This is a genomic window from Chryseobacterium potabilaquae (assembly GCF_902728265.1).
In the GTDB taxonomy this organism is placed as follows: Bacteria; Bacteroidota; Bacteroidia; order Flavobacteriales; family Weeksellaceae; genus Chryseobacterium; species Chryseobacterium potabilaquae.
Genome location: NZ_CACVBR010000013.1, coordinates 1 through 88,019, shown reverse-complemented (window position 1 = coordinate 88,019; position 88,019 = coordinate 1). Strand labels below are relative to the sequence as shown.

The window sequence follows — 88,019 nt, the reverse complement described above, 5'->3', positions numbered from 1 at the left end:
TTGCAAATTTTTTAAGCAAAATTTTAAAAACTTTTTTATTAATATCCTAGTACTCTATAATTCTTAAATGCTTACCTAAAAGCTCTCCTGCGCTTTACTGATATTCTCTCGTTTTCAGTGGGGCAAAGATAATTACTTTAATGCATACAAAACAAATTTACTTTGAACTAATTATTGAAACGTGGAAAACAAAATTACTAAACAACTAGTATATAATATATTAATTCAAACTAGTCAGTTATCCACATTAAGGAATGAAACTTAAATATGGTTTTATACTTAAAAAAAATGCTTTATAAACATCTTATATATATAGTATCCTATCAAACATCCAACAGTGTCAGCGACAATATCGAGTGATTCCATAGATCTGCCTACCTTCATTTCCTCTTGCAATATCTCTGTAAGAAAAGCGTATATAAGAATTATTTGAAAAAAATAAGAAAATTTAATCTTGGGAAAAGCGGCAATGAAGGAAAAACCCAGTGCCGTAAATATACTCACGTGCAAAACTTTGTCAATCCCCTCAAACATGAACCAATACTCACGGTTTTCTTCGCCAGGTTTGAGAAGCATATAAGTAAGAAATGCCCAATAAATGGGCAAGATCTTAATAAATATTTTTGAAATTTTATCCAATGATAGCTTGATATTCTTCAGCAGAAAGTAATGCAGATTGATTTGCTCCATCAGTAATTTCTAATTTAATAATCCATCCATCACCATAAGGGTCCGTATTTAATAATTCCGGTTGCGTTTCCAACTTTGAATTAAATTCGATAACTTTTCCTGAAATAGGCAAGAATAAATCCGAAACAGTCTTTACAGCCTCTACACTTCCAAAAACATCTTCTCCATTAAGAACATCATCTACTGTATCTACATCTACATATACAATATCTCCAAGTTCTCCTTGTGCAAAATCAGTTATCCCGATTATCGCAATATTCCCTTCAATCTTGATCCATTCGTGATCTTTAGTGTACTTTAACTCTGATGGTGTGTTCATTTTCAAATTTTTATTTTTACAAATGTATTCAAAATTATATAAGCTTCAAATATCGGATATAAAAAATGTCCTCCAAATTTGAAGGACATTAAGTTATTGTATCTATTTTATAAACCTCCCGAATCGCCAAATGTAAATGTAGCAGAGATTCCCGCTCTTATAGTAGATAATGGAAACGCTGTAGATATCTTATATTTTGATGTCATTTGTTCATAAAACACTCTTAAATTAAGATTTTCTGATACATTATAGTCAGCAGAAAGTTTAATATTCATAAGCTTTTGTCCACCCGTAACCTGAGAATCATTTAATAAGATATTCATAATGCTTGTTTTACTATCTCTCAATGAAATATCTCCTCTAATATTAAGATCACTCCCTCTAGCTCTTCTTCCCCTTGTGTTGGTCATACCTAATCTAAAGTTACGAACTATATATCCTAATCTTACTACGTATTCATTATTTGCATCTTCTGTAAGCGTGTGATTTACTAATCCTAGCAATAGCATTCTTGTTTTATTGTACTGTATTCCAAATTGCATATTATTTCTCATCGTCACATCAACACCAATAAGAGGTGAGAAATTTTCAACATATCCTACCTGAGAAAAAGTGAATGGATTAACGAAGTCATCATTGACATCTCTTCCGCTACTTGTCAACGAAGTAAGCTTATTGAAATAATCAACACTTGATTGAATTCCCGTTGCTGTATACGTAGCAGAATAACTATGCAAAATATCAAATTTAGAGAACTGCCCATTAATGATTGGAATATTACGTAATCCTGAATATATTATTTTCCAATTTGGAATAGGAAGACCCGCTTTCTTTGCATTTCCAATCATTTTTGGAGATTTCCCTTCCACTGCAGCCCTAAATGCGGGTATTAAAACATACGCATTCGCAATGCTATGTCCATTTGTAAATCCATCAGCACCTACAGGCCCGCCCATTTGCTGAGAAATCATTTGTGCATTATTTCTAATGGACTGGTATACTGTTTGAATATCACTGAATGCTGTTTTAAGAAGTATCACAGAATTAGAATAGGTCACCATATCATTCGCAAAGGTGAAATTTGGATTTGGATTATTATTACTATCTAAATAATTAAATCCTGTCTGAGAAAAGTTCCTATTATAGGTATGCAATGCACTCACATCAATTCTAAGATCATTCATTGGTACTATTTGCAAATTCCCTCTTATTTCTCGTGTCGACATCTTTATATAAGGATCGGTCATTAATTCTGAATTACTCACCCATCCTCTTTCCATAACTAATCTTCTGATATCAGCTTGTGATCCTAATAAGAATCCAAGTGTTGGTCCTCCTATTGATTGACCATACCCATAAAAATTAGGAGTAGATAATAATCCTGGAAGTGATGTTCCATTATTCTCAGAATACGTAATGTCTAATTGTTTAAATGAAGTCAAAAAATAAGCAGCACTCTGTAATGGAGTAAGTTTGTTTTTGAATTTATATTTTTTAAATCTAAACTTTTTCTTTTCCCATTGTTGAGTATACACATTATTTAATGAGTCTATTTCCTGTTTACGCTTTTGAAGTTTTGTCGCTATATTTTTAAAATATTTAAACTGCCCAAAAAACTTAGGGAAATCTGCCGTAGCTGTCGCTTGTATAACATTTGTATTTTGTCCTATGGATCCTAAATTTCCTTCAGGGCTTGAAATTAATGCTGTGGATCTGGCATTCCAATTATAGGTAAATTCATATCGTAATTCCGCATCAATAAAATCTACATATGGCAAGTACTGGAATGGTAACTTATAATTTAGCTGAACTCTATGATTATACATTACTGGTCTACCCGCTCTAAATACATTTCCGAAAATAGAGCTTTTATCCATTGTATTTACATTCAGATTATCATTTAACGTTCTTGTAGCGGAGTTAATTTCCATCTTAAACGACTTAGTAAAGTTAAAACCTAACCCATATTGCCATCCAAAGAAAAATTGTCTGTTTTTAATCGCGGCAAAATCTTCGTTTAGATTTCCATTTAGAATTGCTTCAATATTCCTAAATTCAAGTTCATTATAATTTCTATCGATTTCTGTTCTAAATGAAAATCTTGTAGGTATTGGATTAAGATTGAACTCTTTTACCCATTTCAAATATTTTAACGACTTTGCCGTATCACTAATTAATTTATTGAAAGGTCTTATTACCCATGGTTTAAAGCTATAATTGTAATCAATATTTCCTTTTAAATATTGTCTGTAATTTCTTTTTGTATAAACATCTCTATAGAAATCATCATTATATATTGCAGTAACCGATAAGTTTTCTACATCATAAAACTTAGGTTTCCTATTTTGGTTCATCCTTTCTTTATGCATATTTAGGACTCCAATACTTCTCTGCTGAGTATATGTTCTTGCTACTTTTTTCAATTCTTCTCTATTAGCAGCTTTACTAAATTCCACATCGCTATCTAAAGGATTATATTTTGGATCCTTAATAGTTTGAGAATAAGAATAATTTACTGGAATCTTCAAACCAATTTTTTCCGGAAGAAACTTATCTACATTAATTGCCGTATTGATATTAAATGTTGATTCTGTATCTTGACTTCTTTCCGCCGGTCTAGAATCAATATTACCAAAACCTACTGAACTATAAGAGGCACTGGTATTAACTGTTGCAAAATCTCCCAAGTTAAAATTCAAACTTGCATTTCCCGCATATCCTCCATCATTTTCAATTTCAGAAAGACGAATCTCATTGACCCAAAGAACTCTTGTTATCCCCACGGCATCGTCCGCATTCCTAATACCGAGTACAATGGTAGTCACATTACCTAAGCTTGGTCGCCCTTTAATATAAATTCTTTTAAAATTGACATCACCTCCAAATACAGGATCTAAAACTCTTTTGGCAATATCATTTGGATTATTTTTATCTCTTCTAATTTTAGCATCTACCAAGTTTTGAATTTCAAGATCCACTTCATTCTCTACAGGCCAAATTTCCAGTGGTGTTGTTGCTGTTTTTGGAGTTAATCTTAAAGATGCCTCATATTCATAATAATTATCTGTAGCATCGTTACCAAAACGAATAAAGAATTTTGTTTTTTCATCTATAGATCCTATATTTTGATCTCTATTACTAGGATCTTCCGCATGTACAAAAAGTTTTAATTTTTTGTATCTTCTCATATCGAGGGTCGCATTTTTGAAAACACCTCGGGCTTCTGATGATGCCAGATTGTTTGCTCTCATATATAATGATGCCTCATTTTGTCTCTGCGCTCCCGCATTACCACTTAATACTTGTCTATCAATTCCCGGAGGTAGTACATATGGTGGCTGATTCAAAGAATTCTCTTCAATATTCACACTTCCTACTTCCAACCCCTGTGCTGAAACATCCATCGTTCCTTCATTAGTTGCAGGATCGGTAGGGTTTGTAGGGTCTGATGAATCTCTATATTTAGCAAGGTTTTTAGGATATCTTCTCCAATCCGATCTTACCAAATCAAATGTTCCAAATCTTAATGTGGATGTTTGATCGAAACCTTTTAATAATAGTCTGGCAAATCTTACATTATTAAGAATATCTGCCTGATGATCTCCCGCATCTGTAACAAATTGAGAAACCGGAACTCTGAATAAATACCATTTAACTTGATCTGTTTGGCCATTTTGAAATTGCGCTTGGGCAGTTTTAACATCTACAATATTATTTTGCCCTAAAGATAAACTTGCCTGATCAAGCCTTACTTCGTATTGATTATAGCTTTCACTTTGATCTAAATTATAATCTTTATTAATATCTTCTGCATCGGGTGTTTGAGAGGCTACTTCTAAAGAGTTACTTTGTGAGTTTCCTTCGGGACCTCTAAAATATTTATATCTCTGAATAAGTGAAGAAGCTTGACTTCCTGTAAACTTATCTGACATATAGAATACAAAGTCATCCAAAGCAGGATCCGAAATGTTCGTTACCGGATTTACAAATGTATTTCCAAATCTCATCGATTCCTGATCAGAACTTAAACCGTCGTATCCTACATCCTGTGCCGTTCTATCCTCACCTTCTGATGAGAAAGCATATAGTATAGGAGGCTGTTTTGGTTGTACTCCCCAATTTGAATTTGTTGTCGTTGATGGAGCAGATGCTGTAGGTAGTCCATTTTCATATTGCATAAACCCATCTTTTAATACATCTTCTGATACATTTCCGAGTTGTAGTAAAAGCTTAGGAGGATTACTTGGGTTATTTCCAAGAGTGTTTCCGTCTGCATACGGGTCCATTAACCAGAATTCAACATATTCTATATTGGAAGTGATAAAGTTGGAAATACTAATAGGTCTCATAATACCAGCCCATCTTTGCTGAGTACTCTCCGTATTTGGGTTTGTATTGTAGGGCCCTCTTTCGTTAGGATAGTATGAGATATCAAAAGTATTGGTATACGTTTGCTCACCTGCTACAAAATCCCTTTCATTAAATATCTCAGATAATTGAACTCTTCTAGATGCGTGATTTGAAACAGATTGAGGCGTAATTCCTGCAGGTGCACGCCCTCCAATTCCCCAAAATCTTGGATCAATATTATACCAAGACAAGAGCCCTCTTCCATAGCCATTGGCAATATCATTATTAGTCCCCGCTCCTTGGAATAAGGGATCTGTTTGATTTTTCTCCGGTTTGGAGGCTAAACTCCAAGCGATAGGTTCTTTCAGAGAAATTTTGGATGTTGTTTGCTCAAAATCGTCTATATAAGATTGATTATTGGTCCCTTTATTTAATCCTGGAAGTAAATAAGCTCCTTCCATTTTAAAATTCAAATTCGAAGGGGCTTCGGTATTGACAAAAGGTATCTTATCCGTAAGTCTTGTAAGGAAAGGAACTTCGTTATTATACATCAAATTAATCCCGGCCATTGTATTATTAACAGCTTCCTGACCGTAATTTACTTTTTGCGTAAGGGGTGATTCCGAATAGTTAACAACTGTTCCTCCTATAATAAAATTCTCACTGAATCTTCTTTCTAAATTTAATCCTAAAAATCTTTTTCTTTGTGTATTAAATGTCAATTGATTTTCTAACGAAATATTGATTGCCTGACCAGATTGCTTTACCTGCTCATTGATAATCGTTACGGTTCCCAACATATAATCAACCGTGTAATCCAGACCTTCTGTTAATTGAACTCCATTAGCAGAAACTTTTACTGAACCTTGTGGTACATTGACGGCTCCTAATGAGATTCCCTGTCCTTGAGTTCCTTTATAACGTCCTTCCATTGTATATCTCTGAGAAAGATTGTTTGATCTGGCAATTTCTTTCTGTTGATTATAGAGGTCATTATAGATATATTGTGGATCACTAGTTCCTAATACTTGTTGTAAATAAGCTCCAAAAGGTTTTGCTTTTGTGAAGATTACCCTTCCTGTCTCCGGCCTGATTGTTATTCCATTTACGAAGTCAAAAATTCCATCTCCCGTTGTGCTTCCGTTATTTTGCAAATCCCCATGCGTATTAAGACGATCCCAATTAAATATTTTTAATAAATTGGTATCTTGCACTGATGTCCCCGGAAGATAATTCACTTTACCTCCTGTTTTTTGATCTCTATAAAAAACATTCAGTATAAAATTATCCTGTGCCACTTGTCCAGCATCAAGAGAATATATATTCTTCATCATCAGATCCCACATTGGAGAAGCTGTGTTTATTTTATTATTTGGTCTCAGCAATTTTGTAACTAATACGGGACTTTCTTCAGAAAATTCTCCTACTTTAAATACTTGATTATTTCCATTGACTGTATAAGAATAAGAAACGGCTAATAGTTGATTTTCATTTAATTTTTGATTTAATGAAATGTAGCCTAATTGTGGTTGCAACGTATATTCGTTGGTATTAAGTCTTCTCGCTTTTCTGTTAAAAATATACTGTTCTCCATTGTCATACGGATTTGTATCACCTGGAAAAACTTGTCCTTTTAAAATGTCTCCATAATTAGCTCCTGCATCTCTTGGAGTACCTATGGTATTTGAAATCGATTGATAAAGTCCGTTTTGTGAATTATCAGGCATTCCCGAAGCTCCTTCTCCTAAATCCCTAATTCCAACTATACTTTTTTGAAATTGTAGATTGGTATTTCCTTGATCCAGTACCCAAACTTCAAGTCGGGTAATACTGACTCTTGAATTGATTTGGGGGTAATTAAGTAATGCATTATCATAATTATCTAGAAAGTAATGTCCTAAAAAGTAGTGTTGATTGTCTTCATAATCTATTGCATTAATTTTAAATGTATTCACCACACCCCCTCCCTGCACAACAATATTTCTAGCTTCTCCTTGTTGCTGGGAAAGAACAACTGTACCAAAGGTTTTTCCTAATTGAAATTCAGTTTTAACTCCAAATAATGATTGAGACCCTCTAATCAGACTCGTAGAAAGTGGCATATTAATATTACCAAATTCAACTCTTTTTATAATTTTATCTTCTCCGCCAGCACTAGGCTTATCGACATCTCCCAATCCTTTACTTTGTAAATCTTTCCAACTTCCCTTAGCCTGCCAAACAAGATTCATTCTATTTTCAAATGCAAAACCACTTTGTGTATCATAGTTCGCTTTTAATTGTAAGTTCTCACCTACTTTACCTAATAGCCCCAGCTGAATTCTCTGATCAATATCAAAAGTAAAGCTCGTCCTGTTTTGAGGTAAAATAAGCGGATTATCTATTTTTTGATATAGCCCTGCGAAATCAAAGGATGCATATCCCGAAGGAATAATTTCTATTTTATTACTTCCAAAAATACTTTCAAAAAGCCTATTATTGATTGTTAAAGAAGGTATCAGACCTTTTTTCGCAGCATCAGTTTTATCTTTTCTATAAAGCAAGCTATATTTTTCAGACTTTTCTTTATAATAAGCTTTGGTCTGTGCTGCTAGCATAAATTCCTTATACTCTTCAGGCGACATTGCTGTAGGAGTACCGGTAACAGTATTTCCTATTTTAGGATATACATAGTACATTCCTGTCTTTACATCATAAAAAGCTTCAAACTGAGTAGGATCAGCCAATTCATAGTCTTTTTTTATAATAGCACTATCACGCACTTGCTGTCCTAAAGCATTTAATGATAGACAAAAAAACGACAGAAATAAAAATATCTTGAGGCACTTATTATTTTCCACCAAATGTTAAATGTTTTTTAAAATTTGTTTAACTAGCTCTTCAACCAAAATGTTTGGATCTTGTTTGATTATTTTATCTGCAAGTTTCTCACTCATACGTTTAGGAATTCCTAGAACTTCTAATGCTGATAACGCTTCTTCTTTAATTTTATTATTTACAAATGTAGAAATATTTTCTTCCGGATTACTGAATTTCTGGACTTTATCCTTAAGATCCACAATTATTCTTTCTGCAGTCTTTGCTCCTATTCCTTTCGCCTTTTGAATTATATTGCTATTACCGGAAAGTATAGCTGAAGCGATTTCCTCTAGAGTTAAAGTTGAGAGCAATATAAGGGCAGATACAGCACCTACTCCATTAACACTTATTAACAAATTAAACATCTCTTTTTCCGAACGAGTGTTAAAGCCAAAAAGCAAATGTGCGTCTTCTCTAATAATTTGTTGAATAAACAGAAAAGTATCCTGATTCAAAATCAGTTTTTGTGAGGTCATGAGGCTAATACCTACATAATAACCAACACCTTGTATATTGATGACTGTGTACGTTGGCGTGAGTTCTTGAACTTTGCCCTGTAAAGAAAATATCATTATTAATTTTTAAAACTCCCAAATATAGTAATTTAAACTAATTAATGATTTCATTTCACGCCCGAATGAGTTTTAACTTATTTTTTGAGACTTAACTTAAGAAACGAACAAAAAAATAAAAGACTTCAAATTTTGAAGTCTTTATAAAATTATCATTAATTAAAAATCTATTTAATTTAAAAATTACTAGGCAATTTCAATATGGGAATAATCATCTATTACTTGAAAACAACCATTATCCAGCAATTCTTCTTTTGAATGAGTTGTGGTAATTCCGACAACTTTTATTCCAGCAGCTAATGCTGCTTTTATTCCCCCTATTGAGTCTTCAACAACTATAGAGTCTTTACGGTCAATTTGTAATTTGTCTAATGTTTTCAAGAAGATTTCAGGATCTGGTTTTCCTTTCACAACTTCTACTCCCCCTGTAATTTGTTGAAAAAATCTTTTGACATTTAACCCATCCAAAATAAAATCAATACTGAAAGGAATCCCCATAGTGGCTAATCCTACTTTTTTTTGTTTCTGATTTAACTTTTGAAGAAAAAAAGTTAATCCATTTACTTCTTTTATATGGTTTCGATATAAATTTTGATAGGCTTCTTCTTTTTTCAATCCCAAGTCATATATCTTCTCTCTTGAAATGTCATTTCCAAAAAAACGAACTATCATTTCATTCATAGTGCCATGATTGTGAGCCACAAAATGTTCAGGTTCTATATTAATTCCATATTCTTTAAGAAATAGTATCCATGAGTCTTCATGATAGGAAATATTATCCACAAGGGTGCCATCCATATCAAAAATAATCGCTTTTTCTTCAAATTTCATCCTCAAAAACCGTTATATTGATTTAATTTTTATATTCCTTACCCTCTCTTCTTTGCGCATCAAGAACAGCAATTGTAGCTAAATTGACTATTTCGTCTACGCTTGATCTCATTTGTAATACATGAACCGGTTGCTTAAGTCCCATCAAAATAGGTCCTATTACCTGAGCCACCTTCATTCCTCTAATAATTTTATACGAAAGGTTTGCACTTTCAAGGTTAGGGAAAACAAATGTATTTGCTGGAGTTGTCCCCAATTTTGAGAACGGATAATCACTTAAATGATCCGAATTCATTGCAAAATCAGGCTGAATTTCTCCATCCACAATCATTTTAGGAAACTTTTCATGGAGTATACTGACCGCCTTTGCAACTTTTTTGGATGTATCTGAAATTGCAGCAAAATTCTCAAACCCTAGCATGGCAATTCTCGGTTCAATAGCAAATGACTTCACCGTCATTTCTGCCATCTTTGCTATATTTACCAAATCTTCAGCCGTTGGATTTTGATTGATGGAAGTATCTGCAAAGAAAATAGGCTTCTTTTCAGATAAAACAATCATCATCGCGGCTACTTTATCAACTCCTTTTTCTTTTTCAATAACTTCTAGAACAGGTCGTAAAACGGAAGTATAGTTTTTAGAAAAGCCAATAATAAGTCCATCTGTATCTCCATGTCTCAACATTAAAGGCCCAAAGTAATCTCTTTGGCGAACATATCTTTTAGCTTTATACTCATTCATTCCTTTTCTTTGACGAAGTTGCCAAAGAGTTTCTCTATATTTTTTTCGATTCTCTTTCTGATCATCATCACTCGGGTCTATAATCGGAACATCCAAATTGATTCCGAAACGCTCCATCTGCTCTTTAATATATTTTTTATCTCCCAAAAGACTAGGATAAGCAATACCTTCTTCATAAAGAATCTGTGCCGCCTTCAATACATTATACTCTTCTGCATTCCCTAATGTAATTCTTTTTGGATTAGATTTTGCCCTATTTTGCATCATTCTGACCAACTTCTCATCTCTTCCCATTCTATCAAGAAGCTGATTTTCATACTCTTCAAAATCACTAATTGTTCTTCCTGCTATTCCACTCTCAATAGCTGCTTTCGCAACAGCACTTGAAACTTTAGTGATTAACCTATTATCAAAAGGTTTAGGAATAAAATATTCTCTACCAAATTGTAAATTTTGAATATTATATGCTAAAATTACCGCTTCCGGAACAGGCTCTTTAGCCAAATTTGCAATAGCATGAACAGCTGCTAATTTCATTTCTTCATTAATCCCTGTTGCTTGAACATCTAATGCTCCTCTAAAAATATAAGGAAATCCTAGTACATTATTTACCTGATTAGGAAAATCACTCCTTCCCGTTGCCATAATCACATCTTTACGGGTTTCAATAGCCAAATCATAAGCAATTTCAGGATCCGGATTAGCCAATGCAAAAACAATCGGATTTTCTTTCATGCTATTCAGCATTTCAGGGGTCATTACATTCCCTTTTGATAATCCTACAAAAACATCAGATTCTTTTACGGCATCTTCTAATGTTTCAATGCCCGTATGTACAATAAAATCCAATTTTTCCGGTGTCAGGTTTTCTCTCTTATGATTGATAACTCCTTTACTATCACACATCAAAACATTTTCTTTCTTAAGCCCTAATGCGATATAAAGTTTTGTACAGGCAATCGCTGCTGCTCCGGCACCATTTACTACCATTTTAACATCTTCAATATTTTTATTGGCAATTTGCAAAGCATTAATTAATGCCGCTGCAGAAATAATGGCAGTACCATGTTGATCATCATGCATTAAGGGAATATCTAATTCCTCTTTTAATTTTTGCTCAATATAAAATGCTTCAGGAGCTTTAATATCTTCAAGATTGATACCCCCGAAAGTAGGAGCTATTCCTTTTACAATTTCAATGAATTTATCCGGATCTTTTTCATTAATCTCAATATCAAATACATTAATATCTGCAAAAATCTTGAATAATAATCCTTTCCCTTCCATCACGGGTTTTGATGCTTCGGCTCCAATATCGCCCAACCCTAGCACAGCAGTACCATTTGATATCACCGCTACTAGATTCCCTTTTCCTGTATAGTCATATACAGTTTCCGGTTTATCATGAATTTCCATACAAGGAACAGCAACCCCCGGCGAATAAGCCAATGATAAGTCTCTTTGAGATGAATGCGGCTTTGAAGGGATCACTTCAATTTTTCCTTTAGGTTCAGCTTTATGGTAATCTAACGCGGCTTGATTAAAGTTCTTTTCGTCGCGGTGGGTTTTATTTGACATAAAATTTTGTTTTTTATTAAAGTATATATTGAATATGGTAGTTGACTAAACTTTCGATAGGTTTTTGTACAATATGTCCTATATTTAAATTAAGCTTGGTAGCAGCAGAACGTAAGATGTTTTCATAGTAATAAGCAATAGATCCGATAAAGTTTATTTCGGCATCTTTGGATTCCTCATAAGGAAGGACATGATAATCAAGAAAATTTAACATTTCCTCCAAAACCATCTTTTGAAGATAAGGATGTTCCCTTCTCTCCACTACAAATCTGTTAAAGTTGGCTAAATAAGCATTAGGACGGGCTGTATGATACATATTTTTCAATGCCTCATCAATTGTTAAGTGGTATGTTTCTTCAAATTGTTGATGTAAATCGTCAGGAAGTCTTTGCATAAAAAAATTTCTCACCAATTGTTTTCCAATAGCACTTCCACTTCCTTCATCTCCTATAAGAAAACCTAGGGAAGGTAGTTTTATTTTAATATTTTGACCATCAAAAAAACAAGAGTTAGAACCTGTACCTAAAATACAGACAATAGTAGGCTTACCTCTATAAGCGGCATAGGCTGCGGCAGTAAGATCTTCCTTTGCAATCACCTCGGATTTAACAAAGAATCTTTTGAGCTCTCTCTCAATAATTGCACAGTTCTTGGGTATTCCACAACCGGAGCCATAGAAAAAAACTTTTGTAATTGAATTCTTTACTGCTACAAGATTAAGATTTTTTTCAATTTCAGGTACAATAAGCTCTGCTGCAATATTATTGGGGTTAAAACCAATTGTTTCGGTTTTCATGAAGACTTTTTTAAAATCGTCCAAAATTACCCAATCACATTTCGTAGACCCTCCATCAACAATAGCAACCATATTTTAGATTTTTATTAAGGTTGCTAAATTATGAATTTATCTTTAAATGTTCTTTAAAAACCCCCATAAGCTGTCTAAAATCATGAATGTTTTATATCCGTATTTCTATTATCAAACTTCATCAACCAATCTTCAATTTCATCTTCTAAATAGGAAGCCTGCAGAAGTATGGCATTAATAAAATCATCCGGAATAGATTCTTCTTTTGAATTCTCTATATTCCAAAGTTCATGAGACATATTTTCATATTCTGAGTATATACGTTTGAATCGAGAGTTTTCTTTTTCAAGAGCCTCAATATTTTTCAGATGGAGCTGAAATTTTCCGTATTTGCTTTGATGTTTCATACAAATATTATTATTAAGTGATGTCAAAACTCTACTGATTATTAGTGTCAACCGGTCAGTAGAAGACCGAAAAACAACGAACTCAAGCAACTGAAATACAATCAATTACCATGTAAAACTTATATCGTTCTGAAAATTAAATTTAGAAATATTTTCGAATCTAAAAAAATTTTTAACAACTTTTCTCATCATTTAACATATAGTTATATAAATTTGCAAATCATACTAATTGAATGAGAGAATTAATATTACGCCAAAAACAAATACTGTTCTTTATAATAGCAGGAGGTTTAAGTGCCATCATAGAAATAGGAAGTTTTAAAGTCTTTAATACTTACCTTCCTATCATGTTTTCTCAAGAAACCAATTTTCATGGTATACATTATCCTTTAAGTAATATTTTTTCAACAAGTTGTGGTATCATCACCAACTATTTTCTAAGCATTTGGTTTGTTTTTGAAAGAGGGAAGCATTCTAAAAAAAGAGAGTTTGCCTATTTTATAGGGGTATCCATTCTTTCTACATTATTAAGTCTCAGCTTTTTTCAAGTTTTTTACAGTTTTATTTTTAAAGATAATATTAAGTTCCTTTTTTATACTCTAAGTCCAGAGATGATTAGTAAAATATCAGCCATATTATTAGTCTCTGTTCTTAATTATTCTATAAAAAAGAAAGTAATTTTTAATGGTTAACTTGTGGTAAAGATTTTAAATCATCTTTGGAGGTTCTGGTTATTGTTATTAGCATTTTTTTTAACAATATTTTTTGGTATACCTGTATATCTTTTATCTTTTAACAAAAAACATTACAAATATGCATATCGATTCATACGTTATTGGAGTTATGCCATGTTTTACGGGATGGGATTACGATACGAACTGATCAATCTTTCTACCCAAAAAATTGATAGAAATAAGCAATACGTTATTATTTCCAATCATACTTCTATTATGGATATTATGCTTACGTGCATTTTATTTCCCTACCACCCTATATGTTTTGTAGGAAAAAAAGAGTTGGTAAGAATTCCTGTTTTTGGTACTATATACAAACGAATTTGCGTAATGGTAGATCGAAGCAGTGCAAGGAGTCGTGCTGACGTCTACAGAAGATGTGCCGAAAAGATGGAAGAAGGAAATAATATTGTTATCTTTCCTGAAGGAGGAGTTCCGGATGACACATCCATTATTTTGGATGATTTTAAAGATGGAGCATTCACTTTATCTTCAAAACATAATTCCCCTATTGTAATGCACACATTTATTGGATTAAAAGAAATTTTTCCTTTTGATAATTCTAAAGGATATCCTGGTAAGGTAAAAGTTTATTTTAATGGTATTCTTGAACCATCGGATTCCCCAAAAGACTTGAAAGCAGCGGCTTTTTACGAAATAAAAAAAACATTAGTGAAACACTCTAATTAAAAGAAATAATATATATTTGTTATTAAGAAATTTTTAAGAAATATGTCCAATTATTCTAAACAAACCAATTGGGGACAATTCACTCCATTGGTTACTGTATTTTTTTTCTGGGGATTTGTTGCGGCTAGTAATGACATTCTGATCCCAGTATTCCAAAAGGCATTTCATTTATCACAAACCGAAAGTATGCTTGTACAAATCTGTTTTTACATAGCATATACTGTAGGATCTTTAATTTATATGGCGGTATCAAAAGGCCTAAAGCAAGATCTTATTAACAAAATTGGGTATAAAAATGGGCTCATTCTTGGCCTGCTGATTTCAGCAGCCGGAACTTTATTATTTTACCCTGCTGCTAATATGAAGTCTTTTATATTAATGATCCTAGCATTATTTATCGTAGGGCTTGGATTTTCCCTCCAACAAATCGTGGCTAACCCTTTAGCTATCGAAATAGGCCCTTCTGAAACTGGTTCACAACGCTTAACAATGGCAGGAGGAATCAACAATTTAGGAACAACTATTGGACCTCTTATTATTTCATTTGCTATTTTCGGTTCTTCCAGCGAAAGCAATATGGAGGGAAATATTGAAAGTGTTAAAATTCCCTATCTTTTCCTGGGAGCAGCATTTATACTGGTTGCTTTAATGCTAAAATTTTCTTCTCTTCCCGCAGTTACTCCAACCAATATCGAAAATACGGATGATGCTACTTCAGGAAAACATAGAAAATCGGCCTTTCAATATCCTCAATTAGTTTTAGGAATGATCGCTATTTTTGTTTATGTAGGAGTGGAAGTTTCTACAGCAAGCAATCTTCCTGCTTACATGGAAAAAGGATTAGGATTTAAAACCAAAGATATAGCTCCTTATATTTCTCTATATTGGGCTTCCTTAATGATTGGTCGTTGGACAGGTGCTGTTGATGCATTTGATTTTGGTGCAGGAATTAAAAAGATCTTACGATTTTTAGCCCCCTACCTTGCTTTTGGTGTATTCCTTTTGGTGAATGCAATAGCCAAACACGACTTATCTCATTTTTATGTTTACGCATTGATTATTATTGTAATGGTTATTTGTGATATTATGAGTAAAGGTAACCCCGCAAGGATGCTTCTTATTTTCTCACTAGCCGGTATAACTGCCCTCTTAATAGGTATGCTTACTAGTGGCATGGTTTCTGTATATGCATTTACGAGTGTTGGATTATTCTGCTCTACTCTTTGGCCTTGTATTTTCGCATTAGCAATTAATGGTTTAGGAAAGCACACCAACGAAGGCTCTGGATTTTTGATCATGATGATCATGGGTGGAGGTATTGTAAGCTTTATTCAAGGATATATTGCAGATCTTACCAATATCCATTTTAGTTATATCGTAGGGGTGATTTGCTTTGCTTATCTAGCATTTTATGCTATTCGCGTAAGTTCGATTTTAAAGTCTCAGGGTATTGATTTAAATAAAATTACAAAAAGCGGTGGAGGTCACTAATAATATACTTACATATAGAAAGAAAAGATTTTGGGCAGGCGTATTACTTGCCCAATTTCTTTTGTTTTTTATTTTTTCGAAAATAAAATTCATGGTATCATTTTTTGAACATTTTTTTGAAATGCAGAAATGGTTTCATCAATTAGCTTTTTCATGGATTCCCTTTTCGGCTGGAGATGTTCTATATATTATACTAGGATTATTTCTCTTATATTATATAATCCGATGTTTTCAAAAGAAGAAAAGGAAGCAATACCTTCTAAAGCTTATGATAATCATTAATATTTTATATTTTATATATCAGTTAAACTGGGGAATGCTGTATTTTCAAACTCCTATTATCCAGAAATTATCCACTCAGGAAAAACCTACTGTTGACAATGCAAAAAAATTGGCTATACAATACCTTAAAAAATGTAAATCAACTCGTAAATTAGTTAAAGAAGACGGAAATGGTATTTTCGTAGTAAACGACCTCAAAGGAATACAGACAGAAATACTTTCTCAACAACATCATATCCCTCAATCCATTTCTAATAAGAAAACACACCTTATTAACTCCTTCAAAACCAGTTTATTTAAAGATATAATGAGCTATTCGGGAATATTGGGGTATTACAATCCTTTTACTGCTGAAGCACAATACAACTCAACATTACCTTCTACTTTTATCCCTTTTACATCTGCTCATGAAAGTGCACATCAACTAGGCTTTGCACGAGAACAAGAAGCAAACTTCATTGGCTACCTGATTGGTATTAATTCAAGAAACCCCGAACTCCGCTATAGTACTGAGTATTTTACATTAAAAAGTCTTTTAAAATTTATTGTTGGAGAAGACCCTGCTTTTGTAAAGTATATAATTAGAAATTACTCTCCCGAAATGAAGAGAGATAGATTATATGAAAAAGTTTTTGTAGCGAGGCATCAGGGAGCCTTTGAGGACTTCTTTGGATTCACCAATAACTTATTTCTAAAAAGTAATCAACAAGAAGGATCGATTACCTATTCCTACTTTATTGACCTTCTTCTGAACTATGAAAAATGAAAAGAATCGTATCAGGCGATACGATTCTAAAAACACAAATGATGAAAAAAAATTTATTACCTTGACTTGTTCCCTCATTCAAGGCGTTGTAAAATTACAATATATTTTAGAAATACAAAAACATTTCTGACCTTTTCTTAAACTTTATGAAAAATTTAAGATTTTTTAAGTTTTTTTGTGTTTATTCCCACATAAATGAATTATAATTTAAAACCTCATTTATTGAAAAATAACCATTTACAGGATTAATTATATTAAAAAAATACAAAGTTCTAAACAATTGTTTAGAGAACTCTCTTCTTTATTTAAAATTTGAATTTATTATGAAAATTTAATATTCTTTTTCTTTGAAAAATTAATTGATCCCCCTATTTATTTTTTCTCGTCCTCATTAAATAAGGTTTCTCATTGAAATAATTTATCGATAATATTCAAGTTTTAAATCCTAAAAAGCATCTACTTCCCACCCATTCATTATTCATTGTATTTTTAATACGAAATCTATAATATAATCATAAACTCCCTCAGATAAAACTATATCCCACATGGTAAAACTACAAAATATTTCACAATAAAAGGAAAAAATTTGCTATTCCAAAACATCTATGTATTTTTAATTAAAAATATTAACATGATTCTGGATAAACTTATAAACTATTTACATTTGGATAAACAAGAATTTATTTTCCAGTTCAACTCTCATCCAAATTATCCTTCCGCTCTTGCTTTTAGTGATACTCTTAATTTCATGGGATTAAAGAATGAAGCGTATGAACTAGATAAAGAATATTGGGATGAACTTCCCGAAGAATTTATAACTATTGTAGATCAATCTTTCTCAGTAGTAAAAAAAACGGGAACAAAATATTCAGTTTATTCGGATACAATTCAAATAATCAATAAAAAAGAACTCTATCAAAAGACATCTGAATTTGTCTTACTTTTTGAGAAAGCAGAAAATGGATATCAAAAATACATATATGATTTTAAATACTTCATATATTCAATTATGTTCATCTTTATTTTATATTCCGTACTCAATCATATATGGTATGAATTTATCTTTAATATTCTTTCACTCATTGGACTATATATTTCTTTAGAAATTTATAATCAAAAATTTGGAAATACCTCTACTATTATTAATGCCATGTGCGGAAATAATCCTTTAGTAAATACAAGTACTAACTCTTGCAATAAAATAATATATGAAGACAAAACCCATATTTTAGGCCTAAAGTTTTCAGATTTTTCACTTATTTATTTTATTGGACTTTCTATACTAGGGTTGTTTTTACCTACTACCTCTTTTATTATCAAGGGTTTTACCTTCGCCTCAACAATAGCAATTGGTTATTCCTTATATATACAAACCATAAAAGAAAAAAAATTCTGTCTTGTTTGTCTTTTAATCATATCCATTCTTATCATTCAAATTGGAGTCAGTTTCTTTCTTTTTGAAAGCGTAATTTTTAATTATAATATTTTGTTATTAGCCATTATTCTATGGTTAACTGCTGCCGCTACAATTATATATTTAAATATTATTTTCCAAGAAAAGGAAACATTACAAAAGTCCAATGCAAGAAACTTAAGATTTAAAAGAAATTATGATATATTCAAAAGAGAACTATTAGAAAATGAAAGAATTAACTTTAATGATAACCACACATTCTCACTAGGGAGTAAGAATTCAAAAATTCACATTTCATTAGTATCCAATCCTTATTGTGGTTTTTGTAAGGAAGCCCATAAAATCCTTAAAGATTTATTGAAGAAATATCCAAATGATATATCTATTCAAATACGATTCAACTATACATTAGAACGAACAGATGAAAAACTGAACAATCTTATTTCAAAATTAATATATTTATATAAAAATAAATCAGAAGAGATTTTTTTAGATGCCATTGAAGATTGGTTTACATTTGGGTATCGAAATACAATCAAGGCAAATATAGAAGAAAGCTTCGCTCAAGAAGATTTAGAGCCTATAGTAAATATTTCTAAAGAAAATAGTTTGGCAGGACTCAATTTCACCCCTGTATTTATTATTAATGGGCATCAATTTCCAGAAAAATATGATCGAGAAGATATCTACTATTTTGTCGAAGATTTAATAGAAGATGCAGATATCTAAACTTACCCATACTTAAAACTCCTTATTAAAAATGTATTTTTAGGCTTTTTCATTCTTTAATAAGCTTGGAAAAGTAAAAAATGAAAGTAAGCAATTATAAATCTTAGTCAAAATAAAGCAATTAAACACTAAATTTGTACTATCCTTTATATAAAAAATTAAATAAATTTGAATCAATTAGAATAATCTATCAAAAACACTTATTTTAATTGATTAAATTAATTATTCACATAAAAAAAACAAATGAATAAAAAGCTTAAAACCCTAACAGACTAGCTCTAATTAGAATATAAACTATTGAAAGAACCCTTTTATTGTTAGGTTAGAGGACAATAGTCAGATGAGTTAATACCCTAAAATGGGAACTTACTCGACCGGATATTTCTTTCTTTGTTTTATAGCAAAACAAAGTCAATAATAGCTTTAGATTCGTTAAAAGCAGATTCAAGCAGCTTTCATAGATAATATTTTTTGAATATTATCATAAAATATAAATGATAATTCATTCTCACCAAAAGAAAATACATTTGAAATTAAAATCTTTTCCCTTTTATCGCCAACCAGATTCTAAGGATTGTGGTCCCACATGTCTCCGTATTATAAGTAAATATTATGGAAAAAATATTTCTTTACAAGAAATCCGTAATCTTTCCGAAACAACCCGTGAAGGAAGTAGCTTATTAGGGCTAAGTGATGCGGCAGAAGATTTAGGTTTTCGCTCACTAGGAGTTCAAATTGATTTTGATACTCTCGCAAAGGAAGTACCCTTTCCATGTATAGTTCATTGGAATAAAAATCACTTTGTGGTTGTTTACAAAATTGATAAAAACAATAAAATTTATATTTCAGACCCAAGTTACGGGTTAATTACTTATTCCAAAGAAGATTTTATAAAACATTGGATTGGAGAAAATGCAACTGGAAAAACAGAAGAAGGTATTGCTCTTCTGCTTGAAACCACTCCTTCATTTTTTCATACAGAATTTGATGAGCTTGAAAGTAAGGCCAGCTTTTCTTTTCTTTCAAAATATTTACTAAAATATAAGTCCCTTATTGCTCAACTAGCCATTGGACTTTTAGCAGGAAGTTTATTATCATTAATTTTCCCTTTCCTCACACAAAGTATTGTAGACGTAGGAATTCAAAATCAGGATATCAATTTCATTTATATCGTTCTTATCGCCCAGATAATGCTTTTTATGGGAAGAATGGGAATAGAAGTTATTAGAGGATGGATACTGCTTCATCTTTCTGCAAGAATAAATATTTCCATTATATCAGATTTCTTTATCAAGCTTATGAAACTTCCCATTAGTTTCTTCGATACTAGAATGACAGGAGATATCATGCAACGAATCAATGATCATCATAGAATTGAACAGCTTCTCACAAACTCCTCATTAAATACATTATTTTCTTTAGTAAATCTTGTTATTTTCAGTATTGTATTACTATTATATGACTACAGACTGTTTATTCTTTATTTTGCAGGAGCAATATTGTACATTGGTTGGATATCATTTTTTCTCAACAAAAGAAAAGAATTAGATTACAAAAGATTTTCTCAGGTTTCACAAGAGCAAAGCAAGGTGATTGAACTCATCAACGGGATGCAGGAAATCAAAATGCATAATGCAGAAAAGCAAAAACGTTGGGATTGGGAGTTTTTACAAGTAAAATTATTCAAAATCAGAATAAAATCTCTCTCATTAGAACAATGGCAATCAGTGGGAGGAAGCTTTATTAATCAAATGAAGGATATTTTAGTCAGCTTTCTGTCTGCTAAATTAGTATTAGATGGAAATCTCACTTTAGGAATGATGCTTTCTGTTCAATATATCATTGGGCAACTTAATAATCCTTTATTGCAATTAATTGATTTTATTAAACAAACTCAGGACGCAAAAATATCCCTGGAAAGACTAAGTGAGATTCATGATAAAGAAGATGAAGAAATTCAAGATGAAACTTATCTTCATGAGATTCCTGAGAAAGATATAGAAATCGTAAATATGTCTTTCCGGTACGTTGGTTCAGATTCTTTTGTTTTTGAAAATTTAAATTTAAAAATACCTTATCAAAAAACTACCGCTATAGTAGGAGCAAGTGGAAGTGGGAAGACTACATTATTAAAGCTATTAATGAAATTTTATGAACCTACTGAAGGAGAAATTAAAATAGGGCATACAAAGCTTAAAAATATTTCACCAAGATATTGGAGGAATCATTGCGGTGTGGTTATGCAAGAAGGCTATATTTTCAATGATACTATTGCCAATAACATAGCTATTGGTGAAGACTTTGTAGATAAACAAAAATTAAGAAAAGCCGTAGAAATCGCCAATATTAAAGATTTTATTGAAAACTTACCTTTAAGCTACAACACTAAAATTGGAAATGAAGGTTTAGGAGTAAGTGGTGGGCAAAAGCAAAGGCTTTTCATTGCAAGAGCCGTATACAAATCTCCCGGATATATTCTTTTTGATGAAGCAACTTCTGCTTTAGATGCTAATAACGAAAAAATTATCATGGAAAATCTTGAACAATTTTTCAAAGGCAAAACCGCCGTTGTTATTGCACATAGACTTTCCACCGTGAAGCAAGCGGACAACATTATTGTTTTGGATAAAGGCAAGGTTGTTGAAGAAGGAAATCATAGTGAGTTGGTTGCTTTAAAAGGAGAATACTACAGGTTAGTGAAAAATCAATTGGAACTTGGAAATTAATTATTAATACAAATGGTAGAAAAAGACATTCTAGATAATATTGAATTACGGTCAGAAAGTGTTCAGGATATTCTTACTCAGCCTCCACATTGGATGATTCGCTGGGGTAATAGTATCATCCTAGTCATTCTTTCCATGATTTTGCTGATGAGTTATGTTATAAAATATCCTGAATTCATTCCAGCTCCTATTATTGTAACCTCTCAAAATCCACTAGAAAAGATAGAGGCACGAATCAATTCTAAAATTGAGAAAATTTTCATAAAAGATCATCAGGAAGTAAAGAAAAATGACCTCATACTTGTTATGCAATCTACTGCAAATTATAAAGATGTGTTGGCCTTAAAAACAATTATGGATTCCATTTCATCTGATCATTTAAATTTATTTCCAGTAGCAACTGTTTCTCATTTCAAATTGGGAGAACTTCAAAGTGATTATAATGCTTTTTCTAAGGCATTTCAAGATGAAGCTCTTTTTATTAGACTACAACCCTATGCTCCTGAAAATTTGGCAACAAACCAAAGTCTTTCGGAATATAAAATAAGAATGATAACTCTTAAACAACAAAAAAATCTTGAATTAGCAAAATATGAACTTACTAAAAAAAGCTATCTCAGATCCCAAGAGCTTTTCACCCAAGGAGTCATCGCATCCATTGAGCTAGAAAATGAAAAAATAAAATATTTACAAGCTCAACAAAATTTGGATAATATTCAAATTTCAATCTCTCAAATAGAAGAAAGTATGGCGAATCTCAATAAAACAAAAAGTGGAACTGTCATCAATACAGAAAAAGATAAAATTAACTATTCCTCCCAAACTTTACAATTATTTGAGCAATTAAGAAAATCTTTGAAGCAATGGGAGCAAAATTATTTGATTATTTCTAATATTGATGGTATTGCTAGCTTTCAACAATTTTTTGGAGAAAATCAATTTATAAAAACCGGGGATCCTATATTATCTATTCTTCCAAAAAACAAAGAAAAATTAGTGGGAAGAATGCTCGTTCCTGCTACAAATTCAGGAAAAATAACTCCAGGTGAAAAAGTTTTAATAAAGTTAGATAATTATCGTTTCCAGGAATATGGTATTGTAGAAGGTAAGGTCCAAAGCATCTCTCTTTCTCCAGACGAAAAAGGAAATTATTATGTAGATATAACCCTTCCTAAAGGTTTAAAAACAAGTTATAACAAAAATTTGACATTTGATAAAGAACTGAGAGGAAGTGCAGAAATTGTTACTCAAGACCTTAGGTTGATTGAAAGATTCTTATACCAGATAAGAAAGCTATTGGGATATCAAAGTTGATAAAACCAACCTTATTACATCATCCCCACTTTTACAATGATATTATAAAATAAAAACCGCAATCTAATAGATTGCGGTTTTAACATTGTAGCGAAGACGGGAATTGAACCCGTGACCTCAGGGTTATGAATCCTGCGCTCTAACCATCTGAGCTACCTCGCCGTTTTGGTGGTGCAAATATATAAAATATTTGTTAACCTCCAAAATTATTTTAATTTAAAATACTCTAAAACATTGCCTACATGCTCTGGTTTACTGATAATCTTATTGTTAGCATCTAAAATAAAATAGGTCGGTGTAGCATGAACATTATAAGTATCTACATAACTACTATGCCATCCTCTCAATTCGGAGTCATTAACCCATGGAAAAGCAGTAATTCTATTAGTATAAGAGTTTTTATCGGTATCCATTGATAGCCCGATTATTTGTACGTTTTTAGCCTTTAAATCACCATATTTTTCTAAAAGTTTTGGTAATTCACTTTCACAGTGAGAACATGTCGAAGACCAGAAGATAACGACTTTTTTGTCTGCCTTGATATCATATAATGATTTTGCATTTGTATTAACAGGAGATTGGAATTTATAATCAGGAAACGTAGCTCCCATTTCAACGTTTGTATTGGATTTAATAGTTGACGCCAATCTATCCGTAATAGTACATTTAAGGCCTTTAGCAAGACTAAGATACTTATCTTTAAAGGTCTTCATATCATACATGTCAAATATATCAATCAGCTCGGATAATATCGTTTGTCCTCGGGGTGTTTCCACTTTTAATCTATCCAAAAGTTTATCCACAGAAGCATCGACGTTTGTATTTCCTCCAATATTAAGATAGGCAATTAATATAGGTCTTAATAAAGAAGAAGTCTCCAACATATCATTAGATTTATCTAAAAAATTAATAAGATCGTCTTGAGTAGCTTTCTTTGAATTCTCCTTGGATAAAAACTTATTGTTATTCGTTTTATAATAGTAAATAAAAGGATGCGCTGTCTGGTCAATTTCATTTATACTTTTAGATAGCTTATCTATTTCAGTTTTTAATGCTTTCCCAAAGTCCGTATTATCCTTGTAATATTCTTTAATTTGAGTCAATGCGGGTAATATAAGTTCTTTTTTTTGAGATCCATCTTGTGTTGTACTCATAAGAATATTAGCCTCATCTAAAAAAATAACATCCTTGATTTTATTATCCTGTGTTTCTAATTTTATATCCACATTTTTATTTTCAGAAATAAATGTGAAAGAATTATTACTACTAGGGAAATAGACTTTCATCATCCCCATATAATGGTTAGGGTATTTAAAAGTCCAAGTATTGTTTTTACTTTGATCTTTAGAAGCTATTATATCTCTCGATCCATTTAAAGTATATAGAATAGCATCCTGATCTTTAAAATCTGCAGTTGTCTGAACTGTAACCGTAAACTGAGCGTGAAGTGAAAACGCAGCTAAAATAGCGGCTATGGTATAAATCTTTTTCATAATGTAAAAATAAAAAAACTCCCGGACAAAGTCCGAGAGTTTCAGAGTATTTTAATAAAATTTTATACTTTTTGATTCTTATACTTTTTTGTATAGAAAGCTATCAATAATACTGAAATTATTACTAACCCATATACATACATATCAATTGGTGACGCTGGTGATCCGGGCCCTACCCCACCACTTCCTCCTCCGGGGTTTGGCGGTTGAGCGTTCATCAAAACTGCAAATAGAAATAGAGCGGATCCAACTAGTTTATTTAAAGTTTTCATATTATTTATTTTAGGATTTTAGTGTTAACAGTTTCTCCATTATCAGAGACAATTTTTACAACATAAGAATTCTTAATAGCGTTATCTAATTGAATAACGAAATCTGTTGAAGTATTCACTGCCTTTTTAGAGATAACTAGTTTACCACTCATATCATAAACTTCAATATCTGCTTTTTTCCAGTTTGGATCAAACCTAACAATATAGTTAGTAATATCTGGATTATATACTACCATTGTTCTTGAAGGCTTAGTAGTAGTTTTAGTATCTAAAACAACATTACTTGGCGCTCCATAGTATAAATCATATTCTGAATTCGTAACAGAAACTACATCTCCTTGTTTCGCTTCCTGTACAGTTCCATTTGGAGCTTTGTAATAGAATCCCGTTCCAGAAGATAATTGGTGAGTTCCATCTGCTACTAATTTAGCATTTTCTCTGATTTCAAATTTATATGATTTAATAGTTGGGCTATAATTTACTAACTTAATATTCTTACCTTTAAAATTTTCTTCATTGGCTTCATTAATATATAACCAATAAGAAGAAGTATAGTTATTGTCATATCCTCCTAATGTTGGATCTTCCTCAAACGTTCCTACAAGATTTGAACCGTCAGCACTTGTTTGGACTTTAGCATTGTCGGAATGTCCTGTTGTACCATTAGGATAAACCACATAATAAGTTCTTCCTACTTCTTTTCCATCAGTATCAAGAGCAATAACCCCTAATTGTTTCACGGTACCTGTATTATTTGCGCTTCTATTTGCTGTTACATTATAATCTGTAGATCCACTTCTAGTATAATAATTGAATCTTCTCAAATTAGAGAAATTAAGCTGATCAGCAGCAGTATTATCCATTAATTTGATTGTAAATGTACCAAGAGGTCGAACCATTAGATAATCTACATCTCCAGTAGGAACCCCAGCATTAAATGTAACAAATTTAACGGAGGTAGAAGTTGTACCTCCTGCCTGTACACTGGTTACACCAGAAACCTCTAGTCTAGCTCCTTGAATAGTTGTTAAATTTACACCGTCTCCGTTTGCGGCGGGCTCATTATATGCAATATTAGATAGATCCAAGTTCGTTAGAAAAGGATTTGAAAATTGATAGGTATTCTTACCAAATGTTCCCTGCCAAGGAGTTCCTCCTGCAGCAATATGGAAGTTATCTTGAACATATGAATTATAGTATTCATTATATTGGTTAGTACCCATACCATTTGTTCCAAAATTAACTGTTGATCCAGCATTTTGTAATGTAAGAGCAGTACCTATATCTGTTAAAGGACGACCTTTAAGAGTTCTCGTAACAGTAGTCACATCTAATCCTAAGGCTCCTAACATATAATAAGCTGTTCCAGGGCGATCCACCCCAAACTTAGAAGTAGTACTAACATTTAAAGATACTACATTAGGATTTCCCCATGTCAGAATTTCATTTTTAGAACGTCTAACATCAGAAAATGTTTTTCCTAATTCCGTGTTTAAAGTAGATGCCGTTTTATCATAGAAAGGCATACCAATTTGTTGATATGTTCCGTGATTTACAGCTCTAAACTCTTCATCTACAATTCCTGTAATATTAGTTTGTGGAATACCAGAGATGAACAATTGTCCATAAGTATAAACCGGTGTTGCCGATGATGAATTAGTATTTACAGATGCAACAGCTGTAGGTTCATTTAATTTATTAACAAAATTACCTCCGCCGTTAGCTTCTGTTTTATCAACGTTTGATGCATCAACCGTTTTGAAGGAATCAGTACTTGTCCCAGCAACCATGACATTACCATGATTTTCGACAGTTCCTGTGCCCTTCATTTGCATACCTCCGCCACTAAAAAACAAAGTGCCCTTACTCACGAAAGTAGTAGCAGCGTCATCTACATGTACTAGAACGTTCTGCGCCTGAACAGAACCTACCACTGCTAATAAACCAATAGCAAATAAACTTTTTCTCATTGTATATAATTATTTGTGTGTTAATACAATATCTCAATCGCAAAGATATAATATTTTCTTTAAAAAAAAAATATATTTTTATTTATTAACAAAAATATTATCTTCACTTAATATTATTTTTTTCTCCTCTCCTATTGAGAACATATAGTCTTCGAGTACTTTCTCAGTTGTTCCTCTAAGTCCTCTGGCTCCCAATCCTTTCTCAATAGTTTCATCTACAATCTTTTCAATTGCGCTATCTGTGAATACCAATTTTGTGCCATCCATTTTAAAAAGTTCCACAAATTGATTTATAATTGAATTTTTAGGTTCTTTCATAATTTTTATCATCGTCTCTTTTGTGAGTTTATCGAGATAAGTAATAATTGGAAACCTACCCAAAAGTTCAGGAATTAATCCGAAAGAACGCAAGTCAATGGCATTAATATTTGTTAATATATATTCATCCTCTTCTGTCTTATTAATTTTTTCCGCACTAAAGCCTATCGCTTGCTTATTCAACCTTCTTTCGATAATTTCTTTAATTCCATCAAAAGCACCGCCGGCAATAAATAATATATTTTGTGTATTTACTTGAATATATTTTTGGTCAGGGTGCTTTCTTCCGCCTTGCGGTGGGACATTCACGATACTGCCCTCCAATAGTTTTAATAAACCTTGCTGTACTCCTTCTCCTGATACATCTCTTGTAATACTTGGATTATCAGATTTTCTTGCAATTTTATCAATTTCATCAATAAATACTATTCCTTTTTCTGCTTTTTCAACATCATAATCAGCCACCATTAAAAGCCTTGATAAGATACTTTCAACATCTTCTCCCACATATCCGGCTTCTGTTAAAATCGTTGCATCTACAATACAAAATGGAACATTTAATTCTCTTGCAATAGTTTTTGCTAGTAAAGTCTTTCCGGTTCCAGTCTCTCCTATCATAATAATATTAGACTTTTCCAGCTCAACTTCTCTGTTTTCATCCTGAGCATAAAGCAACCTCTTATAATGATTATATACAGCGATTGAAAGTTGTTTTTTAGCTTGATCTTGCCCAATAACATATTGATCCAAAAACTCTTTTATTTCTTTAGGCTTTTTAAGCTCAGCAATACTTTTAGCTGGAGAATAGCCTTCTTTTGATACACTATCTTTTACAATAGTATGAGCTTGTTCAATACAATTTTCACAGATAAAACCACTCTGCCCAGAAATCAACATCTGAACTTCATTTCTTTTTCTACCACAGAAAGAACATTGATTTGAATTCATTTTATTTAATATAGGTAATGATTAAAGAAAATCGTAAAAAATTTCTTTTTTACGATTTTTATTTTTAAGAATTTATAATTGAGTTTTGAATCTCTTTATATTCTTCGTTTGTTAATTTCAATCTTTCATTTTTAAAATTCATATCTTCCATTTTATTCAATGGAATCAAATGAATATGGGCATGGGGAACTTCTAATCCTACCACTGCCACTCCCACTCTGATACAAGGAATTGCTTTTTTGAGATTTTTCGCGACTTTTTGCGCAAATTCCCAGAGATTTTTATATTCCTCACTGTCTAGATCAAAAATCAAGTCTACTTCTTTTTTAGGTACAACTAAAGCATGTCCTTTTACCAAAGGCATCGCATCTAAAAAAGCTATAAAATTCTCATCTTCAGCAATTTTATAAGAAGGAATTTCATTATTGATGATTTTTGTGAATATTGTACTCATTTTTAATTTTAAATATTAGAAATTAAAGAGATTAAAGAGTAATCCCTAGTACCTCAAATGATAGCTTATTTCCATTGGGTAAAACGATCTCAGCAATTTCACCTACTGCTTTACCTAACAATCCTTTTGCGATGGGTGTATTCACTGAAATTTTCCCGGTTTTTAGATCACTTTCATTGTCTGGAACCAATGTAAATACTTGCTCTTGCTTTGTTGCGTTATTTTTAAGTTTCACCGTGGTTAAAATAGAAACTTTTGACGTATCTAATTGGCTTTCATCTATAATTTTAGAAACTGATATAACATCTTTTAGCTTAGAAATTCTCATTTCAAGCATCCCCTGAGCCTCTTTGGCCGCATCGTACTCCGCATTTTCGGACAAATCCCCTTTGTCCCTTGCTTCTGCAATTTGCTGGGTAATCTTTGGTCTTTCCACAGTTTCCAACTGTTCCAGCTCAGCTTTCATTTTCTCTAGTCCCTCCTTTGTTACATAGCTTGCCATAATTTTCAAAATTTAGGTTTAGTATAAAAAAATAATCCGACATTTGCCGGACAATGTTTTCGTGTTATAATCGTTTAATTTCTACAAATATATAAAAATTTAAATTGAAATGAAAAAAAAAACCACAATACTAATTATTTTTACCATACTGATTTTCAGTCAATTAACAATCAACTCATGCAGCAATAGACAAGATACTGTAAGCTGCTTTCCTAATATCCCTATTAATGTTTCCTTAAATTTAAATCTCCCTGCCTATTTCAATCTCACACAAAGTGGAGGTTGGGTATATGTTAATGAGCAACAATCGGGAACAAGAGGATTAATTATCGTAAGAAGAAGTAGTACTACATTTATGATATATGATAGAAATGCACCCCATATTTGTCCGGATACCAATACAACATTAGAAGTATCAGACCTAAGTATTGTATGTCCTAAAGATAATGCCAAGTGGATTCTTTTAACAGGACAACCTATAGCTGTAGCTGGGGTTCAGCCCAAAACATATCCTTATAATTATGATCCTGTAAGTAATATTTTAAGTATTTATAATTAAATCATGAAAATAGTCGTACAAAGGGTTTCCGAATCTAGTGTAAAGGTAGATCGCGAAATGGTTGGGGAAATTGGAAAAGGCTTAATGCTTTTAGTCGGTATAGAAGAAAATGATCAAAAAACAGATGCAGACTGGCTCGTTCAAAAGATTTTAAATCTGAGAATCTTCGGAGACAATGAGGGAAAATTAAATCTCTCTATCTTAGATATTTCGGGAGAAATACTTTGTATCAGCCAATTTACATTGATTGCAGATTATAAAAAAGGGAACAGACCTTCCTTTATCAAAGCCGCAAAACCCGATATAGCGATTCCACTTTTTGATTACTTTAAAGAACAATTGACTTTATCAGGATTAAAAATTCAAAGTGGGATATTTGGAGCGGATATGAAAGTTTCCTTGATCAATGATGGCCCTGTTACTATTGTAATGGATTCCATAACTAAAACCTAAATAACCTCAGTTCGGGATAAGAAATAGGAATAAAATTTTTGTAAAATAGCAATAATTTTCATATTTAACATTCAAACATTTAAATGATCTACTGCTATGGATTTGAAACACCCAATTACAAATATTTTTGTACAAATTGATGATTTTTGTAAAGAGTTTGAAGCTCAAATTAAAAAGATGAAGCTCCAAGCACTCGGCGATAGAAAGAAAAGAAGAAATAGAACCTCGCTAATGTCGGATACCTTTCAAAAGCTCTTTGGGAGATGCTTTTTGTCAAGCGGAACATGCCAAGCATCGAAGTGTTAATAATTTTATGATCAACATTCTGGGAGGATTAACTGCTTACTGCTTCTTTACAAAAAACCGTCACTCAACTTGAATAAAGTAAATGACGGTCAATTATTTTTAAACTTCGCTTAAACCGAACTCAGGTTAATATTAATACTGTTATTCTACCATTATTTTTTAAAAAAAATATTCTTTAATAAATTAGAAAAAAAATGAGGAGTTCCAATACCCATTTTCTTAGTCACTGGAAATAAGAATTTAATTAATGGAACCAAAGCAACTAGCGAAAATATTAATATATAAATATTATAAGGACTAGATACATTAATATTACTATCTCCTAAAAAATAGAAAAGAGATAATGATAAAATAAAAAATGTAATGAATACTATTAAATTTCCTTTTTTCATAACTTCTAATTTATGATTATTAAATATATAAATTTTAAGATTGTGCAAATATAAAAATATAAATCAAACAAATAAGAGTTATTTTGTTATTCCAAAAAAGAAAGCCTGTCAATTCAATAAAGGAAATAACAGGCTTTTAGTTTGTTTTTTGTGATGTAAAGATAGTAAAGTTTCGGAGAAATCCAAAAAGTATGTATATTTGTTTAGTCTTATAGAGGGTCGGCAAGGATTCCTGCATTAAACAGCCTTCTTTACTATAACATATTAAAAAATAAATTATTGGACTTCATTAAGTTACCGGGATATTAAACTCAATTTCTGGACCTTCTCTATCTATGTCTAGGGAAATAAGTTCCAAACCTATTGATATTTTCTCTTCGAAAAGGAAGTTTTTACAAGAGAAAACATGGGAATTGAGACCATAAATGATGAATTGAAAAACCATTGTCAAGTGGAACATACCAGACATCGAAGTGTTAATAATTTTATGATCACCATTTTGGGAGGATTAACTGCTTACTGCTTCTTTACAAAAAAAACCTTCACTCAACTTGAATAAAGTAAATGACGGTCAATTATTTTTAAACTTCGCTTAAACCAAACTCAGGTTAAATAGATCAATAATTGAAGGTGTTCGCAATACAAAAAACGTCTCTCAAAATTTTGAGAGACGTAATTTTTAAATAAACTTTTATAAAATTATTTGGCTGGAACACTATTAAAATTAAGTGCCACTTTTATATTCATATCTGAACTTGTTTGGTTTTTTAATTCATATACAGTTCTTACGGTAAGCCCTGTACTTTTTACCACTGCATCTAAAAAACCTGAATTTTCCAAATCAAGATTTAAATTTGATGCATTTGTTGAGATATTTGAACGTGATGCGACTAATCTTTCACTAGTTCCATCCGAAGAAATATAAACTTTAATAGATTTCAAAGCACTTAAATTCCCTTTTGAAGGAGAAACTACGGAAATCTTAGCTTCGGATATTCTAACATCCTTGATCTTCGCATTATTGTTTCCTCCAAACCAAGTTTGTACATTTGAAGCCGTCGCAGTAGAAGAAACCTCTTTATTAGTAGGCACTCCCGTAGAAATTAACACATTCGCTGTATAAGGAAATGTATTTTGAACTAAAGACTGAACAGTCCCACAACTTACAAGAGCAACAGAAGCCCCTACTACAGCTGAAAATATTTTATTCATAATCGCAAAATTTATATACATTTTATTTTGCAGAAATTATACCAAATTACTCTACGCTTACTGTAAATTTCCCTTTTGTAGTACCGGAAGCCATATTACTTTTCCCGATAATCAAAGATATCTCACCCTTTTGAGGAATTGTATAGCTTATATCTTTTCCAAAAGGACCATCAGTATCTCCATTAGCCAATTTTATTTGGTTAAAACGGATATTGAAGTCTTTTTCATTGGTAGAAATTTTAGCTTTAACTTCAGGTTTATTAAAATTGGTTATTTTTAATACTAACCCTTGGTTATCTTTGGTAAATTCTTCACCGAAAGTAAAAGGAAGCTGTGCCGCATCGACAGTTCTTGTGATTTGTCCATCTTTTTCACTTCTCATCACTCCTTTACTTAACACTTCTTTCGTTACTGGAGAATTATTGACCATAGAATCTTTTTTTTGCGATGCCATAGAATCAGCATTTGGTTTAGCCATTTGTTCCATAGTCGCTACCGAATCTTGTGCCGGAGTTTCAGGCATTTTTGACTCTTTTTTACAAGCTATAACTAGCAATGGGATTAGTAATAATGATTTTTTCATATCCATTTTTTTTACATTTTTAAGTACAATTTTACTCACAAAAGATTTATCAGCTAAAACTGTTCCATACTATTATTAATCATTCTATTTTTTATCTGAAATTTGAAAAAGAATTTCCACAATATTTAAAATATACATTAAAACTATTTGATTTCTTCGTAATACAGGATCTTGGATAACATACTTTTAGTTTGCTGCATTTTTATTTTCTCTACAATTTCTTTTTCTAATTTTTTATCCTGAATATGTGATGCATATTCAAGAAGTATTTTTTCATTAAAATTAACCTCTGTTGTATGTAAATCAATGTCAAAATTATTACGATTCACATTTTGCGATGTAATTATTCCACCCCAATTGATATAACTACATATAAGGATTGTTGCATAGAAATACCCAACCATTGTATTTACCAAATACGCATTCCTCTTTTTCATATGAAGCTTAATATAGGTTAAAACCAAACCCACTAATGATAATAATAAGAAAGCATATACTCCCAATCTCTTATAAGTGAATCCATAGCTAACGATATACTCTGTATTTTTGATCATTACAGAAAGGACTAAAATGACATTGAGTACAATCCAAATTTTAGCTAACCATCTCATTAAAAGAGCTTTTGGATCAAAATTAAAACTAGACTTAAAATAAAACATGATCACTAAAATGGCCATGATAATTGAAATAATTACCGCATTTACTCTTTCATGAGTTTCTTCTGAGAGCTGAGTAGGGGTTTTTACAGTTTCATACCATTGTTCATAGTTATAACTTATGATAAAAAAGATCAATAAAATATTCAAACATAAGAAAGAAATCACTCCACTCATTCTCTCAGATCCTAAATCTAAAAAGGCATATGTTTGTTTTTGGATCTTATCTTTTTCTTGGAACTGGTTGTCTAAAAGATTATTATTTTTATAAATCAATCTTTCTATAGCATAATTCCAATAGTTAAAGGCAATAAAAAAGCCTAGTGCACTTAAACATACAATTTGTAAAAAATCGACGTCCCATTGAATATTCATAAAAAGTTGAGCAAAATGATCACTTCCTAAAGAATATACTCCCAAAAAAACAGCCAAAAGCAAGAATGGTATTAATACAAAAGCTAATGTCTTTTGCCACAACCCAGAAATATTTCGTTTAGGCAACCAATCATCAAAATCAAAAAACCTACAAACTGATGTAACACAGTTAATGATAAAAACAGGAATTAAAAAGAGTATTTTCATTCTCCTGTTTTTTGCTCTATAAGATAATAGCAATAATGAACTTATCAAAGCAAGAAAGGATGAAAAGTCACCATACCAAGCGAAGGCCGCACTTGAAAGGATACTGGTAATGAAAAAGACCCAAAATGTTTTAGATCTATTCTTTTCCGGTGTTTTAATGAACGTAAGTAATGAATATAGCATTCCGAGTATCCCTAAGTTAAGCCCTAGGGTTTCGTTATAGAATAAGATAACGAATAAAAATGTAGTAAGAAATATATATTGATGTGTTTTCATAATACAATGATTGATTATTTTAATAGGATAAGAATATTTAGTAGAGAACCACCGTATCTTTCGTGTCTATAAAGTCCTTTACTTGCTGAAAATCCTGCCTTAATAACTCCTCAAAATCCCAAGAATAAAAAGCCCGCATCGTTTTACCTTTTTTAAATGCTTTGATATACATACTCAAATATTCAGGTAAGATTAATATTCCTAAAATAATAGCTGCTAAAAGATGTGCATTCAATTTTCCATTTCCAAGAAGAAGATATTGCATTGCAATTTCATCTTCAAAATTAGTTCCGCAGCCCGTAATCAAGTGATGAACGTCATGATTTTCCATCTTTGGAATCATGGTAAAACCATGCTTTTCATAAAATTCGCCTAATTTTCTTCCAAGAGAATCTTTATGGAATTCCAGTAATTGTTTCTCATTAAACTGCCATTGCCTTTTTTTCTTTTTGAAATATTTTCTATAGATTTTTTGCGTTTTATCGTATACAAACAATAAGAACTTGACACGTATTTTTTTCATAATTTATATTTAATAGATCAATACAACTTGATTGTATTTTAAAAATTTTATTTTACACTTTAAAGCTTTGATTTAGAAACAATTACACTTATTCGAATTGAAAATATTATTGCGCTTTTATTATCATTAGATTCAAATTTTTATAATCAACTTCCCGCAAATGGGCTTCCAAATAATCCAACCGCCAATTCAATCCAGATTAAAAGAAATATCAAAAGAATTGTTGTACAGGTAATTAACTTAGCCATAAAAGATTTCTTTGATTTGACAACAAGGTTTATGATAAAGGCTACCCCAAAAAGCAAAATTGCGGCAAGAAGGAAATCAAAAAAAGACCAATTCCAACCTTCTATAAAAAGATTTCCAAAAAATGCAATCACCAATAATATAACCGCTACTCCAAAAATGTAATTTGTCTTGTGTTTTTGTTTAATTGTAATCATAATTATAATATTTAATTTTAAAGTACTTTGAATTACAAAGTTTAAATTCAAAAAAATTTATCCTTATTTACGTCCTAATAATTTCTCAAGTGCATTTAAATGTTCTGTGAATGCCAGACGCCCTACTTGGGTCACGCGATAAGAAGTCTTTGGTTTCTTTCCCACAAATTCTTTTTTTACTTCTATATATTCTACTTTTTCTAATGCATTACTATGACTTGCTAAATTACCATCTGTTACTTCCAGTAAATTTTTCATTTCCGAAAAATCAACCCAGTCGTTTACCATAAGTATAGACATGATGCCTAATCTTACACGACTTTCAAATTCTTTATTGAGTTGATTTATTTTAATCATATCTTTTAATTGTCAGAAATTTCTATTTCTTTACTTTAGCTTTACTTTTATTGAGTCATTAAATTCTTTCATAATGAAAGGCTTCTCTGGATCTTATCAACTTTCCTATTTATACTTTTTGTGCATAATAAAACCGTACACAATATGTAAAAATCCAAATCCCAACGCCCAGAAAAGTAATCCCCACCCTAGTACAAACGAAGAAATAAGACCTAAAGAAATTTGGCAATACCCCAAATATTTTATATCAGTTAATGTGTATCTTTCGGCACACACTAATGCTATTCCATAAAAAATCAACGTCGTCGGAGCCACCCAAACAAAAAGGTTATGGAAAAGAAGAGCCAAACAAAATATTCCTCCTGCTACTAAAGGGAGAGAAAAAGTGATTAAAAGTCTTTCGGTAGTAGCATCCCAAATTTTAAGTCCTTTCTTTTTACTTTTATGGGCTGTAAAAATATATCCACTAAGGATAGCCACCAATAAAACGACTACTCCTACAATTACTAATTCTTTAATTACAGTAGGACTATATATTTTCATATCGGCATCAAAATAATTAATACCTTCTCCCAACAAGATAAAATAAACGTATATAGCTCCTGTTATTGCAGCAATTCCTGCAAAAACTCCTGATAAACCGCTTAATGATATAAATCGAGAAGATCGCTCCATCATAGAACGGATATGGGATAAGTCTTCGTGATAGTTTTTTGAATCCATATAAAGAACTTTGAAATACAAAGTTATTATTTATTTTTAAATTTCAAAATAAAATTGTTACAATTTTCTTTGTATTTTTATTTCCCGTATTAAGGAATTTTAAATTTTAGGAAAACTAATAAAAAAAATGGATAAAGAGATTTTACGATCGATAATTTTCAAGCATTTAGATGGCATCGTAACCACCCCAATTATTGCCTCATTACTAAAAAAGGATATTATCAGTTTCATCATCAATAGAAAAGAAGCATCCCTTTCTGAACTTACCGAATCTTTTAAAGCTAATGAAGGATATCTGAATGTAGCATTAAGAACATTATCTTCACAAGGGTTTCTAGAATATCACGTTAATAATGAAAAAGATGAAGTCATAATATCTTCTAATACAAAAACTCAATACTTACAAAAATATTCCCCTATCTATCTTAAGGTTATTCCTTTTCAAAAAAAATCTCTTGATATAAGAAATCAGATATTGGAAAACTCGTTTATTGAAGAATTTACTCAACTTGCTGATTCCTTAAAAAACAATTTTGGACTCTCTCTATCTAAAGATGAAATTGAAAAAAGTGTACAGGAACAAATTCTAAACCACATTGAGGGCTGTATCATTGGCCCTATTATCGTATACTTAGGAATGACAGGAATGTTTCATAAATATTTTATGGAAACATCATTTCAGGCAGCAGAATTTCATAAAAATCATTCCAATTTCGAAGTCATTTTGGACTTCTTGGTGCATTTAAATTGGTTCACTAAATCTGGTAATAACTATAAATTTACAGAAACAGGGATTTATTTTGCTAAAAGAGCAACTTCTTACGGAGTTACTGTTTCTTATCTTCCTTTATTAAATAAAATGGATGAGCTTTTATTCGGAAACGCTTCTAAAATTAGAGAAATTGATGAAGGAGAAGACGAAATTCATGTGGATAGAGCCATGAATGTATGGGGAAGCGGCGGAGCGCATTCTACCTATTTTAAAGTGGCTAATGATTTCATTATTGAGATTTTCAACCAACCTATTCATTTACAGCCCAAAGGAGTATTGGATATGGGATGTGGCAATGGAGCCTTTATACAGCATATTTTTGAAACTATTGAAAGACATACTATCCGAGGAAAAATGCTTGAAGAACACCCTCTATTCTTAGTAGGTGCAGATTATAACCCCGCAGCATTAAAAGCTACCAGAGCTAATCTCATCAATAGTGATATCTGGGCAAAAGTAATTTGGGGAGATATTGGAAATCCACAAAAATTAGCAGAAGACCTAAAAGATAATTATGAAATAGATCTTTCAGATTTGCTTAATATTAGGACATTCTTAGATCATAACAGGATATGGGCAAATCCCAACAATATGACACCTGATAGAGTAAGTACATCCACCGGAGCCTTTGCTTCTAGGGGGAAAAGATTGCCTAATAATCTGGTAGAAGAAAGCTTAAAAGAGCATCTTGAACTATGGTTACCCTATATTAAAAAGAATGGACTTCTACTTATCGAATTGCATTCCTTACAACCGGAACTAACCAGTAGCAATATTGGAAAAACATCCGCTACAGCATATGAAGCCACTCATGGATTTTCCGATCAATACATTTTAGAACTTGAAGTATTCAAAAAGATATGCATGGAGACGGGCCTTACTATTGATAAAAATCTTTCTCGAAAATTTCCGAATTCTGATTTAGCCACAGTTTCTATTAATCTATTAAAAGTATAAAATTAGAGCGTTGAAAAATTCAACGCTCTAATTTTTATTTTACTCTTAATCTTTCTTTTATTGATTCAATATTTTTCTTTGCAGACTCTTCCAAAATAAGACTTGCACTCATATGAATTCGATCAGGCATGAGTTCATTAAAATGATCTGTTCCTTCCCAAGATACTTTTTTAATTAAAGCTAAAGCATCACTACTTCTTGATGCTAACGTTTCTAAAAATTTTTCAAGTTTAGTATCCATTTCTTCAATACTTTCAGAAACAGAATGATAGATATTATGTTGTTCTGCCCAATCTGCAGAGCGAAAGTCGGCATCTATAGCCATTGCCGAAAACTGAGACTTACCTATTTTTCTTTCTACATAAGGTCCGATGACAAATGGCCCAATTCCCAAATTAATTTCTGTAAGTGCCAATGCTGAAGATTTTGTTGCAAAACAATAGTCTGCACCACATGCAATGCCTACTCCCCCTCCGGTAGTTTTACCTTGAACTCTTACCACAACAATTTTCCCACAGTTTCTCATAGCGTTTAAAACTTTAGCAAAACCACCAAAAAACTTAGTCGAAGCCTCTAACTCCTCAATTGCCAAAAGCTCGTCAAAACTAGCACCACCACAAAAAGCTTTTTCTCCTTCGCTTTTTAATACAATTGCTTTAACTTCTTCTTTTGACCCTTCATTTAAAATAGTTTGTGCCAATTTTTCTAATATAGCTCCCGGAAGAGCATTACTTTTGGGGGTTCCAAATGTAATTTCAGCAATACTATTTTTCAGCTCAGATACAACAAATTCGTTCATTTTTAATTTATATTGGATTTACACAAAAATACTAAATACTCTATTTCTAACAAGAATTAAATCTTTGTAAATTTTATTTATCTGGTCCATTTATGGAGATGCTCTATTCTCCCATTTCTTTTCATTAATGAATGAAATCTTAGATTTAACAAAATTCGTCTTCCTTCAATTGTTCGTGTAAAAATTAAGCGAGAGTTATCGAAGGTTTCGCTCCACACTCGTTGGAAAAATTCTGCACTTTTTTTATTTTTAGCAAAAACTTCTGGAAGGGGAAAATAGAAACTTTTTTTTATGAAAAAGAATTTGTTTTTTTGTTCTAATAAATACCTCGGATTGTCAACAGGAGCTACCAACTCTTGTAATGTTTGAATAAATTGTGATTTTTCATAGTTGGTTCCTCCTTCTAAATGACAGACTGAGTTTTTATATACATCACTTGAAGTGATTATTCTTAGATTTTCTTCGGGGGTTTGGATAATCCTTTCATGGATAAGATTTTTTAAAGTGACCTCTCCTATGAGTTTAAGATGTTTTACTGTATTTTTATATTTTAAGTACTGTCTTGTTGCTCTCCAAAATTTTCCACCATACACCAATATCCCTATAAGACCAGCAACAAAAGAAACTTTAAAAAGATTAGCCATCGAATGAATGTTATCCCATGATTTCATAAGTGTAGCTACAACATCCTGCAGAAAAGTAAAAAAAGTAGAAATCATAATTCCTGAAAAGTTTCCTATCATATTTTTCAAATAGTTCATTTTCATTTCTTCATTTCCTTTCATTGTTTCTATTGGAATCTGGAGTTCTTCTATCAAGATATTACCTTTATCCAAAGCTGCTCTCCAACGTTTAGAAAGGTTATCTCGATCTTTGGCAAAAGAAAATGTTTGTAAGTTGATCAATGAAAATTCATTTTTTTCTGTATTAAATTTAATATTCAATCTTTCAAAATTATTTTCAATAGAAGGATCATCATTATTAGAAACACCCAGAAAAGTTTTAAATCTTGTTTTTAAAATATCTAAATCCTGACCTCCATTTGCACTTTTTTCGTCAAAACAGACAAGATGCCAAATATTTCCTGTTTTATGCGGATTAGTTACATCCGTTCGAATGACTCTTCCTCTCATCTGATTGGAAAGAACAAATGAACTTACAAAACTCGCAAGGACCAAAGCGTTCATTTTGGGCGCATCCCAGCCTTCTCCCAAAAGAGATTTCGTTCCAATTAAAATTTGAATTTCACCACATTGAAAAATTTCCGTAATAATGTAAACAATATCATGTCGCAACCTATCTATAATATGTATTACAACATAATTTGTGTCATAAGAAAGTTCTAAAACTGCAATATTAAAAACTCCTTTTTTAATGCAAAATTCCTTAAAAATATTTTCAGAACTCTTAGGAATAATTACAATACTTCCTGTAAGTACTCCTATCTTTTTCTTATCATGATTTTCTCTCCTTAACTTTTCAAAAATGGGGATAGCTCCCATCTTATCCAGTTCACTATCATTTTGAATATCTCTTGTTAAGAACTCTTTTTTAATAAAATCGGTAAGGATTACCATTTTCAACTCATCCTTAAGTACTGAATATTCAAAATCAACAATCTCCTTTATACCTTGAAGCTTTCCAATACTCGAATTGAAAATTTGAGTTAAGTTTTTATTATTAAAGAAGCTCACCATTTTCTTTTCCAAAAAACCATTTCGTCTTAATCTATTTTCAAGTTGGGTACGGTGTTCTTCAAATTGTTTAAAATTAGCTTCATCCAAAAAGAGATAAAAATCAATTAATTCTTCAGTCCAGAAATAATCAAATTGAGGAATAAACTTCTGTTGATCGCCTATAATCTCAAAATGAATATTTTCAATTTTCTTCCCTCTTAAGTTTAAATAAATCAATCCTGATGTGTATGACGAAAGGTTTTCATAAATCCAATCAAGATATTGCTCCGGATATTGATAAACAGGATGGTTTTCTATCGCATGAAGAATGATTTCATCATGCTTAATTTCTTCAAAAAAAAGGCTAGCCTGCTGATAATAGTTTTCAATTTTTTGTTGTTCTATCTTAGTGGGTAAAGTAAAATACACAAGATCCTGATGTGGACAAAGATCTCCTTCAATCATCAATTCCGGAACTGAAATTTCAACATCTATATTACCATTTAGTTGAATATATTTTTGCCATTCTGAACCGGAGATATCAAAAGGTGGAGTTGCAGTGAGCGCAACAAGAGTCGGACTAATTTTATTTTTAAGTTCAATTAAACTTTCCCACCATGCATTTTTCAGATGATGAGCCTCATCCAAAATGAATGTTCCTACTTTTTGCTTCTTGAGATTTTTTACAACATTTAAAATATTAGATTGAGAATATTCTTCATTTGCATTTTCAGCAGGAATTTCATTTTCTTTTATATTATTGCATGCAGCATGAATTCCCTGATAGGTTACCACTGTAACAAATCCGGGCTTTTTAATATCCATTGAAATCCACTCCGGAATATCTTGTTGTTGTAAGAATAATTCACAAAATCGATTAATCCATTGATTTCTTATGGCTAAAGTTGGAGCGACAATAAGAGTTGGTTTATCAAGGCGGATCATAATTTCCAAACCAATAACCGTTTTTCCTGACCCAGGGGGCGCTACTATATGTAAATGATTATCGGATAGGTAATCATTAGCATTATCTAAAAGAAAACTCTGGTATTTTCGCCAGCTATATTTAAAATTTAAATTCTTAGGAAATGAATTCATCCAGGCTTGTGTTCTTAAATAATTTTTCAGTTATAATCTATTTTTATTCCTTTAAAGTCAAAATATATTTATCAATATAAAGTTGTTTTTCTTTTGATTTGTACTGCTGAATATATCTCGGATGTTCCAAAACAGTCATCTTATCAAATAATTTCTCTTCTTTATTGAGCTTAGCAATAAACTCAGCATTTCTCTTCCCTAAAACAAACACTTCAGAGGTATTAAGATTCAAACTAATATGTTTTTTTAAAGAGGTAATCATAAACTCTTTTACACATTCAAATAAGTTCTTATCGTCATAGTAGTTAGCATTCAACCAACCCTTCTTTGATTTCCTAACAATAGCTAATGGAAATGGTGAATTAATATAAAAATTTTCATAGAAGATATCAGCTCCTCCATATTCAGCAATCATATCATACATAAATACAGAAGAAATTTCATGGGTATATGCTGATTCCATTGTAATCCCGCACACCCTTTCCAATCGTTTTGTATCAGTAAAGGGAACCCCCGTAACTCCAGCACCGTGGCGGCTGGGATTAATCCCTATAATGAACTTTCTTTGTTTCGAATCGTTATAGTATTTATGGTAAAATTCCTGCATCACCTTCATTGTCTCAGGATTATGCAAATAAGGGTTTAAAACCTGAAACTCATCGGGAAGATTTCCATCATATATTAGGTTTACATTAAATTCAACAATTTGTTCTGCAAAAGTTTTCATTAAAACGAATATAACAGTTTAAAAATAAAACGGTGTAACAATTAATTGTTACACCACTAGATTTTATATTATTAGATCAAATTAAACTGTTCAAAATGATGTGTAAAATGCTTTCTATGCATCAATTCCCACATTTCTTTATTTAAATTTCCAAAAACATAATTCATGTGTTCAGCTTCTGGATTTTCTTTGTAGTAAATCGAAAATCGTTTCATATTATCTATAAAAGATTGCTTTGCGATATCCAGATTTTTATGTTTTAATGCTGATAAAGAACCGTCTTCTGCCATAAATGGTGCCAAGAAATCCTTTGGCATTTTTCTGTGAGTATAAAGAGAGTCTTGATACTTTTCTAAATGATCCTCAGAGGTAAAACATTGGTCAGCTTCCGGTTCTCCTAAACTTACCAATACACATTCATCGAGATGCTCAATCATGTGCTGAGGAGACATTTTCCCCCAATTAGGTAGAGTCTTTTCTGTTAAACCATTTACTATTTTCTGAAGATTTTTGACATTTAATTCAATAAATGGCGACTGTTTTGCCACCAACGTTAAAATTGTAGCTACACAAACAACCTCATCCCTTTGGTTCACCACTTCCACTAACCATTTTACAACACCAGAAGGAATATTTCGTCCTTTTACTCCTCTGTTGATTTTCTCTTTTGCTGTTAAATACACTGTGATTGTATCTCCCGCATAGACAGGCTTAAAGAATGAACAATTTTCTAGTCCATAATTGGCAATAACTGGCCCTTTTTTCCCAGAAACAAATAATCCAGCAGCTGCAGAAAGAATAAAATATCCGTGAGCAACTGTTTTATCAAAGATCGTTCCTGTCAAGCTCGTTGCATCTGTATGGGCATAAAAATGATCCCAAGAAACATTAGAAAAATTAACAATATCTGCTTCTGTCACCGTTCGTCCTGCAGTTTCTAAAGAATCCCCCACTTCTACTTCTTCAAAATATTTTTGGAAAGGGTGTTTATCTGAAAATTTCTTTTCCGCTCCTTGCTGATACATTTTAGTAATTGCGGTCAAAGTATCGGGAGAACCCTGAATAGCCGTTTTTTGAAGGAAAAAATGAAGACCACTTAATCCTCCCATTTCTTCACCTCCTCCTGCTCTTCCAGGACCTCCATGCATCAATGTCGGAAGTGGTGAACCATGGCCTGTACTTTCTTTCGCATTGTCTCTGTTTAGCACAAAAATTCGACCATGCTGAGAAGCCATTTTCCAAGAAGTTTCGGCTACAAATTGGTCATCATAAGATACAATGGATCCCACCAAACTTCCTTTTCCTTTTTTTGCCAATGCTGCTGCTTCCTCTGCCTCTTTGTAAGGCATCAGTGTAGAAACAGGCCCGAAGGCCTCCACATCATGAGAGATGTTTTTCTCAAAAGGTTTATTATTTAAGAATAATTTAGGACTCATAAAGGCACCCTTCTCATAGTTTGCATCTACCAGTTCATGTTGTCCATCATATACTAATTCTGTTTCGGCTTTTAGTAAATTTACTTTTCTTACCACCTCATCATACTGCTGTTTTCCAACCAAAGAACCCATCCTCGTTTCTCTACTTAAAGGATTACCGATTGTTGTTTGATCTAATGCTTTAGATAAAGCATTTTGAACATCTCCAACTAAATTTTCAGGAACAATAATTCTTCTGATCGCTGTACATTTTTGCCCTGCCTTAGTGGTCATTTCATTACGAACTTCTTTGATAAATAAATCAAATTCAGGAGTTCCTGGTTTAGCATCTAATCCAAGAATTGAGCAGTTTAGAGAATCTGCTTCCATATTGAAACGTACAGCATTCCCTGCAATTGAAGGTAAAGATTTTAATTTTCTACCTGTATTGGCAGAACCTGTAAACAATACCGAATCTCCATCCTGTACATACTCCAAGATATTTCCTGGTTCACCACAAACCAATTGAACTGCCCCTTCCGGAAGAATTCCACTTTCAATCATATCCTGAAAAACGGCATTGGTCAAATATGATCCGAATGGAGAAGGTTTTACAATAGAAGGAACACCCGCCAATAGAGAAGTCGATAACTTCTCCAACATTCCCCAAACAGGAAAGTTATAAGCATTGATTTGTACAGAAATGCCTTCACTCGGAGTCAAAATATGAGTTCCTAAGAAAGTTCCATTTGCCGAAATTTTCTGCGTATCTCCATCTACCCAAAACGGTGTATTTGGAAGCATTCTCTTCGCCAACCCTGAGTAGGTAAAGAATGTACCAAAACCTCCTTCAATATCCACCCAAGAATCCACATGAGTTGCTCCTGTTTTATAAGATAATTCGTAATACTTTTTCTTTCTTTCTAAAAGGTAGAGCGCTACTTTTTTCAGCATTTCTCCCCGGTCATAGAAAGTCATTGAAGAAAGATTTTTGTACCCTATTGTTCTTCCATAATCCATCGCCTGTTCAAAATTCAGGCCTTCCGTATCAGAAATAGCAACCTGCTCTCCTGTCACTGCATTATATAAGGGAATCCCATTTCCATTTCCTTCTACCCATTCGCCGTAGATATAATTTTTTAATTTTTCCATAAAGCATTTAATATTTAATGTAACTGTATCGATCTAATAGATTATCATCTATTGATATGTTACATTATTAGAATTATTAGATTATTTAATGTCATCCCAAATGCTGTAATCAACAATTTTGGTAGGTGTTTGCTGTACATATTCTGTAAAAGGCTCGCAAGGTATAATAGCTTCTTTTCCTTCTCTCGCCAATTTCTGATACAATTTTGTTCCTTCTGTTTTCCAATGGATCATTTCATCAGAAACATCACGGATAATTTTTGCAGGGCTTCCCACAAGTAATTTTCTTGCTTCACATTTAAAATTTGCAGGGACAAAAGCTAATGCTCCGATGATACATTCATCGCCGATAACGGCTTTATCCATCACCACAGAGTTCATCCCTACCAAACAATTTCTCCCAATATGCCCGGAATGAATAATTGCACCATGACCAATATGAGCAGATTCTTCTAAGATCGTTTCTATATTAGGGAATACATGAAGTGTACAATTTTCCTGAACATTTGCACCATCTTTTATTATAATTTTCCCCCAATCTCCACGGACAACTGCATTCGGACCAATATACACCTCTTCTCCGATTTCCACATTCCCAATTATTACAGCCTGTGGATGTACATAAGCAGATGGCTTTATAATAGGTCGAATTCCATGATATGAGTAAATATTCATCAATTTTTTATTAAAAATTTAATTAATATAACAATGTATTTTAATTAGTGTACCAATCTAACAATTTAAAGTACATTGCTACATGAGTACATTATTAATTAAAATTATATTTTTTCAATTACCATTGCATAGCCTTGTCCCACACCAATACATAGTGTACACAATGCGTATTTTTTATTTTGTTTTTGAAGTTCAATAGCTGCGGAACCAATAATTCTGGCCCCTGAAACTCCAAGAGGGTGTCCAATAGCAATAGCCCCGCCATTTGGATTTATTCTTGAATCATCATCCTTCAATCCTAAACTTCTTGTTACTGCTAAAGCCTGTGCTGCAAATGCTTCATTAAGCTCTATGATATCCATATCCTCTAATGTAAGATTTAGTCTTTTTAGTAGTTTTCGGGTCGCTTCCACCGGTCCAATACCCATAACTCTTGGCTCAACCCCCGCTACAGAAGAACCTAAAATTTTAGCTTTTGGTTTTAATCCATATTTTTTAACAGCTGCTTCCCCTGCTAAAATAAGAGCTGCTGCACCATCATTCATTCCTGAAGCATTTCCAGCTGTTACTGTTCCTTCCTTTCTGAAAGCAGGGCGAAGCTTTCCTAATCCTTCGATTGTGGAAGTAGGCTTAATAAACTCATCTTGATCAAAAATAATGGGGCCTCCTTTTCTTTGAGGAATTTCAACTTGTACAATTTCTTCTGCTAGTCTTCCATTTTGCTGAGCCTTTGTAGCTTTTTGCTGTGACCAAAGTGCAAATTTATCTTGGTCTTCACGACTGATCTGGTGGATATCTGCTAAATTTTCTGCCGTTTCCCCCATTCCGTCAACTCCGTACATTTCTTTCATTTTTGGATTGATAAATCTCCATCCAAAAGTAGTATCAAACATCTGACTATCTCTTCCAAATGCTGCACTTGGTTTCGAAACCACGTAAGGCGAACGTGTCATATGTTCTACTCCACCAGCAATATAAATTTCTCCCTCTCCAGCAGCTATCGATCGAAAAGCATTTGCTACCGCAGACATTCCTGAAGCACAAAGCCTATTTACCGTCTCTCCTCCAATTTTATAAGGAAGTCCTGCTAATAGAAGCCCCATTCTTGCTACATTTCTATTATCCTCACCCGCTTGATTTGCACATCCAAAAATCACATCCTCAATTTTTTCAACTGGAATTTCAGGGTTTTTTGCTACGATTTCTTTAATCACAATAGCAGCCAAATCATCGGCCCTAACTTCTGATAATCCTCCTTGTAGTTTTGAAATAGGAGTACGTATATAGTCAACGATATAAACGTTTTTCATTTTTTATTAGATTTAAATACTGACTTTCAAATTTCGGATACCTTTAAATAATACCCTTTCATCTGTTTATAGTTCTATTACCTTTTTTTCTATTTTATAAACCGTACCCACAAACTTTGCAATCATCTCATTATGTTGATTGGTAACTTTAATGTCATAAACAGCCGTTTTTCTTGTATCATGAACCAAAACACTTTCTGCTCTGAACACATCTCCTTCTTTTCCGGCTTTGGTAAAATTGATGGTACAGTTTAAAGCAACTGCTGCATTTCCAGAATTATTAGATGAAAAAGCTAATGCAGAATCAGCAAAGGCAAATGTGATACCTCCATGAACTGTTTTAAGTCCATTAAGCATTTCCTTTTTTATGGGCATTTCTATTAAACAATAATTGTCTTTAAACTCAATCATTTTAATATCCATCCATTGGGAAAAATAATCCTGACTAAACATATAGTCTGCAACTTGTCTTGGGTTCATTCTAGTGTATTTTTGTTATTTTATCATATAATTCTTCTATCAGCTTATCATAAATATGCATCGTTCTGCCAAGAATTATTTGTTCATATGAAAGAAGTTCTAAATTTGATGAATTCTCAATTGGATAAGGAGCATTTAAATCAATCCCAGTCTCATGCGCCAATCGCTTAATAAGTTCTTTATATTTTTCATTAAACTGCCCTAATAGCTCAACCCTTTCCTGATACTCCTCAATGGTGGAAAGTTCCTGAATTAAGTATTGTTTTTCTATTAAAAGCCTTGTTTCTAACTCAGCTCTAAATTCATCTATATCCATTTTTAATGTAATAATTTAGCAATGTAACAGTTTACCAATAACAGTATGAATTGTTAGATTAATATATTGTTACATTTTACGAAGTAATGGACTTTGCTTATATCTTTCTTCCTGATATTCTTCGTACAGTTTTTGTAAGGTTTCGGAGATTTTTGTATATCCAATTTCTTTACCCCAGCTTAATAATCCTTTGGGATAGTTTACCCCTTTTTGCATGGCAAGTTCAATATCTTCATCCGTAGCAATACCTATTCTTTTTGCTTCAACGGCTTCATTAATCAACATTGAAATAATTCTTAAAAATATGTATTGATAAAGAAGCTCATCTTTGTGAGCTATCGGCCTTTCGACTCCCTCACTATAATTATAAAATCCTTTTCCCGTTTTTCTACCATGAAGTTTAGCTTCAGACATTCTTTGTTGAAGCAGAGAGGGTTTATACTTTGGATCATAAAAATAATCCTTGTAAACGGTTGTTGTTACAGCAAAATTCACATCAACTCCAATTAAGTCCATTAATTCAAAAGGTCCCATTTTAAAGTTTCCCAATGTTCTCATAGCATCATCAACTTGTTCAGGAGTGGCAATATTTTCTTCAACTATTCTTAAAGCTTCTCCGTAATATGGACGAGCGATTCTATTGACAATAAACCCTGGAATATCTTTGGCAATAACAGGCATTTTACCCCAATCTCTCATAAGATCGTAGATTTCCTGAGCCAATGAATTTTTTGTTAATAAAGATGGAATTACCTCCACCAAAGGCATCAAAGGGGCAGGGTTAAAAAAGTGAATTCCGATAAAACGTTCTGGATTTTTTAATTCTGCTCCAAGAGAGGTAATAGAAATAGAAGATGTATTGGAACCTATAATACAATTTTCAGAAACATATGTTTCTAATTCTGTAAAAACTTTCGTTTTAATTTCTTTATTTTCAATAATAGCTTCGATTACCAAATCAGCATCTTTTAAGTCTTGCAAAACGGTTGCTTTGGTAATATTACTCCTGATTTCGTTAGCTTTTTCTTGAGACAGCTTATTCTTCTCCACTAACTTTTGAAGTGTTTTTTCTAAACCGAAAAGTGCCTTATCGATTTGTAAAGTATTTGCATCAAATACCACTACTTTACATCCTGCTGTTGCTGCCACTTGAGCTATTCCAACACCCATCGTTCCTGCACCAATAATTCCTACATTCATATTTTAACAGTCTATCAATATAACAATGTAACAATCACGTTTTGCCATGCTCACTATAGGAAGCATTTCTCTACTAAATTGTTACATTGATCAATTGTTATATTATTATTTATTTTCCTTTATAATCAGGTTTTCTTTTTTGTAAAAATGCATTTACACCTTCTAAAAAGTCTTCTGTTTCAGCCGCTTCTTGTTGCAAATCGCCTTCTAGCTCCAATTGTTCTTTCAATGTATTCGTGTATGAATGAGCAAAAGCTTTTTTAGTCAATTTTATAGCTGCTGTTGGCATATTGGACATCTTTCCAAGAATCTCCATTGATTTTAGAGCAAATTCTGCTTCACTGAATACTTCTGCAACTAATCCATAAGACTTAGACTCTTCAGCAGATAATTTTTTCCCTGTAAATGCCAAATAGTTAGCCAACTGTCTTCCAAGAAGTTTAGGCAGAAAATAAGTTCCTCCTGTATCAGGAATTAATCCGATATTTGAAAATGCCTGAGCAAAATAAGCTTTATCAGTTGCTAAAACAAAATCACAAATTAAAGCTAACATGGCACCTGCTCCAACAGCCGGACCATTTACTAATGCTACTACAGGCTTTTTACAATGTGTAATTTCTGTTACTAAAGGATTATAGTAATCTACTACAATTTTTCTGATAATATCTTGGTCATGGTGTTCCTTTCCTACCGCAAAAGCTTCATCCAAATTTTGACCTGAGCAAAACGCTCTCCCCCTTCCGGATATGGCTACGCACCTTACAGTATCATCTTCACTGCATAATTTTACAAATTCTTTTAATTCTGCTAATGCTGGCTTTGTAAGAGCATTTAGAGATTCCGGTTGATTCAAATATGCAATTTTAAGCTTCCCTTCAAAATGCGTTTCGATATCGAGTTGTGTATACATAAAAAAACAATTTTTAGATCTTATAAAGATAATAATTTAACAAGTTCCCTGTATAACAATTTATCTATGAAACAGCTGAATAGTTCAGCATCTTTATCATAAATGAATCTTTTAAATTGTTACATAAACATTCTTAGATCATTACATTTTTTAATGACATTTAAAATAATCAAAGGGCTCCAAACAATCTAAACATTGGTATGAGGCTTTACACAAAGTAGAACCAAATCTGCTAATTTGTTTTGAATTCATAGAACCACAACGTGGGCATTTTTTGGGCTTCCCTATATGATTTTCGTCTGCTCCTTTTTCAGGAGGTGTGATCCCGTAAACTCGAAGCTTTTCCCTAGCTTCATCTGTTAGCCAATCCGTTGTCCAAATCGGAAACATTTTAGTAACGACTTTAGCATCCCATCCATTTTCTTTCATAGCTTTTATGATATCTTCCTCAATGGTAAACATGGCAGGACATGCTGAATAGGTGGGTGTAATGATGACTTCACAAGAGTTTTCGTTGATAATCTTCGCCTCTCTTACAATCCCTAATTCCACAATATTGATCACCGGAATTTCCGGATCAGGAACCATTTCTAATATTTCTAAAGGACTTTTCAATCTTTTTTAATCTAATAATTTAAGAATATATGTCTCGGATATCAATATTAAACAAACATCTTAGTATTTTTACCAAGTACAACCCGGATACGCTCTCTGCATATATTGTAATTCACAAAGGATATATCCAAAGTATTCTGTGTGATAACCTGTTCTTGATTTTGGCTGCATAAAGAGATTAGTTGGATAGTCTAATCCAAAATCTTGAAAATCTTTTTGTGTAACCGCTATAAATTCATTGTACAACTCATCAATATTAGGAGCTATATTTAAAACCATTAAATCATCCTCACCTTCCACTTTTGCGAATAACCCTTTAGTATATTCCCATATTCTATCTATTGCATTGATCAAACGTGTACGACTTTCTTCTGTTCCCTGAGCAAAGATTTTCATCCATGATAAGGAATGTGTATAATGATATTTTACTTCTTTTAAAGATTTCTGCGCAATCGCTAAAAGATCTTCATCCGCAGAATTTGATAATGCTTCATACATTAATTTCTGATATATGGAGAAAACATATACTTTAAGAATAGTCTGTGCATAATCCTCATTGGGCAATTCCACCCAATGGGCATTGACATATTCGTGTTCATATCTTAAAAAGGCCAAATCATCTTCACTTTTACCATCATCGGCAATTCTTGAAGCATATACATATAAATTATTTGCTTGTCCAAGTTCGTCCAATGCAATATTTGTCAATGCAATATCTTCCTCCAAATAAGGTCCTTCCCCACACCATTCGGATAATCGTTGCCCCATAATGAAACTATCATCGGCAAACTTTAATAAATAGTTAAATAATGCGTTCATTACATATTTTTTACATCGTTAGGAATATCGTAGAAGGTAGGGTGGCGGTATAATTTGTCATCTGCAGGATCAAAAAATGCATCCTGGTCCATTCCTTCTGAGCTGATAATATATTTACTAGGAACCACCCAAACGCAAGTTCCTTCTTTTCTTCTTGTGTATACATCTCTTGCGTTCTGTAACGCCATTTCTGCTGTAGGTGCCTGAACTGTTCCGGCATGTTTGTGGGATAATCCCGGTTTAGTCTGAATAAATACTTCCCACATATCTAAATTTGCCATAATCAAATGAATTTAACAATGTATCAATGTAACAGTTTACCAATAAGAAGCTTTAATGAAGCCTATTAAAAATTTGTTACATCTTTACATTAACATATTGTTACATTTTTTAAATTACTTCTTTTTGTTGTTTTTCTGCAAAAGCCGCTGCTGCTTCTTTTACCCAAAGATTTTCTTCTTGAGCTTTTACTTTTGTTTGTAACCTTTTCTTGTTACAAGGTCCATTTCCTTTTAAAATTTCCATAAACTCACCCCAAGGAAGTTCTCCAAAATCATAATGTTGCCTTTCTTCATTCCATTTTAGATCCTTATCCGGAATAGCCAATCCTAGAAACTCAGCCTGAGCCACCGTAACATCAATAAATCTTTGACGAAGACTATCATTACTTTCTCTCTTAACCCTGTAATTCATAGACATTTTGGAATTGGGTGAGCTATCATCATTCGGGCCAAACATCATTAAAGCAGGCCACCAAAAACGATTTAATGCTGCCTGAGCCATTTCCTTTTGTTGTTTGGTTCCCCGACAAAGAGCCATCAAAATTTCATAGCCTTGTCTTTGATGGAATGATTCTTCTTTACAAATTCTTACCATCGCTCTAGAATAAGGGCCATAAGAATTCCCCATCAACATCACCTGATTCATAATAGCAGCACCATCCACTAACCAACCAATAGCCCCAATATCCGCCCAGCTTAATGTTGGATAATTGAAAATACTCGAATATTTAGCTTTTCCGGAAAGCATGTCATCATAAGTAGCATCTCTATCCGCCCTGATTGTTCCATTTCCTAATGTTTCAGTTGCCGCATACAGATACAAACCATGCCCTGCTTCATCCTGAACTTTAGCCAAAAGAGCCATTTTTCTTCTTAATGAAGGCGCTCTTGAAATCCAGTTAGCTTCCGGAAGCATACCGACAATTTCAGAATGGGCATGTTGCGAAATCTGACGAACCAATAATTTCCTATAATCATCAGGCATAATATCTTTTGGTTCTACTTTATTTTCTTCGTGTACGTATTGCACAAATTTTTCTAAGTCCATAATTAAAATTTTTTAAAATTTTAAAATGTAATACTATATCAATCTAACAGTCTAGCAATACATTTAGCTCAATTTAGCAATAATTGTTACATTGGTAAACTATCACATTGTTACATTAATTACACATCATAATTAAGCATCACCACATTTGTAGTAGGATGACATTGACATGTCAAAACATAGCCTTTTGCCACTTCTTCCTCAGTAAGAGCAAAGTTTTTTTCCATAAAAACGTCTCCTTCAAGAACCTGTGCTTTGCATGTACAACATACTCCACCCTTACAAGCAAAAGGAACAGGAAGTTGATCTTTCAATGCTTTATCTAAAATACTTTCTTTTTTAGAATTCAAATGGAATGAATATTCATCATCATCGATAATAACCGTTACCATACTTTCTATATTGGCAATAGCCTTAAACTCTTCACTCATCTCCTCTGTATTTTCTTCATCAGGAGCAGTGAAGTACTCGAATAGCACCTGAATGGCAGGTACTTTTTTATCTTTCTTTAAATAATCGGCAATGCCTTTAATCATTTCTGCAGGTCCACAGATAAAATAAGTAGATTCCTTAATATCAATATCTACATATCTTTCAAATAATTGTTCCAATTTTTCTGGAGAAATTCTTCCTTCAAATACAGGATCTTCATGCTTTTCACGACTTACAAGATAAATTACTTTTAATCTTCCATTAAAGGATTCAACTAATTTATCAATTTCAGCCTTTTTCATTATATGATTCATGCTTCTGTTACTATAAAACAGATAAGCATTACTATTAGGTTCTTGATAAAGACTTTCTTTAATATTCGATAGTACTGGACTAATTCCACTGCCAGCTGCCAAACCCACATATGTTTTCACGTTTGTCGGATGATAAGATGTATTAAAACCACCCATCGGAGGCATTACTTCCAGAATTTCATCCATATGAAGATGCTCATTGAAATATCCTGACACTTTTCCTCCTTCTAATAATTTAACCAGCACTTCAAGTGTATTTCCTTTTTCACTGGGAGCATTACAAATCGAATAGGAACGTCTTTCTTCATTTCCATTGATCATCATTCGAAAGTTAAGATACTGCCCCTGCTTGAATCTGAATTTATCCTTCAATTCCTCAGGGATTTCAACCGCCACATTAACGGCATCATTAGTATCTTTTTGAACTTTTACAGTTTTTAATTTATAAAATGAATTCATTTTGTTTTTAGTATTCTATTAATTTTTCCACCTTCGCATTTTGGTAAACTGTCTTGAGCATGAATTTTCACTTTCGTTGTAATTCCTACTCGTTTTTTTATTTCATTTTCTATATTTCTTCCAAAATTCCCCACAAAATTTAAATAAGCATCTGTATTGATTTTAATTTGTTGGGCTTTCACAAAATCATCATCAATTTCTACATCAATATCCAATGCCACACACATATGCTCTTTTTCAATGGGTGTTAGGTAATAATTGGGAACTACACCATTCACATGAGAAAAAGCTTCTTCAATCTGACTTGGGTACACATTTACCCCCCTTACAATCAACATATCATCAGCTCTTCCCAAAATAGGCCTCATTTTAACCATCGTTCTTTTCCCTGACTCATCATAATAAAGACTTGTAATATCGTTTGTCCAATACCTTAAAAGCGGCATTGCCTTCTTTGTCAAAGTTGTAATTACTAAAACTCCTTCTTCTCCAAAAGGAACTGGTTGCTTAGTAATTGGATCTAAAATTTCAGGATAAAAATGGTCTTCCCAAATATAGGATCCACCTTTTTCCTCAAAATCTTCCATAGAAACGCCCGGCCCGATGATTTCGCTTAATCCATAAATATTTGTAGCATGCACTCCTAATCTTTCCTCAATATGATGCCTAATTATTTCAGTCCAAGGTTCTGATCCTAAAACAGCATACTTTAGACTAATCTCATTTGCGGAAATTCCTCTATGAGCAAATTCATCCGCGATTGTCAAAGCATAAGAAGGTGAGCAACAAATAACTTCCGGTTTAAAATCTATAATCAAATCAACCTGTCTTGTAGTCATACCTCCAGAAATGGGAAGAACACTCATTCCTAGTTTTTCTGCTCCATAATGCAGCCCTAGCCCTCCTGTAAAAATTCCATATCCATACGCATTATGTAACTGCATTCCCGGTTTTGCACCAGCCGCATTTAATGATCTGGCTACTACCTCACTGAATAAGTCCACATCTTCCTTTGTATATCCTACCACCGTTGGTTTTCCTGTCGTGCCGCTAGAACAATGAATTCTCTGTAATTGATTTTTAGGAACAGTAAATAATCCGAACGGGTAATGATCTCTCAAATCTTGTTTGTAAGTAATGGGAAGTTTAGTAATATCTTCAATTGATCGTATATCTCCTGAACTTACTCCTAATGTATTGAATTTATTTTTATAAAATTCCGATTTATCCACAAGATAATTAACCAGATTAACCAGCCGCTCAGATTGAAGCTGTCGCAATTGGTCAAGTCTTATATATTCAATTGAAAAATCCATACCCAACTAACTAACATTTGTTAGGTGTAAATTTAAAAAGATTTTTATACCTGACAAAATTTTTATGATTTTTATCACATTTTGAATGGTTCTAAATAATCATTGCTAAAAAAAGTAACTATTATTGTAAATTATTCCCTAACAATCCAAAGAGAACTTTATCCCTTATTTCATCAGTAATTTCAGAAGTAGATTCAATATTTCTTTTGAACCAGAAATAAGAGTTATTGAGTGTATGAAGAATAAATCTCGTGGTAAAAGTTGGTGATTTTAATTCCCAATTTTCAGCCTGATAAATTTGAGAAATCAATTCCTCTACCTCTTGTTGATAATTTTTTCTTAACTCAATAAATTCGGGAAGCCTATCTTCTAAGTGTTTCCACTCATTGGAATAGATGTGGGTAACATCACGGTTTTGAAGAACCACCGATAAATGGCGGCCAATAAATAAATTTAATTTTTCCTTAGGGGAAATATTTGTATTCTTGACCTTCTGCAGTTCATCAAAAAATTCCTGCGCAATACCGAAACAAATCCACTCCAGAATTTCTTCTTTCGAACGGATATGAGCATATAAAGAAGCCGCCTTGATATTTAACTTTGTGGCCAAGTCTCTGACAGAACTACCTAGATATCCTTTCTCCTTGAAGAGCTCAACAGCTACTTCTAATATTTTCTTTTGTTTTTCCTTAAGCTCCATTTGATAAAATACAAAAGTAATTATTCTGTTTTAATATTATTATTTTAAAGATATGATTTTAAGTAGAAGCTTGAAAAGATATTTATAATTTACAAAAGTGAGCCTAAAGTCCGTACTGTCGAGTAAAGAAAACCAATCACTAAATTAGAAGCCATTCCTTATTCTCTTTCCTTAAACCTTAAAATTTCAAGATGTAAGCTTATGTAATTTTTTCTCATTCTAGTAATTATTTTTCAATATTCGGAAATTTTGTCTGTAAAAATTCATGCAAAAACATGAAATATGGAAATTTTGTCTATAATTTTAAAAAATGAAACAATTGAATAGTTTTTGCGATAATGTAATCGAATTAAATAATTGAAACACTTGAAAGACATCAGACTTTAGAAACTAAACTTTAAATAAAATTAAGATGAATGGCCTAAAATCTGATGTCTACAATTGAAACTAAAAATTATTGAAACTAAAAAATATAAATATGAACTTAAACCAATATACTGTAAAATCACAAGAAGCCATCCAAGCTGCACAACAAGTAGCCATGGAATTTGGCAATCAAAGTATTGAACCTCAACATCTCCTCGAAGGTATTTTTCAAGTAGATGAAAATATATCGCCTTTCTTATTAAAAAAATCAGAAGCAGATGCTAGTTTAGTAAGAGAGCGCAACCGTGAAAATTTAGAAAAACTTCCAAAAGTACAAGGAGGAAATATTTATCTTTCACAATCCGCAAACAAAGTTTTACTCGACGCACCTAACATTGCAAAAAAAATGGGCGATGAATATGTAACGATTGAACATCTATGGCTTTCTCTTTTAGATACTCATTCAGAAGTTTCGAAAATGCTGAAAGATATGGGGGTTACTAAAAACCTTTTAGAAGGAGGGATTAAAGAATTAAGAAAAGGAAGCAAAGCCACCTCTGCAAGTTCAGAAGAAACTTATCAATCCTTGAACAAATATGCAAAAAACTTTAATGAACTAGCCGCAGAAGGTAAACTGGATCCTGTAATCGGCCGCGATGAGGAAATTAGAAGAGTCTTACAGATCCTTTCGAGGAGAACAAAAAACAATCCTATTCTGATTGGAGAACCCGGCGTGGGTAAAACTGCAATTGCAGAAGGAATTGCCCATAGAATTATCAGCGGCGACGTTCCTGAAAACTTAGTGGATAAAACATTGTATTCATTGGATATGGGAGCTTTAATTGCCGGTGCAAAATATAAAGGAGAATTTGAAGAACGCCTAAAATCGGTTGTGAATGAAGTTATCAAATCAGACGGGCAAATTATTCTTTTTATCGATGAAATTCACACATTGGTTGGAGCAGGCGGTGGAGAAGGTGCTATGGATGCTGCCAATATTCTGAAGCCAGCTTTGGCAAGAGGAGAATTAAGAGCAATCGGTGCTACCACTTTGAATGAATATCAAAAATATTTTGAAAAAGACAAAGCATTAGAAAGACGTTTTCAAAAAGTAATGGTGGAAGAACCGGATACAGAGTCAGCCATTTCTATTCTTCGGGGAATTAAAGATAAATATGAAGCTCATCACAAGGTAAGAATCAAAGATGAAGCGATTATTGCAGCAGTGGAAATGTCTCAACGATATATTTCAGACCGATTTTTACCTGATAAAGCCATTGATTTGATTGATGAGGCTTCCGCCAAATTGAGGATGGAAATCAATTCAAAACCAGAAGAACTGGATGTTTTAGACAGAAAATTAATGCAACTGGAAATTGAATTGGCCGCTATTTCAAGGGAAGGCAATCAAACAAAGATTGATCATTTAAAAGAGGACATTGCAAAAATTTCTGAACAAAGGAACGAAATCAATGCAAAATGGCTAAAAGAAAAACAAAAATCTGAGGATTTAACACAGATTAAAAAAGATATAGAATCTTTAAAGCTCGAAGCTGAAAGAGCTTCAAGAACAGGAGACTATGCCAAAGTTGCAGAAATTCAATATGGGAAACTTCGTGAAAAAGAAGAAGAGCTTTCCAAACTTGAGATTGAAATGCAAAATCATCAGAATGAATTAATTAAAGAAGAAGTAACTTCTGAAAATATTTCTGAAGTGATTGCAAAATGGACAGGAATTCCTGTTATGAAATTACTTCAGTCTGAAAAAGAAAAATTATTAAACCTTGAATCTGAGCTTCATCACAGAGTGGTAGGGCAAGACGAAGCTATTCAAGCAGTAGCGGATGCCATCAGAAGAAACAGAGCCGGATTGAGTGATGATAAAAAGCCCATCGGATCTTTCTTATTCTTAGGAACAACGGGCGTCGGAAAAACTGAGCTCGCAAAAGCGTTAGCCGAGTTTTTATTTGATGACGAAAATAACATGACGAGAATTGATATGAGCGAATACCAAGAACGTCATTCAGTATCGAGATTAGTAGGGGCTCCTCCAGGATATGTTGGATATGATGAAGGGGGACAATTGACAGAAGCAGTAAGAAGAAGACCATATTCTGTGGTTCTTTTAGATGAGATTGAAAAAGCTCATCCTGACGTTTTTAATACATTACTCCAAGTATTGGATGATGGCAGATTAACAGACAATAAAGGACGGGTAGTGAATTTCAAAAACTCGATCATCATTATGACGTCCAATTTAGGTTCACATTTAATTCAGGAGAATTTTGAAAATATCACCGATGCCAATCAGGATGAAATTGTAGACAAAACAAAAGGTGAAGTTTTCGACTTATTGAAACAAACTTTACGTCCAGAATTCTTAAATAGAATTGATGAGATTGTATTGTTCCAACCTTTAAGAAAAAAAGAAATTGGAAAAATTGTTACGTATCAGTTGAGAGGATTCAATGATATGCTAGCCAAACGAAATATCATTATGACTGCTACCCAAGACGCTGTAGATTATTTGATGAATAAAGGGTATGATCCTGCCTTCGGAGCAAGACCATTGAAAAGGGTTATCCAACAAGAAGTTTTAAATAAACTATCTAGAGAAATTCTTGCCGGAAACGTAAATGATGGTGATAGAATCACGTTAGATTATTTTGAAGAAACAGGTCTCGTATTCAGACCCACTGAAAAATAAATAGTTTTTTTCATATATATTATTTTGTAAGTAAGTGCTGTAGATATTTCTATAGCACTTATTTATTTTATTAACTAACACAATATGAGATTCAAAACTTTATCGCTACCCTTTAAACTATCAAAAAAAATGATTTGAACTTCATTAATAATTTGATTTTTCAAGGAAGACATTCATACCCAAACATTTAAAAATAACAATTGAATAAATTATAGCATTTTTCTTTAAGAGATCAATAATTCTTTATAACTTTATTTAAGATTTCACAATCCGTAGAATCACGGTAAAGAATCAGGAAAAATACGTCCTATAGGAACCTCATTTTTTCTCGAACTTTGCTTTAATTAATTTTTCACTTAAAACTACCATCATGAAAACAAAACCAATTCCACAAAATGAATCTTCAGAAGCCACTTCTAGCCAAAACACAATTGCTTCGGAACTTGTTCAGAAATTAGTCAATAACTATCGAAACAATCAACTTATTGCAGTAAATAATGAATTAGGCATTAATGATGCTTTTTCCATTTGGTTTGATCTTCCCAAATTAAAAAATTTCATTAGCTGTATTGAAAATGAAGCTAAAAATGTAGATCCAAATGCAACAACTAATGATTTGGGAGTCAGATTTTATTACGCAGCTTATCCCAAAGCGGAGGAGTGGTCGATTATGAATGGACATCCTATTTCGCAAGAATATGCAGAAAAACACACTTTGGTATTAGTTCCAACCTTAAAAATGAAAGATGAAAATGGTAAATTATTGAATTATGATTTCAACTGCGCTAATGGGATGATTATGAATACAGCTGCAAAAACAATAGATCCCTCTGAAGAAACAATTGCAGAAAATCATGGAACACTTTCACCTCCATCTGACCCAAAAACTCAACAATTTTAATATAATACTATTTTTTACACCATAATACAATGACGGATTTTCAGAGAATACTACAAGATTCTTTAGTTTGGGCTGAAGGACTTACAGCTATAATATCTATTTTGTATTATAATCGAGAAAAAGATTCTTATTGGAAATATTTCTCCTTTTATCTTGTCTTTGTATTTTTGTGTGAAGTAATCGGAAAGTGGGGACATCTTGTGGTAGAATATAGTAAGCCCATTTTTTTTAATTACTTTGTCATACCCATTGAATTTATATTTTTTTATTGGCTATATGCTGCAAAGTCTTTTGGTAAAACAAAGTTGTTTTATTTATTATCTTTTCTGTATTTACTATCTTTTCTACCCAGTGAGTTTTATTTTACCACTAAAAAAATAATTTTCTCATTCAATTATACATTTGGGTGTCTCATACTCATGATCCTTGTAATCATGGAATATTATAAGCAGATTAATTCTTCCGAAATCTTAAATTTTAGCAGGAATAAAATGTTTTATATTAATTTGGGAGTTACATTATTTTATATTGGAACATTACCTTTTTGGACATTTTTCAGTCTCCTCAACCAATATAAAGAACTGTGGAATATTTATTTCAATTACTTCTTAATATCTGGAATTATCATGTATTTATTATTCTCAATTTCATTTATATGGGGAAAACAGAACTCTTAATAACTATTATTTTATTTAACGTTTTTTTCGTGTTGTTTGTTGCTGCCGTGATGGTATATATCAGAAAATATAAACAACGCAAAAGAGAATATTTAAATGAAATTGAAGTAAAAAACGAAATTCATAAAAGAGAACTTTTAACAACCCAATTAGAGATTCAACAAGCCACTATGCAACAAATCGGCCGTGAACTTCATGATAATATTGGACAGAAGTTAACCCTAGTAAGTCTCTATACTCAACAGTTATTATATGAAAATAAAGTTCCGGAAGTCAATGAAAGAATAGAACAAGTCTCACAGATTATTAATCAATCGTTACATGATTTAAGAAGCCTTTCAAAGACTTTAACGGATGATAATATAAATCAAAAGGGAATTGTAACTTTAATTGAAGAAGAGGTAAATAATACCAATTCGTTTAAAAAATGTAAAGTAAGTTTCGAACATAATTTCCAGCAACTTGATTTAGAATTCGTTCACAAAAATGTTCTCCTCAGAATTACTCAAGAGTTTATTCAGAATAGTATAAAACATTCTCAATGCAAAAATATTTTCATCAATCTCAATACATCCGATGAGGTATTATGGGAATTGAGTATCAAAGATGATGGAATAGGGTTTGACAAGTCCAAAATCACTTCCAATGGCATCGGGTTGACAAATATGAGAAACAGAGCCGAAATTATCGGAGCGATTTTTAGTATGGATAGTCAGATCAATATGGGAACTACACTCAATATAACTTTAAAAAAACAATCATGAAAAAAACCATCGTTATTGTTGATGATCATGTACTTATTGCTAAAGCTCTAGAAGGAATCATTGATAATTTTAAAGATTTTGAGGTTATTTATGTTGCAGAGAACGGAAAAGACCTTATACAAAAATTTGAAAATAATAGTAAAATTCCAGACATTATACTTCTAGACATTAGCATGCCTATAATGGATGGCTTTGAAACTGTTCTTTGGCTTAAAGAAAATCATCCTAATATTAAAGTAATGGCTCTTAGCATGCAAGGAGATGATAAAAGTGTCATTAAAATGATTAAAAATGGAGCAAAAGGATACCTATTAAAAAACACCCATCCAAAGGAATTAGAAAATGCGATTAAAAAGCTTAGTAATGATGGATTTTTCTATCCTGAATGGGCTTCAAAAATTATCTTTTCCAATCTAGGCAACGATGCAGTGGTTGAGAATAATTTAAAAATCTCAGATCGTGAAAGAGAATTTCTAAAATATACTGTAACTGAGTTAAGTTATAAAGAAATCGCGGACAAAATGTGCTGTAGCCCAAGAACAGTGGAAAGTTATCGAGACCAACTCTGTGATAAGCTAGAATTAAAAACCCGAGTGGGTCTTGCGGTTTTTGCAATGAAAAATGGCTTTGCCTAAATAAATTACATTATAACCAGTCAGCTCTTAATCTGATCATAACCACCAAATATTAACATAACTTTTAAAACAGGTTAAGGGCTGACTAATTCTAATTCAATTAAATACCACACTTTACTTTTTTAATCTACATTTCGTTAAAGCTAAATTAACGAGCTAATTCATATTTTTTTATTTTAATAGATTAATGTAATAATTTATACTGCGGTTTTTAATATTTATTTTACATTCCAATACATTTTAATTTTCATTTTTTTTATTTAAATATCTCTTTTTTTATTATTTTAGCAATTAAATACAATAAGATGAAAAAAAATATATTGACAATGATGGCAATACTGGCATTTTTTGAAAGTTATGCCCAAGATACAACTCGGCAAACGCGGCCTCTTTCTCTTGTTCTACCTGAAGCTACTCCTCAAAAAACATTTTTTCAAAAAGAATGGGTAAAGAAATCAATTGCTCCCACTATTCTATTTACTGCTGCTGCTGCTACTTGGGGAGAAAAAGAAAACATCAGAGAGCTAAGGAATCGATATATTCCGAATTTTAAGGTTCCTTATGATGATTATCTTCAGTATACCCCTGCTGTAGCCGTATACGGTTTGAAATTAGCCGGAGTAAAAGGAAGAAATAACATCGGAAGGGCTACCCTTTCTCATGGAGCCAGTCTTGCCATTATGGCCATTCTGGTGAACTCTATAAAATATACTACAAAAGTTGAAAGGCCAGATGGCTCTAGCAAAAACTCATTTCCATCAGGTCACACCGCAATGGCTTTTACCAACGCCAGCTTTCTTCATAAAGAGTATGGCCTTGTAAGCCCCGCCTACAGTATTGGTGGTTACACAGTCGCTACCCTCACAGGGGTTGGAAGAAACTTTAATAATAGACATTGGGTACCAGATATTTTAGCCGGAGCCGGAATTGGAATTCTTTCCACAGAATTGGGGTATTTCTTTATTGATAAGATTTACAAGAACAAAGGAGATAACCTAGGAATCCTATCTCGTATTGAAGGGAATGAAAATCCTTCTTTCTTATCTATCAAATTAGGTACTGCATTAGCAACAACCAATTTTTTAAGTCAAGCAGAGCTCAGCGAAAAAAAAGAAGTAGGTTTTGAAGCTGGTCTTGAGGGCGCTTATTTTTTTTCAAAACAATGGGGAATTGGTGGCGATTTCACCTTCAGCAGTTTCCCTGTAAAACCGGTGAATATTTTTAATGAACAGGATTTAGGAAGCTTCGATTTTGTAACACAATCATTAGGTTTCTTAAACTTTGGTATTGGTCCCTATTTTTCTCAAGATCTATCAGAAAAATTACAACTTACCTTAAAAACCACTGCAGGCTATTCTTCAGCAGCTAATGGTAAAGTATTTATAAAAGCTAATTTTATTGATTCTCCCACTGAGGAAATTGAGATCGCTGAATACCGACCTTCCAATAGCTTCAGATTCAACATAGGCACGGCTTTAACATATAAGCTCAATCCTGAACTCGGTCTTACTTTATATGCAGATTATAATCAAACAAAGTCAAAAATCACCTATCATTATAATAATTTTGATGAAGAAACGAATGATGAATATAATTCAGAACAAATCAGAGAAAATATAAGATATTTTACCATAGGGCTAAGACTTACTGCATATTTTTAAGAATTAAGAATTTAACATATTCGCCATCACTTTTCCAAATAAAGTTAATTCAACGTAAATAATTCACCAATAATTGAATTATTAAAAAAAATATACGGGTTTTTTGTTAAAAAACATTGATTCTTGCTATAAAACGTATTTCCTTATTGGATCTTACATTCAGACCCGATAAATTGCGATTACCAAATTATAAATGTAATATTATGAAAAACCTATTATTAGGGGCTCTTTTATTAGGGCTTTTTACATCCTGCAAGGATAATGACAACATTTCTTTCACTCAAAATGATGATTTACATGAAAAATCAAAATCCCATTCATTCAAGAGAACCTGCCCTTCTGAAGAACTCCGACAAGCAGCCTTAAGAAGTAATCCTGCGCTTATGCAAAAATACGAATTATTAGAAATGCAAACAAAACAATTTGCTAATAATATGAGTTTAGGAAAGGTACTTTCTGATGGAACTATTGAAATTCCCGTGGTAGTAAATATAATCTACAACTCTGAAACAGGAGACATTTCTAACACAAGAATTGAACAACAAATCAATATACTAAATGCCGATTTTGCAGGTACCAACAGTGATGCTAGTAATATTCCTTCAGAATTTGATGCAGTAAAAGCAGGAAACACAAAAATAAAGTTTAAACTGGCAGATGTTAAAAGAAAAAATTCTTCACAATCCAGTTGGGGAACTAATGACGATATGAAAAAATCTTCTACTGATGGAATTGATGCAACTGACCCTAATAGTTACTTGAATATTTGGGTAGTGGGTGAAATTTCTGGTGGAATACTAGGATACGCCACTTTTCCTGAATCTGCAGGCCAATGGAACGATGGAGTCGTGATTTCATCCATGTGCTTTGGTAAAACAGGCGCCAGCGCTCCCTTCAATCTAGGAAGAACAACTACGCATGAAGTAGGACATTACCTTAACCTTAGACATATTTGGGGAGATGCAAACTGTGGAAATGATCAAGTTAGTGATACCCCTACACAACCAAGCCCTAACTATGGGACACCCTCTTATCCATTAATGGCATCATGTGACGGAGACGATACCTCCGTGATGTTTATGAACTTCATGGATTATGTGGATGACAGCTCCATGTACATGTTTACAAAAGGACAAAAAACAAGAGCTCAAGCTGTAGTTGCAGCAGACGGAATCAGAGCCGGATTAAGAAATTAATTTAACATCTAAAATAACAAAGAAGCCATTTTCATTTATTAGGAAAATGGCTTCTTTATATTAATTAATAATTTGAGCCAAGATTATCAACTCAAATAATCTCAACTTTTAGGGGATTATTTTCATATTATCCTTGGGAGTATAATCCATAAAAATACCACCATCCAAACCGATTGACTTTACTTTTTTTCTAGTAGGTATGGTTAACATGAGTTGCTTTTGATCTTTTTCCCATAGAGAAGGTGAAAAATGAAGCTTTTCTGTCGTACCATCTTCATAATTAAGGATGGTATCAAAAGGAATCACAAACCCTCCTACATTATCTATATTGGCTATAAGAAGATCATTCCTTTGTAAAACATCGGTAATCTTTAAATCAATATAGCTATTGGTAAAAAACCAGTTATTAAAAAACCAGTTTAAGTTTTTACCAGATCCTTTATTCATAGAATTAAAATAATCCCAAGGTGTTGGATGCTTTCCATTCCAACTATCCATGTAATGATGTAATGCTTTTTTGAATAATTCATCTCCTAAATAGTCTTTCAAAGCCAGGTAAGATAAAGATGCTTTCACATAAGAATTATTACTATATCCCGCCCCACTTACCTGAGTACTCATGGTAATAATAGGCTGATCTTGTTCGGCAGAAGGATCATTTATCCACTTTTTTACTCTAAAATTTCGGTAAAAATCTTTTGCAGCAGCTTCTCCATTTTCATCAATCCCAATTAAGTATTCTAAAGTGGTAGCCCAACCTTCATCCATAAAAGCATAACGCGTTTCATTAATTCCCATATAAAAAGGGAAATAAGTATGTGCTATTTCATGATCAGCTGTAAGTCTTGCATCTTTAAAATCATCCGGAATACTGGTATCATTAATCATCATCGGATACTCCATATCTGCATATCCCTGAATAGCAGTCATTACATTATAAGGATATTCTATTCCCGGCCAATTTTTTGAAAACCAATCCAGATTATATTGCATCCATCCTATATATTGCTCAAAATCTTTAGCTCCCGCCTTATAACCTGCTTGTACACTCGCTCTTTTCGTTTTCAACTGTACACTTGCCGCATCCCAAACGTAATGATTACTTAATGCAAAGCAAAAGTCCGAAATATGGTTTGCTTTAAATTTCCAAACATTCCATTTATTTTGCTTTGTTACTTTTCCTGATTTCATTTCACTCTCATTAGCCACATGTATGATCTTATCACTTTTTAAAGAAGCTTTATATTTTTTTAAATAAGTAGATTGAAGAACATCTTCAGGGTTTAAGAAATCTCCAGTCGCCCAAACAACATAATTTCGTGGAGCCGTTATTGCAACTGTATAGTCATTAAAATCATTGTAAAATTCTTGTCTGTCCGAATGAGGCAACATATCCCATCCATTATAGTCATCATACACCGAAATTCTCGGATAAGAATAAGCTACAAAAAATGTTTCAGGATCAATTTGTCCTTCTCTCCCACTTTGTACAGACAATGGATATTCCCATTCGATTTTGATTTCGGTTTTAGATTTTGATTTTAAAACTGAATTTAATTTTATTTTTTCAACAGTTCCCCAATCGTCACTATTGATATTGTATTTTTCTCCATTCACAATAAAAGATTTTATTTCTAATCCTGAAGACAAAAAATCTTTGGAAGCAAATCCAGACCTAGGCGCTTGTGGCTTGTGAAGATTATTGACAAATCTAATCGCCAATTCAGAAAGATCATTGGAACTATTATTGAAATAGAATATGGTTTCTTTTCCTGAAACTGTCTTACTATTAGCATCCACTTTTACATTAATATTATAAATACCTCTGTTTTGCCAATAATTTTTTCCAGGTGTTCCAGATATATCACGAGTGCCATTTTCGTATGCTTTCTTAATATTTCTCGGCATATATAATTCCTGAGCGGCAATCTTCGGCAGTGAAACAATCATTAATAATCCAATAAAAAATTTCTTCATAACTCCAGCTTTTAAGATTGTCGCCAAAATTAGCGAAAATGTAATAGAGAAATGCAATTTATTTCATTATAATGTTTCCTAAAATTAGTTTTTAATTTGTTTTTTTAAAGCCGACTCTGCTCATCTATTTTTTTAATAGTTTTAGCATTCTTAACTGATTGATTTCCAAAATTAAATTTTAAGGAAAGAGTAAAGCCCTGCGTATCGTGATAATCCAAGAAATAATTATCCTGATTAGCATACTTTGTACTCACTTTTTGTTGTGTTGTTCTAAAAATATCATTAAAAATGAAACTGGCTTCTAGTTTTTTATTAAAAAACTTTCTATTCATGACAAAATAAGCAGACCAATTACTTGATATTCTAAATGTCCCTTGAATTCCCGGTGAATAGTAGCGATGTCCCAGCTCCATTTTCCAATCACTTGCTTTATCCAAAGTAAAAGACGTGGAAATGTCGGAAACCCAGTTCCAAACACTATTCTTATATACCATATCATCAATCCCCATAAAGTAATTTTCGTTATGTTCAAGATTTTCCGAAACAATTAAATTCCACCAAGGTTTGATTTCAAAATTTTTATATAAATTCACTCCATAGGCTTGCCCTTTCTCAATATTGGTGAAATAATAAATCACCTGATTTTTAGTAGGTTCTTGAAAGGATATTTCCATGGAAGGATCAATCTCTTTTCGATAATAAAAATCCAAACTCCACGCTTTCCATGAATAGGTAAAATTAAGATTATGAACAATTGTTGCTTTAAGTTTAGGATCACCCTGGAAATAAGAAAAAAGATTAAAATAGGACTTCGCAGGATTTAACCATGAATAAGTTGGCCGACTAATGCGCTTTCCGTAAGAAAAACCAAATTCTTGTTTATTTTCTGTGGAATATTGAATATAAAATGTTGGAAATAAATTCCAATAATTATTTTTATTAACCTCATAGGGCATGGAAACAATTCCTTCAAGGTCTGTCATTTCAGCACGCAACCCAGCTTTAAAATTCCACTTATTCAAATGGTAAGCAAGTGAAGTATAGAATGCTAGATTATGCTCTTTATAATCAAAAATACTGCTTTTATCTTCCCTATATTGAAGTAATCCATTTTCATTATCCGAGAAATCTAATTGGCTATTTGTTTTTACAAAACTATATTTTGCACCGGATTCTAATTCAATTTTTTCATTTTTCCATTGATAATCAGCCTGTGTAGAATAAAGAACAATATTATTTTTATTATTCGTCTGAAAATTATTTTGTGTAGGAGATTGCCCTATAAAATTTAAATATGTAAGTACATTCTGATATTTTTGGAAATCATTTCCTGCAAAATAATTAATCCAGCTCAAGCTACTTTTCTTATTCAATTTTTTATCTATCTGAAAGCTCAATGAATTATTTATACTGCGTGAATGATGATCATTGATGGTAGTATAATCTGACTCCAGTCTATTTTCATTATTAAAAATTAAAGTAGGTACATTATAAACTCCCTGAGAATTAGGGCTATAATATCCTGAATAATTAAAGCTTATATTAGTTAGGCTATCTGTCTCATATTCCACATTTACATTTATTGTATTCTGATTCATATTTTTATCTTTTCTATTCATCGTACTAATCCATTTCGTTTGATCTTCTTGATAGTTGACATAATCGGTCCCTTCTCGAAAATAGCTCCCAGCGCCTTTATAATAACTTGCCATTACTGATAATTTATTTTTTTTATAATATTGAGAAATACCTATATTACCTTTAGCGTACTGTGTCTGAATATATTTAGAAGAAATAACTCCACGATATCCTTCTATTTTATTTTTCTTCATCACAATATTAAGTACTGAACTTCCGGATGCTTCATATTTTGCAGGGGGATTGGTGATAACCTCAACAGATTTAATATCATCTCCTTGGGTATTTTCTAAAAGATTTTTTAGCTCATCTCCCGTTAGCATCACTTTTTTGTCATTAATAGTAACTACAATACCAGTGCTTCCTTTGATAGATAAGACATCATTAACAACCGTAACATTAGGTGTTTTCTTCAAGATTTCCCAAGCATTAAGAGACGAAATATTACTATCTTCTACATTGAACTCTAATCGATCTACCTTTCTTTTCACTAAAGGTTTCTTTTTCACCAACTTTACCTCTTCAATATCTTGATGATCTTTTTTTAGAACAATATTTAAACTTCCTTGTATATTCTCCAAATCAAGTGTTTTTTCAACATGTTCATATCCGCGAGCCTTAATACTTAATTTCACCATCCTTTCAAAAATATTATCTATTTGAAAGTCCCCACTCTCACTTGTAGCCAATGAGCTGATTAACTTATCATCGGTAGTATACACCTCGATACTAATGGAGCCAAGCTTCTCATTATGAATATCCAATACTTTCCCTTCAAGTCTGTATTGTTGGGTAAACATCATTATGGGAAAAATTAAAAAAAGAAGAATTTTATACATGATAAATAGTTTAAGATAATTGATGAAGCAAAATTCTATATTAATATGTAAATTTTGGGTTAACGGAAGGTTAATGACAGGTTAATACCTATTAGGAAAAGACTAAAGCTTTATCTTTGTTTTAATGATTTTAAAAAGTAAATATCTGGTCTTGCTATTTGCAACTCTTTTTTTCCTTCTCTTAGGGATTCAGGTATACTTTATGTATAAAACGTATCAAGTAAAAGAGAGAGAAATCTATAGAACCGTTCATCAAGGACTGACAAACTACACGGATAAATTAGAAGAAGTGACCCGGGTAAATAAAAATGATATGGATGATCTTCTCCAAAAACTTTTTATAAGCTATCACAATAAAGAGATCAGTAAAAAAGATTTTCTTGACTATTTTGAAAAAAACAGGAAAAACACCCAAACTCCATTAAGTAACTATGTAGATTCTCGTTTTAAAAAAGAAGGATATAAAATCGCTGCAAAAATTGAATATTATTCTATTGTTTTTATTCCTGATAGTACTCGATTGATTGATAAACCTATTGTTTTATATGAAACAAAAAACAAAGTCGAGACTCCCGGAATCTCAAGTTCTGGAAAATGGATTACTTCCTCCTCTGTCACCTCACTTGAAAACAGTACAATAAAAAAAGACAATTCATTCTTAATAAAAAGTAAGACAGATTTTGAAATTTTAAATATCAAAAGTATTATATTTAAAGAACTTATTCTTCTTTTCACTTGTTGCATCATACTCCTAATAAGTGTATTGATACTGTACATTATTACTGTAAAAAACTTAATGAAGCATCAAAAGCAAATAGAATTTCTTCATAGTATAGTTGATACTATTTCACACGAATTTAAAACCCCTATTGCAACTTTAAAAGTTGCATCAAAAGCATTAAAAAAAGGTTTTAATACAGATACATTGCTTCTTATAGATCGTCAAATTATTCGCCTGGAAAAATTAATGCATCAACTTCATGAGGATGAAACAGAAGGAAATATAAATGAAATAGATTCGGAAGACTGGGATTTTTTCATTCAGGATCTCGCATTTACTTATCCGGAAACTCAATTTAATTTAGAAAATAAAATCGCACAACAGCTACCTTTTGATAAAAATTTAATAGAAACTATTATTAAAAATCTGTGCGAAAACAGTGTAAAATATGGTGCGAGTACAATAAAAATAATTGTTGAAAATACACAACATCATTTATCTATAGAGATCTCAGACAACGGACAAGGCATTGATAAAAAAGAATGGAAGAATATATTTGAAAAATTTTATAGAATACAATCAAATAACATTCATAATACTAAAGGTTTAGGACTTGGGCTCTACTTTGTAAAAAAGATAATTCAGAGCTACAAGGGTATCATAGAAGTGGACAGTATAATTAAAAAAGGTACAACTTTTAAAATTCATTTGCCTTATGAAAGTTAAAATTCTTTTAGCAGAAGATGATCCTGATTTTGGAATGATACTAAAACAATATCTTGAATTAGAAGATTTTGAGGTAAGCTGGTTTCAGAACCCTCAAGATATTCTTGATCATTTAGAAGTTTCTGATTTTCCTTTTCATCTGGGCATTTTAGATATTATGATGCCCAATATTGATGGATTTTCCCTGGCCAAAATAATTTTAAAAGAAAAATCTAATTTCCCATTACTTTTTTTAACCGCTAAAAACCAGAAAATTGATAGATTAACTGGGCTGAAAATAGGGGCTGATGATTACATTAACAAACCATGTGATCCGGAAGAGCTGGTATTAAGAATAAAAAACATTCTGAAAAGAACATTATCGACAACTCTCGAAAAAAATGTGAAAATTGGAGAATACTTTCTGGATACTGAAAAACTTATGCTATTCCATGAAAAAGAAAGTATTCGTTTAACAATACGTGAACAAAAACTTTTGCTTTATCTATTAGATTACAACAAAAAAACTATCAAACGAAATGACATATTAGACAGCCTTTGGGAAACAAACGATTATTTCTCAGGAAGAAGCCTCGATGTTTTTATCAGCAGACTAAGAAAATACTTCCAACATGATCCCAAAATTAAAATTCAATCTTTAAGGGGAGTCGGATTTGAAATTGATTTTCCAATTAACTAATTTCTATAAAGTAAGCGTAATAATTACGGGGAAATGATCCGATGGATACAATAAATTTTCCCTTCTATCATTAATATGTCTATGCGAATTTATTGTGAAGTCCTTTACAAAAATATAATCGATACGATCTTTGGGAATTTCATTTACATTAAAAGCCGTAAAAGTTCCAATTGGACCATAGTGTTTAGTGGCAGAATGATAAAAAGTATCTTTCAAATATTGGGAAAGAATCTTAATAGGTTCTGTATCATCTGTCAAATTAAAATCACCGCTTAATGTCAATGGTAAGTTTCGAGGATTAATTTCTTTAATCTTTTTTAAAATTAAATTCGCAGATTGTACTCTAGCCACATTACCAACATGGTCAAAATGAAGATTCATTGCTAAAAATTCTTTTTTAGACTTTTTATCTTTAAAAATAGCATAGGTACATACTCTATTGTATGCTGCATCCCACCCTTTAGATGGTTTTTCAGGCGTTTCAGAAAGCCAGAATGTATCAGATAGTACTACCTCAAGTCTATTTTTATTATAAAAAATAGCTGAAAATTCTCCTTTTTCCTTACCATCATCTCTCCCCACTCCTACATAATCATAATCTTTCAAACCATTTTTTATATCTTTCATTTGATCAGGAAGAGCCTCCTGAACGCCAAAATAATCCGGATGATAATAGGTTAATAGGTCTGTAACCTCTTGTTTTCTATTCGGCCACGCATTTTCTTTATCCGATTCTAGATTGAGGCGAATATTGAAACTCATTACGGTAAAGCCTTGTGAAAATCCTAGTACAAAACATACTAGCATAAGAATAGAAAATCTGATATTCATGATGATATTTTTTAATTAATCATCAACAAAAATATAACTTCCCCACAAAAGAAAAGTTATATTTTTAAATTATATTGTTAAATTATCTTTATCTTCCTCTACAGATATAAAATAATCATTAAAATTATCTTTTAAAACCGGGAGCTCACTCTCTAATTTGGCTACACCTATAGTTTTGTAATGAGCCTTTAATGTTATTTTTTTCTTTTTAAGCTGTTCTTTTAGTTCTTTAATATCAATATCTGTTTTTAAAATGGCTAAATATACTTTCATAATTATACTTGTATTAATCCACTCCCTATATCTCTATATTTTATACCTTCAATAGGCTTAGCTTTAGTTTCGATCAATTCCCAGATTTCTTTCGCAGATTTATTGGGGAACTGTTCCACATATAATGCTGCAAGTGCTGAAACATGAGGTGTAGCCATACTGGTTCCACTCATCGCATAATAATTACTAGTCTTATTCTTAGTATTTTTTGGATAGGCACTTATAATATCCACTCCGGGAGCACAAACATTCACACTTCCTCCTGTGGTTGGGTTCAGACCTGCATTAGAAAACTTAGCAATTTTCATCTGTCCATCAATAGCAGCTACAGCCATTATAGATTGTGCATTTGCTGGCGATGATACAGGAAGTGGTATTGACGGTCTACTGCTATCATTTCCTGCTGCTGCGATAATTAAACAATTATTTTCCAACGCTCTAGCTCCTACCGTTTCAAAAAGCAGTGAGGGCGTTTCATTTAATTTCACAGGAGATGCTAGCGAAAGAGACAAAATTCTGAATTTCTTGGTGATTGCCCAATCTATAGCATCGATCACACTACTGGTCGTTCCTTTTCCATTATCAGAAAGAACTTTGGCAATTTTCAAATTACAATCTTTTGCAATCCCATAACGCTTTCCATTATCTGATCTAATATTCCCTGAAACCACACCCGCACAATGGGTCCCATGACCATTGGGATCACGATTCCAATCTTCTCCATCTATGAAAGATTTCCCTTCAATATCTCTTGACAAGAAATCGGGATGAGAGATTTCTAACCCCGTATCAAGAACACAGATATCGACTCCTTTTCCTGTGTACAAAGTGTTTCCTAAGCCAATAGCCTTCAATCCCCATTCCATTTCTACTAAGGGTTTTTGAGGCAATGGTTTATTTATAATATACTTTTCCAGTTCAGTAATTTTATCAGCCAGTTCAACAGATTGTTTTTTAAGCTCATTAATAAGAGCCAATTCATCAGCTGGAAAAAATTCTTTTTCTTTTTCAAAATAAACGATGGGATTAGAATCATTCTTCACCGCACTTTTCAATTGTGCCTCATCCATATTTTCCACCACCAACACACCCAGATTTTTATAAAGAACACCATTATCCTCATCAATGACTTCGTATGAGCGATTTTCTTTTGAAAGATATTCGGATGAAGTAATACTTACCTCCAATTCTTTTTCAATTTTTTTTAGCGAATTGGTTTGTTGATCCTCAAGTAAAACAATATATCGATCTTTTTTCATGGCATTAGTTTTTAAGTCAGTTTCACAAGGACCTTTTCCAAAATAAGGAAAATATCTTCTGAAATCATGGTCAATTTTAGTTTTTTATTAATTCCTACAATCGTCGTATTCTGAGATACAAGCGAAGTCCAGAAAATTTCAATTTTAGCAATAGAATCTAATTGCTTTACTTTATCATCATCTAAAATTCCATTCTGATACAATGAAACCATGAGACCTGATATAATTTCTTCACCATCATCCAGTTTTTTCTGTTCTTTAGTATACATCTCAACTAAAAATTGATGAATACTTTCCATACCATTAAATGAAAACCCCCAAACTAGCTCACGCTTCCCTGTCGCAATTTTCTCCATTTGCACAGGATTGAAGCCTCTTTTTACAGTAGAGATCATATTCATTATTTTCAATACTTCAGACTCATGAGTGGTGTTTCCTTTCGCTCGAAAATATTCCAGAAGTTCATGAAGAAATGTCTCAAACTTAGCATCAAAATCAAATGATTTCGACAAGTAAAGCTCCTGAACTTTATTAAAATTACCTAGAAGAACTTCGATTTTCTGTATCGTATGATGGACAAGTTCCTGCATTATTCAAAAGTTATCTGTTCTATTTCTTTACCATCCTTATCTCTGTACGACACAATTCTTATTCCTTCTTCTTCCATTTCTACATGTAGATTAATGAATAATTTTTCTTTGTCTTCCGAAGAGTTTGTATTCGGATCAATATAAATATTATTCAATTTGGAATTTATAAGACTATATCTATTCAAAACGGTCGTATAAATTTCTTTTAACTCCGTAGATTCAGTTTCATTGGATGTTCCTTCAACAGGTCTCGCCACAGTCATTGTACTTGCGCCATTTCCATTGGAAGAAGTTTTTTTTATATCTGTATTTATAGCTTCAGCTGCCGGGAGTCTACTAATTGATGTACCTCCTACCGCTCTTACGGAGCTTAATACAGTTTTAAAATCTTCAGTCTGAATATTTTTTGTTGTAATAGGCTGAATATTTAATTGCTTTTCCTTATTAACCAAAAGAATTCTTTCGTTCACATCCTGAACAAACTTAGTTTCATCCAACTTAAAATCATAATTTGAATCCGCATCAATATCCGTGATTTTGATAGGAATATCCATTTTGACACTTGGTAAAGAATACCTTGGAACTTTAAAGTACTTTAAATACTCATGTTGTGCATATTCTTTAGCAATAAGAATCGCATTTTCATCCGCCTTTTTACGAGCCTGAATTATCTCGTTGTTGAGATAATTCAGGTAATCTGATAATTTTATCATATCTCGCAAAAGTTTATTGAGCAAGTAATCCAAGAACTTTTTCTAATCCCGCAGGCATCTCATCATTCGTAGCACGTACTTTTACGCCAAGAGAATACTCTTTTTCTACTTTGATACCTGTACTAGAAGTTCTTTTATATGAAACATCCACATTGAATTTCACGGGGCCAAAACCTCCTGAAACACCCGCTTTAATTCCAAATTCATCACTTACATCTTTTGTATATGTTGAGTTCAATTTTACGTTAAAATCAACTTCACAAGTCTCTACTCTGAAACTAGGAACATTTAACAGTGCTATGAAAGGAACAGAAATTTCTACATCCTCTTCAATAGTTGGATCCTCATTAGGGGTATCAGTCTCATTTTTATACTCGGGGTTTGGTACATTTTTCTTATACTTAAACTCTGCCATACGAAGCTTACTTTCATTTCCATCTTGCTCAAATCCCACTTCTTTAATAAAGTTTACAGTACTTACTGAAGCATTAGACTGTGCTTTAACACACGCATCTAAAGGCCCTCCAATAATTTTTGCGAAATCTATACTTCCCAATTCTGCAGCAAAGTCTGCACTCGCAGCATCAGAAGTTTTAAACACCTCATCGTCTGCAGCCATTTTACCTGCAATCATTTTCATAATTTCCGAAGAAGCAGATGAAAATGATTTTTCCCATTTTGCATCATACCCTTTCTTGAAATCATCAATAATAGTTAGTAAGTCTTTGTTACTTAAACCCGCCAGCTCAGATATTTCAATTCCTGAAATTTTTTCATACACTGACGGTGTAATTGTTTTTTCTAACCCTGTTAAAAAGTCAACTAATTCGTTCTTTGTTTTTTTTGTGTGGTTTGCATCCAACACTGATTTTAATGTTTCCATGTTTTTTGGTTTTTGTTTTTTGTTATTGTTAAAACTTTATACTGCAAATCTATATCACTGAAACTTGAAGTACGTCCGTAAAATCACTAAACTTGAACCGTAAAATCACTTAATAAAACACAGATACTTAAAATATAAAAATTTTAATTTGATTTTTTTGCTTTAATCATCGTTTCTAAAGCATCCCACATTTCTTTTGGAATATCCTCAAGCATATTAAATTCTCCTGCACCCTGAAGCCACTCACCACCATCAATGGTTACCACTTCACCATTCATATAAGCAGAATAATCAGAAACCAAATAAGCTGCTAAATTAGCAAGCTCTTGATGTTCTCCTACTCTTCTCAATGGAACTTTTTTTCTCATATCAAATTTTTCCTGAAGATCTCCCGGAAGAAGTCTTTCCCATGCTCCTTTTGTAGGGAAAGGTCCTGGAGCAATAGCATTAAAACGAATTCCATACTTTGCCCACTCTACGGCTAGAGATCTGGTCATTGCCAAAACTCCGGCTTTTGCACAAGCAGATGGAACAACATAGGCAGATCCTGTCCACGAATAAGTCGTTACAATATTGAGGACAGTTCCTGATGTTTTTGAATCAATCCAATGTTTTCCTATAGATAGGGTACAGTTTTTTGTTCCTTTTAGAACAATATCCAAGATAGAATCAAAAGCAGAATGTGTCAATCTCTCCGTTGGAGAAATAAAATTGCCGGCAGCATTATTTAATAATATATCAATTTTACCGAATTCTTTTAGTGTAGCCTCTTTCATTGCTTCCACTTCATCCCAATTTCTCACATCGCAAGCCACACAAAGAACTTTCCCTCCTGTTTCATCTTCTAATTCTTTAGCTGTTGCCTGTAATTTTTCAATATTTCTGGAAGTGATTACTACTTTCGCTCCCAATTCAAGAAAATATTTGGTCATCGCTTTTCCAAGACCACTTCCTCCACCTGTTACAATTGCCACTTTATCCTTTAGCGCTCCTTCACGTAACATCGGTTGTGTATACAAATTCATACATTCTAATTTTGCCTAAAAGTAATAAATATTGACGGTACTCCATTCAAATTATACAATGCCATAAATAATTATTTTTATTTTTAACTAAATTTTATAAAAATACAAGTTTGAAGTACTTTACTTTTCTCTTGTTACCATATTCAATTTCGTGTTCAACTTTAGCCCTAAATAAAAAAGGCTGCAAAAATGCAGCCTCATAATTTTTACTTCTCAATTTCAAAAAGCAGTCGTTCGCCAAATTTTTCGTCATGAATCATTCCATTTTCATAAGCCAAATGTCCATTAACAAAAGTATGGGTTACTTTAGCATGAAAATCCGTTCCTTCAAGAGGACTCCAGCCACATTTGTAAAGGATATTTTCTTTAGCAACCGTCCAATTTTCATTTAAATCAACCAATACTAAATCCGCCTTATATCCTTCTCTTACAAAGCCTCTTTTCTCAATTCTAAAAAGAATAGCCGGATTATGAGACATTTTTTCAACGATTTTTTCTAAAGAAATTTTTCCATTTCTATAATTTTCAAGCATAACAACCAACGAATGCTGAACTAAAGGAGCTCCAGAAGGGCATTTTGTATACACATTCTGCTTTTCTTCCCAAGTGTGAGGAGCATGATCGGTAGCAATTACATCAATTCGGTCATCTAAAAGAGCCTGCCAAAGTCCGTCTTTATCTTTTTGAGTTTTTACAGCAGGATTCCATTTAATTAATCCACCCTTTGTTTCGTAGTCGTCATTCGTAAATGTCAAATGATGCACACAAACTTCTGCCGTAATTTTTTTATCTTTTAAAGGAATATCATTCCTAAAGAGTTCTGTTTCCTTTGCGGTTGATAAATGGAAAACATGAAGCCTTGCTCCTGTTTTTTGAGCTAATTCAATAGCTTTTGAGGAAGATTTATAACATGCTTCTTCACTTCTGATCAAATGATGAAATTTCACAGGAATATCTTCACCATACTCATCCATATATTTTTGAGTATTGGCTTTAATGGTGGCTTCATCTTCACAATGAACCGCAATCAACATTTTTGTATTACTGAAAATATTTTCCAATGTTTCAGGGTTATCCACTAACATATTCCCTGTAGAAGATCCCAAAAACAACTTAATTCCAGGAACATTCCTTGGGTTGGTTTTTAAAACTTCTTCCAAATTATCATTGGTTCCTCCCATCATAAAGCCATAGTTGGCATAAGCTTTTTGAGCCCCTATTTCATATTTATTAGCCAACAACTCCTGGGTCACAGCATTAGGAACCGTATTAGGCTGATCAATAAAACTCGTAATTCCTCCTGCAATTGCAGCTCGAGACTCACTTTCAATATCTCCTTTATGAGTTAATCCCGGTTCACGAAAGTGCACTTGATCATCAATTATACCGGGTAAAAGAAACTTCCCGGAGCCATCGATAATGCGATCTGCCTCTTCAGAAATAGGAGAATCTATTTTAAAAATTATATCATCTTGAATTAAAATATCGCTTTCTACAATTTGTCCTTCATTAACGATTTTTACATTTTTGATTAAGGTCTTCATTTACTTTTTAGATATTAGATTTAGGTATCAGATTGAGACTCCACTCTCTGATATTTTCATTTTTAGCAAAATTAACGTTTATGAATGAATTTAATTATTACTCATAAAAAATCAATTTCTAAATATTTACATTTGCATAAAAATTTCACTTTTTTAAAATCAAAGATTACATCTGAACGATAAAAAATAACTACGGATGAAAAAACTTTTAAACGAAACTATTATCTATGGGATTGGGGCTATTATGCCGAGAATTATTGTTGTATTATTAAATTATTTATTCATTAAAAATATCAACAATAGTGACTTTGCCATTTTCACCAACTTATATGCACTCATTTCATTTATTAATATAGTTTTGTCTTTTGGTTTTGAAACAGCCTATTTTAGATTTTCTTCAGATAAAAATAATGAACAAAAAGTATTTAATACCTCTTTTTGGTTTTTGGCAGGATTATCTACTATTTTTTTAATACTCGTTTTATTATTTAATCAACCTATCGCTAATCTTTTTGGCTATTCTAACACTCCTGAATTTATAAGATGGTTTGCATGGATTGCATTTTTTGATAATCTTTTAGTGATTCCATTAGCGTGGTTTAGATTTCATAATAAGCCCATAAAATACACTGCTATCAGAGTCACTCAAGCGGTATTTCAAACTATTTTTGCCATAGCACTATTCCTGTATGTTCCTCAGGAGTTTTCATTAAAATTAGGCTTAAAAGAAAAAGTTTCTTATCCCTTTTATAGTAATTTAGCAGCAAGTTTTTTAGGGTTTCTCCTAGTTTTACCTATTATTTTAAAAGTAAAATTTCAGTTTTCAAAAGATCTTTTCTTGCAAATGATCAAATATTCTTGGCCGATTATGATTGCAGGCTTAGCCTTTATGTTTAATGAAAATTTTGATAAATTCATTCAAAAATTCATTATAGATGATGCAGATGCGGGTGCTTATGGGGGTTGTTACAAAATGGCCGTTCTTATGACTCTTTTCGTAACAGCGTACAGAATGGGAATTGAACCATTTTTTTTCAAGCAGATGCAAAGCGAAAATGCAAAAGTAACTTACGCAAAAGTAACAGAATATTTTTCTTTTTTTGCCTCAGCAGTTTCTTTGGGAATTATAGCCAATGTTTCTTGGCTTAAACTTTTACTTGTACCCAATAGCTCTTATTGGATAGCATTAAATATCGTCCCTATTATTGTCATAGCCAATTTATTTTTTGGAATTTATTACAATCTTTCAACATGGTATAAAGTAACCGATAGAACTAGAATCGGAACCTATATTTCCTGGACAGGAGCCATCATCACCATTGTTCTGAATCTTGTTCTTTTAAGACAGTACGGATTTATGATTTCTGCATGGGTAACCTTACTCGCCTATTTCATCATGATGATTACCTCCTATTTATTAGGACAAAAATATTATCCCATTCCCTATAGAATAAATAAAATAGCATTTTTCATAGGACTCTTAATCCTATTTAGCTTTATAACAGTCTTTTTCTTCGATTACAATTTTTGGATGGGAAACTTATTATTTTTAGTTTACTCCGGAATTTTAATATACTCTGAAAAAGAGATGTTCCTATCAAAAATTGGCAAAAAATAATTTTTGGTCTTTAATTTGATATTAACCAATCCTATTTTAAAATTAAACAAATATTAAAAGATTATAAATTGATACTATATTAATGGTTTTAATTATTATCTTTAACCCACAAACTAAAATTAACAAACAATCATTAATATAATTCATGAAAATTATTGTTCCGATGGCGGGCCGTGGTTCGAGATTACGTCCCCATACTTTAACTGTTCCTAAACCATTAATTCCCATTGCAGGAAAACCTATCGTACAGAGATTGGTAGAAGACATTGCTAAGGTTGCAGGGGAAAATATTGAAGAGGTTGCTTTTATTATTGGAGATTTTGGTTCTGAAATTGAAAAATCATTACTTAAAATTGCAGAAAAACTAGGCGCAAAAGGAAGTATTTATCACCAAACTGATCCACTAGGAACCGCCCATGCTATAAAATGTGCCGATGCATCTATGCAAGGAGATGTAGTAATTGCTTTTGCAGACACTTTATTCCGAGCCGATTTTCAACTAGATAAAAATTCAGATGGCGTTATTTGGGTAAAAAGTGTGGAAGATCCTTCCTCTTTTGGAGTAGTAAAATTAGATAATTATGGTTTCATTACAGATTTTGTAGAAAAGCCCGAGACTTTTGTATCAGATTTGGCCATTATTGGGATTTATTATTTTAATAGTGCCGAAAAATTGATGCACGAAATCAATTATATTATGGATAATAATATTAAAAATGGAGGAGAATATCAATTAACAACAGCACTAGAAAATCTAAGAACTAAAGGAGCTAAGTTTACTTTAGGAAAAGTTAATGATTGGATGGACTGCGGAAACAAAAATGCAACTGTAGAAACTAATAGTAAAATCCTAGGCTACGAAAAAGAAGCAATGAACGAATATCCGGCTTCAGCTGTAATAGAAAATTCATTAATAATCCCTCCGTGCTTTATTGGTGAAAATGTAAAAGTCTCAAATTCCAAAATAGGACCTGGTGTTTCTTTAGGAAATAACACCGTAATTGTGAATTCAAATATTGAAAACTCTTTGATTCAAGAAAACACAAAAATAAATCATGGTAACCTTTCCAATTCAATGATAGGTAACTCTGCTCAATATTATGGAATTGCAAGAGAAATTTCTTTGGGAGATTATTCCGTTTTAGATTTCCAATCTAAATAAAATTTAGGAAATTATTCTCTATAAATAAAATATATTCAAACCACACAAAATGTTTTGTGTGGTTTGGCGTTAATATTGTACCTATTTTTTAACATTCTAAAAGATAAATACATGAAAAAATGGATCTCAGTACTTATACTGCTTTTTATTGTTACATCTTGTAAAACAAGAAATATCGTTGAAAAAAAAGATGATAATACTAAAATTGACAGCAATACAGTATTAGGCAATGATCAAACTCCGAAAGATGCCAATCAGCCTGTAAGAGATAAACTTGCATTTTATGAACATGTACTTATCCCTCCTCCTTTTGAACAAATAAAAATCAATAGTAAAGTTAATGTAGAAACCGGTAATTTTATTCCGACACTGGACGCTACGATCTATATTGAAAAGGATAAAAAAGTATGGATGAATTTGCAAGCAATCATATTCAATGTAGCACGAGGAATTGCTACACCCGAAGGGATTAAAGGGCAGGACAAAACAAGTAAAACTTATATCGATTCTGATTTTGAATACCTGAACAATCTTCTCAATGTGAACTTTATCGACTATAAATCTGTAGAAAAAATTTTAATGGGTAGAACTTTTGTCAAGATTACTGATTCTGATTTTATACTCACGAAAAATGCCCAAGGATATAAAGTCGTGTCAAATGCCAATCAAAAAATTGTAACCCATGATAAAATCAGGGAATATAAAATCTCTCTTCAATATGATGACAATTACGATTTACTAATGGTTAATTTAAAAGATATTTTATCATCTGATGAATTGGAAATTTCTTATAGCAACTGGGCAGAGTTTAACGAAATTCGTCTACCAAAAAATGTTAAAATAATTATAAAAGGTTCAAAAACCAGTCAAATTTTACTGGAAAATACGAAATTTGACTTTTCGAGGATGGAAACACCGTATTCTGTACCATCTAGTTACAAGAAAATTGAGATTAAATGATTAAAAAAATTAGCTTTTTAATAGGCATTTTATTGTTTGGATTGCAGTATGGGCAGAAAAAAGAACAATTACAAAAACAAAATGCCGAACTTAAAAAACAAATTGCACAAATAAATTCTGACTTAGCTAAGACAAGAAATGAGTCTAAGCTCTCTATAGCATATCTTTCCAACGTCAATAAAAAATTAACGTTAAGAGAAAAAGTATACAATAATACTCAAAAAGAAAAAAGATTTATTGAAGATGAAATTTATCTTCGACAGCTCGAAATAAATCGTCAGAACAGAGAGCTAGTAGTTCTAAGAAAAAACTATGCGAATGTTTTGATCAATGTATACAAAAACAAAGGAGTACAAAATAAAGTTACATTTATTCTATCTTCTAAAAATTTGGGAGAAGCCATAAGAAGAGTTCAATACTTAAAAGAATATTCTGATTATCAAGATAAAAAAGCAGCAGAAATCACAGATGCCGCTGCACAAATTAAAAGAACGATTGAACAAAGAAAAAAATCAGTTCAAGAAAAAGATGTTCTCTTAGTTAATCAACAAAAAGACTTGACTACCATCAACGCAGAAAGAGCACAAAAAGAACAACTCGTTACTGAGTTCAAGAAAAACGAAGCTAAGCTCACAGTAGAACTCAAACAAAAGCAATCTCAATCGAAAGCATTGGAAGGGCAAATTAGATCTATCATTGCTGAAGAAATCAGAATTGCCAAAGCGGAAGCGGAAGCGAGAAAAAAAGCGGAAGCAGAAAAGATACGTTTAGCAAAACTTGCTGCTGAAAGAGAAAAGGCAAGAATTGAAGCCGAAAATAAAGCAAGAGCAGAAGCATTAGAAAGAGAAAGAATAGCTGCGGAAGCGGAAGCTAAAAGAGCAGCAGAACTTGCAGCTAAAAGGGCTGAGGAAGAAAAAAAACGTACCGAAGAAGCCGCAAAAGCAGAAGCTAATTCCCGAGATGAAGCAAGAAAATTAGCAGCAAAAAAAGCAGCCGACGAGGCAGCAGCTAAGGCAAAAGAAGCAGCTAATAAATTGGCTGCTGCAAGAGAAGCGGAATCAGCATTGACTAAAAGAAAGGAAGAAGAGAAAAAAGCAGCCGAATCTAAAGCTATGACTAATTTCGGCGTTTCAACAGTTGCGGGAAGCAATTTTGCTGAAAATAGAGGACGACTCGGATTCCCTGTAGATAAAGGCCAAATAACCCACCGTTTTGGAAGGCAACCTCACCCTGTATTTAAACATATTGTCGAAGAAAATAATGGAATAAAAATCTCAGTTCCTGCAGGTACTCGTACAAAATGTGTGTTTCCAGGATCCGTTTCTTCAGTATTAGCAAATAATGATGGTACAAAAACAGTTATTGTAAAACATGGAGATTATTTCACTATTTATTCTAACTTAGGAAATGTAAATGTTTCTAAAGGTCAACAAGTATCTGCAGGTACCCCAATCGGGACCGTAGCCCAAGATTTTGATGGATCATATACTCTTGATTTTCAAGTATGGAATGGCAGTACACCGGTTGATCCATTAGGTTGGGTTTCTTATTAAAAAAAGCTTAACTTTGCAATAAATATTAGAAAGAAATGAATGCAATCACAATACTTGCCTTATCTTGGCAACATATACTCATCGTAGCAATACTACTGGTATTACTTTTCGGAGGCAAAAAAATTCCGGAATTAATGAGAGGAGTAGGTTCTGGAATTAAAGAATTTAAAGACGCGGTAAAAGAAGACGAAAAAGGTTCTGAAAACAAGACTAATAATAATTCTTCAAGTAACTAAATTTCTTTAGAATTAATGAACTTTACTGAAACTGCATGGAAAATCTTCAATCAATCAATTGAGGATTATCATATGCTCGATAATGTCGATACTCTAATTAATAACCCGTTTGAAAAAGAAAGTTTGGAACGGATTTTGTATGCAAAGAACTGGATTGATACTGTTCAATGGCATTTGGAAGATATAATTAGAGATGAAAATATTAACCCAACTGAAGCTCTTCAACTGAAAAGAAGAATAGATTCATCTAATCAACAACGAACAGATTTAGTAGAATTTATAGACAGTTGGTTTTTTAAAAAGTTTGAAAATATAACTCCTAAGCCTGATGCAAAAATCAACACCGAAACTCCCGCTTGGGCAGTAGATAGGTTGTCAATTCTTGCGTTAAAGGTTTACCATATGTCATTAGAAGCTAATAGAGAATCTGCTTCAGAAGAACATCGTGCAAATTGTAAAGCAAAATTAGATGTACTTCTCATGCAAAAAGAGGATTTATTTACTTCCATTAATCAGTTGCTTACTGATATTGAGAACGGTGCTGTTAAGATGAAAATGTACAAACAAATGAAAATGTACAATGATGAAAGTCTTAACCCAATCCTATATCAAAAGGAGCAACAGAAATGAAAAGACTACTTTTTTTTGGAGTACTTCTCGTAATAACATTTTCTTGTGCAACGGAAAAACTTAATTTTTCTCCGTTGTCCACTAGCTTTTATACTGAAACCAAGGGTCCTAATACAGATAAAGGATTAAAAAAAAGTATTGAAATTAACATAAAAGAGAATGTAACCGCTTCTGAAATATCAAATCTAATAGCCACTTTTCCAAAATTCGAAAATAATAGCTTAAATAATGAAGTAACAAACTTGAAATACAGTCTTCAAAACTATTTGTATGCTATCGAAGCTAGTAATATTGCAGGAAAAGACAGATCCATTAAAGACTTCGAAAATTCATATAGAAAAATTCAAAAGCTAAGACGAAACCTAGATAAGGATGATGATGAAATATTAAATAGATATTTAGTCCGGTTAAAAACCAACATCTCTGTTATCGAAAGCTCTATAAAAAGAAATTAAAAATTCGATTATTCATGATTAAAACTCAGGCGGAAGCTAATGTTCCCACAGAACACGGCACTTTCCGAATGATTGCCTTTTCTGAAAACGAAAACGATTGGATGCCTCACATGGCTATTATTGCAGAAAATACAGATTTTTCAAAGCCAGTGAATGTACGTTTTCATTCAGAGTGTATTACAGGAGAGGTTTTCCATTCAAAAAAATGCGAATGCGGTCAGCAGCTAGATGCTGCCATGAAATATATCCATGAAAATGGAGGGATAATAATTTATCTTCGACAGGAAGGGAGAAATATTGGTATTATCAATAAATTAAAAGCATACTCTTTACAGGAAAAAGGCCTCGATACTGTAGAAGCCAATCTACAACTAGGACTTCCAGCAGATGATAGAAACTTTGGGGTAGCTATTGACATCCTTAACTTATTAGAGGTAAAAGAAATTAATCTTCTTACCAATAATCCTGAAAAAGTAAAGTATGTAACGGAAAGTAATATTCATTTGAATTCAAGAGTTCCATTACAAATTCCTCCTAATGATATTAGCCGCGATTATTTAAAAACCAAAAAGGACTATTTCGGTCATTTATTGGATGATAATGATACTTAATAAAAATAGTTCGGCATAAACCGAACTATTTTTATTTAAAATCTTTCATATTCATACCCTATGAGTTAGATTTTTAAGCGTTTTTTTCCTGTGGTTTTAGAATTATTGTTTTGTAACCGTCCAGCTTCCACCAATATTTTGCTGTTTCCAAGTTCCTGACTTAGTTTCTAAGCTACCATATAATCTAAACCCTGAAATAGGTGACGGAGATGGATTTAAAGCACCACTCCCTCCTCCTAAAAGACTCGTAAAATAGGTTTCTTCTATATTGCCATTTACCAATCTGATAACCTCTATGTTTCCACTTTTGGAAACATTTAAGATGATTGTTCCATTCATACCTCCTATATAGCTACCCACCCATTTCCCTTGATATGGAGAAATATAGTTATTTTGGGCATCATAAAGATACATTTCGTCAACTATATAGCTACATGAAAACATTGGAGACAACATAGTTATCATTAAAAATATAATGTTAATTTTTTTTATCATTGAATTGTATTTATTTTGCTACCATGCCACTTTCCATTTTTCTTCACAATACCATACATCAAAACTTTAAATTCTTGAGGTTTCTTTAATGCACTCGGAGATGCATTTGGGCTAACGTGACCATCATCACCTATTGAAAATCCTATTTGGAATCCCCAATCAAAAGTTTTCTCAACATTATTTACATTATACTTATTTTCATAATATGTCTTCTGTACTAATAACTTACCTAATGGAACAGCATTATAGGAATAAGTAATATTATTATCTGGTTTTGGCTGCCCTGTTGAAGTAGCAAAACTTTCAACCTTTTTCACCACGTTTTCCCAAAACATTTTATTAAGATAATTATAGGAGAGTTGCCGATTCCCTTCTTTAAGTGCAGAATAAATTCCTTTATCAACAATAGGATTACTTGAAGAAAAATTAAGTGGTATAATATCTTCTATATAATAGTTATCTTGAAATATTTTAGGATACCCCGAAGTACTAAAACCTTTCATTGAAGAAAGCCCCGGATTAAGATAATCTTGCATCCAAAAAACATTTGCATCAAATTGATATCTATTATTATTGTTATAAATAGTGGTTATTCTGTTGCTTGCAGGAGGGGGATTAAAATATGATGAGTAATCATAATAAAAAGTTGCTCCTATTACACCTAATCTAATTTCATCAGCTTTTTCTTTTCTCCATAATCCAGTCCATCCTTTATATTGATGCTTAACCTTTACCCCCAAATTATATACTAAATAGTAGTTATAATTATAAGCCTTGGTTTTAACTCTACGATTTTCTTCATATCTATCAACACACATATTTGAATCTCCGAATAAACTTTGTAACCAAGTGTTATAGGTGGTACAGTTTTGAAGATTGTTTATAAAATTTAGCATTTGGGTACTTGAGGTCCCTCCTGCACTCTCAAATCCTCCGCTATAAGTATTTCCTGTTTGCCCTGAGCCACCGCTGCTTCCACCCGTATTGCCAAACCCACCACTATAAGTGTTTGTTCCTCTAAAATACTCAATGGAACTATTATTTCCTAACGAAATTTTTTCTCCCGCAGGCAAGCTTTGAATATAGGAGATTTTAATATTATCACTAGTAGGATATAATAGATTATCTGATATTTGTTTTACTTCTAAATACTGTTCTAAAAGCTGATAGTTTTGAATATCTACAATAAACAAACCTACATCAGTATATTTATAAATTTTATTTGCAACTTGAATCTCAGCATCACTATTTAAAAATGCACCATAAGCATCATCTCCCACTAATTCTTCTAAATCATCAATATCCTCTTCAATCATATCATTACTATCTATTTTAGCATTGGCACTTTTTGAAGCCATAAATCTTTTGTTAAGTCTTAAAAGTTGAATCCTTTGAGCAACTTTAGACGCAATTTTTTTTTCATTTTTCTGTGTTATTATTGGTCTAAGAGAAATAATATCTTTTTCATCAATATAACCAGCAATTACTTCATCTTCCGCATCTTTAAACTTATCATAAGTAAGCTGAAGCGATTCTTTATTTGGAAAATATAATCTACCATTATTAACTATCCCTTCAGAAATAATGGGATTGCTTCTATCTGCATTATCAACTAGCAAATCCTCTCTACAAGAAATAGATAACATAAGAGAACTCAAGACAAAAGTTCTTACAATTGTTTTTATCATTAAATGTTTTTTTACTCTGCAAAAATATTTTTTTTAATAAGTATTTCAAAGCTTTGAAATACTTATTAAAAAAGCACCTTCCAAATACATTACATTTTTTAAAGTATAAAAAAATATTTGAGAAAGAATTTGATATATACATTATATAATAATAGAAAATTTTCATTTATGAATAAAAAGCAAACAAACACATTAATTTAAATTATAAATT

Annotated in this window: 77 protein-coding genes, 1 tRNA gene and 3 pseudogenes; 29 read left to right on the top strand and 52 right to left on the bottom strand. The window is 32.3% G+C overall.

The genetic code is table 11. The features are described from left to right. Nucleotides 1–279 precede the first annotated feature (279 nt). The 8 genes from CHRY9293_RS09180 to CHRY9293_RS09145 all read right to left on the bottom strand — a co-directional run bounded on the left by CHRY9293_RS09180 (nt 280) and on the right by CHRY9293_RS09145 (nt 13,156). Complete coding sequence (locus CHRY9293_RS09180; RefSeq protein ID WP_394351030.1) at nt 280–576, bottom strand: VanZ family protein; 297 nt, start codon at nt 574–576, stop codon at nt 280–282. A gap of 55 nt (nt 577–631) precedes the next feature. Further along, nucleotides 632–1,009, bottom strand: coding sequence for a glycine cleavage system protein GcvH (gcvH, locus tag CHRY9293_RS09175; protein WP_162032705.1), 378 nt, complete (start codon nt 1,007–1,009; stop codon nt 632–634). Between the two features lie 107 nt (nt 1,010–1,116). Beyond that, the gene (sov, locus tag CHRY9293_RS09170) at nt 1,117–8,199 is read right to left on the bottom strand and encodes a T9SS outer membrane translocon Sov/SprA (protein ID WP_162032704.1); all 7,083 of its coding nucleotides are present in this window, start codon (nt 8,197–8,199) and stop codon (nt 1,117–1,119) included. Nucleotides 8,200–8,205: 6 nt separating this feature from the next. Next, nucleotides 8,206–8,790: a Holliday junction branch migration protein RuvA gene (gene ruvA, locus CHRY9293_RS09165; protein ID WP_122634777.1), complete on the bottom strand. Its 585-nt coding sequence runs from the start codon at nt 8,788–8,790 to the stop codon at nt 8,206–8,208. A 186-nt stretch (nt 8,791–8,976) separates the two neighbouring features. Then, on the bottom strand, nt 8,977–9,621 hold the full coding sequence (locus CHRY9293_RS09160; protein WP_162032703.1) for an HAD family hydrolase: 645 nt from the start codon (nt 9,619–9,621) through the stop codon (nt 8,977–8,979). A 22-nt stretch (nt 9,622–9,643) separates the two neighbouring features. Beyond that, the gene (locus tag CHRY9293_RS09155; protein ID WP_162032702.1) at nt 9,644–11,941 is read right to left on the bottom strand and encodes an NADP-dependent malic enzyme; all 2,298 of its coding nucleotides are present in this window, start codon (nt 11,939–11,941) and stop codon (nt 9,644–9,646) included. Between the two features lie 16 nt (nt 11,942–11,957). Further along, nucleotides 11,958–12,809: a BadF/BadG/BcrA/BcrD ATPase family protein gene (locus CHRY9293_RS09150; protein ID WP_162032701.1), complete on the bottom strand. Its 852-nt coding sequence runs from the start codon at nt 12,807–12,809 to the stop codon at nt 11,958–11,960. Between the two features lie 80 nt (nt 12,810–12,889). Continuing rightward, nucleotides 12,890–13,156 (bottom strand): hypothetical protein, encoded by a 267-nt coding sequence (locus CHRY9293_RS09145; protein ID WP_162032700.1) that lies wholly within the window; start codon nt 13,154–13,156, stop codon nt 12,890–12,892. Between the two features lie 233 nt (nt 13,157–13,389). On the opposite strand from CHRY9293_RS09145, the gene CHRY9293_RS09140 reads away from it, so the two are divergent. From CHRY9293_RS09140 to CHRY9293_RS09110, 7 genes are all read left to right on the top strand, one after another. After that, a complete protein-coding gene (locus tag CHRY9293_RS09140; RefSeq protein ID WP_162032699.1) occupies nt 13,390–13,848 on the top strand; it encodes a GtrA family protein in 459 nt (152 codons plus the stop codon). Nucleotides 13,849–13,851: 3 nt separating this feature from the next. Beyond that, nucleotides 13,852–14,580, top strand: coding sequence for a lysophospholipid acyltransferase family protein (locus CHRY9293_RS09135; protein WP_162032698.1), 729 nt, complete (start codon nt 13,852–13,854; stop codon nt 14,578–14,580). A gap of 42 nt (nt 14,581–14,622) precedes the next feature. Continuing rightward, nucleotides 14,623–16,071: an MFS transporter gene (locus CHRY9293_RS09130; protein ID WP_122546102.1), complete on the top strand. Its 1,449-nt coding sequence runs from the start codon at nt 14,623–14,625 to the stop codon at nt 16,069–16,071. A gap of 91 nt (nt 16,072–16,162) precedes the next feature. Continuing rightward, nucleotides 16,163–17,119 (top strand): DUF3810 domain-containing protein, encoded by a 957-nt coding sequence (locus CHRY9293_RS09125; protein WP_162032697.1) that lies wholly within the window; start codon nt 16,163–16,165, stop codon nt 17,117–17,119. Nucleotides 17,120–17,750: 631 nt separating this feature from the next. Continuing rightward, a complete protein-coding gene (locus tag CHRY9293_RS09120) occupies nt 17,751–19,262 on the top strand; it encodes a vitamin K epoxide reductase family protein (protein ID WP_162032696.1) in 1,512 nt (503 codons plus the stop codon). Between the two features lie 527 nt (nt 19,263–19,789). Continuing rightward, nucleotides 19,790–21,988, top strand: coding sequence for a peptidase domain-containing ABC transporter (locus CHRY9293_RS09115; protein WP_228455501.1), 2,199 nt, complete (start codon nt 19,790–19,792; stop codon nt 21,986–21,988). Nucleotides 21,989–22,000: 12 nt separating this feature from the next. Continuing rightward, complete coding sequence (locus tag CHRY9293_RS09110) at nt 22,001–23,302, top strand: HlyD family secretion protein (RefSeq protein WP_162032694.1); 1,302 nt, start codon at nt 22,001–22,003, stop codon at nt 23,300–23,302. Between the two features lie 88 nt (nt 23,303–23,390). On the opposite strand, the gene CHRY9293_RS09105 is transcribed toward CHRY9293_RS09110, so the two are convergent. From CHRY9293_RS09105 to greA, 7 genes are all read right to left on the bottom strand, one after another. Continuing rightward, nucleotides 23,391–23,464: transfer RNA gene (locus tag CHRY9293_RS09105), tRNA-Met, on the bottom strand. 44 nt (nt 23,465–23,508) lie between these two features. Then, nucleotides 23,509–24,795: a TlpA family protein disulfide reductase gene (locus tag CHRY9293_RS09100; protein WP_162032693.1), complete on the bottom strand. Its 1,287-nt coding sequence runs from the start codon at nt 24,793–24,795 to the stop codon at nt 23,509–23,511. Between the two features lie 62 nt (nt 24,796–24,857). Continuing rightward, a complete protein-coding gene (locus tag CHRY9293_RS09095) occupies nt 24,858–25,067 on the bottom strand; it encodes a signal peptidase (RefSeq protein WP_162032692.1) in 210 nt (69 codons plus the stop codon). 5 nt (nt 25,068–25,072) lie between these two features. Then, nucleotides 25,073–27,037, bottom strand: a complete 1,965-nt coding sequence (locus CHRY9293_RS09090; protein WP_162032691.1) for a T9SS type A sorting domain-containing protein — start codon at nt 27,035–27,037, stop codon at nt 25,073–25,075. Between the two features lie 78 nt (nt 27,038–27,115). Next, nucleotides 27,116–28,303, bottom strand: a complete 1,188-nt coding sequence (gene clpX, locus CHRY9293_RS09085) for an ATP-dependent Clp protease ATP-binding subunit ClpX (protein ID WP_122546094.1) — start codon at nt 28,301–28,303, stop codon at nt 27,116–27,118. A gap of 64 nt (nt 28,304–28,367) precedes the next feature. Beyond that, on the bottom strand, nt 28,368–28,757 hold the full coding sequence (locus tag CHRY9293_RS09080) for an HIT family protein (RefSeq protein WP_122546093.1): 390 nt from the start codon (nt 28,755–28,757) through the stop codon (nt 28,368–28,370). 31 nt (nt 28,758–28,788) lie between these two features. After that, a complete protein-coding gene (greA, locus tag CHRY9293_RS09075) occupies nt 28,789–29,259 on the bottom strand; it encodes a transcription elongation factor GreA (RefSeq protein ID WP_122546092.1) in 471 nt (156 codons plus the stop codon). A gap of 109 nt (nt 29,260–29,368) precedes the next feature. On the opposite strand from greA, the gene CHRY9293_RS09070 reads away from it, so the two are divergent. The 4 genes and pseudogenes from CHRY9293_RS09070 to CHRY9293_RS18985 all read left to right on the top strand — a co-directional run. Further along, on the top strand, nt 29,369–29,818 hold the full coding sequence (locus CHRY9293_RS09070) for a hypothetical protein (protein ID WP_162032690.1): 450 nt from the start codon (nt 29,369–29,371) through the stop codon (nt 29,816–29,818). A gap of 3 nt (nt 29,819–29,821) precedes the next feature. Then, the gene (gene dtd / locus CHRY9293_RS09065) at nt 29,822–30,271 is read left to right on the top strand and encodes a D-aminoacyl-tRNA deacylase (RefSeq protein WP_162032689.1); all 450 of its coding nucleotides are present in this window, start codon (nt 29,822–29,824) and stop codon (nt 30,269–30,271) included. A 96-nt stretch (nt 30,272–30,367) separates the two neighbouring features. Beyond that, nucleotides 30,368–30,514: pseudogene (locus tag CHRY9293_RS18990) on the top strand (IS982 family transposase); the annotation flags it as partial. A 31-nt stretch (nt 30,515–30,545) separates the two neighbouring features. After that, nucleotides 30,546–30,691: pseudogene (locus CHRY9293_RS18985) on the top strand (IS982 family transposase); the annotation flags it as partial. A 38-nt stretch (nt 30,692–30,729) separates the two neighbouring features. Here the strand turns inward: CHRY9293_RS18985 and CHRY9293_RS09060 are convergent. Further along, nucleotides 30,730–30,969, bottom strand: coding sequence for a hypothetical protein (locus CHRY9293_RS09060; RefSeq protein WP_162032688.1), 240 nt, complete (start codon nt 30,967–30,969; stop codon nt 30,730–30,732). Between the two features lie 406 nt (nt 30,970–31,375). Between CHRY9293_RS09060 and CHRY9293_RS18980 the strand changes: the two are divergent. Beyond that, nucleotides 31,376–31,565: pseudogene (locus CHRY9293_RS18980) on the top strand (transposase); the annotation flags it as partial. Between the two features lie 103 nt (nt 31,566–31,668). Here the strand turns inward: CHRY9293_RS18980 and CHRY9293_RS09050 are convergent. The 7 genes from CHRY9293_RS09050 to CHRY9293_RS09020 form a co-directional block, all read right to left on the bottom strand. Further along, nucleotides 31,669–32,181 carry a hypothetical protein gene (locus CHRY9293_RS09050; protein WP_162032686.1) on the bottom strand — a complete coding sequence of 171 codons (513 nt, stop codon included), beginning with the start codon at nt 32,179–32,181 and terminating at the stop codon, nt 31,669–31,671. Nucleotides 32,182–32,227: 46 nt separating this feature from the next. Continuing rightward, a complete protein-coding gene (locus CHRY9293_RS09045; RefSeq protein WP_122546117.1) occupies nt 32,228–32,764 on the bottom strand; it encodes a hypothetical protein in 537 nt (178 codons plus the stop codon). A gap of 143 nt (nt 32,765–32,907) precedes the next feature. After that, complete coding sequence (locus CHRY9293_RS09040; RefSeq protein ID WP_162032685.1) at nt 32,908–34,278, bottom strand: DUF4153 domain-containing protein; 1,371 nt, start codon at nt 34,276–34,278, stop codon at nt 32,908–32,910. 37 nt (nt 34,279–34,315) lie between these two features. Further along, nucleotides 34,316–34,801 (bottom strand): Coq4 family protein, encoded by a 486-nt coding sequence (locus CHRY9293_RS09035; RefSeq protein WP_162032684.1) that lies wholly within the window; start codon nt 34,799–34,801, stop codon nt 34,316–34,318. Between the two features lie 146 nt (nt 34,802–34,947). Then, nucleotides 34,948–35,244: a hypothetical protein gene (locus tag CHRY9293_RS09030; RefSeq protein WP_162032683.1), complete on the bottom strand. Its 297-nt coding sequence runs from the start codon at nt 35,242–35,244 to the stop codon at nt 34,948–34,950. 63 nt (nt 35,245–35,307) lie between these two features. Continuing rightward, nucleotides 35,308–35,601: a winged helix-turn-helix domain-containing protein gene (locus CHRY9293_RS09025; protein WP_162032682.1), complete on the bottom strand. Its 294-nt coding sequence runs from the start codon at nt 35,599–35,601 to the stop codon at nt 35,308–35,310. 105 nt (nt 35,602–35,706) lie between these two features. Continuing rightward, nucleotides 35,707–36,324, bottom strand: coding sequence for a hypothetical protein (locus CHRY9293_RS09020; RefSeq protein WP_162032681.1), 618 nt, complete (start codon nt 36,322–36,324; stop codon nt 35,707–35,709). A gap of 127 nt (nt 36,325–36,451) precedes the next feature. Here CHRY9293_RS09020 and CHRY9293_RS09015 point away from each other — a divergent pair, with 127 nt between their 5' ends. Then, nucleotides 36,452–38,053, top strand: coding sequence for a class I SAM-dependent methyltransferase (locus CHRY9293_RS09015; RefSeq protein WP_162032680.1), 1,602 nt, complete (start codon nt 36,452–36,454; stop codon nt 38,051–38,053). 34 nt (nt 38,054–38,087) lie between these two features. Here the strand turns inward: CHRY9293_RS09015 and CHRY9293_RS09010 are convergent, their stop codons facing one another. The 17 genes from CHRY9293_RS09010 to CHRY9293_RS08930 all read right to left on the bottom strand — a co-directional run bounded on the left by CHRY9293_RS09010 (nt 38,088) and on the right by CHRY9293_RS08930 (nt 55,795). Next, the gene (locus CHRY9293_RS09010) at nt 38,088–38,852 is read right to left on the bottom strand and encodes an enoyl-CoA hydratase/isomerase family protein (RefSeq protein ID WP_162032679.1); all 765 of its coding nucleotides are present in this window, start codon (nt 38,850–38,852) and stop codon (nt 38,088–38,090) included. A gap of 77 nt (nt 38,853–38,929) precedes the next feature. Continuing rightward, complete coding sequence (locus CHRY9293_RS09005) at nt 38,930–41,626, bottom strand: DEAD/DEAH box helicase family protein (RefSeq protein WP_162032678.1); 2,697 nt, start codon at nt 41,624–41,626, stop codon at nt 38,930–38,932. A 43-nt stretch (nt 41,627–41,669) separates the two neighbouring features. Beyond that, nucleotides 41,670–42,353 carry an SMUG2 DNA glycosylase family protein gene (locus CHRY9293_RS09000; protein ID WP_162032677.1) on the bottom strand — a complete coding sequence of 228 codons (684 nt, stop codon included), beginning with the start codon at nt 42,351–42,353 and terminating at the stop codon, nt 41,670–41,672. A 71-nt stretch (nt 42,354–42,424) separates the two neighbouring features. Further along, nucleotides 42,425–44,920 (bottom strand): phenylacetic acid degradation bifunctional protein PaaZ, encoded by a 2,496-nt coding sequence (gene paaZ, locus CHRY9293_RS08995; RefSeq protein ID WP_162032676.1) that lies wholly within the window; start codon nt 44,918–44,920, stop codon nt 42,425–42,427. An 81-nt stretch (nt 44,921–45,001) separates the two neighbouring features. After that, entirely contained in the window at nt 45,002–45,595 is a 594-nt protein-coding gene (locus tag CHRY9293_RS08990; RefSeq protein ID WP_162032675.1) for an acyltransferase, read from the bottom strand. Nucleotides 45,596–45,699: 104 nt separating this feature from the next. After that, on the bottom strand, nt 45,700–46,905 hold the full coding sequence (gene pcaF / locus CHRY9293_RS08985) for a 3-oxoadipyl-CoA thiolase (protein ID WP_162032674.1): 1,206 nt from the start codon (nt 46,903–46,905) through the stop codon (nt 45,700–45,702). 66 nt (nt 46,906–46,971) lie between these two features. Next, nucleotides 46,972–47,385 carry a PaaI family thioesterase gene (locus CHRY9293_RS08980; RefSeq protein WP_162032673.1) on the bottom strand — a complete coding sequence of 138 codons (414 nt, stop codon included), beginning with the start codon at nt 47,383–47,385 and terminating at the stop codon, nt 46,972–46,974. Nucleotide 47,386: 1 nt separating this feature from the next. Further along, nucleotides 47,387–47,701, bottom strand: a complete 315-nt coding sequence (locus tag CHRY9293_RS08975) for a hypothetical protein (protein WP_162032672.1) — start codon at nt 47,699–47,701, stop codon at nt 47,387–47,389. A gap of 69 nt (nt 47,702–47,770) precedes the next feature. Continuing rightward, a complete protein-coding gene (locus CHRY9293_RS08970) occupies nt 47,771–48,901 on the bottom strand; it encodes a 3-hydroxyacyl-CoA dehydrogenase NAD-binding domain-containing protein (RefSeq protein WP_162032671.1) in 1,131 nt (376 codons plus the stop codon). A gap of 109 nt (nt 48,902–49,010) precedes the next feature. Next, nucleotides 49,011–49,811 carry an enoyl-CoA hydratase-related protein gene (locus tag CHRY9293_RS08965; RefSeq protein ID WP_162032670.1) on the bottom strand — a complete coding sequence of 267 codons (801 nt, stop codon included), beginning with the start codon at nt 49,809–49,811 and terminating at the stop codon, nt 49,011–49,013. A gap of 150 nt (nt 49,812–49,961) precedes the next feature. Continuing rightward, nucleotides 49,962–50,399 carry a 1,2-phenylacetyl-CoA epoxidase subunit PaaD gene (gene paaD / locus CHRY9293_RS08960; protein WP_162032707.1) on the bottom strand — a complete coding sequence of 146 codons (438 nt, stop codon included), beginning with the start codon at nt 50,397–50,399 and terminating at the stop codon, nt 49,962–49,964. A 96-nt stretch (nt 50,400–50,495) separates the two neighbouring features. Beyond that, on the bottom strand, nt 50,496–51,245 hold the full coding sequence (gene paaC, locus CHRY9293_RS08955; protein WP_162032669.1) for a 1,2-phenylacetyl-CoA epoxidase subunit PaaC: 750 nt from the start codon (nt 51,243–51,245) through the stop codon (nt 50,496–50,498). After that, nucleotides 51,245–51,526: a 1,2-phenylacetyl-CoA epoxidase subunit PaaB gene (gene paaB, locus CHRY9293_RS08950; protein ID WP_162032668.1), complete on the bottom strand. Its 282-nt coding sequence runs from the start codon at nt 51,524–51,526 to the stop codon at nt 51,245–51,247. The genes paaC and paaB overlap by 1 nt, the downstream gene beginning before the upstream one ends. Before the next feature lie 109 nt (nt 51,527–51,635). After that, the gene (paaA, locus tag CHRY9293_RS08945) at nt 51,636–52,574 is read right to left on the bottom strand and encodes a 1,2-phenylacetyl-CoA epoxidase subunit PaaA (protein WP_162032667.1); all 939 of its coding nucleotides are present in this window, start codon (nt 52,572–52,574) and stop codon (nt 51,636–51,638) included. Nucleotides 52,575–52,693: 119 nt separating this feature from the next. Next, on the bottom strand, nt 52,694–53,779 hold the full coding sequence (locus CHRY9293_RS08940) for a 2Fe-2S iron-sulfur cluster-binding protein (protein ID WP_162032666.1): 1,086 nt from the start codon (nt 53,777–53,779) through the stop codon (nt 52,694–52,696). Next, nucleotides 53,776–55,095, bottom strand: a complete 1,320-nt coding sequence (locus tag CHRY9293_RS08935) for a phenylacetate--CoA ligase family protein (RefSeq protein ID WP_162032665.1) — start codon at nt 55,093–55,095, stop codon at nt 53,776–53,778. The genes CHRY9293_RS08940 and CHRY9293_RS08935 overlap by 4 nt, the downstream gene beginning before the upstream one ends. Before the next feature lie 121 nt (nt 55,096–55,216). Then, nucleotides 55,217–55,795 carry a TetR/AcrR family transcriptional regulator gene (locus CHRY9293_RS08930; RefSeq protein ID WP_162032664.1) on the bottom strand — a complete coding sequence of 193 codons (579 nt, stop codon included), beginning with the start codon at nt 55,793–55,795 and terminating at the stop codon, nt 55,217–55,219. A gap of 478 nt (nt 55,796–56,273) precedes the next feature. Here CHRY9293_RS08930 and clpB point away from each other — a divergent pair, with 478 nt between their 5' ends. The 6 genes from clpB (at nt 56,274) to CHRY9293_RS08900 (ending at nt 64,702) form a co-directional block, all read left to right on the top strand. Further along, on the top strand, nt 56,274–58,868 hold the full coding sequence (clpB, locus tag CHRY9293_RS08925) for an ATP-dependent chaperone ClpB (protein ID WP_162032663.1): 2,595 nt from the start codon (nt 56,274–56,276) through the stop codon (nt 58,866–58,868). A gap of 370 nt (nt 58,869–59,238) precedes the next feature. Further along, on the top strand, nt 59,239–59,769 hold the full coding sequence (locus tag CHRY9293_RS08920) for a hypothetical protein (protein ID WP_162032662.1): 531 nt from the start codon (nt 59,239–59,241) through the stop codon (nt 59,767–59,769). A 655-nt stretch (nt 59,770–60,424) separates the two neighbouring features. After that, a complete protein-coding gene (locus CHRY9293_RS08915; RefSeq protein ID WP_122634821.1) occupies nt 60,425–61,210 on the top strand; it encodes a sensor histidine kinase in 786 nt (261 codons plus the stop codon). Further along, nucleotides 61,207–61,845: a response regulator transcription factor gene (locus CHRY9293_RS08910; protein ID WP_122634822.1), complete on the top strand. Its 639-nt coding sequence runs from the start codon at nt 61,207–61,209 to the stop codon at nt 61,843–61,845. Before CHRY9293_RS08915 ends, CHRY9293_RS08910 begins: the two co-directional genes overlap by 4 nt. 305 nt (nt 61,846–62,150) lie before the next feature. Further along, complete coding sequence (locus tag CHRY9293_RS08905; protein WP_162032661.1) at nt 62,151–63,506, top strand: phosphatase PAP2 family protein; 1,356 nt, start codon at nt 62,151–62,153, stop codon at nt 63,504–63,506. Between the two features lie 203 nt (nt 63,507–63,709). Then, nucleotides 63,710–64,702 (top strand): zinc metalloprotease, encoded by a 993-nt coding sequence (locus tag CHRY9293_RS08900; RefSeq protein WP_162032660.1) that lies wholly within the window; start codon nt 63,710–63,712, stop codon nt 64,700–64,702. Between the two features lie 108 nt (nt 64,703–64,810). Here the strand turns inward: CHRY9293_RS08900 and CHRY9293_RS08895 are convergent, their stop codons facing one another. Both CHRY9293_RS08895 and CHRY9293_RS08890 read right to left on the bottom strand, forming a co-directional pair. Beyond that, complete coding sequence (locus tag CHRY9293_RS08895; RefSeq protein WP_162032659.1) at nt 64,811–66,679, bottom strand: M1 family metallopeptidase; 1,869 nt, start codon at nt 66,677–66,679, stop codon at nt 64,811–64,813. Between the two features lie 104 nt (nt 66,680–66,783). Then, nucleotides 66,784–69,156, bottom strand: a complete 2,373-nt coding sequence (locus CHRY9293_RS08890; protein WP_162032658.1) for an outer membrane beta-barrel family protein — start codon at nt 69,154–69,156, stop codon at nt 66,784–66,786. A 202-nt stretch (nt 69,157–69,358) separates the two neighbouring features. On the opposite strand from CHRY9293_RS08890, the gene CHRY9293_RS08885 reads away from it, so the two are divergent. Then, nucleotides 69,359–70,603 (top strand): sensor histidine kinase, encoded by a 1,245-nt coding sequence (locus CHRY9293_RS08885; protein WP_162032657.1) that lies wholly within the window; start codon nt 69,359–69,361, stop codon nt 70,601–70,603. Further along, entirely contained in the window at nt 70,593–71,282 is a 690-nt protein-coding gene (locus CHRY9293_RS08880; RefSeq protein ID WP_162032656.1) for a response regulator transcription factor, read from the top strand. The genes CHRY9293_RS08885 and CHRY9293_RS08880 overlap by 11 nt, the downstream gene beginning before the upstream one ends. 3 nt (nt 71,283–71,285) lie before the next feature. On the opposite strand, the gene CHRY9293_RS08875 is transcribed toward CHRY9293_RS08880, so the two are convergent. The 8 genes from CHRY9293_RS08875 to CHRY9293_RS08840 all read right to left on the bottom strand — a co-directional run bounded on the left by CHRY9293_RS08875 (nt 71,286) and on the right by CHRY9293_RS08840 (nt 78,400). After that, complete coding sequence (locus tag CHRY9293_RS08875) at nt 71,286–72,113, bottom strand: endonuclease/exonuclease/phosphatase family protein (protein WP_162032655.1); 828 nt, start codon at nt 72,111–72,113, stop codon at nt 71,286–71,288. Between the two features lie 69 nt (nt 72,114–72,182). Next, a complete protein-coding gene (locus tag CHRY9293_RS08870; RefSeq protein WP_122546053.1) occupies nt 72,183–72,386 on the bottom strand; it encodes a hypothetical protein in 204 nt (67 codons plus the stop codon). Between the two features lie 2 nt (nt 72,387–72,388). Beyond that, nucleotides 72,389–73,645 carry a S8 family peptidase gene (locus CHRY9293_RS08865; protein ID WP_162032654.1) on the bottom strand — a complete coding sequence of 419 codons (1,257 nt, stop codon included), beginning with the start codon at nt 73,643–73,645 and terminating at the stop codon, nt 72,389–72,391. Between the two features lie 11 nt (nt 73,646–73,656). Next, complete coding sequence (locus CHRY9293_RS08860; protein ID WP_162032653.1) at nt 73,657–74,235, bottom strand: hypothetical protein; 579 nt, start codon at nt 74,233–74,235, stop codon at nt 73,657–73,659. Then, nucleotides 74,235–74,948, bottom strand: a complete 714-nt coding sequence (locus CHRY9293_RS08855) for a hypothetical protein (protein WP_162032652.1) — start codon at nt 74,946–74,948, stop codon at nt 74,235–74,237. The genes CHRY9293_RS08860 and CHRY9293_RS08855 overlap by 1 nt, the downstream gene beginning before the upstream one ends. A gap of 13 nt (nt 74,949–74,961) precedes the next feature. Beyond that, nucleotides 74,962–75,831 (bottom strand): DUF2589 domain-containing protein, encoded by an 870-nt coding sequence (locus CHRY9293_RS08850; RefSeq protein ID WP_228443030.1) that lies wholly within the window; start codon nt 75,829–75,831, stop codon nt 74,962–74,964. A 143-nt stretch (nt 75,832–75,974) separates the two neighbouring features. Then, nucleotides 75,975–76,856 carry an SDR family oxidoreductase gene (locus tag CHRY9293_RS08845; protein ID WP_162032651.1) on the bottom strand — a complete coding sequence of 294 codons (882 nt, stop codon included), beginning with the start codon at nt 76,854–76,856 and terminating at the stop codon, nt 75,975–75,977. Between the two features lie 206 nt (nt 76,857–77,062). Beyond that, nucleotides 77,063–78,400 carry a dihydroorotase gene (locus CHRY9293_RS08840; protein ID WP_162032650.1) on the bottom strand — a complete coding sequence of 446 codons (1,338 nt, stop codon included), beginning with the start codon at nt 78,398–78,400 and terminating at the stop codon, nt 77,063–77,065. 196 nt (nt 78,401–78,596) lie between these two features. Between CHRY9293_RS08840 and CHRY9293_RS08835 the strand changes: the two genes are divergently transcribed. The 8 genes from CHRY9293_RS08835 to ribA all read left to right on the top strand — a co-directional run bounded on the left by CHRY9293_RS08835 (nt 78,597) and on the right by ribA (nt 85,625). Further along, nucleotides 78,597–80,018: a lipopolysaccharide biosynthesis protein gene (locus CHRY9293_RS08835; RefSeq protein ID WP_162032649.1), complete on the top strand. Its 1,422-nt coding sequence runs from the start codon at nt 78,597–78,599 to the stop codon at nt 80,016–80,018. Between the two features lie 145 nt (nt 80,019–80,163). Beyond that, nucleotides 80,164–81,180 (top strand): sugar phosphate nucleotidyltransferase, encoded by a 1,017-nt coding sequence (locus CHRY9293_RS08830; protein WP_162032648.1) that lies wholly within the window; start codon nt 80,164–80,166, stop codon nt 81,178–81,180. A gap of 111 nt (nt 81,181–81,291) precedes the next feature. Continuing rightward, nucleotides 81,292–82,140 (top strand): DUF4292 domain-containing protein, encoded by an 849-nt coding sequence (locus CHRY9293_RS08825; protein ID WP_162032647.1) that lies wholly within the window; start codon nt 81,292–81,294, stop codon nt 82,138–82,140. Next, nucleotides 82,137–83,693: a peptidoglycan DD-metalloendopeptidase family protein gene (locus CHRY9293_RS08820; RefSeq protein WP_122546044.1), complete on the top strand. Its 1,557-nt coding sequence runs from the start codon at nt 82,137–82,139 to the stop codon at nt 83,691–83,693. Before CHRY9293_RS08825 ends, CHRY9293_RS08820 begins: the two co-directional genes overlap by 4 nt. Before the next feature lie 35 nt (nt 83,694–83,728). Continuing rightward, nucleotides 83,729–83,929 (top strand): twin-arginine translocase TatA/TatE family subunit, encoded by a 201-nt coding sequence (locus CHRY9293_RS08815; protein WP_122546043.1) that lies wholly within the window; start codon nt 83,729–83,731, stop codon nt 83,927–83,929. A gap of 15 nt (nt 83,930–83,944) precedes the next feature. Next, on the top strand, nt 83,945–84,559 hold the full coding sequence (locus tag CHRY9293_RS08810; protein ID WP_122546042.1) for a DUF4254 domain-containing protein: 615 nt from the start codon (nt 83,945–83,947) through the stop codon (nt 84,557–84,559). After that, nucleotides 84,556–85,014 (top strand): hypothetical protein, encoded by a 459-nt coding sequence (locus CHRY9293_RS08805; protein ID WP_122546041.1) that lies wholly within the window; start codon nt 84,556–84,558, stop codon nt 85,012–85,014. The genes CHRY9293_RS08810 and CHRY9293_RS08805 overlap by 4 nt, the downstream gene beginning before the upstream one ends. Nucleotides 85,015–85,028: 14 nt before the next feature. Beyond that, nucleotides 85,029–85,625: a GTP cyclohydrolase II gene (gene ribA / locus CHRY9293_RS08800; RefSeq protein ID WP_122546040.1), complete on the top strand. Its 597-nt coding sequence runs from the start codon at nt 85,029–85,031 to the stop codon at nt 85,623–85,625. Between the two features lie 102 nt (nt 85,626–85,727). Here ribA and CHRY9293_RS08795 read toward each other — a convergent pair whose 3' ends face one another. Then, nucleotides 85,728–86,120 carry a hypothetical protein gene (locus tag CHRY9293_RS08795; protein ID WP_162032646.1) on the bottom strand — a complete coding sequence of 131 codons (393 nt, stop codon included), beginning with the start codon at nt 86,118–86,120 and terminating at the stop codon, nt 85,728–85,730. Further along, the gene (locus CHRY9293_RS08790) at nt 86,117–87,808 is read right to left on the bottom strand and encodes a hypothetical protein (RefSeq protein WP_162032645.1); all 1,692 of its coding nucleotides are present in this window, start codon (nt 87,806–87,808) and stop codon (nt 86,117–86,119) included. Before CHRY9293_RS08790 ends, CHRY9293_RS08795 begins: the two co-directional genes overlap by 4 nt. Nucleotides 87,809–88,019 lie beyond the last annotated feature (211 nt).

Excerpts from the sequence above, each read along its gene's own strand:
- CHRY9293_RS09180 (WP_394351030.1), bottom strand. The coding sequence starts at position 576 with ATGCTTCTCAAACCTGGCGAAGAAAACCGTGAGTATTGGTTCATGTTT.
- gcvH (WP_162032705.1), bottom strand. The coding sequence starts at position 1,009 with ATGAACACACCATCAGAGTTAAAGTACACTAAAGATCACGAATGGATC.
- ruvA (WP_122634777.1), bottom strand. The coding sequence starts at position 8,790 with ATGATATTTTCTTTACAGGGCAAAGTTCAAGAACTCACGCCAACGTAC.
- CHRY9293_RS09160 (WP_162032703.1), bottom strand. The coding sequence starts at position 9,621 with ATGAAATTTGAAGAAAAAGCGATTATTTTTGATATGGATGGCACCCTT.
- CHRY9293_RS09155 (WP_162032702.1), bottom strand. The coding sequence starts at position 11,941 with ATGTCAAATAAAACCCACCGCGACGAAAAGAACTTTAATCAAGCCGCG.
- CHRY9293_RS09150 (WP_162032701.1), bottom strand. The coding sequence starts at position 12,809 with ATGGTTGCTATTGTTGATGGAGGGTCTACGAAATGTGATTGGGTAATT.
- CHRY9293_RS09145 (WP_162032700.1), bottom strand. The coding sequence starts at position 13,156 with ATGAAACATCAAAGCAAATACGGAAAATTTCAGCTCCATCTGAAAAAT.
- CHRY9293_RS09140 (WP_162032699.1), top strand. The coding sequence starts at position 13,390 with ATGAGAGAATTAATATTACGCCAAAAACAAATACTGTTCTTTATAATA.
- CHRY9293_RS09130 (WP_122546102.1), top strand. The coding sequence starts at position 14,623 with ATGTCCAATTATTCTAAACAAACCAATTGGGGACAATTCACTCCATTG.
- CHRY9293_RS09125 (WP_162032697.1), top strand. The coding sequence starts at position 16,163 with ATGGTATCATTTTTTGAACATTTTTTTGAAATGCAGAAATGGTTTCAT.
- CHRY9293_RS09120 (WP_162032696.1), top strand. The coding sequence starts at position 17,751 with ATGATTCTGGATAAACTTATAAACTATTTACATTTGGATAAACAAGAA.
- CHRY9293_RS09110 (WP_162032694.1), top strand. The coding sequence starts at position 22,001 with ATGGTAGAAAAAGACATTCTAGATAATATTGAATTACGGTCAGAAAGT.
- CHRY9293_RS09100 (WP_162032693.1), bottom strand. The coding sequence starts at position 24,795 with ATGAAAAAGATTTATACCATAGCCGCTATTTTAGCTGCGTTTTCACTT.
- CHRY9293_RS09095 (WP_162032692.1), bottom strand. The coding sequence starts at position 25,067 with ATGAAAACTTTAAATAAACTAGTTGGATCCGCTCTATTTCTATTTGCA.
- CHRY9293_RS09090 (WP_162032691.1), bottom strand. The coding sequence starts at position 27,037 with ATGAGAAAAAGTTTATTTGCTATTGGTTTATTAGCAGTGGTAGGTTCT.
- clpX (WP_122546094.1), bottom strand. The coding sequence starts at position 28,303 with ATGAATTCAAATCAATGTTCTTTCTGTGGTAGAAAAAGAAATGAAGTT.
- CHRY9293_RS09080 (WP_122546093.1), bottom strand. The coding sequence starts at position 28,757 with ATGAGTACAATATTCACAAAAATCATCAATAATGAAATTCCTTCTTAT.
- greA (WP_122546092.1), bottom strand. The coding sequence starts at position 29,259 with ATGGCAAGCTATGTAACAAAGGAGGGACTAGAGAAAATGAAAGCTGAG.
- CHRY9293_RS09070 (WP_162032690.1), top strand. The coding sequence starts at position 29,369 with ATGAAAAAAAAAACCACAATACTAATTATTTTTACCATACTGATTTTC.
- dtd (WP_162032689.1), top strand. The coding sequence starts at position 29,822 with ATGAAAATAGTCGTACAAAGGGTTTCCGAATCTAGTGTAAAGGTAGAT.
- CHRY9293_RS09060 (WP_162032688.1), bottom strand. The coding sequence starts at position 30,969 with ATGAAAAAAGGAAATTTAATAGTATTCATTACATTTTTTATTTTATCA.
- CHRY9293_RS09050 (WP_162032686.1), bottom strand. The coding sequence starts at position 32,181 with ATGAATAAAATATTTTCAGCTGTAGTAGGGGCTTCTGTTGCTCTTGTA.
- CHRY9293_RS09045 (WP_122546117.1), bottom strand. The coding sequence starts at position 32,764 with ATGAAAAAATCATTATTACTAATCCCATTGCTAGTTATAGCTTGTAAA.
- CHRY9293_RS09040 (WP_162032685.1), bottom strand. The coding sequence starts at position 34,278 with ATGAAAACACATCAATATATATTTCTTACTACATTTTTATTCGTTATC.
- CHRY9293_RS09035 (WP_162032684.1), bottom strand. The coding sequence starts at position 34,801 with ATGAAAAAAATACGTGTCAAGTTCTTATTGTTTGTATACGATAAAACG.
- CHRY9293_RS09030 (WP_162032683.1), bottom strand. The coding sequence starts at position 35,244 with ATGATTACAATTAAACAAAAACACAAGACAAATTACATTTTTGGAGTA.
- CHRY9293_RS09025 (WP_162032682.1), bottom strand. The coding sequence starts at position 35,601 with ATGATTAAAATAAATCAACTCAATAAAGAATTTGAAAGTCGTGTAAGA.
- CHRY9293_RS09020 (WP_162032681.1), bottom strand. The coding sequence starts at position 36,324 with ATGGATTCAAAAAACTATCACGAAGACTTATCCCATATCCGTTCTATG.
- CHRY9293_RS09015 (WP_162032680.1), top strand. The coding sequence starts at position 36,452 with ATGGATAAAGAGATTTTACGATCGATAATTTTCAAGCATTTAGATGGC.
- CHRY9293_RS09010 (WP_162032679.1), bottom strand. The coding sequence starts at position 38,852 with ATGAACGAATTTGTTGTATCTGAGCTGAAAAATAGTATTGCTGAAATT.
- CHRY9293_RS09005 (WP_162032678.1), bottom strand. The coding sequence starts at position 41,626 with ATGAATTCATTTCCTAAGAATTTAAATTTTAAATATAGCTGGCGAAAA.
- CHRY9293_RS09000 (WP_162032677.1), bottom strand. The coding sequence starts at position 42,353 with ATGAAAACTTTTGCAGAACAAATTGTTGAATTTAATGTAAACCTAATA.
- paaZ (WP_162032676.1), bottom strand. The coding sequence starts at position 44,920 with ATGGAAAAATTAAAAAATTATATCTACGGCGAATGGGTAGAAGGAAAT.
- CHRY9293_RS08990 (WP_162032675.1), bottom strand. The coding sequence starts at position 45,595 with ATGAATATTTACTCATATCATGGAATTCGACCTATTATAAAGCCATCT.
- pcaF (WP_162032674.1), bottom strand. The coding sequence starts at position 46,905 with ATGAAAAACGTTTATATCGTTGACTATATACGTACTCCTATTTCAAAA.
- CHRY9293_RS08980 (WP_162032673.1), bottom strand. The coding sequence starts at position 47,385 with ATGAACCCAAGACAAGTTGCAGACTATATGTTTAGTCAGGATTATTTT.
- CHRY9293_RS08975 (WP_162032672.1), bottom strand. The coding sequence starts at position 47,701 with ATGGATATAGATGAATTTAGAGCTGAGTTAGAAACAAGGCTTTTAATA.
- CHRY9293_RS08970 (WP_162032671.1), bottom strand. The coding sequence starts at position 48,901 with ATGAATGTAGGAATTATTGGTGCAGGAACGATGGGTGTTGGAATAGCT.
- CHRY9293_RS08965 (WP_162032670.1), bottom strand. The coding sequence starts at position 49,811 with ATGTATACACAACTCGATATCGAAACGCATTTTGAAGGGAAGCTTAAA.
- paaD (WP_162032707.1), bottom strand. The coding sequence starts at position 50,399 with ATGGTTCCTGATCCGGAAATTCCGGTGATCAATATTGTGGAATTAGGG.
- paaC (WP_162032669.1), bottom strand. The coding sequence starts at position 51,245 with ATGAACGCATTATTTAACTATTTATTAAAGTTTGCCGATGATAGTTTC.
- paaB (WP_162032668.1), bottom strand. The coding sequence starts at position 51,526 with ATGGCAAATTTAGATATGTGGGAAGTATTTATTCAGACTAAACCGGGA.
- paaA (WP_162032667.1), bottom strand. The coding sequence starts at position 52,574 with ATGGACTTAGAAAAATTTGTGCAATACGTACACGAAGAAAATAAAGTA.
- CHRY9293_RS08940 (WP_162032666.1), bottom strand. The coding sequence starts at position 53,779 with ATGAATTCATTTTATAAATTAAAAACTGTAAAAGTTCAAAAAGATACT.
- CHRY9293_RS08935 (WP_162032665.1), bottom strand. The coding sequence starts at position 55,095 with ATGGATTTTTCAATTGAATATATAAGACTTGACCAATTGCGACAGCTT.
- CHRY9293_RS08930 (WP_162032664.1), bottom strand. The coding sequence starts at position 55,795 with ATGGAGCTTAAGGAAAAACAAAAGAAAATATTAGAAGTAGCTGTTGAG.
- clpB (WP_162032663.1), top strand. The coding sequence starts at position 56,274 with ATGAACTTAAACCAATATACTGTAAAATCACAAGAAGCCATCCAAGCT.
- CHRY9293_RS08920 (WP_162032662.1), top strand. The coding sequence starts at position 59,239 with ATGAAAACAAAACCAATTCCACAAAATGAATCTTCAGAAGCCACTTCT.
- CHRY9293_RS08915 (WP_122634821.1), top strand. The coding sequence starts at position 60,425 with ATGGGGAAAACAGAACTCTTAATAACTATTATTTTATTTAACGTTTTT.
- CHRY9293_RS08910 (WP_122634822.1), top strand. The coding sequence starts at position 61,207 with ATGAAAAAAACCATCGTTATTGTTGATGATCATGTACTTATTGCTAAA.
- CHRY9293_RS08905 (WP_162032661.1), top strand. The coding sequence starts at position 62,151 with ATGAAAAAAAATATATTGACAATGATGGCAATACTGGCATTTTTTGAA.
- CHRY9293_RS08900 (WP_162032660.1), top strand. The coding sequence starts at position 63,710 with ATGAAAAACCTATTATTAGGGGCTCTTTTATTAGGGCTTTTTACATCC.
- CHRY9293_RS08895 (WP_162032659.1), bottom strand. The coding sequence starts at position 66,679 with ATGAAGAAATTTTTTATTGGATTATTAATGATTGTTTCACTGCCGAAG.
- CHRY9293_RS08890 (WP_162032658.1), bottom strand. The coding sequence starts at position 69,156 with ATGTATAAAATTCTTCTTTTTTTAATTTTTCCCATAATGATGTTTACC.
- CHRY9293_RS08885 (WP_162032657.1), top strand. The coding sequence starts at position 69,359 with ATGTATAAAACGTATCAAGTAAAAGAGAGAGAAATCTATAGAACCGTT.
- CHRY9293_RS08880 (WP_162032656.1), top strand. The coding sequence starts at position 70,593 with ATGAAAGTTAAAATTCTTTTAGCAGAAGATGATCCTGATTTTGGAATG.
- CHRY9293_RS08875 (WP_162032655.1), bottom strand. The coding sequence starts at position 72,113 with ATGAATATCAGATTTTCTATTCTTATGCTAGTATGTTTTGTACTAGGA.
- CHRY9293_RS08870 (WP_122546053.1), bottom strand. The coding sequence starts at position 72,386 with ATGAAAGTATATTTAGCCATTTTAAAAACAGATATTGATATTAAAGAA.
- CHRY9293_RS08865 (WP_162032654.1), bottom strand. The coding sequence starts at position 73,645 with ATGAAAAAAGATCGATATATTGTTTTACTTGAGGATCAACAAACCAAT.
- CHRY9293_RS08860 (WP_162032653.1), bottom strand. The coding sequence starts at position 74,235 with ATGCAGGAACTTGTCCATCATACGATACAGAAAATCGAAGTTCTTCTA.
- CHRY9293_RS08855 (WP_162032652.1), bottom strand. The coding sequence starts at position 74,948 with ATGATAAAATTATCAGATTACCTGAATTATCTCAACAACGAGATAATT.
- CHRY9293_RS08850 (WP_228443030.1), bottom strand. The coding sequence starts at position 75,831 with ATGGAAACATTAAAATCAGTGTTGGATGCAAACCACACAAAAAAAACA.
- CHRY9293_RS08845 (WP_162032651.1), bottom strand. The coding sequence starts at position 76,856 with ATGAATTTGTATACACAACCGATGTTACGTGAAGGAGCGCTAAAGGAT.
- CHRY9293_RS08840 (WP_162032650.1), bottom strand. The coding sequence starts at position 78,400 with ATGAAGACCTTAATCAAAAATGTAAAAATCGTTAATGAAGGACAAATT.
- CHRY9293_RS08835 (WP_162032649.1), top strand. The coding sequence starts at position 78,597 with ATGAAAAAACTTTTAAACGAAACTATTATCTATGGGATTGGGGCTATT.
- CHRY9293_RS08830 (WP_162032648.1), top strand. The coding sequence starts at position 80,164 with ATGAAAATTATTGTTCCGATGGCGGGCCGTGGTTCGAGATTACGTCCC.
- CHRY9293_RS08825 (WP_162032647.1), top strand. The coding sequence starts at position 81,292 with ATGAAAAAATGGATCTCAGTACTTATACTGCTTTTTATTGTTACATCT.
- CHRY9293_RS08820 (WP_122546044.1), top strand. The coding sequence starts at position 82,137 with ATGATTAAAAAAATTAGCTTTTTAATAGGCATTTTATTGTTTGGATTG.
- CHRY9293_RS08815 (WP_122546043.1), top strand. The coding sequence starts at position 83,729 with ATGAATGCAATCACAATACTTGCCTTATCTTGGCAACATATACTCATC.
- CHRY9293_RS08810 (WP_122546042.1), top strand. The coding sequence starts at position 83,945 with ATGAACTTTACTGAAACTGCATGGAAAATCTTCAATCAATCAATTGAG.
- CHRY9293_RS08805 (WP_122546041.1), top strand. The coding sequence starts at position 84,556 with ATGAAAAGACTACTTTTTTTTGGAGTACTTCTCGTAATAACATTTTCT.
- ribA (WP_122546040.1), top strand. The coding sequence starts at position 85,029 with ATGATTAAAACTCAGGCGGAAGCTAATGTTCCCACAGAACACGGCACT.
- CHRY9293_RS08795 (WP_162032646.1), bottom strand. The coding sequence starts at position 86,120 with ATGATAAAAAAAATTAACATTATATTTTTAATGATAACTATGTTGTCT.
- CHRY9293_RS08790 (WP_162032645.1), bottom strand. The coding sequence starts at position 87,808 with ATGATAAAAACAATTGTAAGAACTTTTGTCTTGAGTTCTCTTATGTTA.